Genomic DNA, 101,852 nt, shown 5'->3' on the forward strand with positions numbered 1-101,852 from the left:
GTGGCCCATCCGCGCGCGCACTCCGCCCCACGTGGAGGTCACGGGTCCGTTGGCGAACTCGATGAGGTCGAGGGTGTCCTGGATGTGCCGCCTGAGCAGCGCGTCGTCGTCGACGGCCTGGTTCTGGCCGCAGCCGGTCACCAGCGCGGGCACGACGGGCAGCGGCATGGCGCCGATGTCCTCGGCGAAGCGGAAGTACTCGTAGTAGCCGAGGCCGTAACTCTGGTTGTAGCCCCAGAAGTCGCTGTTGGTGGCGCGGGTCTCGACCGGGCCGACGGTGTCCTTCCACTGGTAGGCGCGCTTGCGCTGGTAGCCGGAGGCCGCGCTGTAGTCCTGCATGGAGCCGGTGTTGACCAGGCAGCCGCCGGGGAAGCGGACGAAGCCGGGGTGCAGGGCGGCGATCTTCTCGGCGAGGTCCTCGCGCAGGCCGTTGGGCTCGTGCTTGTAGGTGTCGCGCGGGAAGAGGGACACCATGTCGAGGGCGGCCGCCGCGGAGGTGGCCACGGTGAGGCGGCCGGCGGAGCTGGTGCGGGTCGCGATGAACGTCGCCTTGTACCGGGCCCAGCCGCCCTTGCGCACGGCCACCCGGCGGGCGGTGGCCAGGGTCCCGTCCGCGTCCTGCGCGGACACGGTGAGCGTGGTGCCGCTCTCGGCGCGGGCCCAGACGGAGAAGTCGTACTTCTTGCCCTGCTCGACGCGGATGCCGGTGTTGTAGCCGGAGTTGGTGACCGCCGAACCGGCGCCGAGAGAGAGGTAGTTGCGGTTGCGGTCGTTGAGGCGTCCGTCGTCGTTCACGACCCGCGCGCCGCCGGAGACGGTCCACGCGGTGAGCGGGGTGTAGGACGCGTTGTCGTCGGTGGAGTACTCGAACGACCGGTTCTGCACCAGCTCGGCGTACAGGCCGCCGTCGGCGGCGCGGTTGATGTCCTCGAAGAAGACGCCGTACATCGTGTCGTCGATCTCCGCGCCCTGGGCGGCCGGGTCGACGGTGATGGAGTAGTCGGTGACGTCGTCGGCGTGGGCGGGGGCCGGGACGAGGCCGACGGCCAGGAGGAAAGCGCTTGCTCCCAGGCCGAGTCTCAGCCGGGTGCGGGTGGTGCGTGACATGGATACTCCGCGGCTCGATGGAGTGGACCGGGCAGGTCGAGACGGGTGCGAGGGGTTCGAAATATCAGACAGCGGTCAGCACTTCGAACGGCAAGATAGGCACGCGATGTGAACACGTCAATGGGGCCGGACGAGGGAGGACGTCCGGGGACGACGTAAGGTCGAGGGCATGGATGCGGTGGTGCCCTGTCTCGTCGTGCTCGGCTGTCTCGGCCTGGTCATGGGGTTCCTCGCCTGGTTCGCGCGGCTGATCCGCCGACGCGGCGGGGCGGGCGGCGGGCTGGGCGGGGCGCTGGCGGCGTACGAGGAGGCCTTCCGCGCCACCGGCCATGCCGCGCACTACGAGGTGCGGGCGCAGGCCGACCGCAAGGACCCGCTCGAATCGCCCGACCGGTGGCGCGGGCGGCTGCGGAAGAGGGCGTGAGGATGGGCGAGTGGTGGCCGGTGGCCAACGTGCTGGCGCATCTGGCCGGGCGCTGGCGGGTGGAGCGCACCGTGCGGGATCTCGCGAGCGGTGACGAGGGGCGCTTCTCGGGGGCCGTCGACTTCAGCCCGCTGGACGGCGGCGGACTGCTGCATCACGAGTCCGGCACCTTCGTCTGGCAGGGCGTCGCCCGGCCCGCCGAGCGCACCCTGCGTTTCCTGCCGGGCGGCGCACCGGGCACGGCGGACGTGCGCTTCGCCGACGGACGGCCCTTCCACGGCCTCGACCTGAGGTCGGGACGCCATGTCGCCGACCACCCGTGCGCGGCGGACCTGTACCGGGGCGAGTTCACCGTCCTGGACGCGGACCACTGGCGGACGGTGTGGCGGGTGGGCGGGCCGGCGAAGGACCTGGTGCTGACGACGGACTACGCGCGGGAGCTGTGAGAAGCCCGCCCGTCACCGGCCTCTGCTTCCGCTCAGGTTCGCGAGGGCTGCGCCGGCAGCCCGTCGAACCGCAGGTTCCAGCGGCCCGCGCGGCCCGTGACCGTGGTCGTCGACAGGGGCCGCACGTCGATGTTCCAGTAGGTCGAGGGCGGCGCCTTCAGGGCGTACACGAGGGCGGCGCGGATCACGGAGGGCTCGGCCACCGCGACGATGCGGCCGCCGTCGTCGACGGGCCGGGTGTCGAGCCAGTCGCCGACCCGGGAGACGAAGGCCAGCAGCGACTCGCCGCCGTGCGGGGTGGCCCGCGGGTCGGCGAGCCAGGCGTCCACCAGCTCCGGCTCGCGGGCCATCGCCTCGCCCAGCGTCAGCCCGCGCCAGCGGCCCATGTCACAGTCGCGCAGGGCGAGTTGGACCAGCGGCGCGTAGCCGAGCCCGTCGCCGGTGGCGCGGCTGCGCGGCGTCGGCGAGCAGTAGCGCAGCTCGGCCGCCGCGAGCGGGAGCAGATCGGGGGCGGCGCGCTGCACCTCGTCCCAGCCGGCCTGGTCCAGCGGGCGGTCGTCCTCGAAGCGCTCCGCGAGCAGCGGGCTGCTGCGCGCGGCGGCGACGAACGTGACCCGTAGTTGCATGCGCAGATGGTGTGTCCAGAAAGTGCGCAGGTCAAGGGGCGTTACCTAGGAGTCACCCACCGTGGGTGAAACCTTACCTCCGGGTCAGGACCAGGCGGACAAAACGCTCGGACCGTGCCGGTCCCGCGCCGCCTCGGATCAATCCGCGACCAGGGCCATCCACAGGTCGGGCTGGGCCAGCGGCGCGAAACCGAGCCGCGCGTAGACGCCGTGCGCGTCGGCCGTGGCGAGCAGGATGCGCCGCAGGCCGTACGGCCGCAGGTGCTCGCGTACGGCGGCCACCATGGCCGTCCCGACGCCCTTGCCGCGCACCGACGGATCGACGTACACGTCGCACAGCCACGCGAAGGTGGCCCTGTCGGTGACGATGCGCGCGTACGCCACCTGCTCCCCGGACGCCGTGTCGTACACCCCGAAGTTGAGCGAGCCCGCCACCGCCCGGTCGTGCTTCTCCCGTGGCCGTCCGAGGGCCCAGTAGGCGTCGCCGGACAGCCAGCGGTGCACGCGGTCGGCGTCTAGGCGGTCGGGGTCGGTGGAGATCTCGTAGCCCTCGGGGAGGCTCGGGGTGTCGGTCATGGGCGGGAGATTCGCAGGCCGCGGCAGCCTTGTCGAACGGATTTCGGTGGCCGGGACGGGCGTTGTCAGTGGCGGCTGCGATGCTGTCGGCCATGAGGGGGACGACAGCGCACACGACGGACTACGCCTGGCTCGGCGGCGAGCCCGCAAGGGGGATATGGGCGACCGGAACTCGCCGTCCGCCAGCCAGCGGAAGCGGTCCACCGCGTTGATGTTCCGGTAGGGCGAGACCATGCTCCTGCACTTCGAGCCGCTGTTCCCGGACGCCCGGGACGGCAGCGCCGCCGACGGGTACGTCACGCAGCTGCGGGAGTCGGGCTTCCGGCTGGGCGCGGACCGCGTGGTGGACGGCACCCGCACCGAGGCCGCGTTCGCCCTCGCCGAGCGGATCACCGGGATACGGCTGACGGCGGAACTGCTGGACCCCCTGGAGTTCGTCTGCGCAGGCCTTCAGGCCCCCTGGAGCACCGCGTCCCAGGCGGTGCGCAGACGTCGTACGCCCTCCTCGATCTCGCCCGTCCCCGCCACCGCAGCGAAGCTCAACCGCAGGTGGGCGGCGGGGGGTTCGGCACTGAAGTAGGGGCGGCCGGGGGTGACGGCGACACCGGCGCGCAGGGCCGCCGCGGTGAGGGCGGACTCGTCGCTGCCGTCCGGCAGGCGCAGCCAGAGGTGGTAGCCGCCGGAGGGGATGTGCGGCAGGGCGAGTTCGGGCAGGCGCAGGCGCAGGGCGGCGGTCATGGTGTCGCGGCGCGTCTTCAACTCCGCCGAGATCGCCCGCAGATGGCGGGGCCAGGCGGGCGAGCCGACGAGTTCGAGGGCGGCCTCTTGCAGGGGCCGGGGCACGAAGAAGGTGTCGACGACCTGGATGGCGCGCAGCCGTTCCAGGACCGGGCCGCGGGCGGCCAGGGCGCTGACCCGGAAGCTGGGCGAGGTCGCCTTGGTGAGCGAGCAGACGTGGACGACGACGCCGTCGGGGTCCTCGGCGGCGAGCGGGCGCGGCAGCGGTCCGGCGTCGTCGTGCACGAGCCGTCGTACGAAGTCGTCCTCCACGACGAACGCGCCGGCCTCACGGGCGATGCGCAGCACCTCGCCGCGGCGCTCGGGGGCGAGCAGGGCACCGGTCGGGTTCTGGAAGAGGGGCTGGCAGACGAAGACGCGGGCGCCGGTCGCGCGGAACGCGTCGGCGAGCAGGGCCGGTCTGACCCCGTCCGCGTCCACGGGGACGGGCACGGGACGCAGGCCCGCCGCCCGGGCGATCGCCAGCATGCCCGGATACGTGGGCGATTCCACGAGCACCGGCGCTCCGGGCGGGGCAAGGGCGCGCAGCGCGGTGGTCAGCGCGGACTGGCCGCCCGCGGTGACGAGCACCTCGGCCGCGGTCACCGCGCCGCCGATGCCGCGGGCGAACCACTCGCGCAGTTCCGGCAGCCCCTCCATGGGCGGCCGGCCCCACGCGCCGGGACGGCGGCCGGCGCGCGAGAGCGCCGCCGCCATGGCCCGCTCCGGTTGCAGCGACGGGTGCAGATAGCCGCCGTTGAACTCGATGACGCCGGGCGCGGGCTGGGCGAGGGAGACCAGCACGCCCGAGGCGTCCACCGTGCGCGGGACCAGGTCGGCGGCGCCGTCCGCGCTCAGGGCGACCTCCTGCCAGGAGGTGTCGCCGACGGCTGCGGCGCCGCCCGTCGGCTCGGCGCGGAAGGCACCGGCTCCCGGGCGGGTGACGACCAGTCCCTCGGCGGCGAGCTGGGCGAGGGCCCGCGAGACGGTGACGGGGCTGACCCGGAACCGTTCGACCAGGGCACGGCTGGACGGGAGCTTTCCACCGGGAGAGTAGCGGTTCAGCTCCTGCCGCAGCCGGTTCGCCAGGTCGTCGACGCTGCTACGCTGGTGCATGAGAGCACAGAGTAGCGCTATCGCTCCGTCCCGGATAGCGGTGGACAGTCCTAGCCGGGGCCTTGCCGCCGGCACCCTCCAGGCCGCCCTGGGTGTCGTCGCCTTCTCCCTCACCTTCCCCGCCACCGCCTGGGGGCTGGAGGGCTTCGGGCCCTGGGCGCTGGTGGCCGTGCGCAGTGTCCTCGCCGCGCTGATCGCGGGTGTCTGCCTGTCGGCCCTGCGCGTGTCGGTACCGGAGCGCCGGCACTGGGCGGGCCTCGCGGTCGTCGCCGCCGGAGTCGTGGCGGGCTTCCCGCTGCTGACCACCCTCGCCCTGGAGACCTCCACCACCGCGCACGCGGCCGTCGTGGTCGGTCTGCTCCCGCTCACCACGGCGCTGCTGTCCGCGCTGCGCACCGGCCACCGTCCCTCGCGCGCCTTCTGGGCGGCGGCGCTCGCCGGGGCGGCCGCGGTCGTGGCCTTCACCGTGCAGCAGAGCGGCGGCGCCCTGACGACCGCCGACCTCTACCTGTTCGGCGCGCTGCTGGTGTGCGCGGCCGGCTACACCGAGGGCGGCCGGCTGGCCCGGGTCATGCCTGGCTGGCAGGTCATCGGCTGGGCGCTGGTGCTCTGTCTGCCGCTGAGCGTGCCCGCCGCGGTGCTGGCACTGGCGTACGAGCCGGTGCACCTGACCGCGCACAGCGTGGCGGGCCTGCTGTGGGTCGCGGCGGGGTCGCAGTTCCTCGGACTGGTCGTCTGGTACCGGGGCATGGCCGCGATCGGCATCCCCAAGGCCAGTCAGTTGCAGTTGGCCCAGCCCCTGCTCACACTGGTGTGGTCGGTGCTGCTGCTGGGCGAGCACCTGACGGCGGCCGCGCCGCTGACGGCCGCGGCGGTCCTGGTGTGCATCGCCGTCACACAGCGCGCGCGAGGCTGAAGCCGGGGCCGTTCGGCCCGCTTCCCAGTGTGGCCCGGGGCCGTAGACTCAGGGCCACGGACGGACCGCTGCTCCCGCATTCGGTGAGGAGGCCCAACAGATGCGTGCAACCGTGGGCGACCAGCTTGTCCAGCACGGCAGGGTGGTCGGACAGCAGGACAAGGTCGGCGAGATCGTCGAAGTCATGGGCCAGGAGGGCAACCCGCCCTACCGCGTCCGTTTCGAGGACGGGCACACGGGCATCTGCTCACCCGGCCCCGACACCGAGATCCGGCACCGGCAGACACAGCAGTAGATCAGCGCGGGGGCCTCGCCGGCTGCTGGTAGTGGTCGGCGACCACCCTCGTCATCGCGCCGATCGGGTCCGCCGCGACCTCCTTCGCGGCGAAGAACACGTGCCCGCGCACCTGGGGGTGGCCGGCCGCGAGCGTGAGGTGCCGGGAGAGCTCCGCGGGGTCCTGCCAGGCCGCGGGCTGGGCCGGGTCGCCCGCCTTGTACAGGGCCTCGCCGATGTACAGCTTCGTACGGGTGCCCTTCGCGACCTCGGCCCACCAGGGGACGAGCTTGGCGTAGTCGGCGGCGGCGAAGCCGGTGTTCCAGTAGATCTGCGGGGCGATGTAGTCGATCCAGTGCTCCCGCACCCACTTCCGGGTGTCCGCGTGCAGGTCGTCGTACGTCTGCACGCCCGCCCGCGTGTCCGAGCCCAGCGGGTCGGTGGCGGCGTTGCGCCACACGCCGAAGGGGCTGATGCCGAACCGCGTGCCCGGCCGGGTCCGCCGGATGCGGGCGGCGGTCTCCAGGACCAGCTTGTCGATGTTGTCGCGGCGCCAGGCGTCCCGGTCCGGGAAGGCGCCGCCGTAGCGGTCGTAGGCGTCGTCGTCGCCGAAGGTCTGGCCGGCCACCGGATAGGGGTAGAAGTAGTCGTCGAAGTGCACGGCGTCGACGGGGTACTTCCGCACCGCGTCGAGAATGGCGTCTTCCACGAAGGCGCGGACCTCGGGCAGCCCGGGGTTGTAGTAGAGCCTCCCGCCGTACGTGACCACCCACTCGGGATGCCTGCGCGCGGGGTGGGAGGCGATCAGCTTCGTCGGGTCGGCCTGGTTGGAGACGCGGTAGGGGTTGAACCAGGCGTGCAGTTCCAGGCCGCGGGCGTGGGCCTCCGCGACGGCCGTGCCCAGCGGGTCCCAGCCGGGGTCCTGGCCCTGGGCGCCGGTGAGGACCTGCGACCACGGCTCGTACGGCGAGGGCCACAGCGCGTCGGCCGTGGGCCGTACCTGGAACATCACCGCGTTCAGGCGGCGCTCGGCCGCCGTGTCGAGGTGGGTGATCAGCTCCGCGCGCTGCTGGGCTGCGGTCAGGCCCGGCCTGGAGGGCCAGTCCCGGTTGGCGACGGTCGCCACCCACACGCCCCGCATCTCCCGGGCCGCCCGCCTGCGGCCCGCCCCCGAGTCGCCCGCCGTCGCCGCCGTGGCCGCCACCGCACCGCCTCCCGCCCCGAGTGCCGACAGGGCGGTCACCGCGAACGCCCGTCGCGACAAGGGTGACGTGCGATGTGTCCTCACTGCTACCTCCGCGCACCGTGTGGTCGACGTCAGCCTGCCGGCTGCGACCCCGGCGATCGATCAACGATCGCCGAAGGTAACGTGCAGGTTTGGCGCAGGCACCCAACCACGGCGGCCTGCCGCACGAGCGGATCTGCGAAGGGAACGATGTGACCGACATCGAGCGCGTCGGAGTGGTGGGCTGCGGCCAGATGGGAGCGGGCATCGCCGAGGTGTGCGCCCGCGCCGGTCTGGACGTGAAGGTCGCCGAGACCACCGGCGAGGCACTGGAGATCGGCCGTACTCGGCTGTTCAACTCCCTGTCCAAGGCGGCCGAGCGCGGCAAGATCACCGAGGAGGAGCTGGCGGCGACCCAGGCGCGGCTGAGCTTCACCACGGACCTCGGCGAGTTCGCCGACCGCGATCTGGTGATCGAGGCCGTCGTCGAGAACGAGCAGGTGAAGACGGAGATCTTCCAGGTGCTCGACCAGGTGGTGACCCGGCCCGACGCCATCCTGGCCTCCAACACCTCCTCCATCCCGCTGGTCAAGCTGGCCGTCGCCACCTCGCGCCCCGACCAGGTCATCGGCATCCACTTCTTCAACCCGGCCCCGGTGCAGAAGCTGGTCGAGCTGATCCCGGCGCTCACCACCTCCGAGGGCACGCTCAGCCGTGCCCAGGTCTTCACCGAGAAGGTGCTCGGCAAGCACGCCATCCGCGCCCAGGACCGCTCCGGCTTCGTGGTCAACGCGCTGCTGATCCCGTACCTGCTCTCCGCGATCCGGATGTTCGAGTCGGGCATCGCCAGCCGTGAGGACATCGACAACGGCATGGAGCTCGGCTGCGCCCACCCGATGGGCCCGCTGAAGCTGTCCGACCTGATCGGCCTGGACACGGTGGCCTCGGTGGCCTACTCGATGTACGAGGAGTACAAGGAGCCCCTGTACGCCGCTCCCCCGCTGCTGCAGCGCATGGTCGACGCGGGGCGTCTGGGCCGCAAGTCCGGCTCCGGTTTCTACACGTACGGATGACAGCCGTGTGCGGCTGAGTGCACAGTGCCCGTTTCAGGGTGCCGGTGACACAGTGCGACCACCGCGGGCCCGGCACTCGATCGTGTGCCGGGCCCGTGGCGTTCACACGGCGTGTGCGCGCCGGGCACGCATATGCCCGTCGCACACTCTCCCCACGCGCCCACCAGGCGAGTTGACTCCTCATGCGCATGCAAGAGACGAGCCGACTACGGAAAGGAGCGGACCCGTGACCGCCGACCCGGAGCATCCCGTGGTCCATGGAGAACTCGCAGAGTTACGACGCCGCCTCGACGTGGCGTACGCGCGTGTCGAGGGCGGGCTGGCTCTGCTCAGCCATCGCACGGAGGAGACGGACAAGGAGATCGACGATCTGAGCCAGCGGATCATCGCACTGGAGCACGCCCGCTGGCCGCTGCCCGCGATCGCCACGCTGACCGCGCTGGGCGCGCTCGTCGTGACGGTGTGGCAGGCACTGGGCCACTGACCGGACCCGGGCCCGGACGCGGTGGGGGATCAGGGCAAGGTGTCCTGCCCGAGCCTGAGGTGGTGCAGGAGCAGTAAGGCGGCCGCCATGTTGGCGGCCGGGACCTCCCCGCGGGCGACCATGTCGGGGACGAGCTTGAGGGGGACCCATTCCCGGCGGTCCGACTCGAAGTCGTCCACGGGATGTCCGACGTACTCGCCCTCGTCCGACCAGTAGATGTGGTGCTGGGCGTCGGTGAGGCCGTTGGACGGTTCCACGCTCATGAGGTGGTGCAGGGGCCCCGGCCGCCAGCCGGTCTCCTCCTCCAGTTCCCTGGCGGCGGCGCGGACGACGTCTTCGCCGTCCTCGACGACGCCCGCGGCGAGTTCCCACCCCCAGCTGTCGGTGATGAAGCGGTGGCGCCACAGCAGGAGGACCTCATTGGCCTCGTTGACCACCGTGGCCACGGCAACGGGCCGCAGCCGTATCAGGAAGTGATCGAGGTGCCGGCCGTCCGGCAGCTCGACATCCGCGAGGTTGACGCTGAACCAGCGGTTTGAGTACACAGTTTGTTCGCTCTGTTTCGTCCACTGCACGGTTCTGCCACCTTCCGTCGAGTAAGTGGCAATATCGCAGCAGGGACTGTGATACGGCGGTGCTCGGGAACCGGCCTACAGGGGCACGCGCAGCGCACCGTCGATGAGTTCGGCCGCCTCGGCGGTGCCCGCGCTGCCGCTGCGCACCAGGTGTTCGCGCACCGCCCGGAGTCTGTCGCGCAGGCGCTGCGACTCCATTCCGCGGGCCTGCTCGGCCATCTGCACGGCGGTGGCCACGGCCTTGTCGGCGTGCCCCTGGCGCAGTTCGATCGTGCTGAGCATGGCGAGCCGGTGCACCCGCCCCCGGTCGTGCGCGGGGTTGTCCACGGCGGCCGCGGCGTGCTCCCCCGCCGCGACGAGGTCGCCGAGGCTGAGCAGGGCCTCCGCCACCTGGACGTTGACCAGCCCCGGCTGGACATAGCCGGTTTCGTCCGGCTCGTACCCGCGCCGGATGCGTTCGGCGGCCTGCTCGGCACGCCGGATGCAGGACAGCGCGCCCGTCCCGTCGCCGAGGTGTGCGTACGCCTTGGCCTGCATCGCGTAGAGGTCGGAGGCGAGGGCCGGCGTGATGTGCTTGCCGGCGGCGCGCAGCGCGGCCTCGGCGAAGGCGACGGCCTGGCGGTACTCGCGCATGAACAGCGACTGGTTGACCAGCAGCGCGATCACGTATGCCCCAAGTCCCCGGTCACCGCTGGCCTTCGCGAGCCGCAGCGCCTGGTGGAAGTAGCGCTGCGCGAGCCCGTGGGCGTCGGAGTCGTAGGCGCAGATGCCCGCGATCGCCACCAGACCGCCCGTGGCGCGGTGCAGTTGGCGGCCGGTGGCGTCGGTGTAGCTGCCGCGCAGCAGCGGGGCCGCCTCGGCGTTCAGGAAGCCGACGATGCGGGTGCGGGTCGCTATGCCGCCGGCCTTGCGGTACATCTGCTCGTAGTGCGTGCGGGCGGCGCGCAGCATCTCGATGTCGGCGGCGGTCACCCGGTGCCGGCCGCCCCGGGAGACGTCCACGTCCTCGGGCGGGTTCTCCCACTCCCACACGGGCATGACGGCCGGTGTGCCGGTGACCGCGGGCGCGCCCAGGATGTGCGGGCGCTGCTGCTCGTCGGAGCGCCACAGGGCGGTGGCGCGCTCGACGAAGCCGGACAGGGAGGTGCCGTGCGGGGTGGAGGGCTCGCCCGGGACGCCGAGGCCGATGTCGTCGAGGGTGACCGGCCGGTGCAGCCGCGTGGCGAGCACCTCGCAGATCAGGTCGGGCACCTGGCCGCGGGGGCGCTGGCCCTTCAGCCAGCGGGCCACGGCGGTGTGTTCGTACCGCAGCGCGAGCCCGCGCGCCCTGCCCGCCTGGTTCACGTGTGCGGCCAGTCCCGCGTGCGAGATCCCGGCTTCGTCCAGGATCGCGTCGAGCAGAGTGTTGGGCTGCATATATGCCCCCCGGGTGCCTCGGTGCCGTCAGAGTAGTGCGAAGTGCTTCACACGGGGTGTGAACGGAGTGCTCGAATCCGTAGGGTGTGCGCACTGTTGCGGAGAGTTTCCAGCCGGTTGACTGAAATGCCTCGCAAGAGGCCGGCCGGGCCGCCGGCTCCCCCTCGTACAGTGCGGCGGCCCGATACCGCGCCGTCCGCCCAGCTGCCTGCCCGACACTCCGTGGCGGGGCGGACGGCCCGCCGGCGGCAGCGTGGCCCTGCGGTTCGACGCCGTCGGGGTCAGCGGTGCGTTGTCGGCTGCGGGTTTGTCGTGGCTGGTCGCGCGGTTCGCCGCGCCCCCTTGGGGCGGGGCGGTCGGCGTGTGTTGTGGAGCACCAGTAAGGCCACGTCGTCCGCGGGGGTGCCTGATGTGTGGCGCAGCAAGGCCGTGAAGACCGCGCCCAGGACCGCTCTGGGGGTGGGGTTCTCCCCAAGCACCGCGGTCAGGACGTCATGGAGGGGAAAGAACCGGCCACGGCTGTCCCTGGCGTCCTCCGCACCGTCCGTATAGAAGAAGAGGCTTTCGCCGTCGTGCAGGCGGCCGCAGTCGAGGACCGGAAGGTCCTGCGGGAGCGGGAACGGCCCGAGCGGAGGGAGGGGATCCGCTCGGGTCAGCGGGTCCGCGCGGCAGCCGCTGAGGAGATACGGCCACGGGTGGCCGCAGTTCAGGGCGCGCACCTCGCCGTCGCAGCCGATCTCCAGGAGCAGGACGGTGACGAACTCCTCGGCGACCGGCGTCTCCGGCTCGGCGCCGGTGGCCGGATGCTCGTCGCGGGCCCGTTCGCGCAGGTGCCGGGCGAGCGCGCGGTCCAGCCGGCGCAGGACGCAGCCCAGTTCGGGCTCGTCGTGCACGGCCTCGCGGAAGCTGCCGAGCACCGCGGCGACCGTGCCGATGGCGCCGAGCCCGTGCCCGCGGACGTCTCCCATCACGACCCGTACGCCGTGCTCGGTGGCGATGACCTCGTACAGGTCGCCGCCGACGGTGGCGCGGCGGTCGGTGGACAGCTGCGCGGCGGCGACGTCCAGCCCGTCGATGCGCGGGGGCAGCGGCCGCAGCAGCACGCTCTGGGCGGCGCCCGCGATCTCGCGGACCTCCCTGAGCTCCCGCACCAGGCCGCGCCGGACGTGCAGCACCAGCCCGGTGCCGACGGCGAGGAAGACGGCACCGGTGACGGCGCGCGCGCCGAGCGAGGTCTGCTGGGCGAGCGGACAGACCAGTTTGTACGTGACCGCCACGGCGCCCCACGCCATCGGCAGCCCGAGGGCGAGAACCCCATCCTTGATGCGGATCATGCCGACGGCTCCCTATGGCGAGTCCAGACAGCGCAATCGGACCGACCCCGAAAGGCCGGTCCGATTCTGTCGACCGCATGGCCCGGATGGGCCAGATCACCAGCCGAACTCACTCAATCGAGTGAGGTGACCGGTGCCAGGGGGCGCCCCCGGCGACTAGCCGCGCAGGACCGCGCCGACCCGCTCGCCCGCGAGCGCCACCGCGGCGTCGCGCGCCGCCGACGCCTCGTCCACGGTCAGGGTCCGGTCGGCCGCCCGGAACCGCAGCGCGTACGCCAGCGACTTCCGGCCCTCGCCCAGCTGGTCGTCGTTCTCGTACACGTCGAACAGCCGGATGGACTCCAGGAGTTCGCCCGCGCCGTCGCGCAGCGCGGCCTCCACGTCGGCCGCCGGGACGAACCTGTCGACGACGAGGGCGACGTCCTGCGTGGCGACCGGGAAGGTGGAGATGTGCGGCGCCTGCGGGGTGTCGTCGCCGGCCTTCTCCAGCACGTCCAGGTTCAGCTCCATCGCCGCCGTACGGGCCGGCAGCCCGAACGCCTTGATGACACGCGGGTGCAGCTCGCCGGCGTGTCCGACGACCGTCTCCGACCCGTCGGCCACGACCACGAGCTCGGCACAGCGGCCCGGGTGCCAGGGCCCGTACTGGCCCTTGCGGACCACGAGCTCGGCACCGGCTTCCCGCGCCACGACCCGTCCGGCCTCGACGGCGTCGGCCCAGTCGCCCGGACGGCCCCTGCCCCACCAGCCGGCCTGTTCGCGGGCGCCCGCGAGGACGGCGGCGACATGGCGCGGCTGCTCGGGCAGCGCGGCGTTCAGCGCGGCGATCTCCTCGTCCGTGGGACGCCGGTCGACGGGCAGCGCGGCGGCCACCCTGCGCTCCTGGCGCGGGTGGAAGACCAGCCCGGTCTCGAACAGCGCCAGGTCGTGCGAGCCGCGGCCGTCGTTGCGCCGCAGGGCGCCGAACAGCCCCGGCAGCAGCGACGTGCGCAGGGCGGGCTCCTCGTCGTTGAGCGGGTTGGTCAGCGTGACGACACGGCGCGCCGGGTCGTCGGCCTCCAGCAGCAGCTGGTCGAAGACCTGCTCGCCGACGAACGGGTAGTTCGGCGCCTCGACGTAGCCCGCCCCGGCCAGCGCGCGGCCGACCCGGCGGTGCAGCCGCTGCCGGTGGGTCAGGCCGCGGCCCGACGGGGGCTTGGGCAGCGTGGAGGGCAGGTTCTCGTAGCCCTCCAGCCGGATGACCTCCTCGGCGAGGTCGTTGATCTCCAGCAGGTCGGGCCGCCAGGACGGCACGGTGACGATCAGCTCGTCCTGCCCGTACACGTCACAGCCGATCTCCTGCAGCCGCCGTACGACGGTCTCCCGGCCGTACTCGACGCCCGCGACCTTGTCCGGGTGGTCGGCCGCGACGGTGATGGTGTGCGGCGCGGAGGGCGCGATGACCTCGGTGACGCCGGCCTCGGCGGTGCCGCCCGCGAGGAGGACCAGCAGGTCGACCGTGCGCTGGGCGGCCGCGGCGGCGGCCTGCGGGTCGACGCCCCGCTCGAAGCGGCGGGAGGCCTCGGAGGACAGCTTGTGCCGGCGAGCCGTGCGCGCGATCGACACCGCGTTGAAGTGGGCGGCCTCGATGACCACGTCGGTGGTGCCCTCGCCCTCGGCGTGGTCGGCGATCTCGGTGTTGGCGCCGCCCATGACGCCCGCGAGGCCGATGGGGCCGCGGTCGTCGGTGATGACCAGGTCCTCGGCGTGCAGCGTCCGCTCGACGCCGTCGAGGGTGACGATCTTCTCGCCCTCCTCGGCCCGGCGCACCCCGATGGTGCCCTGGACCAGCTTCCGGTCGTAGGCGTGCAGCGGCTGGCCGAGCTCCATCATCACGTAGTTGGTGATGTCGACGGCGAGCGAGATCGGGCGCATGCCCACCTTCTGCAGCCGGCGCTGGAGCCAGATCGGGGAGCGGGCCTCGGGGCTCAGGCCGGTGACGGTGCGGGCGGTGAAGCGGTCGCAGCCGTGCGGGTCGGTGACCTGGACCGGGTAGCCGAAGGCGTTCGGGCCGGGTACGTCGATGAGGGCCGGGTCGCGCAGCGGCAGGCCGTAGGCGATGGCGGTCTCGCGGGCGACGCCACGGATGGACAGGCAGTCGCCGCGGTTGGCGGTGACGGCGATGTCCAGGACCTCGTCGACCAGTTCGAGCAGCTCGATGGCGTCCTTGCCGACCTCGGTCTCCGGCGGCAGCACGATGATGCCCTTGCTGCCGTCGTCGCCCATGCCCAGCTCGTCGCTGGAGCAGATCATGCCGTGGGAGGTCTTGCCGTAGGTCTTGCGGGCGGAGATCTCGAAGCCGCCGGGCAGCGTGGCGCCGGGCAGGACGACCACGACCTTGTCGCCGACGGCGAAGTTGCGGGCGCCGCAGACGATCTCCTGGGGCTCGCCGGTGCCGTTGGCCTGGCCGACGTCGACGGTGCAGAAGCGGATCGGCTTCTTGAAGCCCTCCAGCTCCTCGATGGTCAGCACCTGGCCGACGACCAGGGGGCCCTTGAGGTCGGCACCGAGGTGCTCGACGGTCTCGACCTCGAGACCGGCCGAAATGAGCTTGGCCTGGACGTCACGGCCGGTCTCGGTGGCCGGCAGGTCGACGTACTCCCGCAGCCAAGAAAGCGGGACCCGCATCAGATCTCCATCCCGAACGGCCGGGTGAACCGGACGTCACCCTCGACCATGTCTCGCATGTCCTCGACGTTGTGGCGGAACATCAGCATCCGCTCGATGCCGAACCCGAAGGCGAAGCCGCTGTACTTCTCCGGGTCGACGCCGCAGGCGGTGAGCACCCGCGGGTTGACCATGCCGCAGCCGCCGAGCTCGATCCAGCCCTCGGAGGAGCAGGTGCGGCAGGGGCGGTCGGGATTGCCGACGGACTCGCCGCGGCAGACGTAGCACACCATGTCCATCTCGGCGGACGGCTCGGTGAAGGGGAAGAAGTTGGGCCGCAGCCGGGTCTTCATGCCCTCGCCGAACAGGGACTGGACCATGTGGTCCATGGTGCCCTTGAGGTCGGCCATGGTCAGGCCCTCGTCCACGGCGAGCAGCTCGACCTGGCGGAAGACCGGGGTGTGCGTGGCGTCCAGCTCGTCGGTGCGGTACACGACGCCGGGGCAGATCACGTACACCGGCAGCTCACGCTCCAGCAGGGAGCGGATCTGCACGGGCGAGGTGTGGGTGCGCAGCACGACGCCGGACTCGGTGCCGCCCTCGGGGCCGGCCACGAAGAACGTGTCGGCCTCGCCGCGGGCCGGGTGGTCCGGGCCGATGTTGAGGGCGTCGAAGTTGAACCACTCGGCCTCGACCTGCGGGCCCTCGGCGACCTCGTAGCCCATGGCGACGAAGACGTCCTCGATGCGCTCGGACAGGGTGGTGAGCGGGTGGCGGGCGCCGGCCGGCACGCGGTCGTAGGGCAGCGTGACGTCCACCGACTCCTCGACGAGGACGCGCTGGTCCCGCTCCGCCTCCAGCTCCGCCTGGCGGGCGGCGAGCGCCTTGTTGACGGCGCCGCGGGCCTGGCCGACGCGCTTGCCGGCGTCCGCCTTGGCGTGCGGGGGCAGGGCGCCGATCTCCCGGTTGGCGAGGGCCAGCGGTGAGGTGCCCCCGGTGTGGGCGACCTTGGCCTCCTGGAGCGCGTCGAGGGAGTCCGCGGCGGCGAAGGCGGCGAGCGCCTCGTCCCGCATGCGCTCGATCTCTTCCGGTTTCAACGCCTCGACCTCGACAGGGTCGTACGACTTATTGGGTGCCGACATCTCTTCCCGTGCTTCCGATTGTCCCCCAGCCAGTGCTGGGAGGTGCCCCCTGCGGATGGTCCCCTAGACCGGCGCTCGGTGCCGTGTGCAGGACACAAAGGTGCCAAAGGCCGAGTCTAACGGGGTGGAGCCGTACGAATGCGCCCGTGGGCCGCTTACCGGCGCTCAGGTGAGATACGCCGGGGCCGCCACGGGCAACGTAAATCGGAACTCGGCGCCGCCGCCGGGGGCCCGGCCGACCGTGATGGTGCCGCCGTGGGCCTCGACGATGCCCTTGACGATGTACAGCCCGAGGCCGGTGCCGCCGCGCTTGCTGCCCCGCCAGAAGCGGGTGAAGACGCGGTTCATGGACTCCTCCGGGATGCCGGTGCCCTCGTCGCTCACGGTGACCGACGTGCCGACGTCCTCCCCGTCGCGCGGGGACGCCGTGGGCGTGATGTCAATCGTGACGGTTCCCTCGCCGTGGCGCACGGCGTTTTCCAGCAGGTTGCTGAGCACCTGGTCGATCTTGTCGGGGTCGGCCCACAGGGCGGGCAGGGGCTGCTCGATGCGGAGCAGGAACCGGTCGGCGGGCTGCCCGGCGGCGACGTAGGCCTGAATGTGCCGGCCGACCGCGGCCCCCATGTCGACGGGCTGGCGGCGCACCTCCAGCCGTCCGCTGTCGATGCGGGAGATGTCGAGGAGCTCGGCGATGAGCCGGGTGACGCGGTCGGCGTCGGCGTCGACGGTCTCCAGCATCAGGCGCTTCTGGTCGTCGGTGAAGCGTTCCCACTTGGCGAGGAGCGTGGCGGTGAAGCCCTTGACGGAGGTCAGGGGCGAGCGCAGTTCGTGGGCGACGGTCGCTATCAGCTCGGCGTGGCTGCGTTCGGTGCGGCGGCGGGCCTCGGTGTCCCGGAGGGAGACGACCACGCGGCGGACGGGTCCGGTGGGCTCGCCGCGCACGTAGCGCGCCGAGACCAGCACCTCGCGTCCGCCGGGCAGCAGCAGGTTGCGCTCGGGCTGGCGCTGCCGGATGGCGAGCCCGCCGTAGGGGTCGGTCAGCTGCCACCAGCGCCGCCCCTCCAGGTCCTCTAACGGCAGGGCCTTCTCCAGCGGCTGTCCGAGGGCGTCGGCGGCGGCGCGGGCGGTGATGCGCTCGGCGGCGGCGTTGAAGCAGATGACCCGGCCGTTCTCGTCGGCCACCACGAGGCCGTCGGGCAGTTCGTCGGGGTCGATGCCGAGCTCGGTGAGATCACCGTGCCGGGGCGCGGGCGGGCGGCGCACGTCGCGTGCTCCCCGTGCCCTGCTCGTGCCGACACTCATATGCCCGTACCCCACCTCTCAGACGGCGCAGGTGGCCCCCGAGCTGGTCACCCTACTAGGCCCCGGTGACGGAGCGGCACCCTCCGGAGGCGCGCTGTGCACGGGCCGACGCATACAGACATACGGCGGCCGCGGTGGCGAGGTTCAGACTCTCGGCCCTGCCGTGGATCGGGACGCGCACCACGGCGTCCGCGAGTGCGCGGGTCTCCTCCGGCAGCCCCCACGCCTCGTTGCCGAACACCCACGCGGTCGGCCCGCCCATGGTGCCCTGGTCCAACTCGTCGTCGAGGTCGTCGGTGCCGGCGCCGTCGGCGGCGAGGACGCGCACGCCGGCCCGCTTCAGCCCGGCCACCGCCTGCTCGACGGGCACGCCGACGGCCACGGGCAGGTGGAAGAGGGAGCCGACGGAGGCGCGTACGGCCTTGGGGTTGTAGAGGTCGACGGAGGCGTCGGTCAGGACGACGGCGTCGGCGCCGGCGGCGTCGGCGCAGCGCAGGACGGTTCCGGCGTTGCCGGGGTCGCGGACGTGGGCGAGCACGGCGACGAGCCGCGGCCGGGCGGCGAGGACCTCGGCGAAGGGGGTGTCGACGAAGCGGCAGACGCCGACGAGCCCCTGCGGGGTGACGGTGGTGGAGATGTCGGCGATCACCTGTTCGGAGGCGAGATGGACGCGGGCGCCGGCGTCCCGGGCCTCCCCCACGATGTCGGCGTACCGCTCGGCGGCCTCGACGGTGGCGAACAGCTCGACCAGCGTGTCCTCATGCCCCGCCGCCTCCCGCACGGCCTGCGGGCCCTCGGCGAGAAACAGCCGCTCCTTGCTCCGGAAGTTCCGCTTGGCGAGCCGCCGCGCGGCGGAGACACGCGAGGAACGGGGAGAGATCGTCTCCGGGGTCACGGGGGGCATCCACACTCACCTTCGGTACCACTCAACGAAACGGACCCGCAGGCAAAAACCCACGGGTCCGCACAGTCACGTCGGCTCAGGACCGGCGCGGCGTCACGCCGCCTTCGGGGCGTTCACGTCCGACGGCAGAGCCTTCTGCGCCACCTCGACCAGCGCGGCGAACGCGTTCGCGTCGTTGACGGCCAGCTCGGCGAGGATCTTGCGGTCGACCTCGACGTTCGCGGCCTTCAGGCCCTGGATGAAGCGGTTGTACGTGATGCCGTTGGCGCGGGCAGCGGCGTTGATGCGCTGGATCCACAGCTGACGGAAGTCGCCCTTGCGCTTCTTGCGGTCGTTGTAGTTGTAGACCAGCGAGTGGGTGACCTGCTCCTTGGCCTTGCGGTACAGGCGCGAGCGCTGACCGCGGTAGCCGGAGGCCTGCTCCAGGATCGCCCGGCGCTTCTTGTGGGCGTTCACTGCCCGCTTGACGCGTGCCACTTGTTAACTCCTTGTAGCGGGGCCGTGGTTGGACTCACACGGCCCGGAATCGATTGGGTCCCGGTCCTGACGTACGGCGCTCGTAGCGGGCGCCGGGTACGTCACTAGCCGAGAAGCTTCTTGATCTTCTTGGCGTCGGCCGGAGCCATCTCGGCGTTGCCCGTGAGGCGACGCGTCAGACGGGACGACTTGCGCTCAAGCAGGTGGCGCTTGCCGGCGCGCTCGCGGAGCACCTTGCCGGAGCCGGTGACCTTGAAGCGCTTGCTGGCACCGCTGTGCGACTTGTTCTTCGGCATAGCGCCGTTCTCTCCTCGTCGGTGGCGTTCCGGTGCCCGGTCGCGAAACCGGGCACGGTGGAACGTCGCTCTGTATCTGTTACATCCCGGGGACTCGCGTCCCCACGGATCACGCCTCGGCGGATGCCTCGGCAGGGGCCTCGGCCTCGGCGTCGGCGCTCGGGGCGTCCGCGGCGTTCTGCGAGCGGCCCGGGTGGGCCTTCGCCTCGGCCTTGCGGGCCTCCTGCGCCTGGCGGGCCTCGGCCATCGCCTCGGTCTTCTTCTTGTGCGGACCGAGAACCATGATCATGTTGCGGCCGTCCTGCTTCGGGTTCGACTCGACGAAACCGAGGTCCTGGACGTCCTCCGCGAGCCGCTGCAGCAGTCGGTAGCCCAGCTCGGGCCGAGACTGCTCGCGACCACGGAACATGATCGTGATCTTGACCTTGTCGCCCTGCTTGAGGAACCGGACGACGTGACCCTTCTTGGTGTCATAGTCGTGCGGGTCGATCTTCGGCCGGAGCTTCATCTCCTTGATGACCGTGTGCGCCTGGTTCTTGCGCGCCTCACGGGCCTTCATGGCCGACTCGTACTTGAACTTCCCGTAGTCCATGAGCTTGCACACGGGCGGACGGGCGTTCGCCGCCACCTCGACGAGGTCGAGGTCGTACTCCTGGGCAAGCTCCAGTGCCTTCGCGAGCGGCACGATGCCGACCTGCTCGCCACTGGGACCGACAAGTCGCACCTCGGGAACGCGAATCCGGTCGTTGATGCGGGGCTCGGCGCTGATGGATCCTCCTCGGTAGCACCACGCGACGGTCTGGCGGACAGCCGCGTAACGTCTGTGTTCGATAGACCTAACCGCGCCGAAGCAGAAAAAATGCCCCGGACGATCACAGGCGGGGCTCCAAGCACTACCGGAGTCACCGCCGCGGGATCGCGGGGCGCACTTTCGGGCGACTCCATCGTCCGTACGGAACGATGGCGGCCGCCTGACCGGGGTGACCCGCCGTCCCGGAGGACGGTCAGGTGGGAGATCGGAGCCTCCACTTGTGGGCCGGGCACATGGATGTCCGGCCGGTCGTCACACAAGGTTAGCAGCTACCCGGGGGTGGTGCGAACCGGCCTGCACCGGGGCCTATCGTGTTCGGCATGAGTGACACCCCTGCCGAGTCCGCCGAGGCTCCCGACTTCGACGCCATGACCCGCGACATCGCGGAGGTCCCCGCCGTCGAGGTGATCGTGACGGTCGCCGTGAACCTGATGAGCGCCGCCGCCGTGAAGCTCGGCCTGACGGAGGAGGGCGACAAGTACAAGGACCTGGACGAGGCCCGCAAGCTGGTCACGGCCCTCGCCGGTCTGCTGGACGCGAGCGCGACCGAGATCAGCTCCTTCCACGCGGCCCCGCTGCGCGACGGCCTGAAGTCGCTGCAGCTGGCGTTCCGCGAGGCGTCGATCGTCCCGGACGAGCCGGGACAGGGCCCGGGCGAGAAGTACACGGGCCCGATCTACGGGTAGCGGTCTACGACCCTTCGCGTACGTACAAGGGCTCGCCCGGCGGCGTCGCCCCGGCCGGCAGGAGTGCCAGGTCGAGGCCGCGCACCAGGCGGGCCCTCAGTGTCTCGTCGGCGGCGAGCCGCTCGGCGACGGCACGGGCCGCCTCGGCGGGAGCGGCCGCCGGATCCAGTACGAGGGCCAGGGTGCCGTCGGCCCGGCCGGGCCCGAGGTGGGCGCGCAGGACGCCGGGCTCGGCGGCGACCGCGCCGCGCACCGCCTCCCGTACGGCGGGGTCGGCGAGCGGGTCGGCGCTGGTGCGCCCCTCGGCGAGCGCCAGCAGCGCCGCCCCCGTCAGCTCGAACGGCACCGGCCCGGACATGTCGAGCACGATCGTGTCCGCCTTCTCGTGCGCCGCGGCCTGCAGCGCCTGGTGAAGGGGTACGGCGACGGGGCGGGCCGCCGGGTCCCAGCGGGCCAGCGCGTCGGTGGACGTGAACGCGGGCAGGGCGGTGCGGGAGCCGGCCTTCAGCGTCGGCACGGCCATGTCGGAGGTCTTCTCCCGGCGCAGCCCGTTCCCGTCCTCCTCCACCTCGCCGAGCACGGCCACGACGGGGACGAGCAGCCGGGCGCCCCTGAGCGCCTCCAGGACGGGCCCCAGGGCGGTGCGGTCCTCGGCCCAGGCGGCGAGCGCCGCGCTCAGCCGGGGGTCGGCGGAGCCGTCGTCGTCGGAGTAGCCGGGGTCGGGAATGTTCTTGTTCGCCACGGTGAGAGACCCTATCGGGCGGAAATCGGGCGGATGCTGCTGGGCTTGTGCGGACCCGGAAACCGGCCGTTCACCGGTTTCACGCGTTTCTCAGATTCCCCTGACACACATCTAACTTTCGTCTAACGGGGCGCACAGTCGCCGCCTCCAGCATCGCGGCCATGGAGTCCTCCAGAGCCGACCGACGCCGCCGTGCCCGCGCGTCCCGCACGCGCCCCCTCCTCTCTGTCGCCCTCGCCTCCGTCGCCGTCGTGGGCGGCACCGCGGCCGGGACCGTGTACGTGAAGGCCCAGGCGCACTCCGGTACGAGCGCCGTATCGTCGGCCCCGTCGCCGTCGGCCACCTCCTCGGCCTCGGCGGACGGGGAGGAGTCGGTGGAGCCGGTGGCGGAACCCGCGGTGGACTACGACGCGCTGCTCGCCACGGCCATGAAGTCGGTGAGCGTCGCGGACGAGGCGGACGTGTCGGTGGCGGTGCTGGACGTGGACTCCGGCGAGAGCGCCACCTACGGGGACGCGGCCTTCGACACGGCGAGCATCGTCAAGGTCGACATCCTGGCGACGCTGCTGCTCCAGGCACAGGACGCGGGCCGGCAGCTGACGGCGACGGAGAAGGCGTACGCCACGAAGATGATCGAGAACAGCGACAACGCCTCGGCGTCGGCGCTGTGGGACGCCATCGGCGAGGCCGACGGACTGGACGCCGCGAACAAGACGTTCGGGCTGACCGGCACCGAGGGCGGCGACGGCGCGCTGTGGGGCCTGACCCAGACCACGGCCGCGGACCAACTGACGTTGCTGCGCCAGGTGTTCGGGGACGACTCGAAGCTGAGCGCGGCCTCGCGGGCGTATCTCCAGGGGCTGATGGGGCAGATAGAGGCAGACCAGCACTGGGGGGTGTCGGCGGCGGCCGACGGGTCGCGGTGGGCGCTGAAGAACGGCTGGCTGGCCCGCAGCACCACCGGGCTGTGGGACGTCAACAGCATCGGGCGGGTGACCGCGGACGGCCGCGCGTACCTGGTCGCCGTCCTGTCGAACGGCAACGCGACGCAGGCGAAGGGCATCGCGCTGGTCGAGTCGGCGGCGAAGGCGGCGGTGTCGGTGTTCGCCGGGGGCTCCGCGTCGCCGTCGGCCTCCGAATAGCCGGGTGGGGGCGCTCAGTTGCCGTCGTAGCGCTCGCGGCGGCCCCGCCACAGGACCACGGCCATGACCAGGAGCACCCCGCCGGTGCTGCCCGCGAGCGGGGCCGCCCAGCCGGCGGTGTCGTCCTGCGACGCGGGCGCGTCGGGACCGGTACCGAAGTACTTCCTGCCGTACGACGCCGTCCGCAGGCCCTCCGGCTTGAGACGGGCGGCCGCCTTCAGGGCGGCGGCGGGGTCGACGAAGCCGAAGCCGCGGGAGTCGTCGCGGCCGCCGCTCGGGGCGTCCCGGGCGGTGTCCTCCAGGAGCTTCTTGACCTGCGCCGGGGTCAGGCCCGGGTGGGCGGCCTTGACCAGCGCCACCGCGCCGGAGACGAACGCCGAGGCGGCGCTCGTGCCCCAGCCTTCGTAGTACTTGTGGTCGGGATCGGCGATGACGACGTCGTCGCCGGGGGCGCTGACGGTGGCGTACCAGCGGCGGGTGGAGAACGAGGCGCGGGTGCCGTAGCGGTCGACGGCGGTGGCGACGATGACGCCCGGGTAGGCGGCCGGGTAGGAGACGTGGTCGCCCTTGTCGCCGCCGTTGCCGGCGGAGGCGACGACGGTGACGTTCTTCTTCAGGGCGTACTGGATGGCCTCGTCCTCGGAGGGTTCCGGGTGGGCGGAGGCGGAGTCGTCGCCGAGGGAGAGGTTGATGACGTCGGCGCCGTGGTCGGCGGCCCAGCGGATGCCTTCGGCGAGGGCGTTGCCGCGCGTGGAGCGGGCCTTGCCGCGCGCGGAGTCGCCGTCTTCGAGGATGACGCGCACCGGGAGGATCTTGGCCTCCGGGGCGATGCCCATGACGCCGTCGGCGTCGCCGGGGCCGTGGCCGTGCCCGGCGATGATGCCGGCCATGGCGGTCCCGTGCCGGGCCCAGGCGCGGTCGCCGCGGGTCGCGCCGAAGCCGATCATGTCCTTGGCGGGCAGGACGTTGCCGACGAGGTCGGGGTGGTCGGCCTCGACGCCGGTGTCCAGGACGGCGACGGTGACGCCCTTGCCCTTGGTGGTCTGCCAGGCCTGCTGGGTGTGCATGGCGTCCAGGGCCCACTCCTGGGCGCGGATGCCGTCGGCGTGCGCGGCCGTGGCGGGGACCAGGGCGAGGGAGGCGGCGAGCAAGGCGCTCAGCGTGGTCAGGCGGCGCGTCATGAGGGCTGCTCCGTGGCTTGGCTGCTGACGTCCCTGCGCAGGGCGCGTTCGACGCGGTCGGCCAGGCCCTGGGCCTCGTTGCCGAGGCCGGACTGGGCGGGGGGCGTGGTGGCGCCGGACTGCAGGGCCTCGGCGGCGGGCTGGGGGGCGTCGACGGTACGGCCGTCGGCCCAGCCGGAGACGGCGTAGACGACGACGGGGGCGTCGGTGAGCACGGAGATGGTCCAGGAGGCGCGTTGTTCGTCGCCGAACTCGGCGGCGGCGGTGTCCTTGGCAGGGTAGGGGCGGGGCATCAGGTCGGTGCGGCGGTCCAGGCCCTCGTCCCGGAAGCGTTTGGCGAGGGAGGCCATGCCGGTGGCGTCGGCCTTGGTGAACAGCAGGCCGACGGTGGTGACGTAGCTCTGCGTGGCGTCGGTGTAGGTGGCGCGGAGCAGTCGCTGGCAGCCGACGGGGGCGAGCGCCTTCTGCAGCAGGGGGTCGAAGGCGTCGGCGCAGCCGCTGTCCGGGGCGACGGCGATGCGGGTCCAGGTGCGGTCGGCTCCGCCGGGGCCGGCGCCGTCGCCCTGCAGGGTGGGCGGGAAGAGACGGTCGACGGTGACGCTGTGCCAGAGGCTTCCGGCCGCGGCGAACGTGTCCCGCGCGCCGCCGTTACCGGAGTCCCCCACGAGCCAGCTCCCGGTCACGGCACCGCCGATGAGTCCGAGCCCGAGCACGACACACACGGCCACCGCGGCGGTACGGGCCCGCCCGCGCCCCCCGAGCGCTCGCGGCCGCCCCCGCCCGTCGTACCCCTCGGGCTCGCCGAACGACACGACAGCGGTGGGCGCACTCCACGACAACGCGGGATCAGGCACCACCCGCTCCCCGGACACCCCGGGGGACCGAACAGAGGACACCGACCCCCCGAACGCCACCGCCCCATCACGCCGCCCATCCGACACGACAGCCTCCGGATACCGCGCCGAAGCCTCGGCAACGAAAGCCTCGCGGCTGTCCGGCACCGGGGAGCCGGGACGGCGGGGCGCAGGTCCGGGGGCGGAAGCCTCGCCGGCGTTCAGAGTCTCCGAACCGGGACGGCCACCGCCCGACGCAGGCGAAGCTGCAGGGCGGGGCGGAACCCCGGGGGCCGAAGCCTCGCGGCTGTTCGGCACCGGGGAGCCGGGGCGGTGGGGCGTGGATGCCGGGGTGGGGGGCTTGCCGGTGTTCGAGGGTGGGGTGGGGATGGTGGTGTGGTCCTGGGTCGGCGGGGTGGTCGGTCGGGGGGGTACCGGGGTGCCAGGGCGGCGTGGGGCGTCCTGGGGTCGGGGGGCGGGTGTCCTTGCGGGGGACGACTCGGGGCGGGCCGGAGGTGCCGGGCGCAGGGGTCTGGTCGGCTCCTGGGGGGCCTCGGGCGGGGTGACAGCGCGGCGCTGCCGGTCGTCCGGGCGGTGCGGCGGGCGCGGCGGGGTGTCCGGGAAGCGCGCGGAGGCCGGGGGCGGGGGCGGGCTCGACGGCGTGGCGTCCCTGCCGTGCGGTGCGCGCAGGTTCGGGAAGCGGGGCGGGGTGTCCGGCGCCGCCGGCGTGGAGGGGCCCGCCTCCCGGGCGTCGTCGCGTCGCGTCGCCGTAGGCCCGTCGGACTCCTCCCCGCCGGACCTCGTCGTCGTGTCGCCCGAGCTGCCCGCCACCCGCGCGCCGGGACGTTTCCCGAAGGCGTCCTCGAAAGCATCGAACGCGTCGAACCTCTCGAACGCCTCGAAGCCCTGCGCTTCCCGCCACGGCGACCACACGCCACCGGAGGCACCGCCCGCCGCCGGGGCGCTCGGCCTGCGCCCACTCACGGAACGATCCGCCGAGGAACGGTCCGTCGACGAGGACGCGTTCGTGCCCGCGGCCGGTTCGGGAGCCGTCGCGCCACGTCCGTCGTCCGCCCTCGTCGCCGCGACGCCAGTCGAATCCGCGTCCGCCCCCGGCTCGGACGTCACCGCCCGTTCCCCTTCCTCCGTGCCCGCCGTCGGCGGGTGCGGTGGGCGTGGAGGGATGGGGACATGCCGCGCGTCCGTGCTCATGCACCCCCCGTTTCCTCGTCCCCGGGCCGACTTCTCGTACGCGGGCCGACGCGATGTCGCTCAACGCGCGGGCTGGTGACGTCCCGGCACGCATACATACCCGCACGCGCGGCCCGGCATCCGGCACGGCCTGCGGCCGGAGGCGTTCCGACGTGCGTGCGCGTCACTCTACGGCTTGCCCCGGCCGTTACGGGAACCAGTCCGCACCCCCGGGGCATCTGCCCGGAACGTCCCCCTACCCTGCGGTAATCCTGTCTGGCAGGCTTCGTTCATGACTGCGCGCGCCACCGACCGGGCCCGTTACGACCGGGCCACCGCCCATCTCGACGCCCCCCTCGCGATCGTGGACCTGGACGCCTTCGACGCCAACGCGGACGATCTCGTCCGCCGGGCCGGCGGCAAGCCGGTCCGCGTCGCCAGCAAGTCCGTGCGGTGCCGTGCGCTGCTCGAACGCGTCCTGGCGAAGGACGGCTTCGCGGGCATCATGTCCTTCACGCTCGCCGAGTCCCTGTGGCTGGCCCGCGGCGGTTTCGACGACATCCTGCTCGCCTACCCCTCCGCCGACCGCGCCGCCTTCGCCGAACTGGCCTCCGACCCCAAGCTCGCCGCCGCCGTGACCGTCATGGTCGACGACCCGGCGCAGCTGAAGCTGATCGACGCGGCACGCGACGGCGGGCGCGAAGTCATCCGCGTCTGCCTGGAGTTGGACACCTCGTTCAGGCTCCTCGGCGGCCGGGTCAGGATCGGCGCGCGCCGCTCCCCGCTGTACTCCCCCGCGCAGGTCGCCGACATGGCCCGGACGGCCGCCGGGCGGCCCGGGTTCAAGGTCGTGGGGATCATGGCGTACGAAGGCCACATCGCGGGCGTGGGCGACGACGTCGCGGGGCGGCCCGTGCGGTCGCGTGCGGTACGGATGATGCAGGCCGCCGCCCGCAGGGAACTCGCCGAGCGGCGGGCGGAGGTGGTGCGCGCGGTGCGGGCTGTCGTACCGGATCTGGAGTTCGTCAACGGCGGCGGCACGGGCAGCGTGCAGCACACGGCGGCCGAGGACGCCGTCACCGAGATCGCCGCCGGGTCGGGCCTGTACGTGCCGCGGCTGTTCGACAACTACACGTCGTTCAGCGGGCGTCCGGCCGCCCTGTTCGCCCAGCCCGTCGTGCGGCGGCCCGGGGTGGGCGTGGTGACCGTGCTGGGCGGCGGGTACCCCGCGTCCGGTGCGCCCGGACGGGACCGGCTGCCGGTGCCGTACCTGCCCGAGGGGCTCCGCTACGACCCCCAGGAAGGGCCCGGCGAGGTGCAGACCCCGCTGCTCGGGGCGCCGGCCGATGATCTGCTGATCGGCGACAAGGTGTGGTTCCGGCACGCCAAGGCCGGTGAGCTGTGCGAGCGGTTCGACGCGCTGCACCTGATCGAGGGGGACGCGGTGACGGCGACCGTGCCGACGTATCGCGGGGAGGGCCAGACCTTCCTGTAACGGCCCCCGGGCCGGTCACGGGGTGGGCGGGCCGATGCTGCTGCCCACGCCGCCGTCCGTGGCCGCGTCGTCGACGGAGCGGATGCCCCGGGCGATCCTGTCCATGTCGGCGAGCGGCGGGCCGTCCTGGCCGGCGTCGAAGACGAAGCGGACGATCACCGGTGCCTCGGTGCCGACGCTGGAGGGGAAGACGAGCGACTCGACGTAACCGCCGGGTCCCTTGGCCGTCTTGACGCGCCAGCGCACGAAATAGCCGGCGCGGCCCGCCACCGCGATCTGCGCCTGCTTGACGAGTTGGTGGGACTCGATGCCGCCGTAGGGGCGCATGTCGGTGGCGTCGCGGTCGTAGGCCTCGTCGGCCGCGTCCGGGATGTCCTGCCGGGCCAGCACCTTGGGCGAGGTCTCGTCGGTCTCGGCGGCCGTGCGGGTGCTGACCAGGCCGTGCCGGCACACGCCCGGGTCGCCGGGGCAGTCGTAGGTGCCGTCGGTGGTCATGACGACGTGCTCGTCGGCGACGTAGCGCGGCCGGACCCAGCCGTCCGGCAGCGGCAGGGTGATGCCGTTGAGCTGGTCGACGACGACGGACGGGTCGTCCGCGGAGGGCTCGGAGGTGGTGGTGGACGGGGAGGGGCTCGCGGTCGTCGGGGCGGCGCTGGAGGTGACGGCGCCCGGCTCCGTCTGCACCTGCGCCGTCTCGTCGTCGCCGCGCAGGTAGACGGCGCCGGTGACGATCGCCGCCACGAGCACGACGGCGGCCGTGCCGAGCGCGACGATCCCGGCCCGGCCCGAGCCCGCGGCCTGTGCCCCGGCCGGCGGTCCGCCCGGCTGGTTCCAGTGGTCGGTCCAGGCCGTGCCGTCCCACCAGCGCTGCAGATGGGGGGCCGACGGGTCGGGGTACCAGCCGGGCGGGGGCGTCATGCTCATCCCGGCACCATAGAACGGGCCGCGAAGATCAGTACACGGTGTCTAGAGCGGCGTGACGTACGCGCCCGAGATCCCGCCGTCCACCAGGAAGTCACTGGCGTTGACGAACGAGGAGTCGTCGCTGGCCAGGAAGGCGACCGCGGCGGCGATCTCCTCGGCCTCGGCGAACCGGCCCAGCGGGATGTGGACCAGTCGGCGCGCGGCCCGCTCGGGGTCCTTGGCGAACAGCTCCTGGAGGAGGGGGGTGTTGACCGGGCCGGGGCACAGCGCGTTGACGCGGATGCCCTCGCGGGCGAACTGCACGCCGAGTTCGCGGGACATGGCGAGGACGCCGCCCTTGGACGCGGTGTACGAGATCTGCGAGGTGGCCGCGCCCATCCGGGCCACGAAGGACGCGGTGTTGATGATGGAGCCCCTGCCCTGGCGGCGCATGTAGGGGATGGCTGCCTTGCAGCACAGGTAGACGGAGGTGAGGTTGACCTCCTGGACGCGCTTCCAGGCCTCCAGGCCGGTCTCCAGGATGGAGTCGTCGTCGGGCGGCGAGATGCCCGCGTTGTTGAAGGCGACGTCGACGCTGCCGTAGGTGTCGTACGCCGTCTTGAACAGCGCCTCGACCTGCTCGGGGTCGGTGACGTCCACCTTCACGAAGGTCCCGCCGACCTCCTCGGCGGCGGCCTTGCCGCGGGCCTCGTCGACGTCGCCGCAGACGACGTGGGCACCCTCGGAGGCGAGCCGGCGCGCGGTGGCGAGGCCGATGCCGCTGCCGGCGCCGGTGATGACGGCGGTACGGCCGACCAGGCGGCGGCAGATGATGTCGGTGTCCTGAGAGGTCACTGTGCGGGGCCCTCCGTGCTGATGAAGACGTTCTTGGTTTCGGTGAAGGCGGTCAGGGCGTCCGGGCCCAGCTCACGGCCGACGCCGGACTGTTTGAAGCCGCCGAACGGGGTCCAGTAGCGCACGCTGGAGTGGGAGTTGACGGACAGGTTGCCGGCCCGGACCGCCTGGGAGACGCGCAGCGCGCGGCCGACGTCGCGGGTCCAGATGGAGCCGGAGAGGCCGTAGGGGGTGTCGTTGGCGAGGCGGATGGCGTCCTGTTCGTCGGTGAAGGGCAGCAGGACGGCGACGGGGCCGAAGACCTCCTCGCGGGCGGCGGGCGCGTCGGGCCGTTCGCCGGTCAGGACGGTCGGCGGGAACCAGAAGCCGGGGCCCTCGGGGGCGCTGCCGCGCAGGGCGGGGGCGTCCGCGGGGACGTAGCCGCGCACCCGGTCCAGCTGGCGGCGCGAGATCAGCGGGCCCATCTGCGTCTTCTCGTCGGCCGGGTCGCCCACCACGACGGCGGCGAGCGCGTCGGCGAGGAGCTCGGACACCTCGTCGTACACCGACTCCTGGACCAGGATGCGGGTGCGGGCGCAGCAGTCCTGGCCGGAGTTGTCGAGGAAGGAGAAGGGATCGACGGCCGCCTTGAGGTCGGCGTCGGCGAAGACGATGTTGGGGCTCTTGCCGCCGAGTTCGAGGGTGACCCGCTTGAGGAGGGCCGCCCCCTTCGCCCACACCTGTTTGCCCACGGCCGTTGACCCGGTGAAGACGATCTTCGCCACGCCGGGGTGCTCGACGAGGGCGTTGCCCGCGACCGGCCCGTGGCCGGGCAGCACCTGGAACAGGCCCTCGGGCAGGCCCGCCTCCAGGGCGAGTTCGGCCAGGCGCAGGGCGGTCAGCGGGGTGGTCTCGGCGGGCTTGAGCAGGACCGCGTTGCCGGCGGCCAGCGCGGGCGCGGTGCCCCAGGCGGCGATCGGCATCGGGAAGTTCCAGGGCGCGATGACCCCGACGACGCCGAGCGGCTCCAGGACGGTCACGTCCAGGCCGCCCGCCACCGGGATCTGGCGGCCGGTCAGCCGCTCCACTCCCCCGGCCGCGTAGTCGAGCAGGTCGCGGACGTTGCCGGCCTCCCAGCGGGCGTTGCCCACGGTGTGCCCGGCCTCGCGGACCTCCAACCGGGCCAGTTCCTCGAGGTGTTCGTCGACGGCGACCGCGAACCGGCGCAGCAGCCGGGCCCGTTCGCCGGGCGCGAGGGCCGCCCACACGGACTGGGCCCGGCCCGCCCGGGCGACGGCCGCGTCCACGTCGGCCGCGGTGGCGGCGGGGACGGTCGCGACGACCTCTTCCGTGGCCGGGTTGAGGATCGTGAGCTCATGCTCGTTCGACAACGGATGACCTTTCACATGCGTTCGAAGGAGCGGCGCAGCTCCCAGTCGGTGACCGCGGCGTCGAACGCGGCCAGCTCGACGCGCGCCATGTTGCGGTAGTGGGCGACGACCTCGTCGCCGAAGGCGGCCTTGGCGATCGGGCTGTTCTCCCAGAGCTCGACGGCCTCCCGCAGGGTGGTCGGGACGTGCTCGAAGTCCGCGGTGTAGGCGTTGCCCGGGCAGGGCTCGGGCAGCTCCAGTTTCTGCTCGATGCCGTACAGCCCGGCCGCGACCAGTCCGGCGACGGCGAGGTGGGGATTGACGTCACCGCCGGGCAGCCGGTTCTCGAACCGCAGGGAGCGGCCGTGGCCGACGACCCGCAGCGCGCAGGTGCGGTTGTCGTGGCCCCAGGCGACGGCGGTCGGGGCGAAGGAGCCCGGCTGGAACCGCTTGTAGGAGTTGATGTTCGGGGCGTACAGGAGGCAGAAGTCGCGCAGGGCGGCCAGCTGTCCGGCGAGGAAGTGCCGCATCACCTCCGACATGCCCTCGCCCTCCGCGGCCATGGCGTTGTTGCCGGCCGCGTCCGCGAGGGAGAGGTGGATGTGGCAGGAGTTGCCCTCGCGTTCGTTGTACTTGGCCATGAAGGTGATCGAGACGCCCTCCTGGGCGGCGATCTCCTTGGCGCCGGTCTTGTAGACGGCGTGCTGGTCGCAGGTGCGCAGGGCCTCGTCGTAGCGGAAGGCGATCTCGTGCTGGCCGGGGTTGCACTCGCCCTTGGCGGACTCCACGGTCAGCCCGGCGCCGGCCATCTCGTTGCGGATGCGGCGCAGCAGCGGCTCGATGCGGCCCGTGCCCAGGACCGAGTAGTCGATGTTGTACTGGTTGGCCGGGGTCAGCCCCCGGTAGTTCGCGTCCCACGCCTGCTCGTAGGTGTCCTTGAAGACGATGAACTCCAGCTCCGTGCCGACCTGGGCGGTGAAGCCGTGCTCGGCCAGGCGCTCCAGCTGGCGGCGCAGGATCTGGCGGGGGGCGGCGACGACCGGCGAGCCGTCGTTCCAGGCGAGGTCGGCGATGACCATGGCCGTACCGGCGTTCCAGGGCACGCGGCGCAGGGTGGACAGGTCCGGGTGCATGGCGAAGTCGCCGTAGCCGCGGTCCCAGGAGGACATGGCGTACCCGTCGACGGTGTTCATCTCGGTGTCGACGGCGAGGAGGTAGTTACAGCCCTCGGTGCCGTGATGGAGGACCTCGTCGAGGAAGAAGCGGGCGGCGAACCGCTTGCCCTGGAGCCGCCCTTGCATGTCGGGGAAGGCCAGGACGACAGTGTCGATCTCACCGCCGGCGACGAGGGCGTGCAGCTCCTCGACGCTCAGCGGGGGTGTGCGGTCTGCCACGGGGGGCTCCTTCGGCTGCGCGTTTTTCCGACCGGGCCGGGAGCCATAAGGTATTGCGGAGAACCATTGCTTGGGAAGGGGGTGCGGCGGGATGTCACCGGATCCGGAGGGGGGCGTCGGGGACCGGCTGACGCCGGTCCTGCGACCGGTGCGGGCGGGGAACGGCTTCGAGGAGGCGCTGGAGCAGATCCTGCAGGTGGTACGGCTGGGTCTGGTGCCGGGGGGCGAGCGGCTGCCGGCCGAGCGGGAGCTGGCGGAGCGGCTGGGGATCAGCCGGGTGACGCTGCGCGAGGTGCTGAAGGTGCTCCAGGACCAGGGTCTGGTGGAGTCGCGGCGCGGGCGTTACGGCGGCACCTTCGTGCTGCCCCGCGCGGACGCGGGCGGCGAGGACGAGCTGCGGCGGCGGATCGCCGAGGTCGACATCGAGGACGTGCTGCGCTTCCGGGAGGTGCTGGAGGTCGGGGCCGCCGGGCTGTGCGCGCAGCACGGGCTGACCGCGGACCAGGCGCACCGGCTGCGCGAGGCGCTGGCCGCGACGCAGGACGCGCCGCTGGCCGACTACCGCCGGCTGGACACGCTGCTGCATCTGACGCTGGCCGAGCTGTGCGGTTCGCCGACGCTGACCGCGCGGTACGCGGCGGTACGGGCGACGGTGAACGACCTGCTCGACTGCATCCCGCTGCTCGTGCGCAACCTCGAACACTCCCAGCGGCAGCATCTGGCGCTGGTCGAGGCGGTCCTCGACGGGGACGCGGACGGGGCGCGGGAGATGATGCGGGAGCACTGCGCGGGCACGGCGGCGCTGCTCAGGGGGTTCCTGGCCTGACCTTCCCGGCCTGACCTTGCCTTCGGCGGGGCATCTCGGCAAAGGTATGCGGGAGATCCATTGCTTCGGGCGGGAGGTCGCATGGCGGGCAGGCCGCTGATCGGCATCAGTACGTATCTGGAGGCCGGGGCGCGCTGGGGCGTGTGGGAGATGGAGGCCGCGCTGCTGCCGACCGGCTATCCCCGGCTGGTCCAGCGGGCCGGCGGGCTCGCCGCGATGCTGCCGCCCGACGCGCCGGAGCACGCGGCGGCGGCCGTGGCCCGGCTGGACGGGCTGGTGATCGCGGGCGGCCCCGACGTGGAGCCGGTCCGCTACGGCGCGGAGCCGCACCCCCGCACGGGCCCGCCGGCCCGCGCCCGGGACGCGTGGGAACTGGCGCTGATCGAGGCGGCGTTGGCGGCTCGGGTGCCGCTGCTGGGCATCTGCCGGGGCATGCAGTTGCTGAACGTCGCGCTCGGCGGCACCCTCGTGCAGCACATCGAGGGTCACGCGGAGGTCGTCGGCGTCTTCGGCCGGCACCCGGTCAAGCCGGTGCCGGGCACGCGGTACGCGGCTGCCGTCCCGGAGGAGACGTCGGTCCCGACGTACCACCACCAGGCGGTGGACCGCCTCGGCACCGGCCTCGTCGCGTCGGCGTACGCGGCGGACGGCACGGTGGAGGCGGTGGAACCGCCCGCCGGGGAGGCCGGGTGGGTGCTGGGCGTGCAGTGGCATCCGGAGATGGGCGAGGACGTACGGGTGATGCGGGCCCTGGTGGAGGCCGCGTCCTGAACCACCGGTTCGGGGGGCGTGTGTGGGCGAGGCTGCACCACGAGGAGCACCACCGGCCGGCCGCCCTGTGTGTGCGACAGGTGGACCCGCCCCCTGACCGACCGGCCGCAGCCCGGGTCACCCGCGCGTCAGTGACAGCAGTTCCCGGGCCGGGCCCACCGGCCGGTGGCCCGTGGGCCAGACCGCGCGCAGGTCACGGGCGAGGGCGACACCGTCCACCGGGACCCGGACCAGCCGCCGCATCGACAGCTCCTCCCCCACGGCGAGTTCACTGAGCACCGCCGGACCCGCGCCGCCGACCACCGCGGCCTTCACCGCGGTCGTGGACGACAGCTCGATCAGCGGACGCGCCAGACCGCCCAGCGCGGCGTCCAGGACCTGGCGGGTGCCGGAGCCCTTCTCCCGGAGGATGAGCGGGGTGGCCGCCAGCTCGGCCGCGTCCAGCGGGCGTCGGCGGCGGGCCCAGGGGTGACCGGGGGCCGTCACCACGATCAGCCGGTCGTGGGCGATCACCGTCGAGTCCAGTCCAGGCGGTACGCTCACCCCCTCCACGAACCCCAGGTCCGCCTCCCCCGACAGCAGCCGCTCCGCGACCACCGTGGAGTTGCCGGCGAGCAGCGACACCGCCGTGTCGGGCCGCCCGGCGCGCAGGGCGAGCAGCCAGCCCGGCAGCAGGTACTCCGCGATGGTCATGCTCGCCGCCACCCGCAGCCGCGAGTCGCGCCGGTCGCGCAGCGCCTGGGCTCCCGCGTCGAAGGCCTCGGCCGCCTCCACGATCCGCCGCGCCCAGTCCGTCACCAGCGCGCCGGCGTCGGTCAGCCGCGAGCCGCGCGGTGAGCGGTCCACCAGCGCCACGCCCAGCTGCCGCTCCATCGACCGGATCCGGCTGCTCGCCGCCGGCTGCGTGATCCCCACCTCGCGCGCCGCCCCGCCCAGGCTGCCGAGCCGTGCCACCGCCAGCAGCAGCTCCAGCGCGCCGAGATCGGGCACCCGGTGGGCGAGCGAGCCGACGGGGGCCTGGCGTTCGTCTCCCTCGGGGACCTTGCGCACCTTGCTCACCTTGCTCATAACCCCAGCTTATGCCCCCATAGAGACATGCTCCCTGGTCGCGGGCGGGGCCCGGCGAGAGGGTTGGGGGCATGGTCACCGCAGTCCGTCATCTCGGTCCCAACTGGTACGCCTGTGTCATGGGCACCGCCATCGTCGCCACGGCGGGAGCCGGGCTGCCGCTGCCCGTGCCCCGGGTCCTGCTCACTACCGTCTGGGCGCTCTCCCTCGGCCTGCTGCTGGTGCTGCTCGTCGCCCGCGCCCTGCACTGGCGCTACCACCGCGACCAGGCCCGCGCCCACCTCCTCGACCCGGCGACGGCGCCCTTCTACGGGTGCCTGGCCATGGCGCTGCTGGCCGTCGGCGGGGGTGCCGTCACCGTCGGCCGGGACTGGATCGGCCTGCGCGGCGCGGTCGCCCTGGACGCCGTGCTGTTCGGCGCGGGGACGGTCGTCGGACTCACGGCCGCCGTCGCGGTGCCGTACCTGATGGCCGTACGCCACAGGCCCGGGACCGGGCAGGCGACTCCCGTGTGGCTGCTGCCCCTGGTGGCGCCCATGGTGTCCGCGGCGCTCGGCCCGCTGCTGGTGCCGTATCTGCCGGCCGGGCAGCCCCGGGAGACCCTGCTGCTGGCCTGCCTCGCGATGTTCGGGCTGAGTCTGCTGGCCGTCCTGGCGCTGCTGCCGCTGGTCTTCGCCCGGCTGGTCACCGGCGGCCCGCTGCCGCTCGCCCTCACCCCGACCCTGTTCCTGGTGCTGGGGCCGCTGGGGCAGTCGACCACCGCCGTCGGGAAGTTCGCGGACGTGGCGCCGGGCGTCGTACCGGCCCCGTACGGCGATGGGTTCGGCATCCTGGCCGTGCTGTACGGGGTGCCGGTGATGGGCTTCGCGCTGATGTGGCTGGCGCTGGCCACCGCCCATGTGGTGCGCGCCCGTCGCGAGGGCATGCGGTTCTCGATGACCTGGTGGGCCTTCACCTTCCCGGTGGGGACGTGTGTCACGGGCGCCGAGGCGCTGCACCGGCACACCGGGCTCGTCGTGTACGACTGGCTCGCGGTGGGTCTGTACGCCGTCCTCGTCGCCGCCTGGATCGCCGCCGCCGTGCCCACGGCGCGCGGGCTGGTCAGCGGCGAACTGCTCGCAGGGCCTCGCCCAGCACCCGCGGCGCCTCGGCCAGTGACGGTCCGTACCACGTCAGGTGCCGTCCGCTGACCAGCGCGCAGGGCAGCCCGGGGAAGGCCTCGGGACCGTCGTCGGCGGTGAAGCGGTACGGCTCGTCCGGCAGGACGACCAGGTCCGGGGCCGCCGCCCGCAGTTCGTCGAGCGGGATGCGGGGATAGCGGTCGGCGTGGGCCGCGTACACGTGGTCGACGCCAAGGCGGGCGAGGACGTCGCCCGCGAAGGTGTCCCGGCCCAGGACCATCCAGGGCCGGCGCCAGACCGGGACCACCGCCGTGATCCGGCGCCCGGCGGGCGGGAGCGGTGCCGACCATGCCTCCTGGGCCGCGTCCAGCCAGCGTGGCCGGCCGGCGGCGCCGCACGCCTCCAGCACCCGCGCCAGTTCCCGGAACGCCTGCGGCACGTCCCGGATCTCGGTCACCAGCACCTCCACGCCGGCCGAGCGCAGGGCGGCCAGGTCGGGGGCGCGGTTCTCCTCCTCGTTGGCGACCACCAGGTCGGGGGCGAGGGCGAGGATGCGTTCGAGCGCGGGGTTCTTGGTGCCGCCGACGCGGGCGACGTCCAGGCCGGGCGGGTGGGTGCACCAGTCGGTGGCGCCGACCAGGGCGCCGGGCGCCGACACCGCCACGGCCTCGGTGAGCGAGGGGACGAGCGAGACGACCCGTACGGTCACTTGCGCGAGCGGTCGCGGACCGCCTCGATGTGCTCGGCCACCGCCACGACGACCACCCGGGTGTCCGAGACCGTCGCCCGCCAGCGGTGGCGCACACCGCCGGTCAGGTACAGGGTGTCGCCGCGCCCGAGCCGGTAGGCGCGGCCCTCGGCCTCGATCTCCACGGCGCCGTCGGCGACGTACATCAACTGGTCGTTGCGGTACTGGAATTCACGGCCGGCGTCGTGGTCGCCGGTGAACTCGGTGGCGTGCATCTGGTGGTGGCCGCGCACCAGCGAGCGCATGCTCGGTTCGAGCCCGAGCTCCAGGGCCTCGGCGCGGACGACGTCGACGCTGCACGCCGGGTCGGCGGCGGCGAGGAGTTCGACGGCCGTGGTGCGCAGGGCGTCGGCCAGCTTCTCCAGGGACGTGCTGCTGGGCCGCGCCCTGTCGTTCTCGACCTGGCTCAGGAAGGGCACGGACAGGCCGCTGCGCTCGGCCACGACGGCGAGCGTGAGCTCCAGCGCGCGGCGGCGGCGCCGCACGGCCGCGCCCACTCGCAGGGGCTGTTCTTTGTCTTTGTGGTCGCCCATCGCTCCCGCTCCCTCCTTCGCCTCGCCTCGTCGGTTGCGTTCCGTATTCCGTGCACCGCTGTCCGGGTACGGCACTCCTGATGAGTTCTCTGCACCTTACGCATGTTCGGCAAACCGTTTCACGCGGCCGTCACACACCCGTAAAGGCAGCGTGCGCGCAACGCGCCAACTCTCGCCGCCGGATGAGTTTCCCGTACCGACCGGGCGCCGCCACCTCCTTGGGGACGAAGAGGCTGACCAGGGGGGCCGCGCGGGGTGTCCGGCCGGACACGGCCACGGGCCGGCCCGCGGCCCCGGGGCCACCGTGGTCCCGCGATCGGCACGGGTACCTCCCCACTTCCTTTCAATGCGCGCACGAGCCCCGGTGTTCCCGTTGTGGCGCCCGGTGCCAGGGGTCCGGTCAGGCCCGTGATCAGGCCCTGCGTGCCGGTGGGTGAAGTACCGGTTAGATGAGGTGAGTTGACCGTCGGGGTCGCCGGGAGGGCGGGCGGAAACAGTTCACCCAAGCCCGGGAGGGGTCCCGGGCTTGGGCGAGGGCGTAGCGCTATGTGGTTGGCCGGATCCTTTTCGTGCCCGCGAGGCGCTATTGCGCGGTCATGCGGGCGGCGACGTCCGGATGCTCCTTGAGCCAGGCGGCGACGGCCTGCTCCTCGTGGCCCTGGCCGTACCGGTTGATCTCGCTCTCCAGGCTGCCGAGCTCGCCCTCGCTCATATGGAAGTTCCTGATCCACTTGGTGAGCTGCGGGTACTGCTCCGGGAACCGCTCGTTGCTGATGGTGCGGATGGTGTTGCCCTCGCCGAAGAGCTTCTTGTCGTCCTTCAGCTTGGTGAGGTGGTACCGGCTGTACGCCCAGTGCGGCGACCACAGCACGACCGCGACCGGCTCCTTCCTGGCGTAGGCGCGCTTGAGCTCGGCCAGCATCGCCGGGGTGGAGCCGTCGACGACCTTGTACTCCTCGTCGAGGCCGTAGCCGGGCAGCACCTTCGTCTTGAGCAGGTTCATCTCGCCGGTGCCCGGCTCGATGCCGATGATCTTCCCGCCGAAGAGGGACGCCTTGCCCTTGAGGTCCTCGTAGGAGTGCACGCCCTTCACGTAGGAGGGCACGGCGACCTCCAGCGACGTCGGCCGGTACCAGGTGCCGAGGTCTTCGAGGTGCTCCTCGCTCTGCTTCCAGTAGTTCTGCTGCGCGTACGGCAGCCAGGCGTCGAAGTTGACGTCCAGGTCACCGGAGGCGAGGCCGGTGTAGACCGGGCCGACGTCCATCTGCTTGAGGTTGAGCCGGTAGCCGCGCCGCTCCAGGACGTTCTTCCACAGGTAGGTGACGGCGATGTCCTCGTCCCAGGGGAACCAGGCCACGTCGACCGGCCGCTTCGCCTCCGCCGGCGTACCGCTCGCGGCGACCGGGGCGAGCTTGCCGACCAGGCCCGGGTGCTTCTTCAGCCAGGCCCGTACGGCGTCCTGCTGCCTGCCCTTGCCCGCCTTGTTGATCTCGGCTTCCAGGCTGGTCAGCTGCTTCTCGCTCAGGTGGAAGTTCTTCAGCCACTTGGCGACGACGGGGTTGTCCGCGGCGAAGCCCTTGCGGGCGACGGTGTGCACGCCGTCGCCTTGGCCCCAGGCGCCCTTGGGGTCCTTGAGCTTCTTCAGCGCGTAGTCGTTGTAGGCCCAGTGCGGCGACCAGAGCGTGACCACGATCGGCTGCTTGTGGCTGTACGCCCGCTTCAGCTCGGCCAGCATGGCGGGCGTGGAGCTGTCGACGACCTTGTACTCCGCGTCCAGGCCGTACTCCTTGAGGACCTTGCTCTTGAGCAGGGCCGTCTCGCCGGCGCTGGACTCGATGCCGGTGATCTTCCCGCCGAACGTGGACGCCCTGCCCTTGAGGTCGTCCAGGGAGTCGATGCCCTTCACGTACGAGGGCACGCTCAGCTCCAGGGAGGTCCTCGCGTACCAGGCGCCGAGGTCGTCGAGCCGGCTGCCGTACTTCTTCCAGTACTGCGCGTGCGTGGTGGGCAGCCAGGCGTCGGTCTGGAAGTCGACGTTGCCGGCCGCGACGGCGGTGTAGAGGGGGCCGGCCTCGAACTGCCGGGCGTCCACCTGGAAGCCGCGCTGTTCGAGGATCTCCTTCCACAGGTAGGTGGAGGCGACGCCCTCGTCCCAGGGGATGTAGCCGATGCTGATCTTCTTGCCCTGGCCGACGTTCTGGCTGTCGGTGACGGCGGCCGGGCTGCCCTGGCCGCGGAAGATCCCCATGCCGCCGGCCACGAGGGCGAGGATCACCAGGCCGACGACGGCGACCTGCGGGCGGGGCCGGTAGGACCAGATCCGCAGGCCGTGCGCAGCCCGCGCCTTGGCCGCGGCCCGGCGGCCCAGCGGGGAGACGTGGCTGCCGAGGGCGCCGGTCATGCGGTCGAGGTAGATGGCGAGGATGACGATGGCCACGCCCGCCTCCGAGCCGAGGCCGACATCGAGCTGGCCGATGGCCTCGTTGACGTCGCCGCCCAGGCCGCCGGTGCCGACCATGCCGGCGATCGCGGCCATGGACAGGCCGAGCATGATGACCTGGTTCACGCCGGCCATGACGGTGGGCAGGGCGAGCGGCAGCTGGACGCGCAGCAGCGTGTCGCGGGGCGAGGTGCCGAACGCCTCGGCGGCCTCGACCAGTTCCCCGTCGACCTGGCGGATGCCCAGCTCGGTCATGCGGACGCCGGGGGCGAGCGCGAAGATCAGGGTGGCGACGATGCCGGCGGAGGCGCCGGTGCCGAAGAACAGGATCGCCGGGATCAGGTAGATCATCGCGGGCAGCGTCTGCATGAAGTCCAGCACCGGCCGGACCAGTCCGCTGACCCGGTCCGAGCGCGCCGCCCAGACGCCCACGGGCACCGAGACCGCCAGCGCGATGACCGTGGCGACCAGGACGAGCGACAGGGTCACCATCGCGTCGTCCCACAGTTCGAGGGAGTCGATGAAGGCGAACCCCGCGAAGGCGAGGACGCCGGCGAGCGCGCCGCGCAGCCAGAAGGCCAGCACGGCGAGGATGCCCGCCAGCAGCAGGGGCTCGGGGGCCTGCAGGACGGCGTTGATGCCGTCGTAGAAGCCGGTGAAGACGGTCTTGAGGAAGTCGAAGAGCCAGGAGGCGTGGCCGAGCAGCCAGTCGACCGCGTCGTTGACCCAGTCGCCGAGCGGGATCCTAGGCATGGGCCGCCTCCCGGTCGCCGAGGAAGCCGACCAGGCGGTCCTGGGGGACGACGCCGACGAGCCTGCGGGCGTCGTCGAGGACGATCACCGGGTGCGTCAACCGGGCGCTGATGGCGCAGAGTTCGGTGAACGGCGTGTCGGGCGTCGCGGTCTGGCAGCCGCTCGCGCAGCCGCAGTCGGCCTCGTCGCCGCGCACGTCCGTGTCCATGACGGCCGAGGCGGTCAGCACTCGGGAGCGGTCGACGTCCTTGGTGAAGGAGGCGACGTAGTCGTCGGCGGGCCGGACGAGGATGTCCTCCGCGGTGCCGGTCTGGACGATACGGCCGTCGCGCATGACGGCGATGCGGTCGCCCAGGCGCATGGCCTCGTTGAGGTCGTGGGTGATGAAGACGATCGTCTTCTTCAGGCTCTGCTGGAGCTGGAGCAGCTGGTCCTGCATGTCCCGGCGGATCAGCGGGTCCAGCGCGCTGAAGGACTCGTCCATCAGGAGCAGGTCGGCGTCGGTGGCGAGCGCGCGGGCGAGGCCGACGCGCTGCTGCATGCCGCCGGAGAGCTCGTCGGGCCACGACTTCTCCCAGCCGGCCAGTCCGCACAGGGCCAGCGCCTCGCCGGCGCGCTGCTCGCGCTCGGCGCGGGGCACGCCCTGCACGGCCAGGCCGTAGGCGGCGTTGTCGAGGACGGTGCGGTGCGGGAAGAGCGCGAAGTGCTGGAAGACCATGCTGATCTTGTGGGCGCGGACCTCGCGCAGCTCGCGGTCGCCGAGGGCGGTGAGGTCCTGGCCGTCGAAGCGGACGTGGCCGGCGGTCGGCTCCAGCAGGCCGTTGAGCATCCGCAGCAGCGTGGACTTGCCGGAGCCGGACAGGCCCATGACCACGAAGATCTGGCCCGGGTCCACGGTGAAGGAGGCGTCGATCACGGCGGCGGTGGTGCCGTCGGCGCGCAGTTCCTCGCGGTCGGCTCCCTGGCGCAGCCGCTCGACGGCGTCGTCCGGTTTTCTGCCGAACACCTTGTAGAGCTGTTCGGCCTCAAGTCTCGCTGACACGCTTGCCTTCTGGTCTCGGGGGCGGGAACGGGCCGCGCCTGCCCTTCGCCGACCGGGTCAAACTCGACAGTGGCCCAGTTCACAAGGGGTGCGTAGGATCACCGCCGGTGCTTCACACCGGTGCACGAGACGGGGGACGACGATGGAACGGCCTGACGACAGACGCACGTCCGCGCTGCGCTTCGCGACCGAGCTGGTGGCCTGGATCGCGACGCCGTGGGCGTTGTGGTCGTACTCCTGGCCGCTGGCCGTGCTCGCGGTCGTGCTGCTGATCGGTCTGCCGACGGTCTTCGCCACGCCCGGGGACAAGGCGAGCGTCGTCGTCGCGGTCCCCGGCTGGGCCACCGTGCTGCTGGTGCTGCTGCAGATCGGCGCGGCCGTGGTGTCGGCGTGGTGGCTGATGCCGGTCTGGGCGGCCGTGCTGGTGTCGCTGCTGGCCGCCGCGACCCTGGCCGCCGAGGGTCCGCGCTGGCGGTGGCTGCTCGCCGCCGGGTGACTGTCGGTGCCGTACGGCATGATGCGAGCGTGACCGGACGACTGATGCTCCTCGACACCGCCTCGCTCTACTTCCGCGCCTACTTCGGCGTCCCGGAGTCCGTGAAGGCCCCGGACGGCACGCCGGTGAACGCCGTGCGCGGACTGCTGGACTTCATCGACCGGCTGGTCAGGGACCACCGGCCCAGCGACCTGGTCGCCTGCATGGACGCCGACTGGCGCCCCCAGTGGCGAGTCGACCTGATCCCCTCCTACAAGGCGCACCGCGTCGCCGAGGAGCACACGGCGGGACCGGACGAGGAGGAGGTGCCGGACACGCTCTCGCCGCAGGTGCCCGTCATCGAGGCCGTCCTGGACGCGCTCGGCATCGCGCGCGTGGGCGTCGAGCCGTACGAGGCGGACGACGTGATCGGCACGTTCACCGCACGCGCGAAGACGCCGGTCGACATCGTCACCGGCGACCGCGACCTGTACCAGCTGGTGGACGACGCGCGCGGGGTGCGGGTGCTGTACCCGCTCAAGGGTGTCGGCACGCTCCAGGTCACCGACGAGACCTGGCTGCGCGAGAAGTATGGGGTGGACGGGCCGGGGTACGCGGATCTGGCGCTGCTGCGCGGCGACCCGAGCGACGGGCTGCCGGGCGTGCCCGGGATCGGCGAGAAGACGGCCGCGAAGCTGCTCGCCGAGTTCGGGGACCTGGCCGGGATCATGGCCGCGGTCGACGACCCGAAGGCGAAGCTCACGCCGTCGCAGCGCACGCGGCTGGACCAGGCGCGGCCGTACGTCGCCGTCGCCCCGAAGGTCGTGAAGGTGGCCGACGACGTGCCGCTGCCGGAGGTCGACACGACGCTGCCGCGCGGCCCGCGCGACGCCGAGCTGTTGGAGGCGCTGGCGGCGCGGTGGGGGCTGGGCGGTTCGCTGCAACGGCTGCTGACCACGCTGGGCGCGTGAACGGGGCCGCCGGACCAGGGCCGTCGGACCACGACGGGTACGTGAACATTGTCTTCGACTTCGGGGAGGCGGCTCTCTATAGGGTGTGATCCAAGGCGGAGGTGCTAACTTAGGTAAGCCTAAGCAAGGGAAGCAGGGAGGCCGTCATGGCAGAACGTCCGGCTCGCAGGCCGCGCAAGCCCCACACCGCGCAGGTGGTGCGCACAGAACGGCTGACCCCGCACATGCAGCGCGTGGTCCTCGGCGGCGAGTCGCTGGCCGGCCTCCCGGCCGACACCTGCACCGACCATTACGTGAAGCTGCTGTTCCCCCCGGCCGAGGGCGTGACCTACCCGGAGCCCTTCGACATGGAGCGCATCCGCGAGGAGCTGCCGCGCGAGCAGTGGCCGGTCACCCGGACGTACACCGTGCGTGCCTGGGACCCCGAACACCGCGAGCTGACGCTGGACTTCGTCATCCACGGCGACGAGGGCCTGGCCGGCCCCTGGGCCACGCGCGTCCAGCCCGGCGAGACCGTCCGCTTCATGGGCCCCGGCGGCGCCTACGCCCCCGACCCGGAGGCCGACTGGCATCTGCTCGCCGGTGACGAGAGCGCCCTGCCCGCGATCGCCCGCTCCCTGGAGGCGCTGCCGGCCGGCGCCGTCGCCCATGCCTTCGTGGAGGTCTCCGGCCCCGAGGAGGAGCAGAAGGTCGACTCCGACGTGGAGGTCGTCTGGCTGCACCGCGGGGACCGGCCGGTCGGCGAGGCGCTGGTGGAGGCGGTCCGGGCACTGCAGTTCCCCGAGGGCCGGGTGCACGCGTTCGTGCACGGCGAAGCGCACTGCGTGAAGGAGCTGCGCCAGTTGCTGCGGGTGGAGCGGCAGATCCCGCGCGAGGACCTGTCGATCTCCGGCTACTGGCGCCTGGGCCACAACGAGGACGGCTGGCAGGCCTCCAAGCGGGAGTGGAACGCGCGGATCGAGGCGGAGCAGGAGGCCACCGGCCCGGCGGCCTCCTGACCGCCCCCGCCACCACCCTCGCTAGACCGACCTCTGGTAGGACCGGAAGGTCCGGATCGACAGCCACACCGCCGCCACCGCCAGTGCGAGCAGCGCTCCGCCGCGGCTGAGCACGTCACCCCAGTCGGGGTGTTCGGACAGCGCCGAACGCCCCGCCACCATCGCCCAGTTGAGCGGGTTGAAGTCGGCGATGTGCCGCATCCACGACGGCATCTGGGCCGGTGCCATGAACGCGCTGGAGAGGAACGTCAGCGGCAGCAGCAGGAAGGTGTTGATGCCGATGATCGACTCGCGCTCCCGCACCAGCATGCCCAGCGCGTTGGACAGCGCCCCGAAGACCGTGCCCAGCAGCACGGAGGCGAGGACCAGGACCGCGACACCGCCGGCCCCGCCCGGGTAGTCCGTCCCGCCGAGCAGGCCGAGCAGCACGATGACGACCGACTGGAACGCGGTGACCAGGCCGTTGTTGACGACGTTGCCGTTCATCAGCGCGGCCCGGCTGACGGGCGTGGTCAGGAAGCGGTTGAGGGTGCCGCGCTGGATCTCCTCCAACGTGCCCATCCCCGCCCACATGTTGGAGCTGAGCGCGCTCATCACCACCACGCCCGGCACCAGGTAGTCGAGGTAGGAGGTGGTGCCGAAGCCGCCGAGCTCGACGACCTTCTTGAAGAGGTTGCCGAACAGGAACAGCCAGATCACCGGCTGGATCAGGGTGATGACCGCGTAGGCGGGCTGCCGGGCGAACACCATCAGCTGACGCTGGGTCATGTACCAGGTCTGGGAGACCGCGGCGCTCATCGCGCACCTCCGGCGAGGACGAGGCCGCCGGCGGTTCCGGCGTCGGCCTCGGCGTAACGGCGGCCGGCGTAACGGAGGTAGACGTCGTCGAGGGAGGGCCGGGCGACCGTCGCGGCGGCGACACCGACGCCGGCCCGCTCCAGGGCGGCGAGCAGGGCGGGCACGGCGGCCGCCCCGTCGTCGGCGCGGACGCTGACGCGGCGGCCGTCGACCAGCACCTCGTGCACGCCGGGCAGTCCGGTCAGGGCTCCCTTGAGCAGGGTGCGGCCGGCGTCGCCGACGGCCTCCCGCAGCTCCACGTGGACGGCGTCGCCGCGCAGTTCGCCCTTGAGCGCGTCCGGGGTGCCCTCGACGACGACCCGGCCGCGGTCGACGATGGCGATGCGCTCGGCGAGCCGGTCGGCCTCGTCGAGGTAGTGCGTGGTGAGCAGGATCGTCAGCCCCTCCTCTCCGGCGAGGCGGTCGATCTCGTCCCACATCGCCGTGCGTGCCTCGGGGGCGAGGCCGGTGGTGGGCTCGTCGAGGAAGAGCACCTCGGGCCGGTGCACCAGGCCGAGGGCGACGTCCAGCCGGCGTCGCATCCCGCCGGAGTAGCCCTTGACCTGGCGCTTCGCGGCGTCGGCGAGGCCGAAGCGGTCGAGCAGCTCGTCCACCCGGCGGTCGAGGGCGGCGCCCGTCACACCGTAGAGCCTGCCCTGCAGCCGGAGGTTCTCCCGGCCGGTGGCGACCGGGTCGGCGCCGGAACTCTGCGCGACCACGCCGATCGCGCGGCGCACCCGGTCGGGGTGGCGCAGGACGTCGTGCCCGGCGACGGTGGCGGTGCCCGAGTCGGGGCGGGCGAGGGTGGTGAGGATCTTGACGGTGGTGGACTTGCCGGCGCCGTTCGGGCCGAGGAGTCCGAAGACCGTGCCCTGGTCGACGGTGACGTCCATGCCGTTGAGGGCGGTGACGTCACCGGCGTACGTCTTGATCAGCTGGTGCGCCCGCACGGCGGGCCCACGGGTGGTGGCCATGGCGACTGCTCTCCTGTTCGAGCGGATGACTGTCCTGAGCGGATGACAGCTGATCCGTTCGTGCGAGAAGCGCCGGGCTATCCTGGGTGTGCCGCACCTCGATCGCCTGGAGCCGCCGCACGGCGGAGTCAGCTCGGGGTTCGAGACCCCGGCCACGCTGCTGCAACAGCCCGGCCGGGGTTCCTTCTTCGTCAGCGGAACTCCGGTGGCAGCTCCCCCGTGTCGTGGAACCGGCGCCACGCGTCGACGCCCGGCAGGGTGCCCTTCTCGATCTCCTGGAGGAAACCGCGCACCCACTGCGCCTGCGCCTGGACCATGTGCAGCTGGTACTCGACCTCGACGAGGAAGAGCCGGGGAAGCGTCTCGTAGAGCTTCTCCAGCGCCGCCCGCCCGCTCGCCGCCTCCACGTCGAGGTTCTGCAGCCGCTCCTGGAGCAGCCGCACCACGTCGTCGGGGTGCAGCACCCCGAGGAAGGACAGCGCGGCCTCGAAGACCGGGAACTCCTTGGCCGGGACGGCGAGCAGATCGGACAGCCAGTCCGTCGTCTCCTCGCGCCCCGCGGCGGTCAGTCCGTACACCGTGCGCTCGGGCCGGTTGCCCGCCCGCTCGACGTCGGCGACCTCGACGAAGCCGTGTTTCTCCAGGTTCTGCACGACCGTGTAGAGCGAGCCGTACTTGATCTTCGTGGTGACGTCCTTGCCCTGGCGGCGCAGGGTCTGGGCGATCTCGTACGGGTGCATCGGCCGCTGCCAGAGGGTGACCATGACGGCGAGCGCCAGCGGGTTGGTGAGTCTGCGGCGCTTCACCGGCATGGCCTCCCCTCGCTTCCGAATATCCGTAGGCGAACATATCGCGACCTACGGCCGGGCGTCAATACACACGATGTATCGCGTTTCGGCGTGCATAGCAAGCGCGTGAGGACTTGGGCCCGTCGCCGACATGACGGCGTGACGCCCCGGAAACAGCCCGTCCCTAATTTCTGTCGCCTGACAGGAATCCGCCCTCAGGAATCCGCGCCGAAGGCAGGTGCCGCCGTGACGACAACCCTTCCCTCCGACGTAGCCCCCGATCCGCTCGCGGAGTTCGGCTACCGCCAGGAGCTGCACCGCAGCCTGGGCCGGTACGCCTCGTTCGCCGCCGGCTTCTCCTTCATCTCGGTCCTGACGACCGTCTTCCAGTTCTTCGCCTTCGGATACGCCTTCGGCGGCCCCGTCTTCTTCTGGGCCTGGCCGGCGGTGCTGGCCGGACAACTGCTGGTGGCCGCGTGCTTCGCCGAACTGGCCGCGCGCTACCCGATCTCCGGCGCCATCTACCAGTGGTCCTCGCGCCTGTCGAACCCCACCTTCGGCTGGTTCGCCGGCTGGATCATGGTGATCGGCCAGATCGTGGTGGTCGCCGCCGCGGCCCTGGCCCTGCAGATGGTGCTGCCGGCCATCTGGTCGGGCTTCCAGCTCGTCGGCACCGACCCGTCCGTGGCGTCCGCCGACGGCGCGGCCAACGCGGCGCTGCTCGGCGTACTGCTGCTGGTGCTGACCACCCTCGTGAACATCGTGGACAACCGTGTGATGTCGGTGATCAACCGCGTCGGCGTCACCGCCGAGATCATCGGCGCGGTCCTGATCATCGTCCTGCTGCTCACCCACTCCGAGCGCTCCCCGTCGATCACCTTCCACACCACGGGCGCGGCGAGTTCGGGCCTGTTCGGCGCGCTGGCCGTGGGGTCCTTCACGGCCGCGTACGTGATGATCGGCTTCGACAGCGCCGGCGAGATGAGCGAGGAGACGCGCAGCCCCCGGCGCACCGCGCCGCGCACCATCCTCACCGCGCTCGGCGCGGCCGGCGTCCTCGGCGGCCTGGTCATCCTCGGCGGCCTGCTCGCCGCCCCGAGCCTGACCGACGGCCACCTGGGCGTCGACGGCCTCAGCTACGTCCTGACCAGCAGCCTCGGCGACGGCGTCGGCAAGGTCCTGCTCGCGGACGTGGTGGTGGCGATCGCGGTGGCGACCCTCGCCATCCAGACCGCGGCCTGCCGGATGCTGTTCTCCATGGCCCGCGACGGCCGGCTCCCCTTCTCCCGTCGGCTGGCGCACGTCAACCCGCGCACCGGCATGCCGAACGCGCCCGCCCTGGTCGTCGGCGTCCTCGCGGCGGCCCTGCTGCTGCTCAACTTCGCCTCCCCCGAGGCGTTCCTGGCCATCGGCACCACCTGCATCGTGATGCTGTACCTCGCCTACGCGATGGTCACCGGCCCGCTCCTGGTCCGCCGGCTGCGCGGCGAGTTCACCGTGGAGGGCGCCGACGAGTCGGGCGCGAAGCTCTTCTCCCTGGGCCGCTGGGGCATCCCCGTCAACGCCCTCGCCCTCCTGTACGGCCTCGTGATGACGGTCAACCTGGCCTGGCCGCGCGCGGCGGTGTACGACCCGGCGGGCGGGCACTGGTACTTCCAGTGGTTCACCGTGCTCTTCCTCGCCGCGACGGTGGCGGCGGGCGTCCTGTGCCGGGTCCGGCTCAGGCGTACGACGGTCCCGGCGGCCGTGGCCGAGGCGGCGGAGGCGGCGGCCGTCTGAGTCAGTCGCCGCGCAGCCGGGCGTGCAGGTGCATGTCGTGCCAGCCGTCCTGGTGGTAGGCGGCGCTGCGCTTGACGCCCTCCAGGACGAAGCCGTTCCTGACGGCGACGCGGCAGGAGGCCTGGTTGCCGACCGCGTGCAGGAGTTCGAGGCGGTGGAAGCCGATCTCGTCGAAGGCCCAGCGGGTCAGGGTGCTCGTCGCGCGGCTGGCGACGCCCCGGCCCCGGGCCTCGGCCGTGGTCCAGTACGCGACCTTGGCCATCGCCTCGGCGAGGACGATGCCGCGCAGCGCCACCCGCCCGAGCAACAGGTCGCTCTCCGCGTCGACGACGGCCCACTGCACGTTCCGCTCGCTCGCCCACTCCCCCTGCCACTCCTTGATCCACCCGGCGGCCTCCTCCTTGGAGTCGCTGCGGCGGATGTGCCACTGGTGCATGAGCGGGTCCTGGAAGGCCGCGTGCACGGCGGGCGCGTCCTCGGGCCGCCAGGGGCGCAGGACCAGTCCGTCACCGGTGGCGAGAACGGGCTGCGGGGTGCGGGAGAGGGTTCCCTCGGGCAGGACGACATCGGCTGTGTACGGCACGGTCGCATCCTGCCAAGCCACCACCGCCCGGGCCCAACGGTTTTTTTCCGGGCCGTACCCTTGCCCGTGATGCGACGCAAGCCCCGGATCCCGCCCTCACCCCTTCCGCAACGGCAGGGGGTCGACCCGGTGCGGGTGCGGCTGCCGGTCGGGGATTCCTGGGCCACGGTCCGCGACCACCTGGCGGAGCGGCTCGCCGGAGCCGGCCCCGGCGTGGTGGACGGAATGTTCGACGCCGGTGAGATCGTCGGCGCCGACGGACGGCCCGTGCCGCCCGACGCGGCCTACGAGCCCGGCATGTACGTGTGGTTCCACCGGGAGCTGCCCCCCGAGGTGCCGGTGCCGTTCCCGCTGGAGGTGGTCCACCGCGACGAGCACATCGTCGTCGCCGACAAGCCGCACTTCCTCGCCACCACCCCGCGCGGCAGCCATGTCGTCCAGACCGCGCTGGCCCGGCTGCGGCACGAACTGGGCCTGCCCGCGCTGGGCGCCGCGCACCGCCTCGACCGACTCACCGCCGGGCTGGTGCTGTTCACCGTGCGGCCCGAGGAACGCGGCGCCTACCAGGCGCTGTTCCGGGACCGGCGGGTGCGCAAGGAGTACGAGGCCGTGGCGCCGTACGATCCCGGGCTCGCCCTGCCCCGGACCGTGCGCAGCCGGATCGTGAAGGAGCGGGGCGTGCTCGCCGCCTACGAGGTGCCGGGCGAGCCGAACGCCGTCAGCCGCGTCGAGCTGATCGAGCACGACGGGGCGGGCCTGGCCCGCTACCGGCTGCTTCCGGCCACCGGGCAGACCCATCAGCTGCGTGTCCACATGAACGCGCTCGGCGTGCCCATCCTCGGTGATCCGCTCTATCCCGAGGTGGCCGCCCCCGTGCCGCCCGGCGACTTCCGGCGGCCGCTGCAACTGCTGGCGCGGGTGCTGGAGTTCACCGATCCGGTCACGGGACGGGAGCACCGCTTCCGCAGTGCGCGCACGCTCGGGGCGTGGTCGGGCGAGGCGGCACCGCGGTCCACCGGCTGAACCGCGGCACCGGCGAGAGCGGGCTCAGTAGCCGCGCCACCAGCGCAGGAAGCGCTGCCAGGCGCCCAGCGGGCGGGCCGGTGCGGGTGCCTGCTCGGGCTGCGGCGGCGGGGGCGGCGCGACCGGCTGGGTGTGTTGCGGGGCGGGCGCGGGCTTCGGGGAGGTGATGTGCCAGGCGGGGCGCTGAGGCGGAAGCGGGGCGTGCGAGGGCTTCTGCGTGACGTCCTGCGGCGGCTTCGGCTCGAAGCGGACCGGGAGGGCCACCAGATGGCGCTGGGAGATGGACTGCCGCCACTCCAGGTCGTCCTCGTCGCAGTCGAGCTGGACGTCGGGCAGCCGCATCAGCAGCGCGTCGACACCGGTGTCGGCGATGGCGCGGCCGATGTCCTGACCGGGGCACTCGTGCGGGCCGCCGCCGAAGGCGAGGTGTGAGCGGTTGCCCTGCATGTTGGCGGACAGGTCGGGGCGCACGCGCGGGTCGACGTTGCCCGGCGCGATGCCGAGCAGCAGTCCGTCGCCCTTGCGGATGCGCTGGCCGCCGAGTTCGGTGTCGGTCTTGGCGAAGTAGGCGAAGACGGAGCTGAACGGCGGTTCGTTCCACAGCGACTGCTCGACCGCCTCGGGCACGGTCATCTGCCCGCCGTTGAGCTGGGCGCGGAAGCCGGGCTCGGTGAGCACCATGCGCAGCACGTTGGACAGGAGGTTGACGGTGGCCTCGTAGGCGGCGAAGAGCACGAGCCGCAGATGCTCCCTGACCTCGTCGTCGGTCAGCCGGGCCGGGTGCATGATGAGGTGGCTGGTGAAGTCCTCCTGCGGCTCGGCGCGCCGTTTGCCGGTGAGGCGGCTGAGCGCGTCCATGACGTAGCCGTGGCTGGCGATCGCGGTCTCGGTGCCCTTGAGCGCGTCGCGCGCGGACTGCACCAGGCGGTCGTTGTACTCGTCGGGCATGCCGAGGATCTCGCACATCACGCCCATCGGCAGGTGCTCGGCGAACTGGCCGACGAGGTCCGCCCTGCCCTCCTCGCAGAAGCGGTTGACCAGGCGCTGGGTGTGCCGGTTGATGTGCCGGCGCACACCGCGGTGGTCGATGGTGGACATGGCGCCGGTGACCGCGGCCCGCAGCCGCAGGTGTTCATCGCCCTCGGCGTGCGAGCAGATGGGCTGCCAGGCGATGTGCGGCATCAGCGGGTGGTCGGGCTTGACCATGCCCTCCTGCAGCGGGGTCCAGATGCGGCTGTCCCGGCAGAACTGCGAGGGCGTGCGCACCATGTGCAGGTTCTCGGTGTGGCCGAGGACCATCCAGATGGGTACGTCGTCGTGGAGCAGCACGGGCGCCACCGGACCGTGTTCGTCGCGCAGTTGCTCGTACAGGGAGGCGAGGTCCTCGGCCTCGGGTCCGTAGAGCCGGTGCAGTCCGCCGGGGCCCGTGCCGTGGGCGGGGCAGCCGGGCGGGGGGCCGTAGGCGGAGGCCGTGCCGGTCGGGGAGTGGGGTTCAGGCGTCACTGTGGTCGCTCCGAAGTGGATCCGGTGGGCGGTGGGCGGGAACGGATACGGGGGTCAGGTCAGGGCGCCGGTCATGGCGAGGGAGTGCAGGAAGCGCATCAGGGTCATCAGCACGTCGCGGCTGGAGGCCCGGCGGCGCGCGTCGCACTCGACGATGGGGATCTCCTCGGACAGGTCGAGCGCCTGACGCAGTTCCTCGACGGGGTAACGGGGCGCGTCCGGGAAGGAGTTGACGGCGATCACGAACGGCACGCCGCGCTCCTCCAGGCGCCCTATGACGTCGAAGCTGACCTCCAGCCGGCGGGTGTCGATCAGGACGACCGCGCCGAGGGCGCCCTCGAACAGCCCGTTCCACAGGAACCAGAAGCGTTCCTGGCCCGGGGTGCCGAAGAGGTAGAGCACCAGCTGGTCGGTGATGCTGATGCGGCCGAAGTCCATCGCGACGGTGGTGGCCGTCTTGGTCTCGGAGCCGTAGTTGTCGTCCACCCCGATACCGGCCTGCGTCATGGTCTCCTCGGTGGTCAGCGGCCTGATCTCGCTGACCGAACCGACCATGGTCGTCTTGCCGACGCCGAAACCGCCCACGATCACGATCTTCACCGCGGCCTGGGCCGTGTGCGGCAGGTGATCCTCTTTGCGTGGGCCGGGGATGGTGTCAGAGCCTTTGAAGTCCATGCATCACCGCTTCGAGAAGGGAACGGTCGGCGACCGACTGGCGGACGATCGGGGCGCGCGCCTGGACCACTTCGGCCGTCAGCAACTCCGCCAGCAGGGCGGTCACCACGCTGTACGGCAGGCTCAGATAGGCCGACAGCTCGGCCACCGACAGGGGGGCCGAGCAGAGCCGGACGATGGCCGCCTGCTCGGGGGTCGCGGACGTGGGAGGGTCGGCGTGCGCCACGATTAACGTCACGAGGTCGAGGTCGGCGCGCTCGACGCCGTCCGGGCCGGTCACCACGTAGAGCCGCTCGGGTTCCTTCCGGTCGCCCGTGGTGGCGGGCGCCGGGGGTGCCGGGGTTGCCGGGGTTGCTTTGGGGAATCGCCGTCGGCGTTGCGGAGGCGTCATACGGTCTGCCCGTTGCGCCGCGGCGGGCTGGTCAGATGGGCCCCGATGCGCACGACGAGGTCGCGCATGCGGTTGCTCATCAGGCCGGGCTCGGCGACCACGTCGGAGAGCACCGCGAGATAGGCGTTGGGGCCGGCGGCCATCAGGTAGAAGTAGCCGCCGTTGATCTCGATGAGGACCATCTTCATCCGGCCGTCGCTGTCCGGGATCTCGTGGGCGACGGCGCCGGCCAGGCTCTGCAGTCCGGCGCAGGCCGCGGCCACCCGGTCGGCGGCGTCCGGGTCGCCGCCGTGCCGGGCGATGCGCAGTCCGTCGGCGGAGAGCACCACGATCATCTCGATGCCCGGTACGCCGTCGGCGAGATCCTTGAGCATCCAGTCGAAGTTGGCGCGCTGCTGGATCACTTGAGGTCCCCCTCGTCGTCGGCCTCGACACGGGCCGGCTCGTTGGTCGGCTGGGTGAATGCGGTCGGGTCGGGGTCGCCCTTGAGGCCGTTCCAGAAGGCCTCGACCCACTCTCCGGGGGCGGGCTCGTCGACGACCGGCTCGGGTTCGGGCTTGCGCGTCGACCAGATGGTCGGCCGGCCCTCCCGTTCGGCCTTCTCGATCGCCGCCTGTTCGGCGATGCGCTGGCTGAGCGGGGTCTTGACCCGGCTGCGGCGCTGCGGCAGCCCGTTCGCCGTCCACTCGGTCACCTCGGGGACCTCGTCCTCCATGGAGACGTTGGCCGGGATGCGCGGGCTGGTGGGACGCCGCTTCTTGGGGGCTCGCTTGGGACCTTCGAGCGCGCCGAGTTCGATCTTCGGGGCGGCGGTGGCGCCGATGCCGTGGGCGAGTCCGGGTGCGGGCTCCTCCGTCATCATCTCGCGCGGCACGATGAGGACGGCGCGGACGCCGCCGTACGCCGAGGAGCGCAGCGAGACCTGCATCTTGTACGTCGTGCACAGCCGCCCGACGACGGACAGGCCCAGGCGGGGGGACTCGCCCAGGTCCTGGAGGTCGGAGCCCGCCTTGGCGCGCTCCAGCATGCCCTCGATCTTCGCCCGGGCCTCCTCGCTGAGGCTGACGCCGGCGTCCTCGATCTCGATGGCGACGCCGGTCTGCACCTCGGTGGCGGTGACGTGCACCTTGGTCTGCGGCGGCGAGTAGCGGGTGGCGTTGTCGAGGAGTTCGGCGGCGGCGTGGATGACCGGCTCGACCGAGATGCCGCGGATGTTGACCTGGGCGATGGACTCCAGCTTGATGCGGCGGTACTCCAGGATGCGGGACATGGCACCGCGCAGCACGCTGTACAGGGACACGGGGTTGGGCCACTGACGGCCGGGGCGGCCGCCGCCGAGCACGGAGACGGAGTCGGCGAGGCGGCCGATCAGCGCGTTGCCGTGGTCGATGCGCAGCAGGTCGTCGAAGACCTCGGGGTTGCGGCCGTGGTCCTCCTCCATCTCCCGCAGTTCCGTGGCCTGCTGGTGGACGATGGCCTGCACGCGACGGGCGATGTCGACGAAGGAGCGCTGCGTGGAGTCGCGCACGGCTTCCTCGTGGTCGACGATGTCGAGCACCGTCTTGATCAACGTCACCTGTGCTTCGGGCAGTTCGCTGTAGGAGGGGTCGATGTCGCCGAGTTGGCGAATCACCTCTCCGGGGGAATTTCCGGCGCGCATCCGGTAGAGCGCGGCCGGGGTGATCTCGTGCGCGAGGCGGTGCATCTCCTTCTCGTGTTCGGCGATGCGCCGTTGCAGGTACGCGCTGTGGCGGGCGCTCTCCTCGCGCAGGTCCCGCAGGGCACGGCCGCGTCGTACCGCTTCGGCCGCCGTCGCGATCACCAGGAGCGTGGCGGCGGCACCGCACCAGCCGACGGCCGCCCGGGCCGGCTGCGTCACCACGGCGACGGCGGCGCCGGTCGCCGCGGCCATGAGTATGGCGGGGAGCAACAGCACGCGCGCGTAGGGAAGTTCACGGCGCCCGGATGGGGTTTGGACACTCACCATGTAGGCCCTCTGAAACAAATCGGCTGGGAGTCGCACATATGGGGAACAAGCGCACGAATACGCCTCAACTCGGTGCGCTGCGGGCGAGCTTAGTCCGACCGGATCATCGCCGTGTCATATTCAGCAAGCACCTGAAAACGGGCATGGACGAGGAGTAACCTCAGCCCCATTTACACCGTGGGGCACCATTCGAACACAGCACGTCACGGCGTACGGGTGTGCGAGAACGGCTCCCCGTGACGGGTGAAGACCGGCTTGCGCCTCCGATGGCGGCTCAGATGCCGGCTCAGATGCCGGCGATCCGCAGCGCCGCGTCCGCGGTGGCCTCGGCGAAGGCCGACACCGGCCGCTCGGGGTCGGAGCGGTGCACCAGGATCACGCCCTCGATCAGCCCGAACAGCAGGTCCGTACGCAGCTCCAGCTCGCTCTTGGCCAGCGCCCCACCGGCCGCCGTCGCCGCCAGCAACTGCCGGTAGGCGTCCTTGAGTTCGGCGCGCACGGCATGGAAGCCGGCGAACCGCTCGGCGCGCACCTCCGGCAGCAGGTAGAGGCCGCCGAGGTTGTGCGGGCCGCCGCACAGCAGCTCGACGTCGGTGCGGCACAGCGCCCACAGCCGGTCCTCGGCCGGGACGGCGTCGTCGGCGAGCAGCTCGCGCGCGTACGCCAGCGAGGGCTTGACGGTGGACTCCAGGAGCTCGGCGAGCAGTTCCTCCTTGCCGGAGACGTAGTGGTACATGGACGCCTGCCGCATGCCCGCACGCTCGGCGACCGCGCGGGTGGTGGTGGCCGCGTAGCCCCGGGTGGTGAACAACTCGGCCGCGGCGGTGAGCAGTTCGTCGCGCGGCGAGAGTCCGCTGTCCGGCCGCTGCTCGGCGCGGGGCCTGCCCACGCGCCGCCCACCTGTCGTCCCCATGCGTTCGATCCTCGCACACGACCTCGTACGACCGCCCCGGGGGCGATCTTGGTGAGGGCTCGGTAACCGGGTGGCAACGCCCGGGCAACGCCGGCGACCCGGCCGCCTCCTACCTTCAGGCGAGCGAATTTCTGTCGGGCGACAGAAATAACCCGCAGCACCCGACACGACCCGGAGCCGGAGGTCCCGCGATGGCGACAGCGACCACGTACGGAGCCCGTGACCACGCCCGCGCCCAGGAGGGCACCCGCACCGAGGCCATGCCCGTCGTACCGGCCGCCGACTGGCCCGATCCGCCGTGCGCGGCCGGCCACCTGGTGTGGGCGGAGACGGTCGCGGGCGGCAACTACACCCACCGGGTGCTGGCCCGCGGCACCGAACTGCGCCTGACCGACCCGCACGGCGACGCCTGCGCCCATCTGCTGCTGTACGCCGCCGACCGGCCCTGGGAGCGGCTGAACGTCGCCGACACGGTGAAGGTGCAGTGGAACGCCTACCTCGGCGAGGGCCGGCTGCTCCTGTCCGACCAGGGCCGGGTGCTCGCGAGCCTGGTCACCGACACCTCCGGCCGGCACGACGCCCTGTGCGGCACCTCCACCCTCGCCCGCAACACCGAGCGCTACGGCGACGGCACCCCGCAGGGCCCCTCCCCCGCCGGACGCGAGCTGCTGAAGCTGGCCGCCGCCAAGAACGGCCTGGAACCCCGCGACCTGCCGCCGTCGCTCTCCTTCTTCCAGGGCGTCGAGATCCGCGACGACGGCTCCCTGGACTTCACCGGCTCGGCCGGCCCCGGCGGCAGCGTCACCCTGCGCGCCGAACAGGACGTCACCGTGCTGATCGCCAACGTGCCGCATCCGGCCGACCCCCGCGCGGAGTACGTCAGCACGCCCCTGGAGGTCCTCGCCTGGCGCGCCGCGCCGACCGCACCGGCCGACCCGCTGTGGAACGCCACCCCCGAGGGCCGCCGCGCCTTCCTCAACACCGCCGAACTCCTCGCCGCCAGGGGGCTCGCATGAAGACCGTCGTTCCGGCCCGGGCCGCCTGGTCGGCCGTGATCCGCACCGGCCAGACGCTGACCATCACCGACCTGCACGGCAACCAGGCCGTCGACTTCCTCGTCTACGACGCCCACGACACGACCGTCCGCTACAGCGCGCCCGACACCATCCAGGCGCAGGGCGGCATTTTCCTGACCACGGGCAGCGTGCTGATGAGCAACGAGCACACCCCGCTGATGACGGTCGTCGCCGACGAGGTGGGCCGCCACGACACGGTCGGCGGCGCGTGCTCCAAGGAGTCCAACACCCTGCGCTACGGCCACCACACCTTCGCGCAGCACGCCTGCGTGGACAACTTCCTCGCCGAGGGCGCCCAGTACGGCCTCGGCAAGCGGGACCTGGTCTCCAACATCAACTGGTACATGAACGTGCCGGTGGAGAAGGACGGCACCCTCGGCATCGTCGACGGCATCTCCGCCCCCGGCCTGACGCTGACCCTGCGCGCCGAGCGGGACGTCCTGGTCCTGGTCTCCAACTGCCCCCAGATCAACAACCCCTGCAACGGCTTCGAGCCGACGGCGGTGCAGATGACGATCGCCGGAGCCGCCTGATGTCGTTCGACACGCTGCTGGTGGCCAACCGGGGCGAGATCGCCGTCCGCGTGATCCGCACCGCCCGCGAACTCGGCCTGCGCACGGTCGCCGTGTACTCCGACGCCGACCGCTCGGCACCCCACGTGCGCCTCGCCGACGAGGCGGTACGGCTGGGCCCGGCGCCGGCGAAGGAGTCGTACCTCGACGCCGACCTCGTGCTGAAGGCGGCCAAGGACACCGGCGCGGGCGCCATCCACCCGGGCTACGGCTTCCTGTCCGAGGACGCCCTGTTCGCACGGCGCTGCGAGGAGGCCGGGATCGTGTTCGTCGGCCCGACGCCGGAGCAGTTGGAGCTGTTCGGCGCCAAGCACACCGCACGGGCGGCCGCCGAGGCGGCGGGAGTGCCCCCGGCGCCGGGCACGGGGCTGCTGTCCGGGCTCGACCAGGCGCTGTCCGAGGCGGCCGCGATCGGCTACCCGGTCATGCTCAAGGCGACCGGCGGGGGTGGCGGCATCGGCATGTCGGCATGCCGGTCCGCCGCTGAACTGGCCGACGCCTGGGAGCGCGTGCAGCGGGTCGCCGCCGCCTCCTTCGCCACCGCCGGCGTCTTCCTGGAACGCCTGGTGGAGCACGCCCGCCATGTCGAGGTGCAGGTGTTCGGGGACGGCGAGGGCACGGTGGTCACCTTCGGCGACCGCGACTGCTCGCTGCAGCGCCGCAACCAGAAGGTCCTGGAGGAGGCGCCGGCACCGGGCCTCCCCGACCGGGTGCGCGAGCAACTCGCCCTTCGGGCCCGCGACCTGTGCGCCTCGGTCGGCTACCGCTCCGCCGGGACGGTCGAGTTCGTGTACGACGCCGACCGCGAGGAGGTCTACTTCCTGGAGGTCAACACCCGCCTGCAGGTGGAGCATCCGGTCACCGAGGAGGTCTACGGCGTCGACCTGGTCGCCTGGATGCTGCGCCTGGCGCGCGGTGAGCGGGACGTCGTCCGCGATCCGGGCCGGCCGCGCGGCCACGCCGTCGAGGCCCGCCTCTACGCGGAGGACCCCTCGCGCGAACACCGGCCCAGCGCGGGCCTGTTGACGCGGGTGGAGTTCCCGCCCGGGGTACGCGTCGACGGCTGGGTGGAGACCGGCACCGAGGTGACGACGTCGTACGACCCCATGCTCGCGAAGATCGTCGCGTACGGCCCCGACCGCGCCCACGCCCTCGCCCGGCTGGAGGAGGCGCTGGCCCGCACCCGCGTGGACGGCATCGAGACCAACCTCGGGCTGCTCCGGGCGGCGCTGCGGCACCCGGACTTCACCCGGGCGGCCCACTCGACGGCCACCCTCGCCTCGGTGACCGACCCGACGCCCCGCGTCGAGGTCGTCTCCGGCGGCACCCTCACCACCGTCCAGGACTGGCCGGGCCGCACCGGCTACTGGCAGGTCGGCGTGCCGCCGTCCGGCCCGATGGACGACCGCTCCTTCCGGCTCGGCAACCTCGCCCTCGGCAACGACGAGGGCGCCCCGGGCCTCGAATGCACCCTCCAGGGACCGGCGTTGCGGTTCACCCACGCGACGACGGTGTGCGTGACGGGCGCCCCGGCACCGGTGACCGTGGACGGCGTGCCGGTCGCCCAGTGGGAGCCGGTGACCGTGCCGCCGGGCGGGCTGCTGGAGGTCGGCGCCCCCAGCGCACACGGCCTGCGCACCTACGTGCTGTTCGCGGGCGGCCTGGACGTCCCGGCCTTCCTCGGCAGCGCCAGCACCTTCACGCTGGGCCGCTTCGGCGGGCACGGCGGCCGGGCGCTGCGCACGGGAGACGTCCTGCACGGCGGGACGGTCACCCAGGGCGCCCCCGTCACGGACCGGCCGTCCTACGGCTCGACCTGGCACATCGGCGCCGTCGAAGGCCCGCACGCGGCACCGGAGTTCTTCACCGAGGACGACATCCGCGACTTCTACGCCGCCGACTGGAAAGTGCACTTCAACTCGGCCCGCACGGGCGTCCGCCTGGTCGGCCCCAAGCCGCGCTGGGCGCGCTCGGACGGCGGCGAGGCGGGCCTGCACCCGTCCAACATCCACGACACCCCGTACTCCGTCGGCGCCGTCGACTACACCGGCGACATGCCGGTGCTGCTCGGCCCCGACGGCCCCTCCCTCGGCGGCTTCGTGTGCCCGGCGACCGTGCTGAGCGGCGAGCGGTGGAAGCTGGGGCAGCTGCGGCCGGGCGACACGGTGCGGTTCGTGCCGGTGGACGCCGACGGCTCGCCGCGCCCCGAGATCGTCGACGGCGGGGTGCTGGCCCGGGACGGCGACGTGACGTACCGGCGCAGCGGCGACGACAACCTGCTGGTCGAGTTCGGTCCGATGCAGCTGGACCTCGCCCTGCGGATGCGGGTGCACGCCCTGATGGAGGCGGTGGCCTCGGACGGCCCGGACGGCGTCACGGACCTCACCCCGGGCATCCGCTCCCTCCAGATCCGGACGGACCCGGCCCGTCTCCCCCAGCACGAACTCCTGTCCGCCGTGCGGGAGATCACGGCCTCGCTGCCGCCCACGGACGAACTCGTCGTCCCCTCCCGCACCGTCCACCTCCCCCTGTCCTGGGACGACCCCGCCACCCGCGAGGCCATCGCCCGCTACATGGCGGGCGTCCGCGACGACGCCCCCTGGTGCCCCTGGAACATCGAGTTCATCCGCCGGGTCAACGGCCTGGAGTCGGTGAACGACGTGTACGACACGGTCTTCGCCGCCGAGTACCTCGTACTCGGCCTGGGAGACGTCTACCTGGGCGCCCCCGTGGCCACCCCGCTGGACCCGCGGCACCGCCTGGTGACCACGAAGTACAACCCGGCCCGCACCTGGACGGCCGAGAACTCCGTCGGCATCGGCGGCGCCTATCTGTGCGTCTACGGCATGGAGGGCCCCGGCGGCTACCAGTTCGTGGGCCGGACGACCCAGGTGTGGTCGCCCTGGCAGCAGCGCGGCGCCTTCGAACCAGGCGCGCCCTGGCTGCTGCGGTTCTTCGACCGCATCCGCTGGTACCCGGTGGACGCCGACGAACTCCTCGACCTGCGGGCCGACATCACCTCCGGACGCTTCGTGCCGCGCATCGAGGAGGGCACCTTCTCGCTCGCCGAGTACCAGGCGTTCCTTACCGCGAACGCCGAGTCCATACGGGAGTTCAGGGCCCGGCAGCAGACGGCCTTCGCGGCGGAACGGGACGCCTGGGAGGCGGCCGGCGAGTTCGCGCGCGCCGAGGCGGCCGTGGCACCGGCGGCCGCTCCGGCGGAGGTGACGGTCCCGGCCGGCGGACGTCTCGTGGAGGCCGAGTTCGCCGCGTCCGTCTGGCAGGTGAACGTGTCGCCGGGCGACGAGGTGACGGCGGGACAGCCGCTGCTCGCCCTGGAGGCGATGAAGATGGAGTCCAGGGTTCACGCGCCGGTGGCCGGCGTGGTGACGGAGATCCTGGCCAGGCCCGGCGACCAGGTGGAGGCGGGAACGGCACTGGTCGTCCTGGCCCCCGCCGCGAACTGAAAGAGGCACACGCCATGTCCGCTCTCTCCCGCGTCCGTGCCGCCTACGCCCGCGTCGAGGCCGTGGACCGCCCCGAGATCTGGATCGACCTGCGCCCCCAGGAGGAGGTGGAGGCGGAAGCCCGGACGCTCGACGCACGCGCCGCGTCCGGCGCCCGGCTCCCGCTCGCCGGGCGCCTGTTCGCCGTCAAGGGCAACATCGACGTCGCCGGCCTGCCCACCACGGCGGGCTGCCCGGCGTACGCGTACCGGCCGGACGCCGACGCGCCCGTGGTGGCGCGGCTGCGGGCGGCCGGCGCGATCGTGCTGGGCACCACCAACCTGGACCAGTTCGCGACGGGCCTGGTGGGCACGCGCTCGCCCTACGGCGCGGTCCGCAACGCCCACGACCCCGCACGCGTCAGCGGCGGCTCCAGCTCCGGCTCGGCCGTCGCGGTGGCCCTCGGCCTCGTCGACTTCGCCCTGGGCACGGACACGGCGGGCTCGGGCCGGGTGCCGGCCGCCTTCAACGGCGTCGTCGGCCTCAAACCGACCCGCGGCCTGGTACCGACCCAGGGCGTGGTCCCGGCCTGCGCCTCCCTGGACTGCGTGACGGTGTTCGCGCGCACGCTCGCGGAGGCCGGACAGGCGCTGTCCCACATGGCGACGGCCACACCGCCCGCCCTGCCCGGGCGCCCGCCCGGCCCCTGGCGGATCGCCGTCCCGCCACGCGAGCAGCTCGGCGAGCTGGACGAGGGATGGGCGACGGCGTACGAGGCCGCCGTGGAGCGGCTCAGGTCGACGGGCGCCGAGATCCGCGTCATCGACCTCACTCCCTTCACGGAGGCCGCCGCGATGCTCTACGAGGGCGCTTTCGTGGCGGAACGCTACACGGCAGTGGGGAGCTTCATCGACAAAGCGTCAGCCGACGGCGCCGAGGGCCTGGACCCCACGGTCGCCGGCATCATCACCCGGGCCCGTGACGTCCCGGCCCACCGGCTCTACGCCGACCTGGACCGCCTGGCGGCCCTGCGCGCCCGAGCCGTCGCCGAGCTCGCCGACGCCGACGCCCTGCTCCTGCCCACCACCCCCGGCCATCCCACGCTGGCCGAGGTGGCCGCCGACCCGCTCGGCGCCAACGCCCGCCTGGGCCGCTTCACCAACTCCACGAACCTCTTCGACCAGGCCGCGGTGGCCGTCCCGGCGGGCGAGGCCGGCGGTCTGCCCTTCGGCGTGATGCTGATCGGCCCGGCACACACGGACGAGCGCCTGGCCCGCATCGCGGCCCTGCTGCAACCGGAGGCGCGGCTGGCGGTGGTGGGCGCCCACCTCACGGGCCAGCCGCTCAACCCCCAGCTGCTGTCCCTGGGCGCCCGCCTGGACCGTACGACCACGACGGCCGCGGTGTACCGGCTGCACGCCCTGCGGACGACCCCGCCGAAGCCGGGCCTGGTCCACGTGGGCGAGGGCGGATCGGCCGTCGAGGCGGAGGTGTGGCGCATGCCGGCCGAGGGGCTGGGCCGCCTGCTGACCACGCTCCCCCGCCCGATGGCACTGGGCAGCGTGGAGCTGGCGGACGGCAGCCGGGTCCCCGGCTTCCTGTGCGAGCCGAGCGCGCTCGCGGACGCCGAGGACATCACGTCACACGGCGGCTGGCGGGCCTATCTGACCCGTCACCCCACCGACGAGTAGGCCACGACGCCCCGCAGCAGCAGATCAACGGCCTTCCGCGCGTTCTTCGCCACGGTCGACCCCTCCCCACCGGACACCGGAGCCGCTGCGGAGATCTGCCCCAGCACGTCGATGACCTGCTTGCACCAGCGCACGAAGTCCCCGGCCGGCATCTCCGCCTCCCGGAGCACCTCGTCGAGCCCCTTGCCGCCGGCCCACATGTACGCGGCCCAGGCGAACCCGAGATCCGGCTCCCGCTGCCCGACCCCCTCGGTCTGCGTGATCCGGAACTCCTCCTCCAGCCCGTCCAGCCGCCCCCAGATGCGCACCATCTCGCCGAGCGCGGCCTTGGCCTTCCCCGAGGGCAGCTTCGGCGCCATCGCGTCGTCCCCGACCCGCGCCTCGTACACCAGCGCCGAGACACAGGCCGCGAGCTCCGCGGGGCCGAGCCCTTCCCAGACCCCGGCCCGCAGGCACTCGCTGGCCAGCAGATCGAGCTCGCCGTACAGCCGCGCGAGCCGCTTGCCGTGCTCGGTGACCTCGTCCCCGCGCAGGTAGTCCAGCTCGGTCAGCAGCGCCACGATCCGGTCGAAGGTACGGGCGATGGTGTTGGTCCGCCCCTCGATGCGCCGCTCCAGCTGCGAGGTGTCGCGCAGCAGCCGGTGGTACCGCTCGGCCCAACGGGCGTGGTCTTCACGGTCGTTGCACCCGTGGCAGGGGTGGGCCCGGATGGCGGCGCGCAGCCGCGCGATCTCCCGGTCGTCGGCGGCCTGCGCCCGCTTCTTGCGCGCCCGCTCCGGCGGGATGTGCCCCGCCTTGGTGCGCAGGGCGGAGGCGAGGTCCCGGCGGGACTGCGGCGAGCGGGGGTTGAAGGACTTGGGGATGCGCATCCGCTCCAGCGCCTCGACGGGCACCGGGAAGTCCATCGACGCCAGCCGCTTGACCTGCCGTTCGGCGGTCAGCACCAGGGGGCGCGGGCCGTCGTGGTGCTCGAAGCCGCGATGCCCGTTCGACCGCCCGGCGGGCAGGCCGGGGTCCAGGACCAGTGCCAGGCCTGCGTACTTGCCGGTCGGCACGTGGATGACGTCGCCCGGCTTGAGCTTCTCCAGCGCCACGGCCGCCTCGGCGCGCCGCTGGGCCGCGCCCTGCCGCGCCAGTTCGGTCTCCCGGTCCTTCAGCTCCCGCCGCAGGCGCGCGTACTCCTCGAAGTCGCCGAGGTGGCAGGTCATGGACTCCTTGTAGCCGGCGAGTCCCTCCTCGTTGCGCTGCACCTGCCGGGAGATCCCGACGACCGACTTGTCGGCCTGGAACTGCGCGAAGGACGTCTCCAGCAGCTCGCGCGAGCGGTGCCGCCCGAACTGCTCCACGAGGTTGACCGCCATGTTGTACGACGGCTTGAAGCTGGAGCGCAGCGGGTAGGTACGCGTGCCCGCGAGCCCCGCCAGGTGCTCCGGGCTCATCCCGCGCTGCCACAGCACCACGGCGTGGCCCTCGACGTCGATGCCGCGCCGCCCGGCCCGCCCGGTCAGCTGGGTGTACTCGCCGGGGGTGATGTCCGCGTGCTGCTCGCCGTTCCACTTGACGAGCTTCTCCAGGACCACCGACCGGGCGGGCATGTTGATGCCCAGCGCCAGCGTCTCGGTGGCGAACACGGCCTTCACCAGGCCCCGTACGAACAGCTCCTCGACGACCTCCTTGAACGTCGGCAGCATGCCCGCGTGGTGGGCGGCGATACCGCGCTCCAACCCTTCCAGCCACTCGTAGTAGCCGAGGACGTGCAGGTCCTCCGGCGGGATCGACGAGGTGCGCTCCTCGACGAGCGCCCGCACCTGTTCGCGGGCCTCCTCGTCGTTCAGCCGCAGCCCCGCGTACAGGCACTGCTGAACGGCCGCCTCGCAGGCGGCGCGGCTGAAGATGAAGGTGATGGCGGGCAGCAGTCCCTCGGCGTCGAGCCGCTCGATGACCTCGGGGCGCCCGGGGGTCCACACCCGGGAGCGCTGTCTGCGCTCGCGCTCCCGGTCGGCCTCGCGCATGGCCCGCCCGCGCCGGCGGTCCTGGTAGGAGGGCCGGCTGGCCTCCATCCGGGCCAGGCGCGTGAGGTCGGGGTTGACGGCCTTCTTGCTGCCCTCGCCCTCCTCGAACAGGTCGTACATCCGCCGCCCGGCGAGCACGTGCTGGAACAGCGGCACCGGCCGGTGCTCGGAGACGATCACCTCGGTGTCACCGCGGACCGTGTCGAGCCAGTCGCCGAACTCCTCGGCGTTGGAGACGGTCGCCGAGAGGGAGACCAGGGTGACGGACTCGGGGAGGTGGATGATCACCTCTTCCCATACGGCGCCCCGGAAGCGGTCGGAGAGGTAGTGCACCTCGTCCATGACGACGTAGCCCAGGCCGAGGAGGGTCTGCGAGCCGGCGTACAGCATGTTCCGCAGCACCTCGGTGGTCATCACGACCACGGGGGCGTCGGAGTTGACGCTGTTGTCGCCGGTGAGCAGGCCGACCTTGTCCGCGCCGTACCGGCGGCACAGGTCGGCGTACTTCTGGTTCGACAGCGCCTTGATGGGTGTCGTGTAGAAGCACTTCTTGCCCTGGCGCAGGGCGAGGTGGACGGCGAACTCGCCGACGATCGTCTTGCCGGAGCCGGTGGGCGCGGCCACCAGCACGCCCTTGCCGGCCTCGAGTGCCTGGCAGGCCTCGATCTGGAAGGGGTCGAGGCCGAAGTCGTACATCTCGCGGAAGGAGGCGAGCGCGGTGGCCTGCTCGGCAGCGCGCCTGCGGGCAGCCGCGTACCGCTCGGCCGGGGAGAGGTCCTCTGTCATCGTGCTTTCGAGCGTACCGGGCCCCACTGACAACAGGACGATCATTATCCGTATCCGGGCCGCCGAAAGCTCGACTTCACGCAGCTCAAGGGCCTGTGACCGGTCAAGGGCCTATGACCCGGACCGCGCCGCGCACGCAGCGCGCGGTCAGCGGCAGCGGCCCGAGAGGTTCGCCGTCCGCGTACCCGGTGATGCCCTCCGCGGCCAGTTCGACCGTCGCCGCCCGGTACACGCTGACCTTGGGGTGGTCGACGTGGGTGCCCCGGTAGACGGTCGGGAAGACCCTGAGCAGCGTGGCCCGGCCGCAGTCGCCGACCACGGTGACGTCGAAGAGGCCGTCGGTGGGGTCGGCGCCGGGGCAGATCCGCATACCGCCGCCGTAGGAGGCGCCGTTGCCGACCGCCACCAGCGTCGCCTCGATCTCCCGGACCCGGCCGTCGTCCAGCGTGATCCGGTACGGGAAGGGGCGGAAGGCGGCCAGCTCGGCGAGCAGGGCGAGGTCGTAGCGCAGCCGGCCGGCGGGCCATCGCATGCGGTTGCCGCGGTCGTTGACACGGGAGTCGAAGCCGGAGGCGAGGACGGTGCCGAACCAGCGCTCGCCCACCCTGCCCAGGTCGATGTCGCGCAGCCGGGCGCCCTTGAGGGCGTCGGCGATCAGGCGGCCGGCCGCGGCCGGGTCGCGTACGGGCAGGCCGAGGGTGCGGGCGAAGTCGTTGCCCGTGCCGACGGCGACCAGCCCGAGCGGGGTGCGGGTGCCGGCGACGGCCTGCAGGGCGAGGCTCGCCATGCCGTCGCCGCCGACGGCGATCAGGGCGCCGGTGCCCTCGGCGACGGCGGCTCGTGCGCGGGCGAGGGCGTCGGGGGCGTTCTCGCCGAGGACGGTCCGTACCCGGAACCCGGCCGCCCGCAACGCGGAGGCGGCCGGCCGCGCAGCGTGTGCGCCCCGGCCGCGTCCCGCGGTGGGATTGACGAAGAGGGTGATCTCGCTGGTCACGAAGGTGACCTTACGAACCCCGGGCCCCTTCTCAGGTCACGTCGTCATAACCGTTGACCCGGTCCGTGCTCGCCTGTTCGGGCAGCGCCCGGCTGGCGGAGACGGTCTCGACCTCGCCGATGTCCTCGGGGGTGAGGTCCAGGTCGGAGGCCTCGTCGTCGGCGGGGCCCTCGGCCTCGCGGCGACTCTTGCGCCGGTCGTTCAGGAGCGAGAAGAGGACGGCGCCGAAGTACAGCACCCAGATCGGCCCGGCGAGCGCCAGCATGGACAGCGGGTCCGTGCTGGGGGTCGCGATGGCCGCGAAGACGGTGATGCCCAGGATCATCGCCCGCCACCAGCCGAGCATCCGCTTGCCGGTGATGACCCCGGTGAGGTTGAGCATGACCAGCAGCAGCGGCAGCTCGAAGGAGAGGCCGAAGACGATCACCATACGGGTGACGAGCTGCAGCAGGTCGTCGAGCGGCAGCAGGTTGCTCACGCCGTTCGGGGTGAAGTCGATGAGCACCTTCGCGGTGGTCGGCAGGACCTTGTACGCGAAGAAGGCGCCGCCGAAGAAGAGCGGGACGCCGGTGCCGACGAAGGCGTAGGCGTACTTCTTCTCGTGCTTGTGCAGACCGGGCGCGACGAACGCCCACAGCTGGTAGAGCCAGATCGGCGAGGCGAACACGACACCGGCCATCAGGGAGACCTGGAGGGCCAGCGTGAACGGCGCGAGCAGACCGTTGATGGTGATCTGCGCGCAGGGGTGCGAGCTGGACTTCGCCCTCGCCAGCTGCTCGAACGTCTCCCCGCAGCCGACCGAGTCGAGGACCGGCTTGGTGAGGAAGTTGATGATGTCGTTGTAGAAGAAGGCGGCGACGATCGTCACGACGACGATGGCCAGCATCGCCTTCGCGAGCCGGTTGCGGAGCTCACGAAGGTGATCCGCAAGGGGCATCCGCCCCTCGGGATCCTTCTCCTTCTTGCGGGCAGACTTGGGCAACCCACGTCCTCATCTCGTGCGGCAGGCCGGAGTGGTCCGGCCCTGCGTCAGGCCTTGGTGGTGTCCGTCGGCTCGGTGACCGGGCGCGAGCTGGTCACGTCGCCGGGGGCGGCCTGGATGGTGCGCTGGGCGGGGGGCTGCTCACCGGGGTTCGGCGGGCCGGCCGGGGTGGCCGTGCTGTTGCCCTCCTCCTTCATCGCCTTGGCCTCGCTCTTGAGGATGCGGGCGGACTTGCCGAGAGAGCGCGCCATGTCGGGAAGCTTCTTCGCGCCGAACAGCAGGATGATGACGACGAGGATGAGAATGATCTCGGGGGCGCCGAGCCTTCCGAACATAAGTCTTTACCTTCTCACCGAGGCGACTGGGGTGGGGTGCCGTCCGACCGGTCGGACAAGTGTCCGATCGACCGTGTCGCAGCGATCGTAACGCTCGGGGGTAAACGTGAGGCAATCCCCGTGCGTACTCCCGTCCGCGGCCGGGCCTCGTTCTCCGACCGCGACCAGCAGCGTACCTGTCGCAGTGGCCGGGGTGACAGGCCGAAGTGACGCAAAACGCCTGCGCCGCAGGACTCACATGCCGCGCACAGCAGGACTCACAGGGAGTCCACAGCCCGAGCGGCGCTCAGCGAGGCCCGCTCCAGTTCCTCGGCGGCCCTGTTGATACGGCGTGCCGAGTCGGCGACCTGCCTGCCGAGCCGCTGTGCCTCCAGGAAGACCCGGACGGCGAGCACCCCCAGGACGGCGAGACCCACGAACCCCACGGCTACCGCGAACATCGGCCAGAACATGACGTCGAGCCTAGAGGGTCCACGGGGGTGCGTACGCCACGGGGGTTACGCCGTGCCGGGCCGCTGGAGCGTCGAGTGCAGGCGCAGGGTCCGCACGCCGCCGCCCGTCAGCAGCTCCACGATCCGCTCGCCCGCCGGCTTGCGGACCGAGGAGCCGCAGTCGGGGCAGGTGAAGGAGTAGAAGGTGGTCTTGCTGGTGGCGCCGATGGCCAGGCGCAGCGCGCTCGCGGCGAGCTCGAAGCTGCCGCGGCACTCCGGGCAGCCGGCCTTGAACACCACCGCCGAGACACTCGCCGAGACGCTTCTCATCCCGGCGAACGCGGCTGCCACCGACATGCCCTGCACACCAGACACCGACGACTCGCTCAAAGCCCCTGCTCCTGCCTGTCGACCTGTCCGCCGCCCACCGCGCGCACCGCCCGCACGTCCTGCGCCTCGACACCGTCGTACGCCGCCAGGGCCTCGCGGGCCGCCTGGCGGGCGCTGTCGGCGAGGTCGGCGGGCGAGACGATCCGGCCGTCGCGGCCCAGCCGCAGCGCCAGCCGGCGCAGGGACGCGGGGTCGGGGGTGCGCAGGGTGATACGCAGCCCGCCGTCGGGAAGCTCATCGGCGCTGTCGTGCGGGTAGTACTCGGCGACCCAGCGGCCGCCCGGGCCGACCTCGATGACGACCTCCGGGTCCTCGGCGGCGGGCTGCACGAGCCCCTCCGACAGGTCCCGCAGCTCCACCTCGGGGGGCGCGGAGGGCTCGTCGAGGATCTTGATCTCGGCGACCCGGTCGAGCCGGAAGGTGCGGCGCGCCTCGGAGCGGCGGCACCAGGCCTCCACGTAGGTGTGGCCGACGCTGACCAGGCGGATGGGGTCGATCTCGCGCTCGGTGACCTCGTCACGGGCCGGCGAGTAGTAGCGGATCCACAGGCGGCGGCGCTCGGCGATGGCCCGGTCGACGTCGGCGAAGACACCGCCCTCGGACTCGAAGGTCACCGACAGGCGGGAGCTGGCGCCGGCCGCCTCGCCGGCCGCGGCCTCCACCTTGGCCGTCGCCCGCAGCAGCGCCTGCCGGTCGCCCTCGCGCAGCCCGGGCAGGGTGGCGACGGCGCGGGCGGCCACGAGCAGCGCGGTGGCCTCGTCGGCGGCGAGCCGGAGCGGCTCGGCCGTCTCCTCGCCGAGGGCGGCCGGGTTGCGCCACCAGATGCGCTCGCCGTCGGTGTCGATGTCCAGCAGGTCGCCGCCGCGGAAGCTGGTGCCGCACATGGGCAGCACGTCGAGGTCGGAGACGAGCTCGTCCTCGGTGATGCCGAAGGCGCGTGCGACGTCCTCGATCCGGGCCCCGGGACGCTCCCTCAGATAGGTCACCAGGGAGAGCATCCGCCGGGTCTGGTCGATGGCGCTCGCGGGCCTGACCGGTTTGCCTGCCACTGTCCTGCTCCGCTCCCCCTCAGCCCTTGGCCACGGCCCGCAGCCGGTCCACCACGTCGGCGCGCAGCTCGGCCGGCTCCAGGACCACCACGTCCGGCCCGAACTCCACCAGCCAGGCGTCCAGTCCGTGCCCGTACGGAATCTCCAACTCGTCCCAGCCGTCCCCGAGTTCCCGGACGGAGGTGGCTTTCGCCCGAAGGGGGTACCCCGCGCCCGTGCGCAGCCGGATCCGGGCGCTGCGGTCGGCGGTCTCCCCGGCCCAGCTCGCGACGGTCTCGCGGACGGTGACGACGTCGGGCACCTCGGCGGTGAACCGGCCGTTGCGGCTGCGCACCTTGCCGGTGATCCGGGAGAGCCGGAAGACCCGCTCGGCGCCGCGGTCGCGGTCCCAGCCGGCGAGGTACCAGTGGCCGCGCCAGCACTCCAGCGCCCACGGCTCCACGTGCCGGGGCTCGGGGTGGGCGGCGGTGGCCTTGCGGTAGTCGAAGACGACCGGACGGCGGTCGCGGCAGGCCAGCATCAGCGGCTCGAACGCGGCCTCGTGCACCGGGATGCGCGGTTCCAGGGCGCTGTGCGCCTCGTAGGGGTCGACGTCCTCGGGCAGGCCCGCCGCGCGCAGCTTCTGCAGGGCGCCGCTGGCGGCGCCGGCGAGCCTGGCCTGCTGCCACACCTTGGCGGCGAGGCCCAGCGCGGCGGCCTCCTCGGCGTCCAGGGTGATGGGCGGCAGGCGGTTGCTGTCGCGGCGGGCGAGATAGCCGACCTCGCCGTCGAGCGCCTCCACGGTCTCGATGACCAGCCCGAGTTCGCGCAGATCGTCCTTGTCGCGCTCGAACATCCGGTTGAAGGAGTCGTCCGTGTTGGCTTCCAGGTAGGCCTCGATGGACTCCCGCAGCTCGCGCTTGCTGAGCGGCCGCCGCGTCCCGAGCAGACACAGCGCCAGGTTCATCAGCCGCTCGGCCTTGGCAATGGCCATCGACGCCCTTCGCCTCCCTATGGTGCTTTACGACGATGACCGTACCGCCCCGCGGTGGCCTGGCAAAAGCCGAGGGCCCATGCCTGGGCAGGCACGGGCCCCAGCTCGACCGAGCCGATCGCGTTCGGTCGTACGACGGTCAGACCGCGACCAGGTCGACCACGAAGATCAGCGTCTCGCCGGGCTTGATCGCCGGGGTCGGGCTCTGGTTGCCGTACGCCAGGTGCGGCGGGATGGTCAGCTGGCGGCGGCCGCCGACCTTCATGCCCTGCACACCCTGGTCCCAGCCCTTGATGACCCGGCCGCCGCCCAGCGGGAAGCGGAAGGGGGTGCCGCGGTTCCAGCTCGCGTCGAACTCCTCGCCCGTGCTGAAGGCGACGCCCACGTAGTGGACGGTGACGGTCTGACCCGCCTGCGCCACCGCGCCGTCGCCTTCCCAGATGTCCTTGATCTCAAGGTCCGCCGGGGGCTCGCCGCCCGGGAAGTCGATCTCGGGCTTCTCGATGCTCACGTCTCTAGCTCCTGCTTGTCTGCGGAAAGGCAACGGACACAGTCTTACATCCCCGGCGCGTCACATCTTGGCCAGGATGTCCACCGTGAAGACCAGGACCGAGTCCTTCTTGATGCCGCTGCCCGAGGGCGGGCTGTCGCCGTACCCCAGCTTCGGCGGGATGACGATGAGGACCCGGCTGCCGACCTTCTTGCCGGTCAGCCCCTGCGCCCAGCCCTTGACGACCTGCTGGAGCGAGAACGACGTCAGCGCCCCCCGGCCGTACGTGGAGTCGAACTCCTTGCCGGTGTCCCACAGCACGCCCTTGTACTGCACCAGGACGGTGCTGTCGGCCGCGACCTCGTCGCCGTCACCCTCGATGACGTAGTTCGCCACCAGCTTGGTGGGCGCGTCCTTCTTGGGGATGTCGATGGAGGGCGCCTTGCCGTCGGTGTTGGTGCCGACCTCGGGCAGGCTCGCGTCGTTCTGCGCGACCTTGGTGCCCTTGGCGGAGCTGGTCGCGTTGAACGTGCCCTGGATGTCGGCGACGAACACCAGCGTGTCGGTGCCCTTGATGCCCGCCTGCGAGTTGCCCGAGGTGCCGTACCCCCAGGTGGGCGGCACCGAGAACAGGACGCGGCTGCCGACCTTCTTGCCGGCCAGGGCGTACCGCCAGCCGTCGATGATGCTGCCCTGGGCGAGCTGGATGAGCAGCGGGGTCTTGCGGTCGTAGGAGTTGTCGAAGACCTTCGCGGTGTCCCAGATCTGGCCCAGGTAGTGGGCCTGGATGTAGTCGTTCTCCGCGACGGTCTTGCCGCTGCCGGCGATCGCCGTCTTCACCGCGAGCTGCTTGGACGGGTCGCCGCTGCCCTTGGCGACGGTCGGTTTCGAGCCGAACGCGGTGCCGGCGGTGATCGCCGGCAGCGGGCCGTCGACGATCTTCGGCGGCGGCGCCGCCGAGGTGGCCGACGCGGAGGGCGAGGCGCTGTCGCTGGCCTTGCTCGAATCGGACTTGTCGTCGTCGCCGCATCCGGCGAGTGTGACCAGTCCTGCGGGTACGGCGATGAGTAGGGAGCGTCGGCGCACGGTGGGGGCCTCGTATCGGTCGATCTTGTTGATGGCGTGCGCGCAACTCTACGGCGTGAGAAGGGCGCCGTACCGAAAACGTACGGCGCCCGTGTTGCGTTCCGGTCTTCACCGGAACGGGTTGCTCACATTCCCGCGATGAGCTTCTCCACCCGGTCGTCCACCGAACGGAACGGGTCCTTGCACAAGACCGTGCGCTGCGCCTGGTCGTTGAGCTTGAGGTGCACCCAGTCGACGGTGAAGTCCCGGCGCTGTTCCTGGGCCCTGCGGATGAAGTCGCCGCGCAGCCGGGCCCGAGTGGTCTGCGGGGGAACGGACTTGCCCTCGAAGATCTTCAAGTCGTTGCAGATCCGCGCTGCCTGACCCTTCTTCTCCAGCAGGTAGTACAGGCCACGACGACGGTGGATGTCGTGGTAGGCGAGGTCTATCTGCGCCACCCGCGGATGCGACATGGTCATGTTGTTCTTGGCCCGGTACCGCTCGATGAGCTTGTACTTCATGACCCAGTCGATCTCGGTGCCGATCCGGTCGAGGTCCTCCGACTCGATCGCGTCCAGCGTGCGGCCCCACAGCTCCAGGACCTGCTCGACGGTGCCGGTGCGGATGCCCCGGCGCTCGCAGAAGTCCACGGCCTTCTCGTAGTACTCGCGCTGCACCTCCAGCGCGGACGCCTCCCGGCCGCTGGCCAGCCGCACCTTGCGCCGGCCGGTGATGTCGTGGCTGACCTCGCGGATCGCCCGGATCGGGTTCTCCAGGGTCAGGTCCCGCATCACGGTGCCCGCCTCGATCATGCGCAGCACCAGATCGGTGGCGCCGACCTTGAGCAGCATGGTCGTCTCGGACATGTTCGAGTCGCCCACGATGACGTGCAGGCGGCGGTAGCGCTCGGCGTCCGCGTGCGGCTCGTCGCGCGTGTTGATGATCGGCCGCGAGCGGGTCGTCGCCGAGGAGACGCCCTCCCAGATGTGCTCGGCCCGCTGGCTGACGCAGTACACCGCACCGCGCGGCGTCTGCAGCACCTTGCCCGCGCCGCACAGCAGCTGGCGCGTGACCAGGAACGGAATGAGGATGTCCGCGAGTCGGGAGAACTCCCCGTGCCGCGCCACCAGATAGTTCTCGTGGCACCCGTAGGAGTTGCCCGCCGAGTCGGTGTTGTTCTTGAAGAGGTAGACGTCGCCCGCGATTCCCTCCTCGTGCAGGCGTCGTTCGGCGTCTACCAGAAGCCCTTCCAGAATGCGCTCGCCGGCCTTGTCGTGGGTGACCAGTTCGATCACGTTGTCACATTCGGGTGTCGCGTATTCCGGATGTGATCCCACGTCGAGATAGAGGCGGGCGCCGTTTCGCAGAAAGACATTGCTGCTGCGGCCCCATGACACGACACGGCGGAAGAGGTACCGCGCCACCTCGTCGGGAGACAGGCGGCGCTGTCCCCTGAACGTACACGTGACGCCGTACTCGTTCTCCAGCCCGAAAATGCGGCGGTCCATGAGTGAACATTACGCCCGATCCCCTGAGCTGAAACGGGGTTCGACGGCACGGTTTGGATCATTTTCCGATGAAGCCGCAACGACCGCGCGCCCCGCGGGAGCTGCGAGTACCCGCCCCGTGGCCAGCAACACCAGCAGCGACACACCCCCCGCCGCACCCGGCAGGACGAACCCCCACAGGGCCCCGCCGGCCTCGACGACCGGGCCCGCCAGGCCCGTTCCGACCGACGCCCCGACGGTGAACGTCGTCACCAGCCAGGAGAACGCCTCGGTCACCGTCCCGACCGGCGCGTGCCGGTCCACCAGGACGAACGCGCACGCGATGGCGGGCGCCAGGAACACGCCCGCGAGCACGGTGAGCAGCACCATGGCCACCGCGCCCGGCATCAGCGTCAGCGGCAGGTAACAGACCGCCAGAAGGGCCACCAGCCCCTGGAGTCGACGAGCCGGCTCACCCGTCCACCGCCGCGCCCCGTAGGCGGTGCCCCCGATGAGCGCGCCGAGCCCCAGGGCGGCCATCAGCCAGCCGTAGACCGCGTCGCCGCCGTGGTCGTCCGCGTACGGCACCGAGGCCACCGTGATCGAGCCCAGCGCGATGCCGACGAACAGGAACGCCCCCAGCAGCGCCAGCAGCCCGGGCGAGCGCAGGGCACCCAGCCAGTGCGCCTCGCGCGGTGCCGAGCGCCACGCGCGCGAGGGCGGCGAGACGACCACGGAGAGCGCGCCGAGCACCCCCAGGGCGTTCAGGACCAGCAGCGCCGCCTCGGCCGACCACAGCGACACGCACAGCGTCACCAGCAGGGGCCCCACGGTGAACATGACCTCCTGCGCCACGGCGTCCATCGCGTACGCCGTGTGCACCTGCTCCTCCCGGCCCAGCACGCTCGGCCACAGGGCCCGCAGACCGCCCTCCAGGGGCGGCGTGAACAGACCGGCGGCCGCCACGCACGCGTAGGCGAGCGGAAGCGGGTCGACGCCCGTGGCGGCGAAGCCGGCCGTCGCCAGGGCCGAGGCGAGGGCCGCGGGCAGCTGGACGCGGGGCTGCCCGTAGAGGTCCACCAGCCGCCCGAGCACGGGCTGGCCGACGGCGTTCGCGACGCCGTACACCGCCGCGAGCCCGCCGGCGAGGCTGTAGGTGCCGCCCTGCGCGCGCACGAACAGCACGATGGCGATGGCGGCCGTGGCGTTGGGCAGCCGGCCCACCAGCGTGCCCACGAGGAGGCGCGTGACGTGCTTCGCCCTGAGGATCTCCAGGTATCCCGCGGTCATCCCGCCACCCCTGCCTCCACGTTTTACGTATAACTCAACCTCCCATACGTACCATGTGCGCTGTTCAGGCGTCCAGGCGAAAAGGAGCCCCACGGTGGCACGCAGCAGCACGCGGCCCACCAGCCGTGACGTCGCCCAGGCGGCCGGGGTCTCCCAGGCGGCCGTCTCCCTGGTGCTCGGCGACAAGTGGCGCGGCCGGGTCTCCGAGGCGACCGCCGCACGCGTACGGGAGGCCGCACGCGACCTCGGCTACCGCCCCAACCTCGCCGCCCGCAACCTCCGCCTGGGCCGCACCCGCACCGTCCTGCTCGTGGTCCCGGCACTGACCACCGAGTTCTTCGCCGGCGTCTACACCGGCGCCGCCCGGGTCGCCGCCGCCCACGGCTTCGGCGTCGTCCTCTACCCCTCCCCCGAAGGCATCGGCCCCGCCCGCGACCCCTTCGCCTCCGCCCAGGCCGCCCTGGACGGCGTCATCGCCTCCTCCATGGCCGCCGACGCCCTCACCGCCATCCGCGGCGACCAGCTCCCGCTGGTGATGCTCGACAGCGACCCCGACGGCAACCTCGGCGCCGCCACCGTCAACCTCGACATCGCCGACGGCGTCCGTCAGATCGCCGCCCACCTGCTGGGCCTCGGCCACCGCCGCTTCCTGCACCTCGCCGCCGACGTCGCCTCCTGGACCTTCGAGGTACGCGCGCGGGAACTCGCCGCCCGCCTCGGCGCGGTGCCCGGCACCACGCTGCGCACGGCCCGGGCGCCGATCTCCATCGAGGGCGCCCTGACCGCCACGGCGACGGCCCTGTCCGCGCCCGGCCCCCGGCCCACCGCCCTGGTCTGCGACGACGACAAGCTCGCCGCCGGCGCCTACAAGGCCCTGCGCCGCCTCGGCCTGCGCGTCCCCGACGACGTCTCCGTCACCGGCCTTGACGACCTCGCCCTCGCCACCGCCCTCGACCCCGAGCTGACCACCGTACGGCTGGACGCGGAGCTCTTCGGCGAGCGGGGCATGCGGGCCCTGCTGGCCGTCCTGGAGGGCCGCGCGCCCGAGGCGGGCGACATTCCCGTCGAGCTGGTCGTACGCGGCTCCACGACCCCGCCCAGCGCCTCCTGAACGCCCTGTGCCCCGGCCGGAAGATCGGCCGGGGCACAGCAGGGACGGAAACGGGAGGACGGGGCCGTCCTCGAACGGGAAGGCTACTCCTCGCCCGGACCCTCGCCCTCGGAACTGCTCTCCGCCTCGGTGGACGCTCCGCCCTCCTCCAGCAGCCGGGAGAGCTGGCGGCCGACGATGCGCTTGAACTTGCGGGCCTGCGGACGCGTACGGTCCAGCACCGCGACCTCCAGCCGCTCCGCGGGGATCTCCCGCTGCGTGCCGTTCGTGTCGCGGGACAGGGCCTGGACGGCGAGCTTGAGGGCCTCGGCCAGGCTCATGCCGTCCTGGTGGCGCTGGTCGAGATAGCTGCTGATCTGCTCGGCGTTGCCGCCCACCGCGACCGAGCCGTGCTCGTCCACGATCGAACCGTCGTGCGGCAGCCGGTAGATCTGGTCGCCGTCCGGGGTCTCGCCGACCTCGGCCACCACGAGCTCCACCTCGTACGGCTTCTCGCCTGCCGAGGAGAAGATCGTGCCCAGCGTCTGGGCGTAGACGTTGGCCAGCCCGCGGGCGGTCACGTCGTCCCGGTCGTAGGTGTAACCGCGCAGGTCGGCGTAGCGGACACCGCCGATGCGCAGGTTCTCGTACTCGTTGTACTTGCCGGCGGCCGCGAAGCCGATCCGGTCGTAGATCTCGCTGAACTTGTGCAGCGCGCGGGACGGGTTCTCGCCGACGAAGACGATGCCGTCGGTGTACTGCATGACCACCAGGCTGCGGCCGCGGGCGATGCCCTTGCGGGCGTACTCCGCCCGGTCGGCCATCGCCTGCTGAGGTGAGACATAGAACGGCGTCGACACCGGTTATCCGTCCCTTTCTGTCGAGGTCACTGCGATCACCTTGATAAGACCGGCCCGCGCTACAGCAGCGCGGCCCGCGGACCGTCGGGCTGCTCCAGCCGCCGCTCCAGGACCGAGCGGGCGATCTCGGAGGACTCGTCCTCCGTGAGCCGGCGGAAGCCGTCCTCGGTGATCACGGTGACGATCGGGTAGATCCGGCGGGCGACATCGGGACCGCCGGTCGCCGAGTCGTCGTCTGCCGCGTCGTAGAGAGCCTGCACCACCAGCGTGGTGGCCTGGTCCTCGGTGAGGTCGTCACGGAAGAGCTTCTTCATGGCGCCGCGCGCGAAGATCGAGCCGGAGCCCGTGGCCGCGTAGCCGTGCTCCTCGCTGCGGCCGCCCGTGACGTCGTAGGAGAAGATGCGGCCCTTCTCCCGGTCGACGTCGTAGCCGGCGAACAGCGGCACGACGGCCAGCCCCTGCATCGCCATGCCGAGGTTGGAACGGATCATCGTCGACAACCGGTTGGCCTTGCCCTCCAGGGAGAGCTGCGCGCCTTCGACCTTCTCGAAGTGCTCCAGCTCCAGCTGGAAGAGCTTGACCATCTCCACGGCGAGACCGGCGGTGCCGGCGATGCCGACGGCCGAGTACTCGTCGGCGGGGAACACCTTCTCGATGTCGCGCTGGGCGATCACGTTGCCCATGGTGGCCCGGCGGTCACCGGCCAGCACGACACCCCCCGGGAACGTCACGGCGACGATGGTCGTCCCGTGCGGCGCCTCCAGCACGCCCTGTGTGGGGGGCAGTTGCCGGTTGCCGGGCAACAGCTCCGGCTGGTGCGCGGAGAGGAAGTCCATGAAGGAGGACGACCCCGGCGTCAGGAAGGCAGCTGGTAGACGCCCGGTGCTACGAGTGTTGGCTTCCACGCGATTCCTTCCAAATAAGCGGCGGCCCGGCGTACGGCGTCGGGATCTCACCCAACTTGCCGATGGCCGAATTGCAGTTGAAGCACAGTACGCCTCGGACCTTACCCGTCTTGCGGCAGTGATCCACATGCACGGCAGGAGCCTTCAGACAGATCACACAGAGCCCCACCTGAGAGGCAACCATCTCGTCACGCTCGGCCACCGTCATGCCGTACTGGCGCTTCGGATGGCGGTCGCGCCCTTCGATAGCTCGACACGCCTTGCAGGCAGTCGACAGACCGTCGCCAGCTGTTCTGTTGCGGTCCCACTCGGAGTTCGGCTTGATCGTCTCGCAACGCTGGCAGTACTTGTGCCCCACAGACGCATCGACAGCAGGCCTGGAGGCCGTCACGCATGCCCTTGTTATTTGCGAAGGCTGCTCGCGGCTTGTGTTCACCGCGAGCAGCGCTTCACGTCTTCGCTGTCGATCAACCCCAACCCCCGATTTAGCCTTTGAATCGAAGGCTAAATCACTCTCCGCCCTTCTGAACGAAGGAACGCACGAAGTCCTCGGCATTTTCTTCGAGCACATCATCGATTTCGTCCAGGACGGAGTCCACGTCGTCGCTCAGCTTCTCGTGGCGCTCCTTCAGGTCCTCGGAGCCCTGCGCCTCTGTGGTCTGCTCCTCGACCTCTTCCGTGGAGCGCGTCGCCTTCTGCTGGCCGCCGCCGGTGTCCTTGGTCGCCATAACCCTCACCCCGCTCGGTTCGACGTTCTTGATCAGACCCTACAAGCAGGGTCCGACATCGGCCCCGCATTCCCTCAACGTACGAGGGCCATCTCGATGATTCCCGGACGGCGGAATTTCCACCCTGTCCGGGCGCGAGGGCCCGGGTACCCACTCAGCCGCCCGACAGCACCCTGACCAGGTCTTCCGCCGTGCGACAGCGGTCCAGCAGCTCCTTGACGTGATTTCGCGTTCCGCGAAGCGGTTCGAGGGTTGGGACGCGCTGCAGGGAGTCCCGGCCCGGCAGGTCGAAGATCACCGAGTCCCAGGAGGCCGCCGCGACGTCGTCGGCGTACTGCTCCAGGCAGCGCCCGCGGAAGTACGCGCGCGTGTCCTCCGGCGGCTTGGTGCGGGCCCGCTCGACGTCGGCCTCGTCCAGCAGCCGCTTGATGCGCCCGCGGGCCGCCAGACGGTTGTAGAGGCCCTTCTCGGCCCGTACGTCGGCGTACTGGAGGTCGAGGAGGTGGAGCTTGGCGGCGTCCCAGTCGAGGCCGTCGCGGCGCCGGTAGCCCTCCATGAGCTCCCGCTTGGCGACCCAGTCCAGTTCGCCGGCGAGGCTCATGGGGTCGTTCTCCAGGCGGTTGAGGGTGTCCTCCCAGCGGGCCAGGACGTCCTTGGTCTGCTCGTCCGCGTCGGCGCCGTAGCGCTCCTCGACGTACTTGCGGGAGAGCTCGTAGTACTCCATCTGGAGCTGGACCGCGGTGAGTGTGCGGCCGCTGCGCAGCGTGACCAGGCGCTGGAGCGTCGGGTCGTGGGAGACCTGGTGCAGGGTCCGCACGGGCTGGTCGACGGCGAGGTCCACCGCGATGAAGCCGTCCTCGATCATGGACAGGACGAGCGCGGTCGTGCCCAGTTTGAGGTACGTGGAGATCTCGGAGAGGTTGGCGTCGCCGATGATCACGTGCAGCCGGCGGTACTTCTCGGCGTCGGCGTGCGGCTCGTCGCGGGTGTTGATGATCGGTCGCTTAAGGGTGGTCTCCAGGCCGACCTCGACCTCGAAGTAGTCGGCGCGCTGGCTGAGCTGGAAGCCGTGTTCGTGGCCGTCCTGACCGATGCCGACGCGGCCGGCGCCGGTGATGACCTGGCGGGAGACGAAGAAGGGCGTGAGGTGGCGCACGATGTCCGAGAAGGGGGTCTCCCGCTTCATCAGGTAGTTCTCGTGCGTGCCGTAGGAGGCGCCCTTGTTGTCGGTGTTGTTCTTGTAGAGGTGGATGGGCTGGGCGCCGGGGAGCTGGGCCGCGCGTTCGGCGGCCTCGGCCATGATCCGTTCGCCGGCCTTGTCCCACAGCACGGCGTCGCGGGGGTTGGTGACCTCGGGGGCGCTGTATTCGGGGTGGGCGTGGTCGACGTAGAGCCGCGCACCGTTGGTGAGGATCACGTTGGCGAGGCCGATGTCCTCGTCGGTGAGCTGGCTGGAGTCGGCGGCCTCCCGGGCGAGGTCGAAGCCCCGCGCGTCCCGCAGCGGATTCTCCTCCTCGAAGTCCCAGCGGGCCCGGCGGGCCCGGTGCATCGCCGCCGCGTAGGCGTTGACGATCTGGGACGAGGTGAGCATGGCATTGGCGTTGGGGTGGCCGGGGACGGAGATGCCGTACTCCGTCTCGATGCCCATTACTCGCCGTACGGTCATGCGGCCCTCCTTGCCCGGCGGCGCCCTCGGTCGGGGGCGGCGCTCAAGTACCGCTGGCGCTCCGGTGCGTGTGCGGTGCCCGTCCCCGCACTGCGCGACTCGGCGGTACCGAAGAGCCTAGAACGGCTTTGCGCTGGTGGGGAGATCATTTGCGTCATTGCCTTGCTCGCCTTTGTTCCGGTTCGTTGCCTGAAAAACAGTCGGCTGCGGGTACCCCGTTGAGGGCACCCGCAGCCGCCCTGTCCTTACAGGTACTGACCGGTGTTCGCCACCGTGTCGATGGAGCGTCCGGTGTCGGCGCCCTGCTTTCCGGTGATGAGGGTACGGATGTAGACGATCCGCTCGCCCTTCTTTCCGGAGATCCGGGCCCAGTCGTCCGGGTTGGTGGTGTTGGGCAGGTCCTCGTTCTCCTTGAACTCGTCCACGCATGCCTGGAGGAGGTGGGAGACGCGCAGGCCCTTCTGGTTGTGGTCGAGGAAGTCCTTGATCGCCATCTTCTTGGCGCGGCCGACGATGTTCTCGATCATGGCGCCGGAGTTGAAGTCCTTGAAGTAGAGGACTTCCTTGTCACCGTTGGCGTAGGTGACCTCCAGGAAGCGGTTCTCCTCGGATTCCGCGTACATGTGCTCGACGGCCGTCTGGATCATGCTCTCGACGGTGGCCGCCTTGTCGCCGCCGTGCTCGCCGAGGTCGTCGGCGTGCAGCGGGAGGCGCTCGGTGAGGTACTTGCCGAAGATGTCCTTGGCGGCCTCGGCGTCCGGGCGCTCGATCTTGATCTTCACGTCGAGGCGGCCGGGGCGCAGGATGGCGGGGTCGATCATGTCCTCGCGGTTGGAGGCGCCGATGACGACCACGTTCTGCAGGCCCTCCACGCCGTCGATCTCGGCGAGCAGCTGCGGGACGATCGTGTTCTCGACGTCCGAGCTGACACCCGAGCCGCGGGTGCGGAAGAGGGACTCCATCTCGTCGAAGAAGACGATGACGGGGGTGCCCTCGCTGGCCTTCTCCCTCGCACGCTGGAAGACGAGGCGGATCTGCCGCTCGGTCTCGCCGACGTACTTGTTCAGCAGCTCGGGGCCCTTGATGTTGAGGAAGAAGCTCTTGCCGGCGGCCTGGCCGGTGACCTCGGCGACCTTCTTGGCCAGCGAGTTGGCGACGGCCTTGGCGATGAGCGTCTTGCCGCATCCGGGGGGCCCGTAGAGCAGCACGCCCTTGGGCGGGCGCAGTTCGTGCTCCTTGAACAGGTCCGGGTAGAGGTACGGCAGCTCGACCGCGTCGCGGATGGCCTCGATCTGGCCGCCGAGTCCGCCGATCTGGTCGTAGCCGATGTCCGGGACCTCTTCGAGGACGAGTTCCTCGACCTCGCTCTTGGGAACGACCTCGTAGACATAGCCGGAGCGGGGTTCGAGCAGCAGGGCGTCGCCGGGACGGATGGTGACGTCCAGCAGCGGCTCGGCGAGCCGTACCACCCGTTCCTCGTCGGTGTGCCCGAGCACCAGGGCGCGCTCGCCGTCCTCAAGGATCTCCTTGAGGGTGACGATGTCCCCGACGCGCTCGAACTCCATGGCTTCGACCACGTTGAGCGCTTCGTTGAGCATGACTTCCTGGCCACGCCGGAGCTCTTCGAGGTCGACGCTGGGGCTGACGTTCACCCGGAGCTTGCGGCCCCCGGTGAAGATGTCGGCGGTGCCGTCCTCGTTGGCCTGCAGGAAGACGCCGAAGCCGGCCGGCGGCTGCGCGAGCCGGTCGACCTCCTCCTTGAGGGCCACGATCTGGTCGCGGGCCTCACGGAGCGTGTTGGCGAGTCGCTCGTTCTGCGCGGACACGCCGGCCAGGTTGGTCTGCAGCTCGACGATCCGCTCTTCGAGAATCCTCGTGTGCCGCGGAGAGTCGGCGAGCTTGCGCCGCAGGACGGCGATCTCCTGCTCAAGGTAGGCAATCTGCCCGGCCGGGTCGTCGGACCCTCGTCCCGGGCGGATGCCGCGGTTCATGTCGTCGTCGTGGGCTGCCACGGTCCTCACCTCCTCCAAGGGGAGCTGGACGCTTCCAGACCCTACCTGGGCGGGTGCCGATTGAAACCCCTAGATCACAAAGACGGTCGGGGTGTGTCCGATCTTCACCCTTGCGCTCTCCCTCACGCCAGGGGAATACCCACCGAACATGATTGGAACCCAGGCCCAGGTAGGGTCGAAGTGTTCAACACCCGTCAGAGCTGGCCGGATTCCCGTCGGCTCGGCACTCAAACGGCAGGAGACATGGGCGTGCAGCAGGAGGCGGTGGCCGGAAGCGAGGCTCTGGAGGTCTGGATCGACCAGGACCTGTGTACCGGCGACGGCATCTGCGCCCAGTACGCGCCGGAGGTGTTCGAGCTGGACATCGACGGTCTGGCGTATGTGAAGGGCGCGGGGGACGAGCTGTTGCAGGACCGGGGTGCCACAACGCCCGTTCCGCTGCCGCTTCTCACGGACGTGGTGGATTCCGCGAAGGAATGTCCGGGCGAGTGCATCCATGTACGGCGGGTTTCGGACAAGGTCGAGGTGTACGGCCCGGACGCCGAGTGAGCCCACGGACACGGCCTGTTACGACTGTCTGATTTCTCACACGATGGGCGGCGGGCGTCAGACGGCGTGGGTACCGGCGGGTGTCGAGCGGACGAACGCACCCTTCTGCCACTGCCACTTCGCGCTGTCCTTGACGTCCGGGCAGCAGCGGGGCACGTCCTCCGAGGAGTAGCCGAGGAGGGTGGCGACGACGGCTCCGTCCTGGACGGTGAGGTCACTGACCGTGTCGCCGTCCTTGGCGTCGAGCAGGGTCGCCACCACGCGCGCGTCGCCGCTGTGCGCGTCGCGTGTGAGGACGTACACGCCGTCGGGCGGGGTGCCCATGGGGGCGTCGCAGTGCACCACGGCGACCGTCTCGGGCTGTCCGTCGCCGTCGAGGTCCCCGGTCGCCTTCTTCTGTACGACGGCCTTGACGGGGCCGCAGCTGATCGGGAAGCGGACGCCCGTGGTGGCGGGCGCGGCCGCGGTGTGCGCCGCCTTGCCCGTGGAACCGGCCGGCTGTGCCGCGGTCGCCGAGTTGGGCTGCAGCAGCGAGGAGAGGGCCATCACGCCGGCGACGGCCGTGGCGGTGGCGACCCAGTGGATCGGGCGGGTGTGCGTGTGTGCCAGTTCCGGGACGGCGGATTGCTGCACTAGGAGTGTCTCCTGTGAGGGCTGTGCCGGTGGGGGTGGCCAGCATCGTGCCACACGTCACAGGGGGTGGGAACGGCGGGGTGCGCGGTTGCGCCGCGGGCACCTGCGAAGGGCGCGTTTTGTGGCGTCCTGTCAAGACAAGGGTGCCGTGGCGCAGTTCCGGTGGATTCACGGGAACTGCGCCACGGCGTCCGTACGTTGTACGCGGCACGGGGCCGCCCTAGCGGTCGGTGCCTCCGCCGGCGTTGGGGCCCTCGTAGTCCTCGCCGTAGGCGCCCTTGGCGGGGCGGCGGCGGCGCATGGGGGGCTCGACGCCGTCGGCGAGGCGGCGGGCGGTGAGCAGGAAGCCGGTGTGGCCGATCATCCGGTGGTCGGGGCGGACGGCCAGGCCCTCGATGTGCCAGTTGCGGATCATCGTCTCCCAGGCGGTCGGCTCGTTGAAGCAGCCGATCTCGCGGATGGACTCGACGGTCCGGGCGAGCTGGGTGGTGGTGGCGACGTAGCAGCACAGGATGCCGCCGGGGACGAGCGCCTTGGAGACGGCCTCCAGGCACTCCCAGGGGGCGAGCATGTCGAGGATGACGCGGTCGACGTCGGTGTCGGAGAGGTTGTCCTGGAGGTCGCCGACGGTGAGCTGCCAGGCGGGGTGCGGGCCGCCGAAGTAGCGCTCCACGTTCTGCCGGGCGATCTCGGCGAAGTCCTCGCGGCGCTCGTAGCTGTGCAGCATGCCCTGGTCGCCGATGGCGCGCAGCAGGAAGCTGCTGAGCGAGCCGGAGCCGACGCCGGCCTCGACGACGCGGGCGCCGGGGAAGATGTCGGCGAAGGCGAGGATCTGCCCCGCGTCCTTGGGGTAGACCACGGCGGCGCCGCGGGGCATGGACAGGACGTAGTCGGGGAGCAGGGGGCGCAACGCGAGGTAGGCGACGTTCCCGGTGGTGCGGACAACGCTGCCCTCGGGAGCGCCGATCAGTTCGTCGTGCGGGAAGGAACCCTTGTGGGTGTGGAAGTTCTTCCCGGCTTCGAGCGTGAACGTGTAGTGGCGGCCCTTGGGGTCGGTCAGCTGAACCTGGTCGCCGACCTTGAAGGGCCCGCGCCTGCGGGCGGCACCGGTCGGTTCGGACATGTGAACAGCCTACCGGGGTTTGCGGGGGCCGCCGACCACTACGGGGCGGGCCTGGCCATGGCCTTCACGAAGGCGCGTTCGACGTCCGCGGCGGACAGGACGCCGTAGATCTCGCCGGTCTCCTCGACGACCAGGTACTCGGTGGCCGGGGTGGCCCGGAGGGCGTCCAGGAGGTCCTCCCCCGCCAGTTCCGCCGAGACGCGCATGCCGTCGGTGAGTTCCTGGGCGAGGCCGCTGACGGCGACCCAGGGGCGGCGGTGTTCGGGGACGCCGACGATGGCGGCCTCGCGGACGAGGGAGAGGGGGTTGCCGTCGGAGTCGACGACGACCAGGGCGCGGGCGCCGGCGGCGTTGGCGCGGCGCAGGGCCTCGGAGAGGGGGGTGTCGGTCTCGACGGGGACGGCGCGCCGGGTGAGGTTGCGGGCGCGCAGTTCCGGGAGGTGTTCCCTGAGCCGGGCCATGCGGAGGCTGTTGCCGGCGCCGGTCCAGATGATCGCGGCGAGGATCGCGGCGAGCAGGGCGTCGGTGACGGTGTCCATGCCGACGTTGTCCTCGGCGGTGGAGCCGAGGGCGCCGGACTGGGTGAGCAGCGGGAGGCCGATCAGGACGGAGACGGCGAGGGCGCGGCCGACCCAGGCGGCGGCGATGGTGCCGCTCATGGGTCGGCCGGTGATCTTCCAGACGACGGCGCGGAGCATGCGGCCGCCGTCGAGGGGGAGGCCGGGCAGGAGGTTGAAGGCGGCCACGATCAGGTTGGAGATCATCAGGCCGGCGAGCAGGACGCCCGGGACGGTGCCGGGCTCCACGGGCTGCATGGCGAGGTAGAAGAGACCGGACAGCACGAGGGAGAGCAGCGGGCCGACGAAGGCCAGCACGAACTCCCGGCCGGGGGTCTCGGCCTCCTTCTCGATCTCGGAGACGCCGCCGAAGAACTGGAGCTGGATGCGGCGGACGGGGAGCTTGAAGCGGAGGGCGGCGACCGTGTGGGCGAGTTCGTGGACGAGGACGGAGGCGTAGAAGGCGACCGCGAAGAAGAGGGAGACGAGGTAGCGGGCGGCGCCGAGTTCGGGCAGCACGCGGTCGAGCTGGCCGCCGAAGACCCAGGTGATCAGCGCGGCGACGAGGAACCAGCTGGGAGCCACGTAGACGGGCACCCCGAAGGGCCGCCCCATCAGGAAGCCGCCGCGGGGGGATTCGCGTCGCTGCGGCGGGGGGTTCTTGGCGGGACCGGAGTGAGCGAGGGTACGGGGGCCGGCGTGCGCGCCGTCGGAGTCGTCGCCGGGATGCCGGGCAGGGGCGGCGTCTCCGGGCCCCGGTGACGCCGCACTCGTGCCGCTGTCGCTGCCGGGGCGCTGGACGGGGGCCACGCCTTCGGCCCGTCGAGACGGCACGCCCGAGCCGCCGTTGACGTCCGACTCCGAAGCAGGCGCCGCCTCATCCGGCCGCCGAGGTGACACGCCGGAGCCGGCATTGGCGTCCGACTCCGAGGCTGAGGCCGTCTCCTCCGGCCGTCGAGGTGACACGCCGGAGCCAGCGTTGGCGCCCGACTCCGAAGCAGGCGCCGTCTCCTCCGGCCGTCGAGGTGACACGCCGGAGCCAGCGTTGGCATCCGACTCCGAGGCTGAGGCCGTCTCCTCCGGCCGTCGAGGTGACACGCCGGAGCCAGCGTTGGCATCCGACTCCGAAGCAGGCGCCGCCTCATCCGGCTGTCGAGGTGACACGCCGGAGCCGGCATTGGCGTCCGGCTCTGAGGCTGGGGCCGTTTCTTCCGGGTGCCGAGGCTGCGTGCCGGAGTGGGCGTTGTTGCCGGACTCCGGGGCAGGGGCCGTGGCTTCCGGCCGGTGAGGCGGCGTACCGGAGCCGGTGTCGCTGCCGGGCTCCGGGGCGGGCGCTGTTTCCTCCGGGCGGCGAGGCGGCGCGCTGGGGTCGGTGTTGGCGCCGGGCTTTGGAGCGGAGGGCGTGGCGTCCGGTTGCCGTGCGGGGGTGCCGGGGTGCTCGGGAGCGAGGGGCCGGGTGGGGTCGTCGGCGCCGGGAGGGGTGTCGGCGGGGTCCTTCGGGGTGCCCGTGTCGTCGGCCATCGTGGCGTGCCTCTCGTCGCCGGTGGCGTCGGTGGAGGGGGCCGCAGGCCCGGTGTGGTGCTCGGCCGGCCTGTCGGTGCCGGATCGCGGCTGCCCGCTCCCGCCGCTCTCGTCCACGGTGTCCCCTCGTTCGAAGCGTCTCCCGCGCCTGCCGTGCGGGAGGTCTGGGGTCGATGGTATGCGGCCGTCGCGGCGCGTTCCGCCCCGGCACCCCCTGTGTTTCCCCGGGCGTCGCGGCTCCAGCGGGCGCGGCTGGGTCACTGTCAGTGGCGGGCCGTAAGGTCTGGGGGCATGGAGACGAGTACGGAGGGCACGGCTCAGGCCGCGGGCACGGAGGACGCGCAAGCGGGTCCGGGGGCTTCGGCCGAGGCGGCGACGACCGCGGTGGCAACGACCGCCGCGGACACGACCGTGGCAGGCACGGCGGGAGCGGAGACGGCCGCGGCGGGCGCGCCCGCGACCGTGGCCTCGCCCGTCGCGATAGCGCCGGCCAGCCTCTCGCCCTCGCGCGCGGGCGACTTCATGCAGTGTCCTCTGCTGTACCGGTTCCGGGTCATCGACCGGCTCCCGGAGAAGCCGAGCGAGGCGGCGACCCGCGGAACGCTGGTGCACGCGGTGCTGGAGCGGCTCTTCGACGCCCCGGCCGCCGAGCGGACCGCGCCGCGGGCCAAGTCCCTGATCCCCGCCCAGTGGGACCGGCTGCGGGAGAACCGGCCGGAGCTCGCGGAGCTGTTCGCGGACGATCCCGACGGCGAGCGGCTGGCCGGATGGCTGAGCGAGGCCGAGCGGCTCGTCGAGCGCTGGTTCGCGCTGGAGGACCCGACGCGGCTGGAGCCCGCCGAGCGGGAGCTGTTCGTGGAGGCCGAGCTGGACTCGGGGCTGACGCTGCGCGGGATCATCGACCGGGTGGACGTGGCGCCCACCGGTGAGGTGCGCATCGTCGACTACAAGACGGGCAAGGCGCCCCGGCCCGAGTACGCCGAGGGCGCGCTGTTCCAGATGAAGTTCTACGCCCTGGTGGTGTGGCGCCTGAAGAAGATCGTCCCGCGTCGGCTACAGCTGGTGTACCTCGGCAGCGGGGACGTGCTGACGTACGACCCCGTCCTCGCCGACCTGGAGCGCGTGGAGCGCAAGCTGCTCGCGCTGTGGGAGGCGATCCGGCTGGCGACGGAGACGGGCGACTGGCGGCCGCGGCCGACGAAGCTGTGCGGCTGGTGCGACCACCAGGCGCACTGCCCGGAGTTCGGCGGCACTCCCCCGCCGTACCCGCTGCCGGTGAGGGCGGTCGGGTCCGGTGACGTCCCGCAGGGCAGAATGGGGCCGGACTAGCGAAGGAGACTTACGTGGCCATCCGCGTCCTACTGGTCGACGACCAGCCGCTGCTGCGCACCGGGTTCCGGATGATCCTGGAGGCCGAGCAGGACATCGCGGTCGTCGGCGAGGCCGGAGACGGCCTCCAGGCTCTGGACCAGGTGCGGGCGCTGCAGCCCGACGTGGTCCTGATGGACATCCGGATGCCCCGGATGGACGGGGTGGAGGCGACCCGGCAGATCACCGGGCCCGGGCGGGACGGCCCGGCGAAGGTGCTGGTGCTGACCACCTTCGACCTGGACGAGTACGTGGTGGAGGCGCTGCGGGCGGGGGCCAGCGGCTTCCTCCTCAAGGACGCGCCGGCCAACGAACTGGTGCAGGCGATCCGGGTGGTGGCGGCCGGCGAGGCGATGCTGGCGCCGAGCATCACCCGGCGGCTGCTGGACAAGTACGCCACCCATCTGCCGTCCGGTGACGAGCCCGTGCCCGACACGCTGCACACGCTCACCGACCGCGAGGTGGAGGTGCTGAAGCTGGTGGCCCGGGGACTGTCGAACGCGGAGATCGCGGCGGATTTGTTCGTCAGCGAGACGACGGTGAAGACCCATGTGGGGCACGTGCTGACCAAGCTGGGCCTGCGCGACCGGGTGCAGGCGGCGGTGTACGCCTACGAGAGCGGCCTGGTGCGCCCCGGCGCGCAGTAGGTCCGCGGCACGGTCCGCCGCAGGGCCCACGACGGCGAAGGGCGCCCCTTGCGTGAAGGGGCGCCCTTTCTGCTCTCCTGCCGTGCGGGCCGGGTCAGTTGCCCACGCCGCGGCTGAGCTCCCACAGCTGCAGGGTGGAGGCCGAGTCGAGGGCGTACGCGGTGCCCGTGACGTCGTCGCCGGCGGCGACGTACTGCTTGCCCTGCCACAGCGGCAGGATCGGCACGTCGTCGGCGACGATGTCCTGGATCTCGGTGAGGCTGGAGGCCGCCGCGATCCGGTCCGCCTCCCGGCGGGACTCCGGGATGAGGTTGTTGATGATCGTGCTGTTGTGGTACGGCGAGTTGAGGAAGTTGTCCTTGTCGAGGAACGGCGCGACGAAGTTGTCGGCGTCCGGGAAGTCCGGGAACCAGCCCATGCCCCAGACGTCGTACTCGCCCTTGCGCTCGGCGGGGACGAACTTGTCCCAGATCGTGCCCTGGATGGTGACGTCGAACAGGCCGCTGTCGTTGAGCTGCTTCTGCAGGACCTCGAATTCCTTCTTGGTCGCCGAGCCGTAGTGGTCGGTGGTGTAGTGCAGGGTCAGCTTGACCGGGGTGTTGATGCCGGCCTTGGTCAGCAGGGACCTGGCCTTGGTGACGCTGGGGTCGCCGTACTTGTTGAAGAACGAGTTGGAGTGGCCGGTGATGCTCGCCGGGACCAGCGAGTACAGCGGCTCGGCCTGGGTGCCGTACACCTTGGAGACGAGCTCGCCGCGGTTGATGACCTGGGCCATGGCCTGGCGGACGGCCTTGTTCTTCACCGTCGGGGCGTTGGTGTTGAAGGCGAGGTAGCGGATCTCCAGGCCGGCCATCTCGACCAGGTCGGCCTTGCTGTCCTTGCCGGCGGACAGCGTCTGGATCTGCTCCGGCGACATCGTGCGGGTCATGACGTCGATGTCACCCTTGTCGAGGGCGGCGCCCATCGCCTCGGCGCTGTCGTAGGAGACGAGCTCGACCTTGGAGTTGTTGACCTTCAACGTCCCCTTGTAGTTGGGGTTCTTGGTGAAGGTGGCCTTGACGATCGCGTTGTTCTTGACCTCGGCCTGCATGGTGTACGGGCCGGAGCCGTTGACGTCGAACCCGTCGCGCAGCTTGTTCTTCTCGTAGTCGTCCGGGTCGATGATGCCGGCGACCGGGGTGGACAGCTTGTACGGGAAGGTGGCGTCGGCGGTCTTGAGGTGGAAGACGACCTCGTTGTCACCCTGTGTCTCGACGGTGTCGATGGTGTTCAGCAGGGCGGAGACGCCGGAGTCCGCGTCGATGGCGCGGGCGCGGTCGATGGAGTACTTCACGTCCTCCGCGGTGATCTTGCTGCCGTCGGCGAACTTCAGCCCGTCGCGCAGCTTGCAGGCGTAGCGCTCGTTGCCGGTGTCGGTGAACCCGCAGCTCTGCGCGGCCTCGGGCACGGGGTCGCCCTCGCCCTTGGGCACGATCATCAGCGTCTGCACGGTCTGGCGCAGGATGTTCCAGGTGCCGATGTCGTAGGCGTAGGCCGGGTCGATCGGCGCCGGAGCGGCCTTGGTGGCGGTGAACCGGTCCGTGGTGCCGACGACGATCGCGTCGCCACCGTCGCTCCCGCTGTCGGACCCGCCGCAGGCGGCGAGCACGGGCGCGAGCAGACCGACGACGGCCGGCAGCACCAAAGTCTTGCGGTTCATGCTCGAAGTTCTCCAGAGCTGTTCAGGTCCGTGTACCCGGCATGCAGGGGTGTCGCGGCGGATCACGGGGGTAGGGGTGATGTTCTCGCGACGAGATTAGTCCGCGCCCGCAGCAGGGTTGGCGGCTACCGGAGTTGAGCTCCCATCACGCAGCGAAACCGGTCGTGGACAGACCGAAAACCCGACCGGGGAAGGATTCGTGCAGGATTCCACCAATCGGGACACAAGGGCGCCGCAACGCCCGCCGAATCGGCGGAAACAGCACACGTCCTCCCGCCTGTCGACCCTCGTGCAAGTGGGGAACCTCACATTCCCAACAGCATGGAACAGAACCGGAATTCAGCCATCCGTGGTGGCCGGAATACGGGCTGACACCAGCGGCGCGTTTCCCGGACCGAAATGCCGGCCGGGAACGCCGTCAGGCTGCGATCAGGCCGCGCAGAAACGCCAGATCGACTTCTTCGAGAGAGCTCACCACGGTGCGGCGGGTGGCCGGGGCGATGGGGGCCACGGACGGCACGGCGACCACGTGGCAGCCGGCCGCCTCGGCCGCGGCGACACCGGTGGCGGTGTCCTCCACGACCGCGCATCTGGCCGGGTCCACGCCGAGCCCGGCGGCGGCGAGCAGATAGGGGTCGGGGTGCGGCTTGGTGCGCGGCACCTCGTCGCCGGCGACGGACAGGCCGAAGTGGTGGGCGCCGAGCGAGTCGAGCACACGGTCGATGATGCGCCGGTGGGAAGCCGAGACCAGCGCGGTCGGGACCTCGTAGGCGTGCAGCTCGCCCAGCAGCCGGGCGGCTCCCGGCATCAGCGGCAGGGCGCGCCCGATGCGCTCCTCGAAACCCTCGTTGAGCAGCACGGTGAGCTCGGCGAGGGTGATGTCGGCACCGGTGGCCTCGATCAGGAACCCCGCGCTGCGGGTCATGGGACCGCCGACCACGACATGGCGCCAGGAGTCGTCGAGGGTGTGCCCGAGGGAGGCGAAGACCTCGACCTCGACGTCCCACCAGAATCCCTCGGTGTCCACCAGGGTGCCGTCCATGTCGAGGAGCACGGCCTGCAGGGCTGAGCCGTCGGCCGTTCGGGTCTTGAGCGCGGGGACCGTCGTGGTCATCCTGGCGCACCTCCTTGAGGGACGATCAGGCCGGTTCCCGCTGGGGAACCGGCCTGCAGTGGACCGACCAGTGTACGTCGCCCGCGAGCGAAGCGCCTCGTTTGAACGGCGTGGTCCGGGGCACACCGTCACTACCGCCGGGGACGGCCCCGACGTGCGCCGATGTGCCCTCGGACGGGCCTTTTCACCGGGCGTTGAAGTACTTCGCCTCGGGGTGGTGGATCACGATGGCGTCCGTCGACTGCTCCGGGTGCAGCTGGAACTCCTCGGAGAGGTGGACGCCGATGCGCTCGGGCTGGAGCAGGTCGGCGATCTTGGCCCGGTCCTCCAGGTTCGGGCACGCTCCGTAGCCGAGCGAGAACCGCGCGCCCCGGTACTTCAGGGCGAACATGTCCTCCATCTCGCTCGGGTCCTCACCGGCGAAGCCCAGCTCCGAACGCACGCGCGCGTGCCAGTACTCGGCGAGCGCCTCGGCCAGCTGGACGGACAGTCCGTGCAGTTCGAGGTAGTCGCGGTAGGCGTTGGCCTCGAACAGCTTGGCGGTCTCCGCGCCGATCTTCGAGCCGACGGTGACGACCTGGAGGCCGACGACGTCGGTCTCGCCGGACTCCTCCGGGCGGAAGAAGTCGGCCAGGCACAGCCGGCGGCCGCGACGCTGGCGCGGGAAGGTGAAGCGGGTGCGCTCGTTGCCCTGGTCGTCCAAGATGATCAGGTCGTCGTCCTTGGACACGCACGGGAAGTAGCCGTAGACGACGGCCGCTTCGAGCAAGTTGTCGGTCTGGAGGCGGTCCAGCAGTCCGCGCAGGCGGGGCCGGCCCTCGGTCTCGACGAGCTCCTCGTACGACGGCCCCTCGCCGGTGCGGGCCTGCCGCAGACCCCACTGGCCCTTGAACAGCGCGCCCTCGTCGAGCCAGCCGGCGTACTCCTTGAGCTGGACGCCCTTGATGACACGGGTGCCCCAGAACGGCGGCGTGGGCACGGGGTTGTCGGTGGCGACGTCGGAGCGGACGTGCCCCTCCTCCGGGTGTTCCTCCACCTCGACGGGCGAAGTGGCCCGCACCCGGCGCTGCTTGAGCTCGGGCAGCTTCGCGCCGGGCACGCCCCGCTTGACGCCGATCAGCGCGTCCATCAGCCGCAGGCCCTCGAACGCGTCGCGGGCGTAGCGGACCTCGCCCTCGTACAGCTCGTGCAGGTCCTGCTCGACGTAGGCGCGGGTGAGGGCGGCGCCGCCGAGGATGACCGGGAACTTCGCCGCCAGGCCGCGCTGGTTGAGCTCCTCCAGGTTCTCCTTCATGATCACCGTGGACTTGACCAGGAGCCCGGACATGCCGATGACGTCCGCCTTGTGCTCCTCGGCCGCCTCCAGGATCGCGGAGACCGGCTGCTTGATGCCGAGGTTGACGACGTTGTAGCCGTTGTTGGACAGGATGATGTCGACGAGGTTCTTGCCGATGTCGTGGACGTCGCCGCGCACGGTGGCCAGGACGATGGTGCCCTTGCCCTCGGCGTCGGACTTCTCCATGTGCGGTTCGAGATAGGCGACCGCGGCCTTCATGACCTCGGCGGACTGGAGCACGAAGGGCAGCTGCATCTGGCCGGAGCCGAACAGCTCGCCGACGACCTTCATGCCGTCCAGGAGGGTGTCGTTGACGATGTCGAGGGCCGGGCGGTCCCGGAGGGCCTCGTCGAGGTCGGCCTCCAGGCCGTTGCGCTCGCCGTCGATGATGCGGCGCTTGAGGCGCTCCTCCAGCGGCAGGGCGGCCAGTTCCTCGGCCTTGCCGGCCTTCAGGGACTTGGCGGTGGCGCCCTCGAAGAGCTGCATGAGCTTCTGCAGGGGGTCGTAGCCCTCGCTGCGGCGGTCGTAGATGAGGTCGAGGGCGGTCTGCACCTGTTCCTCGTCGAAGCGGGCGATCGGCAGGATCTTGGAGGCGTGCACGATCGCCGAGTCCAGGCCCGCCTTGACGCACTCGTCGAGGAAGACGGAGTTGAGCAGGATGCGGGCGGCCGGGTTGAGGCCGAAGGAGATGTTGGACAGGCCCAGTGTGGTCTGCACGTCCGGGTGGCGGCGCTTGAGCTCGCGGATCGCCTCGATGGTGGCGAGGCCGTCCTTGCGGGACTCCTCCTGGCCGGTACAGATGGTGAAGGTCAGGGTGTCGATGAGGATGTCGGACTCGTGGATGCCCCAGTTCGTCGTCAGGTCCTCGATGAGCCGTTCGGCGATCTCGACCTTCTTCTCGGGGGTGCGGGCCTGGCCCTCCTCGTCGATGGTCAGCGCGATCAGCGCGGCGCCGTGCTCCTTGGCGAGCTTGGTGACGCGGGCGAAGCGGGACTCGGGGCCGGCGCCGTCCTCGTAGTTGACGGAGTTGATGACCGCGCGTCCGCCGAGCTTCTCCAGGCCGGCCTCGATGACGTCGACCTCGGTGGAGTCCAGCACGATCGGCAGGGTGGAGGCGGTGGCGAAGCGGCCGGCGAGCTCCCGCATGTCGGCGACGCCGTCGCGGCCGACGTAGTCCACGCAGAGGTCCAGCATGTGGGCGCCCTCGCGGATCTGCTCGCGGGCCATCTCCACGCAGTCGTCCCAGCGGCCCTCCAGCATGGCCTCGCGGAACTTCTTCGAGCCGTTGGCGTTGGTGCGCTCGCCGATCGCCAGGTAGGAGGTGTCCTGGCGGAAGGGGACGGTCTGGTAGAGGGAGGCGGCGCCCGGCTCGGGCTGCGGGTGGCGCTCGGCGGGCGCGAGGTCGCGCACGCGCTCGACGACCTGGCGCAGGTGCTCGGGGGTGGTGCCGCAGCAGCCGCCGACGAGGGAGAGGCCGTAGTCGCGGACGAAGTTCTCCTGGGCGTCGGCCAGACCCTCGGGGCCGAGCGGGAAGTGCGCGCCGTCCTTGGTGAGGATGGGCAGGCCCGCGTTCGGCATGCACAGCAGGGGGATGCGGGAGTGCCGGGTGAGGTAGCGCAGGTGCTCGCTCATCTCGGCCGGGCCGGTGGAGCAGTTCAGGCCGATCATGTCGATGCCGAGCGGCTCCAGCGCGGTCAGCGCGGCGCCGATCTCGGAGCCCAGGAGCATGGTGCCGGTGGTCTCGAAGGCCATGGAGACCAGCAGCGGGACCTCGACGCCGGTCGCCTCCATCGCGCGCCGGGCGCCCAGGACGGAGGCCTTCGTCTGGAGCAGGTCCTGGGTGGTCTCGACGATCAGGGCGTCCGCGCCGCCGGTGAGCAGGCCCTCGGCGTTGGCCTGGTAGCCGTCGCGGATGGTGGTGTAGTCGATGTGGCCGAGGGTGGGCAGCTTGGTGCCGGGGCCGACGGAGCCGAGCACCCAGCGCTGGCGCCCGTCGCGGGCGGTGTACTCGTCGGCGGCCTCGCGGGCGATACGGGCGCCGGCCTCGGACAGCTCGTGCACCCGGTCGGCGATGTCGTACTCCGCCATGGCGGTGTGGTTGGCCCCGAAGGTGTTGGTCTCGACGCAGTCGACGCCCACCGCGAAGTACGCGTCGTGGACGGAGCGGACGATGTCGGGGCGGGTGAGGTTCAGGATCTCGTTGCAGCCTTCGAGGTTCTCGAAGTCCTCCAGCGTGGGGTCCTGGGCCTGGAGCATGGTGCCCATCGCTCCGTCGGCGACCACCACACGGGTGGCGAGCGCGTCTTTGAGGGCGGACGCACGGGTCCTGCTGTCGGCGGAAGGGGACGTCGGCGACGAGGCCATGTAAGGGGCTCCCTTGAGGTGCGACGGCTGTCGGCTTTGCGCGGCCCGTGGAACGCTCCGCGGTGGGCGCACCTCGCCAGGGTAACCGGGTCGGTGGGCCGATGGTCAGGCCGTCCACGACGCGGACGAGGATGACGTGCGGTTCGCCTGCGGGATACGAGTGACGCAACAGGAATCGACCGACCATTAGCGGGAGGTCGGCATGGACCGGTAGTGTTCGGCATTGCCGAACAGTGGCAGCGGCGCCGTAACTCGGCTGTCGATGGGGACGGAGGCAGGACGGCGATGGCACGGAACATCCAGTCGCTCGAACGGGCGGCCGCGATGCTGCGGCTCCTCGCGGGCGGCGAGCGACGGCTCGGCCTGTCGGACATCGCCTCGTCGCTGGGCCTCGCCAAGGGCACCGCCCACGGCATCCTGCGCACCCTCCAGCAGGAGGGCTTCGTCGAACAGGACGAGGCCTCCGGGCGCTACCAGCTGGGCGCGGAGCTGCTGCGCCTGGGCACCACCTACCTGGACGTGCACGAGCTGCGGGCGCGCGCCCTGGTGTGGACCGACGACCTGGCCCGCTCCAGCGGCGAGAGCGTCTACCTGGGCGTCCTGCACCAGCAGGGCGTGCTGATCGTGCACCACGTCTTCCGGCCCGACGACAGCCGGCAGGTGCTGGAGATCGGCGCCATGCAGCCGCTGCACTCCACGGCGCTGGGCAAGGTGCTGTCGGCGTACGACCCGGTGGCGCACAGCGAGGTGATCGAGGCCGACCGCAAGCCCTTCACCGAGCGCACGGTGTGCGACCTGGAGGACGTCGAGCACATCCTCGACATCACGCGCGCGCGGGGCTACGCGGCCGACGTGGAGGAGACCTGGGAGGGCGTGGCGTCGGTCGCCGCGCCCGTGCACGACCGGCGGCGGATGCCGGTGGGCGCGGTCGGCATCACCGGGGCCGTGGAGCGGCTGTGCCGCGACGGCGAGCTGCGGCCGGAGCTGATCGCGGCGGTGCGGGACTGCGCCCGCGCGGTGTCGCGGGATCTGGGCGCCGGGCGGTTCTGAGCAGGACGCGAGGGACGACCGGGACGTCGGGCGACGTTCCGGTCATCGACGTACCCTGACGAAGCCGACAAACCCCCCGGGCGGCACGGACCGTGCCCATGACCGCGCAGCACGCGTCCGACCAGGAAGATCGACAACTCACAGCGATCAATAACGATCGTAATTTCGACAACAGAACTCTTGACGTGCGTGTTACGCCGCGGCGAGACTCCCGTCCATCGGTCGGCATTGTCGAACACCTACCGGCAATACGCGCTAGAGTGTGACAACGCCAAGGGCCGGCAACGCTCTCACCCCTGAGGGCGCCGGAACCCCCGGCAGGGACCCGGGGTTCGGCTTCCCTGGACGAAGGACAAAGGAGTCGCGGGTGTCCAGCTCCGACATCTTCATCGGCGAGACCATCGGTACCGCCATACTCATCCTGCTCGGCGGTGGCGTCTGCGCCGCCGTCACGCTGAAGGCCTCCAAGGCCCGCAACGCCGGCTGGCTCGCCATCACCTTCGGGTGGGGCTTCGCAGTGCTCACGGCGGTCTACACCTCGGCGCCGCTGTCCGGCGCCCATCTGAACCCGGCCGTCACCCTCGCGCTCGCGATCAAGAACGACGACTGGAGCGACGTCCCGGTCTACTGGGGCGGACAGCTCCTCGGCGCCGCGATCGGCGCGGCCCTGGTCTGGGTCGCCTACTACGGCCAGTTCCACGCGCACCTCACCGACAAGGAGATCGTCGGCGGTCCCGGTGCGCAGGCCACCAAGGTCAAAGCCGTCGAGGCCCAGGAGACGGGCGCCGGCCCGGTGCTGGGCATCTTCTCCACCGGCCCGGAGATCCGGGTCGCCTGGCAGAACCTCGCGACGGAGATCATCGGCACCATCGTGCTGGTGCTCGCCGTCCTGACGCAGGGTCTCAACGACAGCGGCAAGGGGCTCGGCACCCTGGGCGCGCTGATCACCGCGCTGGTGGTCGTCTCGATCGGTCTGTCCCTCGGCGGTCCGACCGGCTACGCCATCAACCCGGCCCGTGACCTCGGCCCGCGTATCGTCCACGCCCTGCTGCCGCTGCCCAACAAGGGCGGTTCCGACTGGGGCTACGCCTGGATCCCGGTGGTGGGTCCGCTGATCGGCGGCGCCATCGCCGCAGGCATCTACAACGTCGCATTCGCTTAAAAGAGCGAATCTCCCGATTCGCGAAACTCACAGCACGCGCCGTACGTAAAGCCCCATAACCACGGAATCTCCAGGAGCACACAGTGACCGACGCGCACACCGCCGGCCCCTTCATCGCCGCGATCGACCAGGGCACGACCTCTTCCCGCTGCATCGTCTTCGACCGGGACGGCCGCATCGTCTCCGTCGACCAGAAGGAGCACGAGCAGATCTTCCCCAAGCCGGGCTGGGTCGAGCACGACGCCACCGAGATCTGGACCAACGTCCAGGAGGTCGTCGCCGGCGCCATCGCGAAGGCCGGCATCACCCGCGACGACATCAAGGCCATCGGCATCACCAACCAGCGCGAGACGACCGTGCTGTGGGACAAGAACACCGGTGAGCCCGTCCACAACGCCATCGTCTGGCAGGACACCCGCACCGACGCCCTGTGCAGGGAGCTCGGGCGCAACGTCGGCCAGGACCGCTTCCGCCGCGAGACCGGCCTCCCGCTGGCCTCCTACTTCGCCGGACCCAAGGCCCGCTGGCTGCTCGACAACGTCGAGGGCCTCAAGGAGCGCGCCGAGGCGGGCGACATCCTCTTCGGCACCATGGACACCTGGGTCATCTGGAACCTGACCGGTGGCACGAACGGCGGCAAGCACGTCACGGACGTCACCAACGCCTCCCGCACCCTGCTGATGAACCTCCACACCATGGAGTGGGACGACAAGATCTGCGAGTCGATCGGCGTCCCGAAGCAGATCCTGCCCGAGATCCGCTCCTCCGCCGAGGTCTACGGCGAGATCACCGGCGGCAAGCTGGGCGAGCTGCTCGGCGGCATCCCGGTCGCCTCCGCGCTCGGCGACCAGCAGGCGGCCCTGTTCGGCCAGACCTGCTTCTCCGAGGGCGAGACCAAGTCGACCTACGGCACCGGCACCTTCATGGTGATGAACACCGGCGACAAGATCATCAACTCGTACGCCGGTCTGCTCACCACCGTCGGCTACAAGATCGGCGACCAGAAGACGGTCTACGCCCTGGAGGGCTCGATCGCCGTCACCGGCTCCCTGGTGCAGTGGATGCGCGACCAGATGGGCCTGATCTCCACCGCCGCCGAGATCGAGACGCTCGCGCTGTCGGTGGAGGACAACGGCGGCGCCTACTTCGTGCCGGCCTTCTCCGGCCTGTTCGCCCCGCACTGGCGCTCCGACGCCCGCGGCGTGATCGCCGGCCTGACCCGGTACGTCACCAAGGCCCACCTCGCGCGCGCCGTCCTGGAGGCCACCGCCTGGCAGACCCGGGAGATCGCCGACGCCATGGTCAAGGACTCCGGCGTCGAGCTGGTCACCCTCAAGGTGGACGGCGGCATGACCGCCAACAACCTGCTGATGCAGACCCTCTCGGACGTCCTGGACGCCCCCGTGGTGCGCCCGATGGTCGCCGAGACCACCTGCCTCGGCGCCGCCTACGCCGCCGGCCTCGCCGTCGGCTTCTGGAACAGCACCGACGACCTGCGTGCCAACTGGCGCCGGGCCGCCGAGTGGACCCCCCGCATGGACGCGGAGACCCGCGACCGTGAGTACAAGAACTGGCTCAAGGCCGTCGAGCGGACCATGGGCTGGCTCGAGGACGAGGAGTAAGAACCCGACATGACCACTCAGTCCACCCTCCAGTCCGTGCCCGCCCTCGGCACGCGCCCGGCCTTCGGCGCAGCCCCGAGCCGCGCCGAGACCCGCGAGCAGCTCGCCAAGGCGTCGTACGACCTTCTCGTGATCGGCGGCGGCATCCTGGGCATCTCCACCGCCTGGCACGCCGCGCAGTCCGGCCTGAGGGTGGCTCTGGTCGACGCCGGCGACTTCGCCGGCGCGACCTCCTCCGCCTCCTCCAAGCTGCTCCACGGCGGTCTGCGCTACCTGCAGACCGGCGCGGTGAAGCTGGTGGCGGAGAACCACTTCGAGCGCCGTGCGGTCTCCCGCCAGGTGGCCCCCCACCTGGCGAACCCGCTCACCTTCTACCTCCCCGTGTACAAGGGCGGGCCGCACGGCGCCGCGAAGCTCGGGGCGGGCGTCTTCGCCTACTCCGCGCTCTCCGCGTTCGGTGACGGCGTCGGCCACCTGCTGTCCCCCGCCCGGGCGGCGCAGGACGTGCCGGAGCTGCGCACCGAGAACCTCAAGGCCGTCGCCGTCTACGGCGACGACCAGATGAACGACGCCCGCATGGCGCTGATGACGGTCCGCGCGGCCGTCGAGGCGGGTGCGGTCGTGCTCAACCACGCCGAGGTGACCGGGCTGCGCTTCACCCGGGGCCGGGTGACCGGCGCCGAGCTGCGCGACCGCCTCTCGGGCGACGAGTTCGGCGTCGACGCCCGGCTGGTGCTCAACGCGACCGGCCCCTGGGTCGACCACCTGCGCAAGATGGAGGACCCCAATGCGGCGCCGTCGATCCGTCTGTCGAAGGGCGCGCATCTGGTCCTGAAGCGGACCTCCCCGTGGAAGGCGGCCCTGGCCACCCCCATCGACAAGTACCGCATCACCTTCGCCCTCCCCTGGGAGGACATGCTCCTGCTCGGCACGACCGACGAGGAGTTCGAGGGCGACCCGGCGGAGGTCGCGGTCACCGAGAAGGACATAGCCCAGATCCTGGACGAGGCCGCGTTCTCGGTCCGGGACCAGCAGCTCTCCCGTGACCTGATCACGTACTCCTTCGCGGGCCTGCGCGTGCTGCCGGGCGGCCCCGGCGACACGGCCAAGGCCAAGCGCGAGACGGTCGTCACCGAGGGCCGGGGCGGCATGCTGTCCGTGGCGGGCGGCAAGTGGACGACCTTCCGGCACATCGGCCGTACGGTGATGAAGAAGCTGGAGTCGCTGCCGGGCGCCCCGCTGGGCGAGGACTTCGAGCCGATCTCGTCGCTGCCGAAGAAGCTGCCGCTGCCCGGTGTCGCCAACCCGCGCGCGGTCGCGCACCGGCTGCTGGTCGACAACCCGGCGCCGGGGCCGCGGATGGCCGCCGACACGGCGAAGCACCTCGCCACGCACTACGGTTCGCTGGCCTTCGACATCGCCCGGCTGGCCAACGAGAACCCGGAGCTGGGCGAGCGGGTGCACCCGGACGCGCCGGAGATCTGGGCCCAGGTCGTCTACGCGCGGGACAACGAGTGGGCCGAGACGCCGGACGACGTGCTGCGCCGCCGCACGACGCTGACGATCCGCGGTCTGGCCACGGACGAGGTCCGCGCGAAGGTCCAGGACCTGCTCGACAAGAAGTGACCCGCCCCGGCAGGAAGTCACCCGCCTCGGCAAAGGTGACCCGCCCCGACGAGAAGTGCTCGGCGGCACCGCGGTCTTCGTGCCGGCTCCTTCCCTGACCAGGGCCGGCGCGACCGGGGAACGGCTCCTCCTCCCCTAGGGGGCCGGCTCCGTGCGGGAGGGGCGGCTCCACGCCGACGGAGCCGCCCCTCCCGTCTGCCCGTTCTCCGCCACAGCGGCCTGAGCGGGCGGAACAGGCCTCATAATGTGCCCAGACATCCGATGTCTGAACAGCATGTCTGAACAGCAGGGAGGCCGGTCATGGCAGTCACCGACGAGGCGATCGAGAAGATCAAGGGCATGATCGTCTCCGGCGCGCTGCGCCCGGGAGACCGGCTGCCCAAGGAGAGCGAGCTGGCCGCCGAGCTGGGCCTGTCGCGCAACTCCCTGCGGGAGGCCGTACGCGCCCTGTCGCTGATCCGCATCCTGGACGTGCGCCAGGGCGACGGCACCTACGTCACCAGCCTCGATCCGCAGCTGCTGCTGGAGGCGCTGAGCTTCGTCGTCGACTTCCACCGCGACGACACGGTGCTGGAGTTCCTGGCGGTGCGCCGCATTCTGGAGCCCGCTGCCACCGCGATGGCGGCCTCACGCATCAGCGAGCAGCAACTGGACGCGCTGTCGGCCCAGTTGGACAAGCTCGGTGACGAACCGTCGGTGGAGGAACTGGTCGCCTGCGACCTCGACTTCCACCGGGGCATCGTGCAGAGCTCCGGCAACTCCGTGCTGTGCTCGCTCCTCGACGGCCTGTCAGGGCCGACCACCCGGGCCCGCATCTGGCGCGGTCTGACCCAGGAGGACGCGGTCAGCCGCACCCTGCACGAGCACCGCGCGATCCTCTCCGCCCTGCGCGACCGGGACGCGGAGGCGGCCCGCTCGTGGGCGACCGTGCACATCGCGAGCGTGGAGCAGTGGCTGCGCAGCACCCTGTGAGGGGGACGGGCCACAGTCGGGCGGTGATCGGACCTGGTCGGACCTCTCCTGGGCGTTCCGTCCGGAAAAGTCCGGTCGGCCGGGGGGTGTTCCGGGGTGGCGATCGGGGCAGTGATGCGTTCACTCCCCCGTGCAAGGGGGCTGCGGGCGCCCCCGCCGGACGCCGTAAGGTTGGGTGGTCAAGCGAGGGCACGTCGGAAGGAGGCGCTGGGTGATCGAGCTGGAGGGAGTTCCCGAGCTGATCGACCCAGTCATGGTGGCCGCGTTCGAGGGCTGGAACGATGCCGGCGACGCCGCCTCCACCGCGGTCGCGCATCTGGACAGGGAGTGGAAGGGCGAGGTGTTCGCGGCGCTGGACGCCGAGGACTACTACGACTTCCAGGTGAACCGCCCCACGGTGTGGATGGACGCGGGAGTGCGCAAGATCACCTGGCCCACGACCCGCCTGTCGGTGGTCCGGGTCGGCGGTGAGAAGCCGCGCGATCTCGTCCTCGTCCGAGGCATCGAACCGTCGATGCGGTGGCGCTCGTTCTGCAACGAACTGCTCGGCTTCGCCCACGAGCTGGGCGTGGAGCTGGTGGTCATCCTGGGCGCCCTGCTCGGCGACACCCCGCACACCCGTCCGGTGCCGATCAGCGGGACCACGTCCGATCCGGACCTGGCCCGCCGGATGGACCTGGAGGAGACCAAGTACGAGGGCCCCACCGGCATCGTCGGCGTCCTGCAGGAGGCGTGCACGCACGCGGGCGTGCCGGCGGTCAGCCTCTGGGCGGCCGTACCGCACTACGTGTCGCAGCCGCCGAACCCGAAGGCGACGCTGGCCCTGCTCAACCGCCTGGAGGACCTGATCGACGTGCGCATCCCGCTGGGCGAGCTGCCCGAGGACGCGCGCGCCTGGCAGGTGGGGGTGGACCAGCTGGCCGCCGAGGACAGCGAGGTCGCCGAGTACGTGCAGACGCTGGAGGAGGCCCGGGACACCGCGGAGCTGCCGGAGGCGTCGGGCGAGGCGATCGCCCGCGAGTTCGAGCGCTACCTGCGGCGCCGGGACGGCTCCGGTCCGGCCGGTTCCGGCGGGCACGCGACGGCGGACGGCGGCGACGGCTCGTCGTATCTGCGGGACAACCCCGGCGGCCGTACGAAACCGTCGAAGCCGGCGAAGCCGGAGACGGAAGCCGACACGGAAGCGGACGACGAGGACTCCTCCGAGGAGTGAGGAGCAGGAAGCCGGCGAGGGGGGGGGGCCCCCGGGGGGCCCCCCCCCC

Annotated in this window: 91 protein-coding genes and 3 pseudogenes (1 of these 94 only partly in view); 32 read left to right on the plus strand and 62 right to left on the minus strand. The window is 71.8% G+C overall.

Features of this window, described 5'->3' with window-relative positions; translation table 11 throughout:
* On the minus strand, positions 1-1,107 hold the start of the coding sequence (locus tag ACYF6T_RS25315) for an alpha-L-arabinofuranosidase C-terminal domain-containing protein (protein WP_461699186.1). It extends 1,380 nt beyond the left edge of the window; 1,107 of the gene's 2,487 nt are visible here — the first part of the coding sequence; the start codon lies at positions 1,105-1,107; the stop codon falls past the left edge of the window.
* A gap of 169 nt (positions 1,108-1,276) precedes the next feature.
* Between ACYF6T_RS25315 and ACYF6T_RS25320 the strand changes: the two genes are divergently transcribed.
* Positions 1,277-1,531, plus strand: a complete 255-nt coding sequence (locus tag ACYF6T_RS25320; protein ID WP_461699187.1) for a hypothetical protein — start codon at positions 1,277-1,279, stop codon at positions 1,529-1,531.
* Between the two features lie 2 nt (positions 1,532-1,533).
* Complete coding sequence (locus tag ACYF6T_RS25325) at positions 1,534-1,977, plus strand: DUF6314 family protein (protein WP_461699292.1); 444 nt, start codon at positions 1,534-1,536, stop codon at positions 1,975-1,977.
* Positions 1,978-2,009: 32 nt separating this feature from the next.
* Here the strand turns inward: ACYF6T_RS25325 and ACYF6T_RS25330 are convergent, their stop codons facing one another.
* The 3 genes and pseudogenes from ACYF6T_RS25330 to ACYF6T_RS25340 form a co-directional block, all read right to left on the minus strand.
* A complete protein-coding gene (locus ACYF6T_RS25330; protein WP_461699189.1) occupies positions 2,010-2,603 on the minus strand; it encodes a histidine phosphatase family protein in 594 nt (197 codons plus the stop codon).
* A gap of 138 nt (positions 2,604-2,741) precedes the next feature.
* Entirely contained in the window at positions 2,742-3,179 is a 438-nt protein-coding gene (locus ACYF6T_RS25335) for a GNAT family N-acetyltransferase (RefSeq protein ID WP_461699293.1), read from the minus strand.
* A 177-nt stretch (positions 3,180-3,356) separates the two neighbouring features.
* Positions 3,357-3,413: pseudogene (locus tag ACYF6T_RS25340) on the minus strand (hypothetical protein); the annotation flags it as partial.
* On the opposite strand from ACYF6T_RS25340, the pseudogene ACYF6T_RS25345 reads away from it, so the two are divergent.
* Positions 3,412-3,615, plus strand: a pseudogene (locus ACYF6T_RS25345) (DUF6461 domain-containing protein); the annotation flags it as partial. The pseudogenes ACYF6T_RS25340 and ACYF6T_RS25345 overlap by 2 nt on opposite strands.
* Before the next feature lie 14 nt (positions 3,616-3,629).
* Here the strand turns inward: ACYF6T_RS25345 and ACYF6T_RS25350 are convergent.
* Complete coding sequence (locus ACYF6T_RS25350; protein WP_461699190.1) at positions 3,630-5,072, minus strand: aminotransferase-like domain-containing protein; 1,443 nt, start codon at positions 5,070-5,072, stop codon at positions 3,630-3,632.
* Here ACYF6T_RS25350 and ACYF6T_RS25355 point away from each other — a divergent pair.
* Both ACYF6T_RS25355 and ACYF6T_RS25360 read left to right on the plus strand, forming a co-directional pair.
* Positions 5,071-5,988 carry a DMT family transporter gene (locus tag ACYF6T_RS25355; protein ID WP_461699191.1) on the plus strand — a complete coding sequence of 306 codons (918 nt, stop codon included), beginning with the start codon at positions 5,071-5,073 and terminating at the stop codon, positions 5,986-5,988. The two genes, ACYF6T_RS25350 and ACYF6T_RS25355, sit on opposite strands and share 2 nt — an antisense overlap.
* 100 nt (positions 5,989-6,088) lie before the next feature.
* Complete coding sequence (locus ACYF6T_RS25360) at positions 6,089-6,283, plus strand: DUF1918 domain-containing protein (RefSeq protein WP_461699193.1); 195 nt, start codon at positions 6,089-6,091, stop codon at positions 6,281-6,283.
* Position 6,284: 1 nt separating this feature from the next.
* Here the strand turns inward: ACYF6T_RS25360 and ACYF6T_RS25365 are convergent, their stop codons facing one another.
* Positions 6,285-7,526 (minus strand): glycoside hydrolase family 10 protein, encoded by a 1,242-nt coding sequence (locus ACYF6T_RS25365; RefSeq protein WP_461699194.1) that lies wholly within the window; start codon positions 7,524-7,526, stop codon positions 6,285-6,287.
* A gap of 173 nt (positions 7,527-7,699) precedes the next feature.
* Between ACYF6T_RS25365 and ACYF6T_RS25370 the strand changes: the two genes are divergently transcribed.
* Both ACYF6T_RS25370 and ACYF6T_RS25375 read left to right on the plus strand, forming a co-directional pair.
* Positions 7,700-8,560: a 3-hydroxybutyryl-CoA dehydrogenase gene (locus tag ACYF6T_RS25370; RefSeq protein WP_461699294.1), complete on the plus strand. Its 861-nt coding sequence runs from the start codon at positions 7,700-7,702 to the stop codon at positions 8,558-8,560.
* Positions 8,561-8,786: 226 nt separating this feature from the next.
* Positions 8,787-9,044, plus strand: a complete 258-nt coding sequence (locus ACYF6T_RS25375) for a hypothetical protein (protein ID WP_461699195.1) — start codon at positions 8,787-8,789, stop codon at positions 9,042-9,044.
* A gap of 29 nt (positions 9,045-9,073) precedes the next feature.
* Here the strand turns inward: ACYF6T_RS25375 and ACYF6T_RS25380 are convergent, their stop codons facing one another.
* From ACYF6T_RS25380 to infC, 10 genes are all read right to left on the minus strand, one after another.
* Entirely contained in the window at positions 9,074-9,619 is a 546-nt protein-coding gene (locus ACYF6T_RS25380; protein ID WP_461699197.1) for an NUDIX hydrolase, read from the minus strand.
* 75 nt (positions 9,620-9,694) lie between these two features.
* On the minus strand, positions 9,695-11,035 hold the full coding sequence (locus tag ACYF6T_RS25385; protein WP_461699198.1) for a transcriptional regulator: 1,341 nt from the start codon (positions 11,033-11,035) through the stop codon (positions 9,695-9,697).
* Positions 11,036-11,316: 281 nt separating this feature from the next.
* Positions 11,317-12,369: a PP2C family protein-serine/threonine phosphatase gene (locus tag ACYF6T_RS25390; RefSeq protein WP_461699199.1), complete on the minus strand. Its 1,053-nt coding sequence runs from the start codon at positions 12,367-12,369 to the stop codon at positions 11,317-11,319.
* A gap of 156 nt (positions 12,370-12,525) precedes the next feature.
* Positions 12,526-15,036 (minus strand): phenylalanine--tRNA ligase subunit beta, encoded by a 2,511-nt coding sequence (gene pheT, locus ACYF6T_RS25395; RefSeq protein WP_461699200.1) that lies wholly within the window; start codon positions 15,034-15,036, stop codon positions 12,526-12,528.
* Entirely contained in the window at positions 15,036-16,157 is a 1,122-nt protein-coding gene (pheS, locus tag ACYF6T_RS25400) for a phenylalanine--tRNA ligase subunit alpha (RefSeq protein ID WP_461699201.1), read from the minus strand. The genes pheT and pheS overlap by 1 nt, the downstream gene beginning before the upstream one ends.
* Positions 16,158-16,322: 165 nt before the next feature.
* Positions 16,323-17,459, minus strand: coding sequence for a sensor histidine kinase (locus ACYF6T_RS25405; RefSeq protein WP_461699202.1), 1,137 nt, complete (start codon positions 17,457-17,459; stop codon positions 16,323-16,325).
* A 55-nt stretch (positions 17,460-17,514) separates the two neighbouring features.
* Positions 17,515-18,363, minus strand: a complete 849-nt coding sequence (locus ACYF6T_RS25410; RefSeq protein ID WP_461699203.1) for a TrmH family RNA methyltransferase — start codon at positions 18,361-18,363, stop codon at positions 17,515-17,517.
* 93 nt (positions 18,364-18,456) lie between these two features.
* Complete coding sequence (rplT, locus tag ACYF6T_RS25415) at positions 18,457-18,840, minus strand: 50S ribosomal protein L20 (RefSeq protein WP_006141703.1); 384 nt, start codon at positions 18,838-18,840, stop codon at positions 18,457-18,459.
* A gap of 104 nt (positions 18,841-18,944) precedes the next feature.
* A complete protein-coding gene (gene rpmI / locus ACYF6T_RS25420; protein WP_461699205.1) occupies positions 18,945-19,136 on the minus strand; it encodes a 50S ribosomal protein L35 in 192 nt (63 codons plus the stop codon).
* 109 nt (positions 19,137-19,245) lie between these two features.
* Positions 19,246-19,905: a translation initiation factor IF-3 gene (infC, locus tag ACYF6T_RS25425; protein ID WP_461699295.1), complete on the minus strand. Its 660-nt coding sequence runs from the start codon at positions 19,903-19,905 to the stop codon at positions 19,246-19,248.
* A 362-nt stretch (positions 19,906-20,267) separates the two neighbouring features.
* On the opposite strand from infC, the gene ACYF6T_RS25430 reads away from it, so the two are divergent.
* Positions 20,268-20,633 (plus strand): DUF1844 domain-containing protein, encoded by a 366-nt coding sequence (locus ACYF6T_RS25430; protein WP_461699206.1) that lies wholly within the window; start codon positions 20,268-20,270, stop codon positions 20,631-20,633.
* A 4-nt stretch (positions 20,634-20,637) separates the two neighbouring features.
* Here ACYF6T_RS25430 and ACYF6T_RS25435 read toward each other — a convergent pair whose 3' ends face one another.
* The gene (locus ACYF6T_RS25435) at positions 20,638-21,375 is read right to left on the minus strand and encodes an SseB family protein (protein ID WP_461699208.1); all 738 of its coding nucleotides are present in this window, start codon (positions 21,373-21,375) and stop codon (positions 20,638-20,640) included.
* 161 nt (positions 21,376-21,536) lie between these two features.
* Between ACYF6T_RS25435 and ACYF6T_RS25440 the strand changes: the two genes are divergently transcribed.
* The gene (locus ACYF6T_RS25440) at positions 21,537-22,517 is read left to right on the plus strand and encodes a serine hydrolase (RefSeq protein ID WP_461699209.1); all 981 of its coding nucleotides are present in this window, start codon (positions 21,537-21,539) and stop codon (positions 22,515-22,517) included.
* A gap of 14 nt (positions 22,518-22,531) precedes the next feature.
* On the opposite strand, the gene mycP is transcribed toward ACYF6T_RS25440, so the two are convergent.
* Both mycP and ACYF6T_RS25450 read right to left on the minus strand, forming a co-directional pair.
* The gene (gene mycP, locus ACYF6T_RS25445) at positions 22,532-23,698 is read right to left on the minus strand and encodes a type VII secretion-associated serine protease mycosin (protein ID WP_461699211.1); all 1,167 of its coding nucleotides are present in this window, start codon (positions 23,696-23,698) and stop codon (positions 22,532-22,534) included.
* Positions 23,695-24,363, minus strand: coding sequence for a hypothetical protein (locus ACYF6T_RS25450; protein WP_461699213.1), 669 nt, complete (start codon positions 24,361-24,363; stop codon positions 23,695-23,697). Before ACYF6T_RS25450 ends, mycP begins: the two co-directional genes overlap by 4 nt.
* A gap of 1,651 nt (positions 24,364-26,014) precedes the next feature.
* On the opposite strand from ACYF6T_RS25450, the gene ACYF6T_RS25455 reads away from it, so the two are divergent.
* Positions 26,015-27,217 carry an amino acid deaminase/aldolase gene (locus tag ACYF6T_RS25455; protein ID WP_461699215.1) on the plus strand — a complete coding sequence of 401 codons (1,203 nt, stop codon included), beginning with the start codon at positions 26,015-26,017 and terminating at the stop codon, positions 27,215-27,217.
* Positions 27,218-27,232: 15 nt separating this feature from the next.
* Here ACYF6T_RS25455 and ACYF6T_RS25460 read toward each other — a convergent pair whose 3' ends face one another.
* Genes ACYF6T_RS25460 through ACYF6T_RS25475 form a run of 4 tightly spaced genes read right to left on the minus strand, consistent with a single transcriptional unit; the run spans position 27,233 to position 31,718 of the window.
* The gene (locus tag ACYF6T_RS25460; RefSeq protein WP_461699296.1) at positions 27,233-28,135 is read right to left on the minus strand and encodes a DUF2510 domain-containing protein; all 903 of its coding nucleotides are present in this window, start codon (positions 28,133-28,135) and stop codon (positions 27,233-27,235) included.
* A gap of 48 nt (positions 28,136-28,183) precedes the next feature.
* Positions 28,184-28,975, minus strand: coding sequence for a 3-oxoacyl-ACP reductase (locus ACYF6T_RS25465; protein WP_461699217.1), 792 nt, complete (start codon positions 28,973-28,975; stop codon positions 28,184-28,186).
* Positions 28,972-30,345 (minus strand): aldehyde dehydrogenase family protein, encoded by a 1,374-nt coding sequence (locus ACYF6T_RS25470; RefSeq protein WP_461699218.1) that lies wholly within the window; start codon positions 30,343-30,345, stop codon positions 28,972-28,974. The genes ACYF6T_RS25465 and ACYF6T_RS25470 overlap by 4 nt, the downstream gene beginning before the upstream one ends.
* An 11-nt stretch (positions 30,346-30,356) precedes the next feature.
* The gene (locus tag ACYF6T_RS25475; protein ID WP_461699219.1) at positions 30,357-31,718 is read right to left on the minus strand and encodes a glutamine synthetase family protein; all 1,362 of its coding nucleotides are present in this window, start codon (positions 31,716-31,718) and stop codon (positions 30,357-30,359) included.
* Between the two features lie 91 nt (positions 31,719-31,809).
* Here ACYF6T_RS25475 and ACYF6T_RS25480 point away from each other — a divergent pair, with 91 nt between their 5' ends.
* Both ACYF6T_RS25480 and ACYF6T_RS25485 read left to right on the plus strand, forming a co-directional pair.
* Positions 31,810-32,544 carry a FadR/GntR family transcriptional regulator gene (locus ACYF6T_RS25480; protein ID WP_461699220.1) on the plus strand — a complete coding sequence of 245 codons (735 nt, stop codon included), beginning with the start codon at positions 31,810-31,812 and terminating at the stop codon, positions 32,542-32,544.
* An 81-nt stretch (positions 32,545-32,625) separates the two neighbouring features.
* On the plus strand, positions 32,626-33,315 hold the full coding sequence (locus ACYF6T_RS25485) for a gamma-glutamyl-gamma-aminobutyrate hydrolase family protein (RefSeq protein ID WP_461699221.1): 690 nt from the start codon (positions 32,626-32,628) through the stop codon (positions 33,313-33,315).
* 117 nt (positions 33,316-33,432) lie between these two features.
* Here ACYF6T_RS25485 and ACYF6T_RS25490 read toward each other — a convergent pair whose 3' ends face one another.
* Entirely contained in the window at positions 33,433-34,383 is a 951-nt protein-coding gene (locus tag ACYF6T_RS25490; RefSeq protein ID WP_461699223.1) for a LysR family transcriptional regulator, read from the minus strand.
* A 71-nt stretch (positions 34,384-34,454) separates the two neighbouring features.
* Here ACYF6T_RS25490 and ACYF6T_RS25495 point away from each other — a divergent pair, with 71 nt between their 5' ends.
* Positions 34,455-35,573 (plus strand): TDT family transporter, encoded by a 1,119-nt coding sequence (locus ACYF6T_RS25495; protein WP_461699224.1) that lies wholly within the window; start codon positions 34,455-34,457, stop codon positions 35,571-35,573.
* On the opposite strand, the gene ACYF6T_RS25500 is transcribed toward ACYF6T_RS25495, so the two are convergent.
* The 4 genes from ACYF6T_RS25500 to ACYF6T_RS25515 form a co-directional block, all read right to left on the minus strand.
* Positions 35,485-36,213 (minus strand): helical backbone metal receptor, encoded by a 729-nt coding sequence (locus ACYF6T_RS25500; RefSeq protein ID WP_461699225.1) that lies wholly within the window; start codon positions 36,211-36,213, stop codon positions 35,485-35,487. The two genes, ACYF6T_RS25495 and ACYF6T_RS25500, sit on opposite strands and share 89 nt — an antisense overlap.
* On the minus strand, positions 36,210-36,785 hold the full coding sequence (locus tag ACYF6T_RS25505; RefSeq protein WP_461699226.1) for a helix-turn-helix domain-containing protein: 576 nt from the start codon (positions 36,783-36,785) through the stop codon (positions 36,210-36,212). Before ACYF6T_RS25505 ends, ACYF6T_RS25500 begins: the two co-directional genes overlap by 4 nt.
* A gap of 583 nt (positions 36,786-37,368) precedes the next feature.
* The gene (locus tag ACYF6T_RS25510; protein WP_461699227.1) at positions 37,369-39,978 is read right to left on the minus strand and encodes an ABC transporter permease/substrate binding protein; all 2,610 of its coding nucleotides are present in this window, start codon (positions 39,976-39,978) and stop codon (positions 37,369-37,371) included.
* Positions 39,971-41,020, minus strand: coding sequence for a quaternary amine ABC transporter ATP-binding protein (locus ACYF6T_RS25515; RefSeq protein WP_461699228.1), 1,050 nt, complete (start codon positions 41,018-41,020; stop codon positions 39,971-39,973). The genes ACYF6T_RS25510 and ACYF6T_RS25515 overlap by 8 nt, the downstream gene beginning before the upstream one ends.
* 142 nt (positions 41,021-41,162) lie before the next feature.
* Here ACYF6T_RS25515 and ACYF6T_RS25520 point away from each other — a divergent pair, with 142 nt between their 5' ends.
* The 3 genes and pseudogenes from ACYF6T_RS25520 (at position 41,163) to ACYF6T_RS25530 (ending at position 43,464) form a co-directional block, all read left to right on the plus strand.
* Positions 41,163-41,516 carry a hypothetical protein gene (locus tag ACYF6T_RS25520; RefSeq protein WP_461699229.1) on the plus strand — a complete coding sequence of 118 codons (354 nt, stop codon included), beginning with the start codon at positions 41,163-41,165 and terminating at the stop codon, positions 41,514-41,516.
* A 6-nt stretch (positions 41,517-41,522) separates the two neighbouring features.
* Positions 41,523-42,466: pseudogene (locus ACYF6T_RS25525) on the plus strand (5'-3' exonuclease).
* A gap of 146 nt (positions 42,467-42,612) precedes the next feature.
* On the plus strand, positions 42,613-43,464 hold the full coding sequence (locus ACYF6T_RS25530) for a siderophore-interacting protein (protein ID WP_461699230.1): 852 nt from the start codon (positions 42,613-42,615) through the stop codon (positions 43,462-43,464).
* 21 nt (positions 43,465-43,485) lie between these two features.
* On the opposite strand, the gene ACYF6T_RS25535 is transcribed toward ACYF6T_RS25530, so the two are convergent.
* From ACYF6T_RS25535 to ACYF6T_RS25545, 3 genes are all read right to left on the minus strand, one after another.
* On the minus strand, positions 43,486-44,262 hold the full coding sequence (locus ACYF6T_RS25535; protein ID WP_461699231.1) for an ABC transporter permease: 777 nt from the start codon (positions 44,260-44,262) through the stop codon (positions 43,486-43,488).
* Complete coding sequence (locus ACYF6T_RS25540; protein ID WP_461699232.1) at positions 44,259-45,275, minus strand: ATP-binding cassette domain-containing protein; 1,017 nt, start codon at positions 45,273-45,275, stop codon at positions 44,259-44,261. The genes ACYF6T_RS25535 and ACYF6T_RS25540 overlap by 4 nt, the downstream gene beginning before the upstream one ends.
* 191 nt (positions 45,276-45,466) lie before the next feature.
* Positions 45,467-46,087 carry a PadR family transcriptional regulator gene (locus tag ACYF6T_RS25545; RefSeq protein WP_461699233.1) on the minus strand — a complete coding sequence of 207 codons (621 nt, stop codon included), beginning with the start codon at positions 46,085-46,087 and terminating at the stop codon, positions 45,467-45,469.
* Between the two features lie 222 nt (positions 46,088-46,309).
* Between ACYF6T_RS25545 and ACYF6T_RS25550 the strand changes: the two genes are divergently transcribed.
* Positions 46,310-47,842 carry an amino acid permease gene (locus ACYF6T_RS25550; protein WP_461699234.1) on the plus strand — a complete coding sequence of 511 codons (1,533 nt, stop codon included), beginning with the start codon at positions 46,310-46,312 and terminating at the stop codon, positions 47,840-47,842.
* A gap of 1 nt (position 47,843) precedes the next feature.
* Here the strand turns inward: ACYF6T_RS25550 and ACYF6T_RS25555 are convergent, their stop codons facing one another.
* The gene (locus ACYF6T_RS25555; RefSeq protein WP_461699235.1) at positions 47,844-48,425 is read right to left on the minus strand and encodes a GNAT family N-acetyltransferase; all 582 of its coding nucleotides are present in this window, start codon (positions 48,423-48,425) and stop codon (positions 47,844-47,846) included.
* Positions 48,426-48,494: 69 nt separating this feature from the next.
* Here ACYF6T_RS25555 and ACYF6T_RS25560 point away from each other — a divergent pair, with 69 nt between their 5' ends.
* A complete protein-coding gene (locus tag ACYF6T_RS25560; RefSeq protein WP_461699236.1) occupies positions 48,495-49,448 on the plus strand; it encodes an RluA family pseudouridine synthase in 954 nt (317 codons plus the stop codon).
* A gap of 24 nt (positions 49,449-49,472) precedes the next feature.
* Here the strand turns inward: ACYF6T_RS25560 and ACYF6T_RS25565 are convergent, their stop codons facing one another.
* From ACYF6T_RS25565 to ACYF6T_RS25590, 6 genes are all read right to left on the minus strand, one after another.
* Positions 49,473-50,951: a cytochrome P450 gene (locus ACYF6T_RS25565; protein WP_461699237.1), complete on the minus strand. Its 1,479-nt coding sequence runs from the start codon at positions 50,949-50,951 to the stop codon at positions 49,473-49,475.
* Between the two features lie 54 nt (positions 50,952-51,005).
* A complete protein-coding gene (locus ACYF6T_RS25570) occupies positions 51,006-51,626 on the minus strand; it encodes a GTP-binding protein (protein WP_461699239.1) in 621 nt (206 codons plus the stop codon).
* Positions 51,607-52,017, minus strand: a complete 411-nt coding sequence (locus ACYF6T_RS25575; RefSeq protein WP_461699240.1) for a DUF742 domain-containing protein — start codon at positions 52,015-52,017, stop codon at positions 51,607-51,609. The genes ACYF6T_RS25570 and ACYF6T_RS25575 overlap by 20 nt, the downstream gene beginning before the upstream one ends.
* The gene (locus ACYF6T_RS25580; protein ID WP_461699241.1) at positions 52,014-52,421 is read right to left on the minus strand and encodes a roadblock/LC7 domain-containing protein; all 408 of its coding nucleotides are present in this window, start codon (positions 52,419-52,421) and stop codon (positions 52,014-52,016) included. The genes ACYF6T_RS25575 and ACYF6T_RS25580 overlap by 4 nt, the downstream gene beginning before the upstream one ends.
* Complete coding sequence (locus ACYF6T_RS25585) at positions 52,418-54,004, minus strand: sensor histidine kinase (RefSeq protein ID WP_461699243.1); 1,587 nt, start codon at positions 54,002-54,004, stop codon at positions 52,418-52,420. Before ACYF6T_RS25585 ends, ACYF6T_RS25580 begins: the two co-directional genes overlap by 4 nt.
* A 286-nt stretch (positions 54,005-54,290) precedes the next feature.
* Positions 54,291-54,917: a TetR/AcrR family transcriptional regulator gene (locus ACYF6T_RS25590; protein WP_461699244.1), complete on the minus strand. Its 627-nt coding sequence runs from the start codon at positions 54,915-54,917 to the stop codon at positions 54,291-54,293.
* Positions 54,918-55,108: 191 nt separating this feature from the next.
* Between ACYF6T_RS25590 and ACYF6T_RS25595 the strand changes: the two genes are divergently transcribed.
* From ACYF6T_RS25595 to atzF, 4 genes are read left to right on the plus strand one after another with little or no spacing between them, the layout of a single operon-like run.
* Complete coding sequence (locus ACYF6T_RS25595) at positions 55,109-55,933, plus strand: urea amidolyase associated protein UAAP1 (protein WP_461699246.1); 825 nt, start codon at positions 55,109-55,111, stop codon at positions 55,931-55,933.
* Positions 55,930-56,526 (plus strand): urea amidolyase associated protein UAAP2, encoded by a 597-nt coding sequence (locus ACYF6T_RS25600; protein ID WP_461699248.1) that lies wholly within the window; start codon positions 55,930-55,932, stop codon positions 56,524-56,526. Before ACYF6T_RS25595 ends, ACYF6T_RS25600 begins: the two co-directional genes overlap by 4 nt.
* A complete protein-coding gene (locus ACYF6T_RS25605) occupies positions 56,526-60,032 on the plus strand; it encodes a 5-oxoprolinase/urea amidolyase family protein (protein WP_461699250.1) in 3,507 nt (1,168 codons plus the stop codon). The genes ACYF6T_RS25600 and ACYF6T_RS25605 overlap by 1 nt, the downstream gene beginning before the upstream one ends.
* Before the next feature lie 14 nt (positions 60,033-60,046).
* Positions 60,047-61,702 (plus strand): allophanate hydrolase, encoded by a 1,656-nt coding sequence (gene atzF, locus ACYF6T_RS25610; RefSeq protein ID WP_461699251.1) that lies wholly within the window; start codon positions 60,047-60,049, stop codon positions 61,700-61,702.
* On the opposite strand, the gene ACYF6T_RS25615 is transcribed toward atzF, so the two are convergent.
* The 12 genes from ACYF6T_RS25615 to ACYF6T_RS25670 all read right to left on the minus strand — a co-directional run bounded on the left by ACYF6T_RS25615 (position 61,684) and on the right by ACYF6T_RS25670 (position 73,986).
* Positions 61,684-64,545 carry a DEAD/DEAH box helicase gene (locus ACYF6T_RS25615; protein WP_461699253.1) on the minus strand — a complete coding sequence of 954 codons (2,862 nt, stop codon included), beginning with the start codon at positions 64,543-64,545 and terminating at the stop codon, positions 61,684-61,686. The genes atzF and ACYF6T_RS25615 overlap by 19 nt on opposite strands.
* A gap of 58 nt (positions 64,546-64,603) precedes the next feature.
* Positions 64,604-65,494 (minus strand): diacylglycerol kinase, encoded by an 891-nt coding sequence (locus ACYF6T_RS25620; protein WP_461699255.1) that lies wholly within the window; start codon positions 65,492-65,494, stop codon positions 64,604-64,606.
* A gap of 31 nt (positions 65,495-65,525) precedes the next feature.
* On the minus strand, positions 65,526-66,476 hold the full coding sequence (gene tatC, locus ACYF6T_RS25625; RefSeq protein WP_461699257.1) for a twin-arginine translocase subunit TatC: 951 nt from the start codon (positions 66,474-66,476) through the stop codon (positions 65,526-65,528).
* A 47-nt stretch (positions 66,477-66,523) separates the two neighbouring features.
* Positions 66,524-66,811, minus strand: coding sequence for a Sec-independent protein translocase subunit TatA (gene tatA, locus ACYF6T_RS25630; protein ID WP_461699258.1), 288 nt, complete (start codon positions 66,809-66,811; stop codon positions 66,524-66,526).
* 257 nt (positions 66,812-67,068) lie between these two features.
* Positions 67,069-67,263: a hypothetical protein gene (locus ACYF6T_RS25635; RefSeq protein WP_461699260.1), complete on the minus strand. Its 195-nt coding sequence runs from the start codon at positions 67,261-67,263 to the stop codon at positions 67,069-67,071.
* 45 nt (positions 67,264-67,308) lie between these two features.
* Positions 67,309-67,632 (minus strand): hypothetical protein, encoded by a 324-nt coding sequence (locus ACYF6T_RS25640; protein WP_461699261.1) that lies wholly within the window; start codon positions 67,630-67,632, stop codon positions 67,309-67,311.
* Positions 67,629-68,681, minus strand: coding sequence for a helix-turn-helix transcriptional regulator (locus tag ACYF6T_RS25645; protein ID WP_461699262.1), 1,053 nt, complete (start codon positions 68,679-68,681; stop codon positions 67,629-67,631). The genes ACYF6T_RS25640 and ACYF6T_RS25645 overlap by 4 nt, the downstream gene beginning before the upstream one ends.
* Positions 68,682-68,700: 19 nt before the next feature.
* Positions 68,701-69,654 (minus strand): helix-turn-helix transcriptional regulator, encoded by a 954-nt coding sequence (locus ACYF6T_RS25650; protein WP_461699263.1) that lies wholly within the window; start codon positions 69,652-69,654, stop codon positions 68,701-68,703.
* Positions 69,655-69,793: 139 nt separating this feature from the next.
* The gene (locus ACYF6T_RS25655) at positions 69,794-70,165 is read right to left on the minus strand and encodes an FKBP-type peptidyl-prolyl cis-trans isomerase (RefSeq protein ID WP_461699264.1); all 372 of its coding nucleotides are present in this window, start codon (positions 70,163-70,165) and stop codon (positions 69,794-69,796) included.
* A gap of 60 nt (positions 70,166-70,225) precedes the next feature.
* Positions 70,226-71,230, minus strand: a complete 1,005-nt coding sequence (locus tag ACYF6T_RS25660; RefSeq protein ID WP_461699265.1) for an FKBP-type peptidyl-prolyl cis-trans isomerase — start codon at positions 71,228-71,230, stop codon at positions 70,226-70,228.
* A gap of 125 nt (positions 71,231-71,355) precedes the next feature.
* Positions 71,356-72,717: a Pup--protein ligase gene (pafA, locus tag ACYF6T_RS25665; RefSeq protein ID WP_186283315.1), complete on the minus strand. Its 1,362-nt coding sequence runs from the start codon at positions 72,715-72,717 to the stop codon at positions 71,356-71,358.
* Between the two features lie 9 nt (positions 72,718-72,726).
* The gene (locus ACYF6T_RS25670) at positions 72,727-73,986 is read right to left on the minus strand and encodes an MFS transporter (RefSeq protein WP_461699266.1); all 1,260 of its coding nucleotides are present in this window, start codon (positions 73,984-73,986) and stop codon (positions 72,727-72,729) included.
* A 94-nt stretch (positions 73,987-74,080) separates the two neighbouring features.
* Between ACYF6T_RS25670 and ACYF6T_RS25675 the strand changes: the two genes are divergently transcribed.
* Positions 74,081-75,097, plus strand: coding sequence for a LacI family DNA-binding transcriptional regulator (locus ACYF6T_RS25675; protein ID WP_461699267.1), 1,017 nt, complete (start codon positions 74,081-74,083; stop codon positions 75,095-75,097).
* Between the two features lie 83 nt (positions 75,098-75,180).
* On the opposite strand, the gene prcA is transcribed toward ACYF6T_RS25675, so the two are convergent.
* From prcA to arc, 6 genes are all read right to left on the minus strand, one after another.
* The gene (gene prcA, locus ACYF6T_RS25680) at positions 75,181-75,936 is read right to left on the minus strand and encodes a proteasome subunit alpha (protein ID WP_461699269.1); all 756 of its coding nucleotides are present in this window, start codon (positions 75,934-75,936) and stop codon (positions 75,181-75,183) included.
* 59 nt (positions 75,937-75,995) lie between these two features.
* Positions 75,996-76,841 carry a proteasome subunit beta gene (gene prcB, locus ACYF6T_RS25685; protein WP_461699271.1) on the minus strand — a complete coding sequence of 282 codons (846 nt, stop codon included), beginning with the start codon at positions 76,839-76,841 and terminating at the stop codon, positions 75,996-75,998.
* Entirely contained in the window at positions 76,822-77,199 is a 378-nt protein-coding gene (locus ACYF6T_RS25690) for an endonuclease VII domain-containing protein (protein WP_461699273.1), read from the minus strand. Before ACYF6T_RS25690 ends, prcB begins: the two co-directional genes overlap by 20 nt.
* Positions 77,200-77,350: 151 nt before the next feature.
* Positions 77,351-77,569: a ubiquitin-like protein Pup gene (locus ACYF6T_RS25695; RefSeq protein WP_404244626.1), complete on the minus strand. Its 219-nt coding sequence runs from the start codon at positions 77,567-77,569 to the stop codon at positions 77,351-77,353.
* Positions 77,570-77,723: 154 nt separating this feature from the next.
* A complete protein-coding gene (gene dop, locus ACYF6T_RS25700; protein WP_461699274.1) occupies positions 77,724-79,235 on the minus strand; it encodes a depupylase/deamidase Dop in 1,512 nt (503 codons plus the stop codon).
* Positions 79,236-79,480: 245 nt separating this feature from the next.
* The gene (arc, locus tag ACYF6T_RS25705; protein WP_461699275.1) at positions 79,481-81,247 is read right to left on the minus strand and encodes a proteasome ATPase; all 1,767 of its coding nucleotides are present in this window, start codon (positions 81,245-81,247) and stop codon (positions 79,481-79,483) included.
* Between the two features lie 243 nt (positions 81,248-81,490).
* On the opposite strand from arc, the gene ACYF6T_RS25710 reads away from it, so the two are divergent.
* Positions 81,491-81,796: a ferredoxin gene (locus ACYF6T_RS25710; RefSeq protein WP_461699297.1), complete on the plus strand. Its 306-nt coding sequence runs from the start codon at positions 81,491-81,493 to the stop codon at positions 81,794-81,796.
* 57 nt (positions 81,797-81,853) lie between these two features.
* Here ACYF6T_RS25710 and ACYF6T_RS25715 read toward each other — a convergent pair whose 3' ends face one another.
* The 3 genes from ACYF6T_RS25715 to ACYF6T_RS25725 form a co-directional block, all read right to left on the minus strand.
* Positions 81,854-82,429 (minus strand): hypothetical protein, encoded by a 576-nt coding sequence (locus ACYF6T_RS25715; RefSeq protein ID WP_461699276.1) that lies wholly within the window; start codon positions 82,427-82,429, stop codon positions 81,854-81,856.
* Positions 82,430-82,649: 220 nt separating this feature from the next.
* Complete coding sequence (locus tag ACYF6T_RS25720) at positions 82,650-83,552, minus strand: tRNA (adenine-N1)-methyltransferase (RefSeq protein WP_461699277.1); 903 nt, start codon at positions 83,550-83,552, stop codon at positions 82,650-82,652.
* A gap of 38 nt (positions 83,553-83,590) precedes the next feature.
* The gene (locus ACYF6T_RS25725) at positions 83,591-85,141 is read right to left on the minus strand and encodes a site-2 protease family protein (protein ID WP_461699278.1); all 1,551 of its coding nucleotides are present in this window, start codon (positions 85,139-85,141) and stop codon (positions 83,591-83,593) included.
* A gap of 780 nt (positions 85,142-85,921) precedes the next feature.
* On the opposite strand from ACYF6T_RS25725, the gene ACYF6T_RS25730 reads away from it, so the two are divergent.
* Together ACYF6T_RS25730 and ACYF6T_RS25735 are read left to right on the plus strand one after the other, a co-directional pair.
* Positions 85,922-86,959 carry a RecB family exonuclease gene (locus ACYF6T_RS25730; protein ID WP_461699280.1) on the plus strand — a complete coding sequence of 346 codons (1,038 nt, stop codon included), beginning with the start codon at positions 85,922-85,924 and terminating at the stop codon, positions 86,957-86,959.
* 14 nt (positions 86,960-86,973) lie between these two features.
* Positions 86,974-87,645, plus strand: coding sequence for a response regulator (locus ACYF6T_RS25735; protein ID WP_020141342.1), 672 nt, complete (start codon positions 86,974-86,976; stop codon positions 87,643-87,645).
* Positions 87,646-87,739: 94 nt separating this feature from the next.
* On the opposite strand, the gene ACYF6T_RS25740 is transcribed toward ACYF6T_RS25735, so the two are convergent.
* The 3 genes from ACYF6T_RS25740 to metH all read right to left on the minus strand — a co-directional run bounded on the left by ACYF6T_RS25740 (position 87,740) and on the right by metH (position 94,158).
* Entirely contained in the window at positions 87,740-89,344 is a 1,605-nt protein-coding gene (locus ACYF6T_RS25740) for an ABC transporter substrate-binding protein (protein ID WP_461699281.1), read from the minus strand.
* Between the two features lie 418 nt (positions 89,345-89,762).
* The gene (locus ACYF6T_RS25745) at positions 89,763-90,458 is read right to left on the minus strand and encodes an HAD family hydrolase (protein ID WP_461699282.1); all 696 of its coding nucleotides are present in this window, start codon (positions 90,456-90,458) and stop codon (positions 89,763-89,765) included.
* A 184-nt stretch (positions 90,459-90,642) separates the two neighbouring features.
* On the minus strand, positions 90,643-94,158 hold the full coding sequence (gene metH, locus ACYF6T_RS25750) for a methionine synthase (RefSeq protein ID WP_461699283.1): 3,516 nt from the start codon (positions 94,156-94,158) through the stop codon (positions 90,643-90,645).
* Between the two features lie 285 nt (positions 94,159-94,443).
* On the opposite strand from metH, the gene ACYF6T_RS25755 reads away from it, so the two are divergent.
* The 6 genes from ACYF6T_RS25755 to ACYF6T_RS25780 all read left to right on the plus strand — a co-directional run bounded on the left by ACYF6T_RS25755 (position 94,444) and on the right by ACYF6T_RS25780 (position 101,803).
* Positions 94,444-95,208 (plus strand): IclR family transcriptional regulator, encoded by a 765-nt coding sequence (locus ACYF6T_RS25755; protein ID WP_461699284.1) that lies wholly within the window; start codon positions 94,444-94,446, stop codon positions 95,206-95,208.
* A 367-nt stretch (positions 95,209-95,575) separates the two neighbouring features.
* The gene (locus ACYF6T_RS25760; protein WP_461699285.1) at positions 95,576-96,370 is read left to right on the plus strand and encodes an MIP/aquaporin family protein; all 795 of its coding nucleotides are present in this window, start codon (positions 95,576-95,578) and stop codon (positions 96,368-96,370) included.
* An 83-nt stretch (positions 96,371-96,453) separates the two neighbouring features.
* The gene (gene glpK, locus ACYF6T_RS25765; protein WP_461699286.1) at positions 96,454-97,992 is read left to right on the plus strand and encodes a glycerol kinase GlpK; all 1,539 of its coding nucleotides are present in this window, start codon (positions 96,454-96,456) and stop codon (positions 97,990-97,992) included.
* A 9-nt stretch (positions 97,993-98,001) separates the two neighbouring features.
* Complete coding sequence (locus ACYF6T_RS25770) at positions 98,002-99,618, plus strand: glycerol-3-phosphate dehydrogenase/oxidase (protein WP_461699287.1); 1,617 nt, start codon at positions 98,002-98,004, stop codon at positions 99,616-99,618.
* 300 nt (positions 99,619-99,918) lie between these two features.
* A complete protein-coding gene (locus ACYF6T_RS25775) occupies positions 99,919-100,590 on the plus strand; it encodes a FadR/GntR family transcriptional regulator (RefSeq protein ID WP_461699288.1) in 672 nt (223 codons plus the stop codon).
* A gap of 211 nt (positions 100,591-100,801) precedes the next feature.
* Positions 100,802-101,803, plus strand: coding sequence for a PAC2 family protein (locus ACYF6T_RS25780; protein ID WP_461699289.1), 1,002 nt, complete (start codon positions 100,802-100,804; stop codon positions 101,801-101,803).
* The last annotated feature ends 49 nt before the right edge of the window (positions 101,804-101,852 follow it).

The sequence above is a fragment of the Streptomyces sp. 7R007 genome (assembly GCF_054850255.1).

What these genes read in the sequence shown, in the direction of transcription:
- ACYF6T_RS25320 (WP_461699187.1), top strand. Translation starts at nt 1,277, where the DNA reads ATGGATGCGGTGGTGCCCTGTCTCGTCGTGCTCGGCTGTCTCGGCCTG.
- ACYF6T_RS25325 (WP_461699292.1), top strand. Translation starts at nt 1,534, where the DNA reads ATGGGCGAGTGGTGGCCGGTGGCCAACGTGCTGGCGCATCTGGCCGGG.
- ACYF6T_RS25330 (WP_461699189.1), bottom strand. Translation starts at nt 2,603, where the DNA reads ATGCAACTACGGGTCACGTTCGTCGCCGCCGCGCGCAGCAGCCCGCTG.
- ACYF6T_RS25335 (WP_461699293.1), bottom strand. Translation starts at nt 3,179, where the DNA reads ATGACCGACACCCCGAGCCTCCCCGAGGGCTACGAGATCTCCACCGAC.
- ACYF6T_RS25355 (WP_461699191.1), top strand. Translation starts at nt 5,071, where the DNA reads ATGAGAGCACAGAGTAGCGCTATCGCTCCGTCCCGGATAGCGGTGGAC.
- ACYF6T_RS25350 (WP_461699190.1), bottom strand. Translation starts at nt 5,072, where the DNA reads ATGCACCAGCGTAGCAGCGTCGACGACCTGGCGAACCGGCTGCGGCAG.
- ACYF6T_RS25360 (WP_461699193.1), top strand. Translation starts at nt 6,089, where the DNA reads ATGCGTGCAACCGTGGGCGACCAGCTTGTCCAGCACGGCAGGGTGGTC.
- ACYF6T_RS25385 (WP_461699198.1), bottom strand. Translation starts at nt 11,035, where the DNA reads ATGCAGCCCAACACTCTGCTCGACGCGATCCTGGACGAAGCCGGGATC.
- ACYF6T_RS25390 (WP_461699199.1), bottom strand. Translation starts at nt 12,369, where the DNA reads ATGATCCGCATCAAGGATGGGGTTCTCGCCCTCGGGCTGCCGATGGCG.
- pheT (WP_461699200.1), bottom strand. Translation starts at nt 15,036, where the DNA reads ATGCGGGTCCCGCTTTCTTGGCTGCGGGAGTACGTCGACCTGCCGGCC.
- pheS (WP_461699201.1), bottom strand. Translation starts at nt 16,157, where the DNA reads ATGTCGGCACCCAATAAGTCGTACGACCCTGTCGAGGTCGAGGCGTTG.
- ACYF6T_RS25405 (WP_461699202.1), bottom strand. Translation starts at nt 17,459, where the DNA reads ATGAGTGTCGGCACGAGCAGGGCACGGGGAGCACGCGACGTGCGCCGC.
- ACYF6T_RS25410 (WP_461699203.1), bottom strand. Translation starts at nt 18,363, where the DNA reads ATGCCCCCCGTGACCCCGGAGACGATCTCTCCCCGTTCCTCGCGTGTC.
- rpmI (WP_461699205.1), bottom strand. Translation starts at nt 19,136, where the DNA reads ATGCCGAAGAACAAGTCGCACAGCGGTGCCAGCAAGCGCTTCAAGGTC.
- ACYF6T_RS25430 (WP_461699206.1), top strand. Translation starts at nt 20,268, where the DNA reads ATGAGTGACACCCCTGCCGAGTCCGCCGAGGCTCCCGACTTCGACGCC.
- ACYF6T_RS25440 (WP_461699209.1), top strand. Translation starts at nt 21,537, where the DNA reads ATGGAGTCCTCCAGAGCCGACCGACGCCGCCGTGCCCGCGCGTCCCGC.
- mycP (WP_461699211.1), bottom strand. Translation starts at nt 23,698, where the DNA reads ATGACGCGCCGCCTGACCACGCTGAGCGCCTTGCTCGCCGCCTCCCTC.
- ACYF6T_RS25455 (WP_461699215.1), top strand. Translation starts at nt 26,015, where the DNA reads ATGACTGCGCGCGCCACCGACCGGGCCCGTTACGACCGGGCCACCGCC.
- ACYF6T_RS25460 (WP_461699296.1), bottom strand. Translation starts at nt 28,135, where the DNA reads ATGACGCCCCCGCCCGGCTGGTACCCCGACCCGTCGGCCCCCCATCTG.
- ACYF6T_RS25480 (WP_461699220.1), top strand. Translation starts at nt 31,810, where the DNA reads ATGTCACCGGATCCGGAGGGGGGCGTCGGGGACCGGCTGACGCCGGTC.
- ACYF6T_RS25485 (WP_461699221.1), top strand. Translation starts at nt 32,626, where the DNA reads ATGGCGGGCAGGCCGCTGATCGGCATCAGTACGTATCTGGAGGCCGGG.
- ACYF6T_RS25490 (WP_461699223.1), bottom strand. Translation starts at nt 34,383, where the DNA reads ATGAGCAAGGTGAGCAAGGTGCGCAAGGTCCCCGAGGGAGACGAACGC.
- ACYF6T_RS25495 (WP_461699224.1), top strand. Translation starts at nt 34,455, where the DNA reads ATGGTCACCGCAGTCCGTCATCTCGGTCCCAACTGGTACGCCTGTGTC.
- ACYF6T_RS25505 (WP_461699226.1), bottom strand. Translation starts at nt 36,785, where the DNA reads ATGGGCGACCACAAAGACAAAGAACAGCCCCTGCGAGTGGGCGCGGCC.
- ACYF6T_RS25510 (WP_461699227.1), bottom strand. Translation starts at nt 39,978, where the DNA reads ATGCCTAGGATCCCGCTCGGCGACTGGGTCAACGACGCGGTCGACTGG.
- ACYF6T_RS25520 (WP_461699229.1), top strand. Translation starts at nt 41,163, where the DNA reads ATGGAACGGCCTGACGACAGACGCACGTCCGCGCTGCGCTTCGCGACC.
- ACYF6T_RS25530 (WP_461699230.1), top strand. Translation starts at nt 42,613, where the DNA reads ATGGCAGAACGTCCGGCTCGCAGGCCGCGCAAGCCCCACACCGCGCAG.
- ACYF6T_RS25535 (WP_461699231.1), bottom strand. Translation starts at nt 44,262, where the DNA reads ATGAGCGCCGCGGTCTCCCAGACCTGGTACATGACCCAGCGTCAGCTG.
- ACYF6T_RS25540 (WP_461699232.1), bottom strand. Translation starts at nt 45,275, where the DNA reads ATGGCCACCACCCGTGGGCCCGCCGTGCGGGCGCACCAGCTGATCAAG.
- ACYF6T_RS25545 (WP_461699233.1), bottom strand. Translation starts at nt 46,087, where the DNA reads ATGCCGGTGAAGCGCCGCAGACTCACCAACCCGCTGGCGCTCGCCGTC.
- ACYF6T_RS25560 (WP_461699236.1), top strand. Translation starts at nt 48,495, where the DNA reads ATGCGACGCAAGCCCCGGATCCCGCCCTCACCCCTTCCGCAACGGCAG.
- ACYF6T_RS25570 (WP_461699239.1), bottom strand. Translation starts at nt 51,626, where the DNA reads ATGGACTTCAAAGGCTCTGACACCATCCCCGGCCCACGCAAAGAGGAT.
- ACYF6T_RS25575 (WP_461699240.1), bottom strand. Translation starts at nt 52,017, where the DNA reads ATGACGCCTCCGCAACGCCGACGGCGATTCCCCAAAGCAACCCCGGCA.
- ACYF6T_RS25585 (WP_461699243.1), bottom strand. Translation starts at nt 54,004, where the DNA reads ATGGTGAGTGTCCAAACCCCATCCGGGCGCCGTGAACTTCCCTACGCG.
- ACYF6T_RS25590 (WP_461699244.1), bottom strand. Translation starts at nt 54,917, where the DNA reads ATGGGGACGACAGGTGGGCGGCGCGTGGGCAGGCCCCGCGCCGAGCAG.
- ACYF6T_RS25595 (WP_461699246.1), top strand. Translation starts at nt 55,109, where the DNA reads ATGGCGACAGCGACCACGTACGGAGCCCGTGACCACGCCCGCGCCCAG.
- ACYF6T_RS25600 (WP_461699248.1), top strand. Translation starts at nt 55,930, where the DNA reads ATGAAGACCGTCGTTCCGGCCCGGGCCGCCTGGTCGGCCGTGATCCGC.
- ACYF6T_RS25605 (WP_461699250.1), top strand. Translation starts at nt 56,526, where the DNA reads ATGTCGTTCGACACGCTGCTGGTGGCCAACCGGGGCGAGATCGCCGTC.
- atzF (WP_461699251.1), top strand. Translation starts at nt 60,047, where the DNA reads ATGTCCGCTCTCTCCCGCGTCCGTGCCGCCTACGCCCGCGTCGAGGCC.
- ACYF6T_RS25615 (WP_461699253.1), bottom strand. Translation starts at nt 64,545, where the DNA reads ATGATCGTCCTGTTGTCAGTGGGGCCCGGTACGCTCGAAAGCACGATG.
- tatA (WP_461699258.1), bottom strand. Translation starts at nt 66,811, where the DNA reads ATGTTCGGAAGGCTCGGCGCCCCCGAGATCATTCTCATCCTCGTCGTC.
- ACYF6T_RS25635 (WP_461699260.1), bottom strand. Translation starts at nt 67,263, where the DNA reads ATGTTCTGGCCGATGTTCGCGGTAGCCGTGGGGTTCGTGGGTCTCGCC.
- ACYF6T_RS25650 (WP_461699263.1), bottom strand. Translation starts at nt 69,654, where the DNA reads ATGGCCATTGCCAAGGCCGAGCGGCTGATGAACCTGGCGCTGTGTCTG.
- pafA (WP_186283315.1), bottom strand. Translation starts at nt 72,717, where the DNA reads ATGGACCGCCGCATTTTCGGGCTGGAGAACGAGTACGGCGTCACGTGT.
- ACYF6T_RS25670 (WP_461699266.1), bottom strand. Translation starts at nt 73,986, where the DNA reads ATGACCGCGGGATACCTGGAGATCCTCAGGGCGAAGCACGTCACGCGC.
- ACYF6T_RS25695 (WP_404244626.1), bottom strand. Translation starts at nt 77,569, where the DNA reads ATGGCGACCAAGGACACCGGCGGCGGCCAGCAGAAGGCGACGCGCTCC.
- dop (WP_461699274.1), bottom strand. Translation starts at nt 79,235, where the DNA reads ATGACCGTACGGCGAGTAATGGGCATCGAGACGGAGTACGGCATCTCC.
- ACYF6T_RS25710 (WP_461699297.1), top strand. Translation starts at nt 81,491, where the DNA reads ATGGGCGTGCAGCAGGAGGCGGTGGCCGGAAGCGAGGCTCTGGAGGTC.
- ACYF6T_RS25720 (WP_461699277.1), bottom strand. Translation starts at nt 83,552, where the DNA reads ATGTCCGAACCGACCGGTGCCGCCCGCAGGCGCGGGCCCTTCAAGGTC.
- ACYF6T_RS25730 (WP_461699280.1), top strand. Translation starts at nt 85,922, where the DNA reads ATGGAGACGAGTACGGAGGGCACGGCTCAGGCCGCGGGCACGGAGGAC.
- ACYF6T_RS25740 (WP_461699281.1), bottom strand. Translation starts at nt 89,344, where the DNA reads ATGAACCGCAAGACTTTGGTGCTGCCGGCCGTCGTCGGTCTGCTCGCG.
- ACYF6T_RS25745 (WP_461699282.1), bottom strand. Translation starts at nt 90,458, where the DNA reads ATGACCACGACGGTCCCCGCGCTCAAGACCCGAACGGCCGACGGCTCA.
- metH (WP_461699283.1), bottom strand. Translation starts at nt 94,158, where the DNA reads ATGGCCTCGTCGCCGACGTCCCCTTCCGCCGACAGCAGGACCCGTGCG.
- ACYF6T_RS25755 (WP_461699284.1), top strand. Translation starts at nt 94,444, where the DNA reads ATGGCACGGAACATCCAGTCGCTCGAACGGGCGGCCGCGATGCTGCGG.
- ACYF6T_RS25770 (WP_461699287.1), top strand. Translation starts at nt 98,002, where the DNA reads ATGACCACTCAGTCCACCCTCCAGTCCGTGCCCGCCCTCGGCACGCGC.
- ACYF6T_RS25775 (WP_461699288.1), top strand. Translation starts at nt 99,919, where the DNA reads ATGGCAGTCACCGACGAGGCGATCGAGAAGATCAAGGGCATGATCGTC.